This window comes from Komarekiella delphini-convector SJRDD-AB1 (genome assembly GCF_014831675.1).
Taxonomy (GTDB): Bacteria; Cyanobacteriota; Cyanobacteriia; order Cyanobacteriales; family Nostocaceae; genus Komarekiella.
Window position 1 is genome coordinate 112,995 of record NZ_VJXY01000001.1, and the last position, 115,343, is coordinate 228,337.

Genomic DNA, 115,343 nt, shown 5'->3' on the forward strand with positions numbered 1-115,343 from the left:
AAAGGTGCAAAAGTCGAGCCTGGTGCTGCTGCGGGTGTAATTATCTGACCTGTGGGTAGTAATGCCCCACCTTCAGGAAGTTCGCCAACCGGGCTAGTAGCAAGCACAGCGCTAACTACCTGGATACCGCTTACTACTATTACTGCTGCTACCAGCAGGCTAAGTAAGAGATATCGCTTACGCTTGAAATTTAGCATTTGCTGTTCTCAAACATTCAATTTATTGCCTACGAAGCCGATAATCCTATTTTTGGGTTAAGGAAAAGGTAAGGTGAGGTTACTTTAAAATTCACATATTTAGTCAAAGCAATGATCATGCGATCGCCCACCTTCATGCTCTCTAGTTCATCAAGCACCTGTGTTGCAGCCTGACGGATACAAATGATAGCGATCATATATGCTAACTGAACTAACAATTCATATTTAATTAGTAAAAAAGCATATTACTTTCTCAAAAATTCATATTTAATTAGCCTCAAGGTATATTGCTTTCTCAAAATGCCTATTTCCTTTCTCAAAATGGCATTCGACCTACTCCTTTTGGCGTTTTCCGCAAGCATTTAGGCATTTGACTGACTCAAAATGGCGTTTGACTTACTCATTCTGGTATTTTCTGCAAGCATTTAGGCATTTGACCTACTTAATTCAATAAGCAAACAGGTATATTGCTTTTTCATTTGAGAATCCATTTCCTTGTTCAGTCGGAGCAGGTTTTGATGAAAGCCAAATACTTATACGCTTAATGTACGAAACCGTGCAGACTTTTGAAATCGGTTTTAGCTCAAATAGACGTATAAAACGGATCAAAAGGAGCCTTAAAGATGATTTATGACTCTATACCTAGTTATAAATTTGAGCAATTTTGTCAATGGCAAGAGCAACGTTGCCAATGGCAAGAACAACTTTACCAATTGCGAGAACAACGTCGCAAATTTCAAGAACAACGTCGCAAACGGCAAGAACAACTTTACCAATTGCGAGAACAACGTCGCAAATTGCAAGAGCAATGTTTTAAATTGGGTAATTGCGATTTTGGCTTTGCTGATTAAGAGTATGAATTTAGTTCTCACGCAAAGGCGAGCCAGTGCGTTGCAAAGAGAAGTCAGACCCGCATAGCGATAGCGGAACTTCGGAGGGTTCCACCCGTTGAAGCAACTAGCGTCGCATAGACGCAAAGGTAAAAGTTTTAAACACTCGATTTTAGGATTTCATACATCAATTCAGCAACGCCGTGATTTTTGATATCAATTAGGTTTTAACCACATCAGGCGGCTGTTTCAATACCCCACCCGGTTAGCAAAAGCTAGAAGGGCTTTATTCGTTATCTCTCTAGCTTAAACTTTAATAGGCGATCGTATTCGTTTTTGATTACCCGATAACACTCGCAGGAGGTCTCTTCCAGCCCTTGCTGATCAATAGCTATGATTTTCTTTCGGCTGCATTGAATAAAACCTTTTTTTTGCAAGTAATTGGCGGTCTCGGTGACGCCAGCGCGGCGCACGCCTAACATATGGGAGAGAAATTCATGCGACAGCAACAGTTCATCTGAGTTGAGACGATCCCTGGATTCGAGCAACCAGCGACACATGCGTTGTTCTATAGTATGAAGGCGGTTGCAGGCAACGTTCTGCGAGATTTGCGCGATATAGGCCTGCGTGTATTTTAGCATCACATCTCGCAGCGGCTTATTGGTGTCAAACTCGTGGAGCAACGACTCTGCTTTCATTCGTATCGCTTTACCGGGAACCTGGACAATATACGTAGTCTGCGTTGCCTCGCTCCCGCCCATGAAGGCGTTGATACCTACTATCTCGCGGTTTCCGACCACTCCGGCTTCAACCGTGATGCCGTCGTTCGTCGTGATGGTGACTGAGATCAGACAGGTGAGAGGAAAGTAGACATCTTTAATAGTTTCGCCGGGTTGATTGAGTATCTCACCGTATGAAAGCGATACCTGCTCCATATTGTTTTTGAGCTGTGCGTACACTTCGCAGGGCAGGACGGCAAGCAGAAGGTTTTCCATAATCATACTTTTGTTAGAGCTTTTTTCTGACCTTTGTTGATGCTCTAACTCCTACGATAAGGTAATGCAGCAAGCAAATATAGCAGGTAATAAAAGCATTAGTCAAAGCAACAATCATGCTCGCCCACATTCATGTCTCGTTAAGCACCTGTATTGCAGCCTAACAGGTAGAAATGATAGCGATTGCCCAAGGGGCACGGCAAAGCCGATCACATGTTTAGCCAGACTAAAATTCATATTTAATCAGCAAAAAGGCATATTACTTTCTCAAAAACTCATATTTAATCATCAAAAAGGCGTATTGCTTTCTCAAAATGGTGTTTTCCGCAAGCAAAATGGCATTTGACTTACTCATTTGAGTAATTCACGCATTAATTTTGGTGTATCTTTGAGCCGAAAGCTGGCGATCGCGATCGGTTCATTCAGCAAGAATCTTTTAACGCCTTAGTGCTGTCGTCGATTTCATCAACACAATATCAATGGCCAGGCTTATAAGTATAATTTCTATTCCTACCATAACCTACTGATTTTTGCAAAATAACCAGTGTTAGAATGTATCAATGCTCTAGCACTTAAAATTTTTACAGAAGTATTACTAAATAATTTTATATACTAATTTATACCAATCTTTACTGAAACTTTAAGTTTAAGTAGTAACTTTGTGCTGAAGTATATTTTTCAACTAAAGAATTAAAGCTTTTGTAAAAAGTGCTTATTTAGGCTTGTCTATTACCTAAATTTTATATTAACTATCAAACATTAAGCATCAAATAAACAGCAAATACCATGATAATGTTAACAATACCAAAATCAACCAAAGATATTGTAAAGGAAGTACTTAGAAATGTTTATGACAAAGTGCGTCCATCCTATTTTTCAATATTTAATTCTAGGAAATTTACTGTAACAATACACAACAATTATAGCGGTTTTTTTGCTCAACTAAATTGGTGTCTTTATATCTTCTCTTTTTGTGAAGACAAAGGTTTAATTCCTGATATTTACCTGACAGGAGACAATTATTTAGCTCCTGAATTAGGCGAAAATTGGTTTCAATACTTTTTTGAAGTTCCTGAGTTGGTTGGAGACAAGAATATATATAGAAATTCACAAAATAAATTAATAAAAAGTATCACAATTACGCATATTTTACAATTACTTTTGCCAAGTGAACACTTTGATAAAATGACTGTATTATATGCATCAAATCTTATGAAAAAATATATGCATATTAACCAACATATACAGACAAAAGTAAATACATACTTCCAAAAATATTTTCAGAGCAAGTTTGTACTGGGGATACATTATAGGGGTACTGATAAAATAGTTGAGTCTCCTAGAGTTTCTTGGGAATATGTTAAGAAAGTAGTAAATAATTATCTAAAGAAACATCCTAAAGTAGATTGTCTTTTTGTAGCCAGTGATGAAGGTGATTTTATTGATTATATAAAAAATGAATTTCAATGTATACCAGTTTTTAACCATGAAGATCAGCTAAAAGCAATTAACAATCAAGCTTTTCATCACATCAATTTAGGTAGAGATAATTTTAAAAAAGGTGAAGAAGCGCTGATCAACGCTCTGTTACTGTCTCGATGCAACGTATTAATCAGAACAAGTTCATTTTTGTCAGGATGGGCATCCATTTTTAACCCAGACTTACCAATAATTTTGTTAAACAGTCCAAATAAAGATACACTTTGGTTCCCAGACAAAGAATTGATTTCAAAATCTATGAACCAATATCTTATCGAATAGCACGAAGTCAGCCCCTTTGAGGAATTAAGAATTAAGAATTAAAAATTAATATCCCTATAAATTTAAGGGTATTAGGCTGTGGACTTAGAAAATTTTGCCAATTATGGGTTTTTCATCTTAGTGTTTTTGTGATGAAAAATTTGACTTTTGAAACCTAAAATACAGCAAAAAGTCTGTAGCCTACTTTCCTACGGAACGCTACGCGAACCCGCAGGGTGCGGAGGCTTCCTCCGCTCAGAACTTTTCAAGAGAAAGACACTAATAAAAATACATCTTTTTAATTTAGACCTTGAAATGGCTGGTTCTATTCAAATAAAATATTCAAAGCTAGGGTCGTCGGCAACAGCTGACTAGGAACGTTATGCCAACATTTGAAGAATCAAGAATTAATAGATGATTGAAATTGTTGAAGCAGATCTTAGTATGCCTGCTCATGCGGACGCTGTGGTTAAATTAATGGATGAGTATGCGCTCGACCCAATGGGTGGTGGTAAAGGTCTGTCTGACTACGTTAAAGCAAATCTTTCAGCAGAGCTTGCAAAAAGAAAAGCGGCTCATGTCATTCTCGCGCTTGTCGATGCCGAACCCGCAGGGCTTGTTGTCTGCTTAGAAGGATTTTCAACGTTCGCGTGCAAGCCATTACTTAATATTCACGATGTCATCGTTGCTTTACCCCACCGTGGTAAAGGCTTGTCCAAACTGCTGCTACAGAAAGCAGAGAAGATCGCGTTAGATTTGGGCTGCTGCAAGCTCACGCTAGAGGTACTAGAAGGGAACCATGTTGCCCAGTCAGCATATAAGGCGTGCGGATTCAGTGGTTATCAGCTAAATCCCCAGATGGGCAAGGCATTATTCTGGGAGAAAAAACTAGTAGAGGTGACTAAATAATTACTAATTCGTAATTCGTAATTCGTAATTCGTAATTAAAGTGGGTACAATCCTGAACCATAATTTTTAATTTGGTGGTCTTCAATATGTATACCAAGAGGTTATGCGAAAATGCAGGATAACATCTATGACTACATCGCGAAAGCTGCCCTTGCCCAATATGGTATAGCTCAAGGAGAGTGTTGTTTTTTAGCTCATAGTGGAAGCGTAACCTTCTGTATAAAGACACAAACGAAAAAATTTCTTCTCCGTATTCATCGACCAATATCTATGCTCTATAGCGATGTGTGGCAAAGACCACAGGTGATTGAGTCAGAACTTTTGTGGCTTGCTGCCTTGCGTAATGACACAGAGATTGTTGTGCAGGAGCCAGTAAAAAATTTACAAGATAAGTGGGTCACTCAAGTGTTAGCAGATGAAACCGGAGAAGTGTTTTATTGCTCACTGCTGCATTGGATTGATGGTGGAAATATCCTCAACGCCCAACGAACTCCACAACAGGCTTACCAACTCGGTTTATTGCTAGCTCGATTGCACCAGCATAGTAGTCAGTGGCAACTGCCACAAAACTTTGTTCGCCCAGCCTATGATCAGAATCGGCTGCAAGCAGCATTTGAGGCACTTTATCCAGCAGTATTACAAGAATTGATTTCGGCAGAAGATTACAAGACCCTCGAAGTAGCGGCTTGCCAAGTTCAAGGGATGATAGAAACACTGGGTCAAGAACAAAATGTCTGGGGGCTGATTCACGCTGACCTTCATGAAGGCAACTATCTTTTGCACAATGAGGAATTTCGTCCAATCGATTTCGCTCTCTGTGGCTTTGGATACTATCTTTACGATATGGCAAGTTCGCTTCAATATTTACTTCCCACTGTCAGACCTTCCTTTTTTGAAGGGTATCAAACTATCCGTAAGTTACCTGAACACTACTTACAGATTACAGAAGGTTTCTTTCTCATGGCGCTGATTGATGTGCTTTCTTTTCATGTGAATAATCCACAAGAGCATCAGGGAATTTCAGAAAGCGTACCGTATATTGTTAAAGAACACGTTCCTATGTATCTTGAGGGCGAGTCATTTTTGTTTGAGAAATACTAAGGCAGTTGGTGGCTTTTATTGCGTTCAGCAAAAGTTTTGCGATTACTACTCTTCTACAATTAAGTCGCTTTTAAGTAAGCGTTTTTGTAAAGCAACAATAACAGCGGTTTGGCGATCGCCTACTTCTAGCTTATGTAAAATAGCATGAACATGCACCCGGACTGTTCCAGGTGTAATGTAGAGCGCAAGAGCAATTTCTTGATTAGTTTTTCCTGCTGCCAAGAGCGATAAGATTTCCTGTTCGCGGTGGGTTAGAGGATTTGCAGGTGTTAAGAGGTTTGCCATCTGAGACTGGGGCAAAGCAGATGCAAAGGTAGAGCGAATTTCTTTGGTTGCGGTTTCATCCCACCATGATGCACCAGCAGCGACAGAACGGAGTGCCAAAACTAATTTTTCCGCAGCAATTCCTTTGAGACAATAGCCTTGAGCGCCTACCTCAATCAAACGTGTAATTAGGGATTTTTGAGAATGGGAAGTTAAAACTAAGATTGGCAGATGAGGATTTTGCTGCTTGATTTGTCTACACGCCTCAATTCCTCCGACTCCTGGCAATCCCACATCTAACAGCACTACATCAACAGGAGTCTGGTTGACTAACTCAATAGCTGTTTCACCATCTTCAGCCTCAGCCATAATCTCTAACCCAGTTTCTTGTTGCAACCGCACACGTAAGCCTAACCGGAAGAGTTCATCATCCTCAACGAGGAGAATTTTGATTGGGGTAAGGTGCATCTCACGAAGTTAGAGAGGATTGAAATGGATAAACGGGAAGTTTAAAGGCAAAGATAGCACCAGTGGGTACTCTGTTCTCTGCCCAGATTATACCGCTATGCGCTTCAATAATTTGGCGAGATAAGTAAAGCCCCAATCCAGAGCCTTGACCTTGGCGTTGGCAAAGCCCACCGTAGGCATCGCTATTTCCCTGGTAAAATCGCTCAAATAAGTAGGGGAACTCTTCAGGCTGGATACCTGCACCAGTATCTAAAATTTTGACAACTTGATAGGATGTTTGGGCTAATAATACGATTTCAACACGGTCACTGCGCCGAGAATGGTTGATGGCATTCACCAAGAGATTAGTAAAAACTCGTTGAAGTTGTAGGACATCACCCTTAACCCACAGCGATTGTCGCCAATCAGAGTCACCATAGCTAAACGAGAAATAAACGCGACGATTTGCAGCTAACTCAGTGAGGGTACTAGCTGTTTCCTCAGCTAGGATAACTAAATTCACAGGTGCTAAGTTAAGCTTTAAGCCTTCAGTATCATTACGATAGATATCCAACAAGGTTTCTAGAAGTTGTAGGGAAGTCTCATGGCTGCGTGCCATCGTTGCTAAAACTTTCTGCTGTGCTGGCAAGACTGCACCAAACTTTTCTTGTTGAAAGGCCTTGAGAGCTTCAATCGCTCCCAGCAGCGGCGTTTTTAGATCGTGGGTAAGTGTGGAAGCAAAGTCTTCTCGTAATCTGACTAATTCCTCTTGTGCTTCTAGCTTTGCCTTAGTCAGAGCGATCGCTTCTTCGGAACGACGCAGGCGAGCACTTAAAACACCTGTGACAATCAGTGCCATCGCTGCGATCGCTCTACTTGCAACTATAGAAGCCTTAATCACTTCACCTCCTGGCACTACAAGATTCAACATGACTAAGCACACAGCAATCAGAGTGGCTTGAAAGGTGGCAAGCCGCCCTAACCAAGAGTTTGCCAACAAAATCGGGCCGGTGTAAAGATACCCAAACACATATTCATTAGGCGTTGAAAACTCTAGAACTAAAACAATTATGAATAGACTAATAATGAGCAAAGATTTGCCCCAAAACGTTTTTTTATCAATTAATCCAGCTTTTAAAGCTCCCATTTTATCAAGAATTATTCCTATACGTTTTTAATGAAAAATTCAATTTGATTCTATATATTTATCTTAATTTTATCTACTACATTTTTGCCTTTAAAACTACCGTTTATCCAAAAGTATATCCAGATATATAAGCTAAGTAAACGCAGTAAACATTTCTATATATGCAACTAAACCATTTTTATAAAAAACTAAACTATATTTTATATCTAATATTAATTGTTTTATTTCCAAAAATAACTCATGATCAAAATTAATCTTAATTAAAAAACAGTATTTCTTTGTTATGTTGATTGCGAAAAGGTAGCTAGGTGAATAAATTTCACAAGTGTGAAAATTTGGATAAACAGACCTCGTGCACGAATATTTGAAAATAGAGTTTTTAGGTTCACGCAGAGGCGCAGCGGAAAGTCTGAGCGGAGGTTTCCGACGCTCGCGGACTCGCTCTAAGCGTTGGCGCAGCCTCTCGTAGAGAAGCCATGCCGTTGGCGAAGCCTCTCGAAGAGAAGGCTTTACGCTGCGCTATCCGATGGTCTGTTCACTGCCGAGAGGCGCAAGTCTTTGCGCCTCTCCCTTGTGTCCTTTGGACACAAGACAACCGTTCTAAAAGAACGGTTGGGCAGTAAGACCCGCATAGCGTTCATAACTTTCTAAAACAGAGGCGCAGAGAGTAACTAGAAATTTCTCTATTTAGCAGTTGATCATCTGATTTATGCAAGAGGTCTAACGTATACAGTAAACCACTTGACAAAAAAGCGTTTAATCAAAAACTAAAAAATAATGTATTGGGAGCTTTTCTAATTCATGTTACAAGGATGGATTCAAATTGCGATAACGTTACTTATTGTCATAGCAACTACTCCCTTTTTCGGGAGATATATGGCTTATGTCTTTATGGGAGAAAGAACGTTACTCGACCCGATAATAAATCCGCTAGAACGAGCTATTTATGGCTTTAGTGCGGTGCGATCGCCTACGGCGGGGGGTAGCCCATCGCAAGATGAGATGACTGGCTGGCAATATGCCAAAGCCGTGCTTTATAGCAATCTCGTTATGGGGATTTTGGTTTACTTTATCCTAATGACTCAAGGATGGTTGCCACTTAATCCTACAGGGTTAGGTGCGCCCAGTTGGGATTTAGCATTGCACACTACTGTTTCCTTCCTCACAAATACAGACCAGCAGCACTACTCTGGCGAGACAACTCTTAGCTATGCCAGTCAAACTTTTGCGCTTGGTTTTCTAATGTTCACTTCTGCTGCAACGGGTTTATCTGTAGGCGTCGCCTTTATTCGCGGTTTAACTGGCAGACCTTTGGGCAACTTTTACATTGACCTCATCAGGTCAATTACACGAATATTACTACCCATGTCCATCATTGGGGGATTGTTGTTAATCTTGGCAGGTGTACCAGAAACCTTGGCAGGCCCAGCAACAGCAACCACCCTAGAAGGTGCGACTCAGGTAATTGCCCGTGGGCCAGTTGCCCACTTCGAGATTATTAAAGAAATTGGAGAGAACGGCGGCGGTTTCTTTGGCATCAACTCTGCCCATCCCTTGGAAAATCCCAATGGTTTTTCTAACCTATTAGAGACTTGGGCAATGATTTCCATCCCCTCAGCGCTGATTTACACCTACGGCGTGTTTGCTAACAACCGTAAACAGGCATGGTTAGTGTTTTGGATGGTGTTTGTTATCTTTGTCTTTTTAGTCGGTATCGCAGCAGTAGGTGAGTTTCAAGGAAATCCCCTTGTTAATCCGTTATTGGGAGGACAGCAGCCCAACTTAGAAGGAAAAGAAGTTCGATTTGGTTGGGCGCAAACAGCACTGTGGGCGGTAATGACTACAGCAACAATGTGTGGTGCTGTAAATGGAATGCACGATTCTTTGATGCCGCCAGGTGGATTTGCGACTCTATTTAATATGTTCTTGCAGATCATCTGGGGAGGTCAGGGAACTGGCACGGCGTACCTATTTATCTACTTGATTTTGGCGGTGTTCCTCACTGGTTTAATGGTGGGACGAACCCCGGAATTTTTAGGACGCAAAATCGAGAAAAAAGAAATCGTCCTTGCCAGCGTCATCTTGTTAGTTCACCCTTTTGCCATTCTCATCCCTTGGGCGATCGTTTTTGGCTTTCCCGATACTCTCTCAGGTATTAGTAACCCAGGTTTCCACGGCGTTTCGCAGGTGGTTTACGAATATGCTTCAGCAGCAGCAAACAACGGTTCTGGCTTTGAAGGATTAGGAGATAACACCCTCTGGTGGAACTTCAGCGCCAGTGTCAGTATTTTGGCAGGACGTTATATCTCCATCATCGCCCTGCTGCTGCTAGCAGATAGTATGTCTCGCAAGCAAGCCGTTCCTATAACCTCTGGTACTTTGAGAACCGATACCAGACTCTTCACTGGAGTTACAGGGGGCGTAATTTTGATTCTTGGTGCTCTTACTTTCTTCCCCGTATTAGTTTTAGGCCCTCTGGCTGAAGCGTTTCAAATCGCCAGAGGCGGGTAAACAATTAAAATATTTGTTCATTCAAAATGGAATCATCAACTAAACCTCGACAAGAACGCAAACATACACCTAAAGCCAAAAATACTGGACTCTACTCTAGGGCTTTTCAGCAAGCATTCGTCAAGCTACACCCGCACAATATGCTCAAGAATCCGGTGATGTTTTTGGTATGGGTAGGCACAATTATCACAGCGCTGGTAACAATTGAACCTAACCTGTTTGGCAACATTCCCGGAGACAATCCACGACTGTTTAATGGGTTGATTACCGTTATTTTGTTCTTTACCGTTGTGTTTGCTAACTTTGCCGAAGCGATCGCCGAAGGACGAGGCAAAGCGCAGGCAGATGCTTTAAGAGCAACAAAATCTGATGTGACAGCACGTAAACTTCTCCCTGATGGCTCTATTCAAGAAATTAACTCTACAGCCTTACGTCGCGGCGACCAAATCAAAGTAATTGCAGGCGATATCATCCCTAGCGATGGGGAGGTAATTGCGGGAGTGGCTTCCGTTGATGAATCTGCCATCACTGGAGAGTCTGCACCAGTATTGAAAGAACCAGGCACAGACATTGCCAGTTCTGTTACTGGGGGAACGCGCATCACCTCCGATGAACTGACAATTCGTATTACAGCTGACCCTGGTAAAGGCTTTATTGACCGGATGATATCTCTAGTAGAAGGAGCTTCTCGTAGTAAAACTCCTAACGAAATCGCCCTCACAGTCTTGCTAGCAGTTCTGACCCAGGTATTTTTAGTAGTGATTGCAACTCTGCCTACAGTTTCAGTCTACGTTAAATCACCAGTAAGTATTGCTATGTTGATAGCCTTGTTGGTGGCGCTAATTCCTACCACAATTGGGGGATTATTGAGTGCGATCGGTATCGCTGGGATGGATAGAGTTGCTCAGTTTAACGTGATTGCTACTTCTGGACGCGCAGTAGAAGTCTGTGGGGATGTTAATACGTTGGTATTAGATAAAACAGGCACGATTACTTTGGGAAACCGTTTGGCAGAAGAATTTATTCCTATTAACGGTCATTCCCTAAATGAAGTAGCGAAAGTTGCATTAGTATCTAGTGTTTTTGATGAAACACCAGAAGGAAAATCTATCGTTAAACTGGCAGAGAAATTAGAAGCAAGATTAGATTTTGACCCGAAACAGGCAGAAGGTATCGAATTTTCTGCCAAAACTCGCATGAGCGGTACTGACTTACCCAATGGTATACAAATTCGCAAGGGTGCTGTAGATGCAATTAAAGGATTTGTCCGCTCCCGAAATGGAAAACTAACTCCCGAACTTGATGCAGCCTACGAGCGAATTTCTAGATTAGGCGGAACTCCGTTAGCTATATGTCAAAACGACGAAATCTACGGCGTGATTTATCTTAAAGACATCATTAAACCAGGTATCCGAGAACGGTTTGATCAAATGCGGCGGATGGGAATCAAAACCGTTATGCTTACCGGAGATAACCGCATCACTGCATCTGTAATTGCTCAAGAAGCTGGAGTCGATGACTTTATTGCTGAAGCTACTCCAGAAGATAAAATTGAGGTGATTCGTTCTGAACAAGGGCAAGGCAAATTGGTTGCTATGACTGGAGATGGTACTAACGATGCTCCAGCTTTAGCTCAGGCAAATGTCGGGGTGGCAATGAATTCGGGCACGCAAGCCGCGAAAGAAGCTGCCAATATGGTAGACCTGGATTCTGACCCCACCAAATTGATTGATATCGTCACTATTGGTAAGCAATTGCTGATTACCCGTGGCGCACTCACCACTTTTTCAATTGCTAACGATGTTGCCAAGTATTTTGCCATCATTCCCGCTATCTTCGCGGGGATTGGTGTTGGTAGTCTGAACATTATGGGTTTGGCAAGCCCCCAATCTGCGGTATTGTCAGCACTGATTTACAATGCTTTGATTATTCCGGCACTTATTCCCTTAGCGCTAACTGGTATCAAGTTTCGACCGTTAACGGCAGATCAACTTTTACAACGAAATATTTTCATCTATGGACTTGGTGGCGTTATTGCTCCCTTCATTGCCCTCAAAGCGATCGATGTTCTGATAGCTGTGGTCGGTTTGGCGTAATTAAATAATTCGTAATTCGTAATTCGTAATTCGTAATTCGTAATTCGTAATTAAGTTTTGTAATGGGGATTCAACCCCAATACAAAGCTTGTCGGTTATGGAACCGGGGGATTTGAACCCACAGAACTAATTAAAGTTTTGGATTTTGAACTATGGGATATTTACCACAAAATTTTTCTGAAGTGTTTGCCTTCGTAACTTCCAAACGAAATCGCATTCCGCTAAATCTATTTTTACTGCTGTGCTTTAATGTGCTGCTAGCACCAGCAGTACAGGCTGCAACACCAGGTGAATCACGCTTTGCATCTTACACCATTGCTCTTTTAGGCCTTGTTACTCTAAGCCTGTGCATTTATTTATTCATTGTGATTTTTCAACCGGAGAAATTTTAAATGAGTCAGCTGCGCCAAATTAATAAAGCTATTCGTTCTACTATTGCTTTGTGGGTGCTAACAGCATTACTGTATCCTTTGTTGATGCTACTGTCTGGACAGATAGCGTTTTCTTTCCAGGCTAACGGCAGTTTACTCACCAATTCTCAAGGAAGAGTCATTGGTTCAGCATTGATTGGTCAACCGTTTAGAAGCAATCGCTACTTTTGGAGTCGTCCCAGTACCATTGACTATAGTACCACCGAAGTTGCTACCACCGGAATTTCAGGAGCCAGCAACCTCGCCCCCAGTAATCCCGAACTCCTCAAACGCATTCAAGCAGAAGTAACACGGCTGAAACAAGCTAATATTCAACCTACCGCCGATTTAGTTTATACCTCTGGCTCCGGTCTAGATCCACATATCAGCCCTGAAGCAGCCCAAGCACAAGTGCAGCACGTCTCAACTGCCCGCCGTATTGCTCCAAACCAAATTCAAAAGCTGATAGACAAAAACACTGATGGCAGATTCTTGGGTATTTTTGGTGAACCTGGAGTCAACGTTTTGAAACTGAATTTGGCATTAGATGCTTTGCAACCCAACCTTTAGCTTTCCAAGCCTTGCTCCTCATGTTTCAATCCCTTCAACCCTAGTGATTAGTGATCAGCGATCGCTTCGCTGATCACTAATCACTAATCACTGTTTGAAATTACACTTCAGCGGGGAGATATTCTTGTTGTCTCTCCACAAATGACTGGACACGGGCGCGGTAATCTCTTACGGTATCGTCTACCCAATCGCGATCGTTGCTATTTGCATACAAGTGTACCAATGGTTCGCTAGCATCTGGTAGAACTAACAACCAACTGTCATCGTAGGGCTGGCAAATTTTCACCCCATCGATTAATTCTAGATTTTGGGCTGGGTGAGTTTCGACCAAGTAACGCATCAGTGCGCCTTTAGCTGTCCAGGGGCAACGTATTGTGTAACTTTTGTGAATTACACGAGGTAATTCTGAGCGGACAGTAGCGAGCGATCGCTCTTGAATGGTCAGCATCTCAATCAGTTTAGCAATGCAGAACATGGAATCAAATCCCGGATGCAGTTGCGGGAAAATAAAACCAACGTCTCCACTACCTCCTACCACCACATTCGGATTTTTCTGACAAGCTTCCATCAATGCGGCGGGATTGGCTTTAGTGCGAATCACCTTACCATCATGGCGACGGGCGACTTGTTCCACGGCACTAGAAGCGTGAACTGGCACAACTACCGTTCCCCTAGGGTGAGCCGTTAACATCATGTCCACCATCAGCGCTGTTAACATTTCCCCACGAATCAGGCTTCCCGATTCATCAACTAAAATCAGTTGTTCCCCATTCGCCGTTACCTGGACGCCGAAGTTAGCTTTCAACGCTTCAACTACATGACCCAACTGAGTCAGCAGACCTTCGCGATCGGTTGTGGTTACAGCATTTTTATTCAGGCTGGCATTTAACACCACCGCATCAGCGCCAAATTTATCTAACATTTGGGGTAACACTGCCCCAGATACAGCATAAACATAGTCAATCACCACTTTTGCCCGACTGTTGCAAAGAGTAGCAACATGTAACAGCTTCTCAAACGCAGTACAGTAACGGTCAATGACTTGGCTAGGATATGCCACATCGCCAATTTCATGAATTAGCGCTCGCCGCATATCTTCCTTAAAGTAAGCCCCCTCAATTTTCTTTTCTAGAGCCTTGGAGATATTAATACCCTTGGCATCCATAAATTCAATGAGAATATAGTCAGGGCGATCGGGGTGTACTCGTACATGGATACCGCCATTAACCGACATTGTGGGTATTACTGTACGAGCTATGGGGATGGCTGTAGCATCGAGGTTTTGAATGTCAACACCTACTGACATCAAACCAGCAATTAGCGATCGCGTCACCATCCGAGAAATATTACGCTGGTCACGGGAAACTGTTACTTTAGAGCCAGGTTTCAAAGTAGAACCGTAAGCGGCCCCTAACTTGACGGCAAATTCTGGGGTGATGTCGATATTAGCTAATCCTTGCACACCACGTTGCCCAAACAAATTTCGTTGAGCGATGTTACCCCAAATCAAGTTAATGTTTAAAATTGCACCTGACTCGATTTTCTTACTGGGCCAAACACGCACACCAGGACTAATTTGAGCTTCTTCTCCCACCGTAGAAAGCGAACCCACTACAGCAGCTTCTAATACTTGAGCGCGGCGGTCTACACGAGTCCCACGAGAAATCACGCAGGCGCTTAGTTGTGCTTCATCTCCAATAATTGCCCCATTCCACACAATTGGACGCTTAAGATTAGCATCAGCGCCAATAGTGACATTATCGCCAATGATAGTTCCGTCTTCAATCTGTACTCTCGCCCCGATGCGGCAATTGTCGCCAATTACTGCTGGAGTTTCAATAATTGCTGTTGGGTCAATAAAGGTATTTTGACCCACCCACAACCCAGATGAAACTTCTTTGTAGGCAAAATCGAGTTGTACCCTCCGAGCTAATGCATCATACTGAGCTTCGCGATAAGCATCTAAATGACCAACATCGCACCAATAACCTTCAGCAATGTAACCATACATTGGCTCATCTTTAGCTAGAAGCAAGGGAAACAAGTCCTTAGAAAAGTCGGATTCAGTGTTTGCTGGCAGATATTCCAAAACTTCTGGCTCAAGAATATAAGTACCAGTGTTGACTGTATCGGAAAAAATTTCACTCGTAGAGGGTTTTTCTAAAAATCGGCGAATTCGTCTTTGCTCGTCGGTAATAACTACCCCAAACTCAATTGGGTTAGGAACCCTAGTTAAAATCAAAGTTGCTTTTGACTGCTTTTGTTTGTGAAATTCAATTGCCGCTGTGAGGTCAAAATCTGTTATGCTGTCGCCGCTAATGACTAAAAAAGTTTCATCAAGAAGTTCGGCAATATTTTTCACACAGCCTGCTGTACCAAGAGGCTGATCTTCTTCTACAGCGTAGGTCATCTGTACGCCAAAATCGCCACCATCTTGAAAGTAGTCTCGCAAGACATCAGGTAAATAATGCAATGTCGCAATTACTTCTGTAATTTGATGTCGTTTGAGAAGATTGATAATGTGTTCGGCAATTGGTCGATTTAAGATAGGCACCATCGGTTTAGGCAGGTCGCAAGTTAACGGGCGAAGCCGCGTTCCCGAACCGCCTGCCATCAGTACTGCACGCATAAATCCTCCTTAGCTATTTGCAGCATTCCCTGCGTCAAGACCCGTAAGATACGTTTCTTTGTTCGGCTTTACTGAGTCAAAGTATGATTTGTCTTTGTGTTCGCGCAGCGTTCCCGCAGGGTGCATAACGTTGGCGGAGCCTCTCGCAGAGAAGTGAAAGGTTCGCGTAGCGTTCCGTAGGAAAGAATCTCATCAGATGCTCCATTCCGCTTTGCTGTACTCAGCATGACAAATTTCATTTCACACCTCAATTCAGTAACGCCTGTTCTTCTTTCTTTAGTCTCCTATGGATCTTGATATTTGAGGAACTTCCGCAAGATGCATCTGATAAGGAATAAGTATATCTGCTTAGGAAACTCACTTATTTGTCCAGATGAAATCAACAAAGGGAATTGCTTGTGAGTAAAGAATATTTTTAGCGCTTAGGAATTAGTGACTCTAGCTCCCGGAAACATTGAAGCCAAGTTAGATGATTTCAAACCATCACATTTTTATTTATTAGAATATTATTTTTCTACCACCCATAATCATCAAGTTAGAGTAGTTTAATTCCAAATATCTGCTGTATCTTTATTTTCTAGTAAGTAATCGGGAAAAAATAGGGAAGACTGAGAGAAAGTAGTTTTGTATCTTAGTAAGAGGTGTTTTTATCACATTAATTGCCGAACTACCAGAGATAACATTGGATTTCTTTCACTGAGTATTGAATATTGCTCAAATCAAAGGTTATACACTCAGTTAATGTGGAATTTTTCAATGCCCATAAGACTTAATGCTACGTGTTTTCAGCCGTCAGTCTACACTTAAGACACTATTGAGCAATGCAAGATGTAGTTTCAAAATTGTGGACAAATCGAATCTTTACTGTAGAATCAAAACCAACTTCAAACCTTGACAATTATGTATTTATTTTTTTGGAGGTAGGTTTATTAATCCTTCTAGCAGCTTACCAGATGCCAAATTTACTCCAGAAGCAGACTCCTCAGTCTTGCAAATTTGGGGTGGGCATCCTTTGCGAGGTCATGTAAAAATTAGTGGGGCAAAAAATTCAGCACTGGTGATCATGGCTGGAACTTTGCTATGTTCAGGAGATTGTCGTATCCGCAATGTTCCCTTATTAGCTGATGTAGACCGGATGGGGCAGGTTTTATCAGCTTTGGGTATTCGCTTAAAACGACACGGCGATATCTTAGATATTAATGCCAGCGAAATTACAACATCAAAAGCTCCCTATGAACTAGTCACCCAATTGCGGGCAAGTTTTTTCGCCATTGGGCCGATTCTTGCACGATTAGGAGTAGCGCAGATGCCTTTACCAGGCGGTTGTGCAATTGGGGCCAGACCAGTTGATTTGCATGTTCGGGGATTGCAAGCAATGGGAGCCGAAGTCCAGATTGAACATGGTATTTGTAATGCCTATGTTCCTGGTAGCAGTGGCAGATTAAAAGGAGCCAAGATTTATCTGGATACTCCCAGTGTGGGAGCCACAGAGACTTTGATGATGGCGGCTACTTTAGCAGATGGCGAAACGATCATCGAAAATGCCGCACGGGAACCAGAGGTAGTCGATCTGGCAAATTTCTGTAATGCGATGGGAGCGAAGATTCAGGGTGCAGGGACAAGTACGATTACAATCGTTGGCGTCCCCAAGTTGCATTCTGTAGAGTACACAATTATTCCCGATCGCATTGAAATAGGAACATTTTTGGTTGCTGGTGCGATCACTCGCTCAGAACTTACCCTGTCGCCAGTGCTACCAGATCATTTGATTCCCGTAATTGCCAAGCTGCGGGAAATTGGAGTGACAATAATTGAGGAATCGCCTAACTGTTTACGCATCTTGCCTGCGGAAACTTTCAAGGCAACCGACATTGAAACTTTGCCCCATCCAGGCTTTCCTACAGATATGCAAGCACCGTTTATGGCTTTGCTAACATTGGCGGAAGGTGACAGCCTAATTAACGAATCTGTATTTGAAAACCGCTTGCGTCATGCTTCAGAATTAAATCGTTTGGGGGCAGATATTCGCGTTAAAGGCAATGCAGCCTTTGTTCGGGGAGTGCCGATGTTGTCTGGTGCGCCAGTATTGGGTACAGACTTACGGGCATCAGCAGCGTTAGTCTTAGCAGGACTAGCAGCCGAAGGACAAACGACAATTCAGGGATTACACCACCTTGATCGCGGCTATGATCGATTCGACATAAAGTTGCAGCAGTTAGGAGCTAGAATCCTACGCGTGGGAGATGTACCAGCAGATGCAGAACTAGCTTCCAATGGCAGTACTCCGCCAGCATCGATTTCAACTTAGTAGTTAGGTGGGCAATGCCCACCCTACTTAATCGTTATACTAGCTGTGGGAGGTTGTTTTAGATAAACAGCCAGATTCCACAGTTGCGTTTTTTATAGCTTGCTGCACCATGTCTTTTTTTAAAACCCCGCTGATTGGTTTAAAAGCTGACTCATTTCGTCACCCATTAGATCTGGAAGCTACCAAAACTCTCAAGCAGATACCAGGCATAGACATGATGGTACGGAACTGGCTTGGGCCAATGGCAGAGCAGGTTTTTTATGTGGAAAATATTGCCTCTAGCATTTTGGTCGGTGAAAAACAACTGCCCGATTTACACAAGCTGTTGTTAGATGCCTGCAAAATCCTGGATATAGAGCCTCCTCAGTTGTATATCCGCCAACATCCGGCTCCTAACGCCTACACCTTTGCTGTTAGGGGTAAGCAGCCTTTTATTGTGCTACACACCTCATTGATTGATATTCTGACACCAGAAGAAATACAGGCAGTGATTGCCCATGAATTGGGGCATCTCAAGTGTGACCACAGCGTTTACTTGACACCTGTAAATTTATTAATATTAGCAGCAGCAATTGTGCCTAATGTCGGAACCTTCCTGGCACAAGCGATACAAGCACAACTTTTAGAATGGGTACGCTGTGCTGAGTTTACCTGCGATCGCGCCGCTTTGTTAGCAACCCAAGACCCCAAAGTTGTCATGTCAGTGTTGATGAAGTTGGCTGGTGGCTCCCCAATCTTGGCTCCACAACTTAATCTTGATGCCTTTGTTGCCCAAGCCCGCGCTTACGATGATATCAGTAAGACTGAACTGGGTGAAATGGTCAAAGCTGCCCGCACAGCCCAATTAACCCATCCAGTACCAGTACTACGCGCGCGAGAAATTGACCGCTGGGCAAGTAGCACAGAATATCAATCTTTATTGCAAGGTCAAGCAACAAAGTATACAGATGAAATTTCACCTAAGGGCGGGTGGCGCAACTGGTAGACTTACTAGAACTTTGCTTATCGGGTGGGCATTGTAATGTAACCCTGGTGAAAAATCTGCTTTACCGATGCAATTAAACTTTGTGTCTTTGTGTCTTTGTGTCTTTGTATCACCACAGAGGCAATAAGGCACAAAGAATATTAAAAGTTGAACGCTATACCTTGACAGGGCTGGTGATGTGAAAATAAAAAGGGATTTAGCGTGTAGGCTGATCGGAAGCGTATTGAGACAATAGTTGAGCGATTTGCTGATTAATAGTTGTTACATCAAAACGCTGACTAGCGATAGCCTGAGCATTCTTAGCCATAGTTGCAGTTGTTTCTACCTCCTGAAGACAGGTAGTAATCACTTGTGCAAGTTCTTGGGATTTTCCTGGCGTCACTAGAAAACCATTAATCCCATGTTCTACTAACTCTATTGCACCCCCAGCTTTTGCTGCTACTACAGGTCGTCCGCATAGCATCGCCTCAACAATCACTCTACCAAATGGTTCTGGGGAAGTAGAGGTATGTGCTACCAGTTCACAAGCAGCCATTAACTGGGGAATATCTGAACGAAATCCTAAAAATTTAACACGGTTTTCTAACCCCATTTCAGCAATTTGTTGATGCAACTGTTGCACATAATCTTGTTCGCCAAATAGTGCATCACCAACTAAAAGTGCTGTTACCTGTGGCGGACATTCAGCAAGCGCAGTAATTAAAATATGTTGCCCCTTCCAAGGTGCAAGACGGCTAAAGTGTCCAACTACAAATTGTCCTTCGATTCCTAATTTTTGTTTTAATTGTTTAATATCAGATTCGCTAGTTTTGTATATTTTTGGTTCAAAGCCGTTATAAATAACTTTGATAATGTTTGGGTTGCCTCCCGCTTGCACAAAAGCTGTTTTACTAGCTTGGGAATTGGCAATTACTAATGATGCAAAACGATTAGCAAGATTAATAGCAATACGAAGGTTAGTTTGGCTGAAATGTTCTTGAGAAAGAATATCGTGCAAATGATAGACCAGAGGGCGACGGCTGAATAAACTAGCTAATGCCCCAACAACTAATGCTTTTTGGGTGTTGGCATAAATTAAATCGTATTTACTAGCTCTGTTTACTACTTTAGTAATTAGCGGTGCAATTTGTCCCAGGCTCTTTAATCCTTGAGTCAAACTGCTTTCTTTGCGAACCTGAATTGCTTGAGTAGCGAGAACTTCTACCGGGATATGATTTTGCTCTAGTAATTTTCTAAAAGACCCATCTGTGAATAGTCCTACAAGAGCGCGATCGCGATAAGGTTTAGCAATATCTATTAAACATAATTCTGCACCACCTGGTTTACCACTTTGGTCTAAAAAAAGAATTTTCATAAAATATCCTTATAATACCCCATTTTCGAATGACTGTCTTTAAGGAGCAGTTAAATTAAATTTAAGCTAATAAAATATTTCGTACTTTCTGAGCAATTTTATTCCAGTCGTAGTGTGTAGTAGCGTACTGACGACAGGCTTCTCGTGAAGGTATGGGTATGTTTTCTAGAAACACATTTTCTAATTTTTCAGTAATACTAGAAGCTTCGGTAGAAGTAGTAATTAAATCGGGTGAAAAGTTCTCTAAAATTTCTGGCATACCCCCAACTGGAGTACACATAACAGGAGTACCACAGGCTAAAGATTCGACAATTGCTAATCCAAATCCTTCAAAAGATTGGCTAGGCATGACGGTTAAATCAGCAGCTTGGTAAGCTATAGGTAACTGCTCATCAGGTATGAAACCTAAAAATTTAACATTGTCATCTAGCCCTAGTTCTGTAGCTTGTTGTTGTAGTGTAGCTTGGATGTGACCACGACCTGCGATCGCCAGCCAAATATCTGGAATTTTCGGTTTAATTGTCGCCACAGCTTGCAATAATTTATCAAGCCCTACTCGATGTACTAAACGGCGAGATGTAAACAAGATACGGCGATTACTAGGCCACCCTAGCTGTATTCGAGCCTCTTGAGGTGACAAGTTTGTTTGGAATTTGGTAATATCTACTCCGCCGGGAATAACATGAATTTTACTCCAAGGAATTTGATATTGTTGATGTAGAATATTGCCAAATGCTTTGCTAAGAACAATAAAGCGATCGCAGCGATTATAAGTGCTTTGTTCTATCAGCCAATGCTTAAGAATAATACTCAGCTTTTTATTAACAACCTCCTGCTGGCTCTCAGAAGCCCAAGGGCCATGAAAGTTAAAGGTAACTGGCACTCCTTTGGGCAGAATATCTAAAATAGGAAAGCTGTATAATGCAAAATGCAGATTAATAGCATCTGGTTTACTAACTCTTGTTTTCTTGAAGTTCGTGCGAATTGACCATAATCGTTGCCACATAGCACTATCTGGAGAAGCCAAGTTAGTCAGCTTGATTGGCAAATTTTTTTCACCTTCTGGTAGACCAACTCCACATAATTCAACCTGGTCATGATTTGCTGCTAATTTATGAGTTAGTTCATAAATATACCTTTCTAAACCTCCGGGTGTTTGGGGAAACCATCCTAATCCCAGAGTGAGGATTGATGCAGATGTTGAATTAAAATTTTCTTTGTTGCTTTCCAAAAATGTTTCTCCCATAATTTATTGAGCATGAGTTTATTAATCACACCAAGCTCAACCGCCTTTTTTGAAATCAGCAGTAAATTGCTGATGCTATTACTTGTATCCTACGATTCTATGCATTATCCGCACTTTTCAAGTACCTTTGCATACAAATATAATTTTGATTTATGATTATCTAAAAATCTAAGTTATTAAAGTCAATAACTGCATACACATTATAAATAAGAGTTTATTTTTTGCAAGGACACCAATTTATAAACTATTTATATCTTTGTGTCAACAATAAAACTGAAACACGTATTTTGTTAACTAAATAACACTAGCTATGATAGATATGATACTTGCACAATAATTATATATCTAGTTTTTTCATCATATTGCTCGGTGTTATCCCATCAAAATCAACCATAATCAAGTAATTAGCTCATAAATAGTTTTGTATTAATATTGACTTGCTGTCTGATTAAAAAGTAAATATTAATACTTTGAATCTTTCCGGTTAAAACTATTAATTTAAATTTTAAATGTTGATATTCTTTTCATAAAGATTTAGTAAACATTTAATCATTAATATCAATTCTTTGTTATTTATATATATGTACTGCTAAACAAAAGGTCAGCAATTAAGTATCAATTGTTTTCTTAGTTTAGATAGTTTTAAGTAAACAGGCGCAAATAAATACAACAACCCAAAATAGTCAAAATTCTATACCTCAACGTGGCTATCATCAGGGTTTTGAATGTTAAAAATTAATATTTATTTGCAACAGTATACTTAAGAATCTCCATAATCAGTCTATATACATCTAAAAATACATGTATAGCAGAATACGATGCATTCAAGTTGTGATATTTAGCTATTAATTCCTGGTCTGTATGCTGTGATTTATAGACAATCAAGTGTAACTATGTTTTTTTGGAATTCCAGAAAGAATGAGCATTTAAAAGGAATTATAAGCTTAGGAATTTTATGAAAAACAAATTACTACTCAAGTTAAGTAAATTCTGTCAAAATCTCAATCAGCGCATCAAGAAGCTATCTAAAACTAGGCGTTGGCACAAAAATAAAACTTTCAACTTTTTACTCAGTCTAACTGTCGGAGTAATTATTACTTCTATTGGAATTACAACAGATTGGGCTACAACTGGAACGCCTGCACTTACATACAAAACATCTTGGATAGGTAATACTTTCGGTAGTGGAAATCTGCGGGTACAAAACAATATAGAAGCAATGTATGTTGCTGCTGATGGCACAGTTTATACTAACAGCCATTGGGATGAAGCTGGAGCAGAAGCACAAATATATAAAGATGGCAAAGTAATTAGTGCTATTGGTGATACTCACGGCTGGAGTCGTAGCGGTGGCAAAGCCGTGGCTGTAAATAGTAAATATATTTACATTGCTATGAGCCAAGGTGCGATGGGTGAGACAAAAGAGGATTATCCTGCGAAAGGAACAACTTGGCACTGCGTCAGACGTTACGACTTATCTGGAAAACCTGCACCATTTCCTGAAGGACGTGGCTGGGATAAAAGTATGTTAATCACCAGCACCAAAAGCGAAGTTACCGGCTTAGCAACTGCGGGAAGCGAGTTGTATGTGAGTGATTTTGCTAGCGATCGCATTCGTGTCTACAATACTGACACAATGAAAGAACTTCGCAGCTTTAGCGTTGCTCGTCCGGGAGCAATAACCGTTGATAGACAAGAAAATCTCTGGATTATTCAAAGCAAAAATGGTAGTAACCCTGCCAAGATTCTGCATTATTCCCAGACTGGAAAGCAATTACCTCAACAGATTGCCGATGTTGTCGAACCAACAGCGATCGCACTTGATCATCAAGGTAGGCTGTTAGTGGCAGAAAATGGGCCGCGTCAACAAATGTTGACTTATGACATCAAAGATAAACCAGTGCAGGTGAGTAGTTTCGGTTGCAAAGGCGGTATTTATGCAGGTATTCCGGGTGAAGTGCGAGATTTAAAACTTTATGGTATTACTGGAATCGGTACAGATGCCGCAGGTAATATCTATATAAATAGTAATGGTTTCAACAAATCAGGAACGGATTTACGCAAATTCTCGCCATCAGGAAAACAATTATGGCAAATGCTAGGATTGATATTCGTCGATAATGCTGATGCTGATCCCAAAACTGACGGTGTAGATGTATTCACCAAGCAGGAACACTATTTGATGGATTACAGCCAGCCTGCTGGCAAACAATGGACTTACAAGGGTTATACTTTAAACGCTTTCAAATATCCTCAAGATCCCCGCTTGCATACATCGCCAGATGGAACCTTTGTTCGGCGCATCAAAGGTAAGCCTTTCTTGTTCCTCACAAATATGTATGGCAGCTTTCTGCAAATATATCGTTTCAATCCAGCTACAGATGGTAAGATTGCCATTCCAGCAGGAATGTTTGTTGGTACTAATGGCGGAGATAAAAAATCCATCTCAGGAACCTGGCCACCGCAGCAACCGGAAAAAGGCGAGTGGATATGGCGGGATAATAACGGCAACGGGGCGTTTGAGAAAAATGAGTATGATAGCAGTAAAGATTATCCCTTCATCGGCGGCTGGTGGGTAGACAACAAAGGAGATGTTTGGAAAACTTTGCGAACTCAAGATGGTATTGGGATTAGGCATTATCCTTTACAGGGAATAGATGCAAAGGGGAATCCCATTTATTCCTATAGTTCGATGCAAAAGCAAACCACTCCAAAGATATTTACAGATTTACGGCGGATCGAATATTTCCCAGAAACAGATACTATGTATTTATCAGGCTTCACAGGAGAGCATCCTGCGATCGGTGATGATAACGGAGTCGTTGGTTCTGAGATTGCACGTTTTGACAATTGGAGCCAAGGAAATCGCACTCCTCGTTATCGGATTGTAATTCCACACGACACCACTGGCAAACGTGAAGTGTCCACTGCTGCGATGAGCGTGGCTGGAGAATATGTATTCGCCGTGACAGTAAAAACCGCAGAGGTATACGTCTACAACACAGCAACGGGAACGCAAGTACAAAAGTTAAAACCCGGCCCAGAAGTTGGAAGTGAAAGCGGCTGGATTGATATACCATACGGTATCCGCGCTTTTCGGCGTTCAAATGGTGAGTACCTAGTGTTTGTAGAAGAAGATTGGAAAGGAAAAGTAATTATGTATAGGCTGATGGGGTAAGTAGTAGAGACGTTGCCATACAACGTCTCTACAATGGTCTATCTGCCACATTCTTTTTTTTCAGATTTGATATAACACGTATACAGCGGGTTTTATACCAATACAGAACTTACGCACTCAGATCCCCCAACCCCTTTAAAAAGGAGGCTTTATAAATTCCCTCCTTTTGAAGGGGAGCCAGCGCGCGGTCTTCTCTACTTTGAGGCTGCGCCAAGGGGGTTTCCACGCCACTCCCCACAACGGATAGCGCAGCGAAGCGCGAGTCTTGTCTGCGACACGCTGCGCGAACGAGCGTCGGCAACCTCCGCAAGGGGGTGGCTCCCCATGAGCGACTGGCGTGGGCTAGGGGGGATCTAGGTTTCAGCCTTCAATGCGTAAGTCCTACAATAGATCACAGTAGGGTGAGCATTGCAATGCCCACCCTACAAGCTTTGCACAGATAATTAAATTTTTATTTTATAAGTTAGATATTTTTTGAACTTTATAAAAATGCCGCTTAAAAAATCAGCTATTTCTTCATATTTAAAATTCCAGATTTACATATATTTTATGCATCATCAATAATCAACTAGATTATGATAATAATATATTTTATTAAAAGGGCAATTGTTCAACAAAGTATAAGATTACTTTGAGGCTAAAAGATATTTTAATAAGCATAAAGTTTGAATAAGTAGTCTCATATTTTGCTAATTAAAACAGGAATTATGAATTTCAAAACAAAGCTTAAACTGTTAGATAAATTAATTCCAAACATCTGGTTGTATCAGATGCAATATATCCACTCCAGCCTATTAGTTCAATGGATTTTGCGTTGGGGAAGTAAGCCATTAGCATTTAGCCAAAAATCAGCAATGGTGTTTTCTCCCCACCAAGATGATGAAACCTTTGGCTGTGGTGGGATGATTGCTATGAAACGTGAACATGGCATACCAGTAGTAGTAGTTTTTTTGACGGATGGACAAGGGTCAGGTAGTTCAAAGCCACATTCTCAAGAGAAAATTAGCCAAACTCGTAAGCGAGAAGCGATGACAGCACTAGAAATTTTGGGAGTGAGTCCTTCAGAAATTTACTTTTTGGAAAAACCAGATGGAACTTTGCAAGATTTAAAAAATGAGGAACGGCAACAAATAATTAAACAGGTTGCTAAACTTTTGAAGTATTATAAATCAGAAGAAGTTTACGTGCCTCATCACAAAGACTGCCATAAAGATCATGAGGCAACTTATAAATTAATTCAAGAAGCAATTGCCCAATCAGAAATAAAAATTGACCTGCTACAATATCCTATTTGGTTGTTCTGGAGAGCACCAATATTTATTCTATTAAAGTTGCAAGATATAGCAGCAGCTCACTATCTTCCAATTACATCAGTTCAAGACAAGAAAAATAAAGCGATCGCCTCATATATTTCTCAAACTCAAAGCCTACCCCGTGGCTTTATCAAGCAATTTTTAGGGACGCGAGAAATCTTCTTTAAAGCTGAATCTTAGTATCCAATCCAGAGCTAAGTAGAGATTGCATTTATAGGGCTAAAACTTATCGATTCGCTACAAGTAACCGCTGTGGAGAACATATAAATGCGTATATTACATATTACAAACCATATCCAAAAAATTGGTAACGGTATTGTGAATGTGGCCGTAGACTTAGCATGTTTGCAATCAAAAGACGGTCATGATGTTGCTGTAGCGTCTGCTGGGGGAGAATATAAAGCATTACTAGAATCTCATGGTGTCACACACTTTCAACTAGATCAGTCACGGACACCACTAAATCTGATTAAAGCTGCTTGGTGTTATCGGGGAATAGTACAAGAGTTTCAGCCGGATATTGTCCATGCACACATGATGACAGGAGTCGTGCTAGCAGGAGTACTTAGAAGCCGTTGTGAATATAGTTTAGTTTCTACTGTACACAATGAATTTCAGCGTAGTGCAGTACTGATGGGATTAGCAGATAGGGTAATTGCAGTTAGTCACGCAGTAGCCGATTCTATGGTGCAGCGTCGTATACCTAAGAGCAAATTACGAGTAGTCTCCAATGGCACATTAGGCAGTCCCCGGCATAAGAGTATTAAAGATTACCAACCACTACCATTGTACCGTCCCGCGATCGCTACAGTAGCAGGAATGTATTCTCGCAAAGGTATTACTGAGTTAATTGAAGCCTTCGTCAAAATTGCGGCAGACTTTCCGCAAGTACATCTATATTTAATAGGAGACGGCCCAGAACGCTCTATGTTTGAAGCAATGGTGCAAAAAATACCTTTTAGCAATACCTGCGGTGATCTGCGCCAACGCATTCATTTTGAAGGTTTCCAGCCAGAGCCACAATGCTATATGCTAGCAACAGATATCTTCGTTCTGGCTTCACATCACGAATCTTTTGGTTTGGTGCTAACAGAGGCGCGAGAAGCAGGTTGTGCCATTATTGCCAGCGATGTAGACGGTATTCCTGAGACTTTAGATAATCGACAAGCTGGTCTTTTAGTACCACCTAAAGATAGCAAAGCCTTAGCAGATGCTTTGGTGCAATTGCTCAGCGACCCCAAACAGATGCACAAATGGAAATCCCGCGCCAAACAAAACCTAGAACGGTTTAGCGCCAAGCGGGTGAGCAAGGAAACACTAGCTGTCTACCGTGAATTAATCACGAACTACCTTGAAAACAGAATAGTTCAAATAAAAGAACTTTTTGCTAGTAAATAAATATGCATTTAGTTTAGAGTATTGCCATAGTTAGGGTAAGCGTTCCTGTTACTGGATATCCAAAAACTCTGGCATTAGCAAAAGTATTTGGTACGTCAAACACCGTTCTATTCTCAACTTTAATTAAACTCGCTTTAGTTAGAATTTGTAGCTCAAAGAAAGTTTAAACTTTCTTTGAGCTACAAATTTAAGTAATTGCTTATGCAGGAATCAAAACTGTATCAATGACGTGAATGACACCGTTATCAGCAGCAACATCTGGTGTTGCAACAGTAGCATCATTTATCTTAACTCCATTAGAGGCGTCAATTTTCACATCAGAACCTTCAACGGTAGTAGCTGACTTCAGCTTAACTACATCAGATGAAAGTACTTTACCTGAAACAACATGATAAGTCAGGATTTTCTTGAGCTTTGGAATATCTTTGAGCAGTGCATCTACTGTACCTTCTGGCAGCTTAGCAAATGCTTCGTCGGTAGGTGCAAACACAGTAAACGGGCCAGCACCTTTGAGGGTATCTACCAGATTTGCAGCTTTGATTGCAGCAACTAAGGTATTAAAAGACCCAGCATTAACGGCGGTATCAACAATGTCAGCCATGTGTTTTACCTTAAACTAATTTACATTCTGTTACAAACGTAACATTCCTTAAGATAAATAGTATCTACCTTTAGACGTGTGTCCTATCAGCTTAATTACGGTAGTATACTGTGTGTTTTTTATGCTACATATTATTAGTAGTTTTATTTTTAATAAATTAAAATCGACTTGCTCAAAAACCTGAAAAGTACTATTTATATGCTGTGGAAAATTGGCATTTTAAATTCTAGCCAGAACAAGAATAGCCATGAGGCTAGTAAAAGTTATTGATAGCAATACCTAAAAAAATACTAATAATATTAACGGCAGCCGGATCATTAGTAAAAAATTATACTTTAAGGTATAGCTATAGTAGTTTTTGGCTACTTGTTGTCCATTAACTAATAAAATCTTTATGGGCAGCTACAAGCATTTGTGCTTGCCTCAAAACATTGCCAAATAAATAAGCAGGAATCTGCCAAGCTGCAACCGTAACTTCTTTAGCCATATCCTGTATGCTAATTGCGATTAATTCATGCTCTGGTGGCTCTCCCTCAACTGCACCAGACCAAGTAAAAGCTAATAAAAAATTATCGTATCCAGGTAAGCATGCAATCAAGCATTCTTCTTGTGCTGGTTGGCAAATAATCCCGTGTTCATTTGCCAGCGCTATTAGTTTTTGGAAGTTATTTAAATTAGTCATTCGTCCTTTGCGTACAATTTAAAAACACTTTGATGAGATTGTCTATACTGTTAGTGAAATTATTGTTACATTTACCAAGAAACCAGCCATAGCTACAATAAATTTATCAAGAGTACTGCTAACAGGAATTGAAAATTTTCTAGAATGAAAAGTGTTACAAATCTGTATATTCAGTTGTTGTGTGGGCTATGCGATCGCCTATACTCTAGCTACTAGAAAAGTTCCCTAAAAAGTAAAGATTTAGGTGTCTAATCAGAGTTGGAAATTATTAAATTATTGGAACTATATCGCAAGCGTCTAGTTGAATTAGCAACAATTGCTACTTTTCAAAAAAATCTATGCCGCCCATAGAGAGTCATTTAATAACTTGCTCATAGTGGTCTTCATTGCCTTTCTCTACAAACCACCCTACGACACTTAACCCCAACAACAACGGTGTCAACCAATCACCCCAACGAACATATAAAGTCTGCGTCTGTCGGCGATAAATTGTTGCAGCATGAGTTTCGTAGGTATTATATCCAGATATCCACAGAGTTTTGCCGTGAGGATCTACAAAAGCTGAGTATCCGGTATTAGTTGCCCGCACAGCCCATCTATCAGTTTCAATTGCCCGCATGATATCTTGTGCATGGTGCTGGAATGGCATGTGAGCGCTGTAATGAGCATCGTTAGAAGAACTGAGGATAAATTGTCCACCCGCAGCAGCTTGACGGCGAAATTGCTCTGGAAATGCAGATTCGTAACAAATACCGACAATAGCCCGACCAAAAGGGGTGTCAACTATCTGATTTGCTGAACCGGGAATTTGGTGTGCATTCAAAGGCGATAAGCGCTGAATTATCCCGCCTAAAATCCCTTCAAAGGGAATATACTCCCCCAGAGGTACTAGTTTGGCTTTGTCGTAGCGGCTGACAATTTCACCATTACTATTAAAAGTAAACAAGCTAATTGTGTAGCTGCGTCCCCGTTCTCCAAAAGCCCCAATCCAAGCAACTACACCTTTTTCCCGCACTGCTGAGACTAAGGCAGTTTCCATCAAGTTACGCTGGAAAACAGGTAAAGCGCCCTCTGGGGTTAAAACTCCATCTACACCTTGATCTGCTAAAGTAATATACCCATTGGTGTAGTTTTCTTGAGCGCGACGAAACCCCTCAGAACCAAGTAAAAGTCGGTTAGGGATATTACCTTGAATAATCCCAATTCTCAATGCTGCTTCTGGTACTTGAGTGATGGGGCGGATGTATAAGATTAAACCAATGAGGTGTAAGCTAATTAATAGTCCCACGGCGGTAACTAAGTATTTATTAACGAACCACAGAGGCGCAGAGAGCGCAGAGAGAATTTCCTCTGTGTTCTCTGTCTTGGAACGTTTTGTTCGCCGGAAATCGGCGCTCAGACTTTCCGTTGCGTCTCTGCGGTTTGTCCATCCTTCAGCAATCAAGCCATTAATAGCAACTATCGCCGCTGTCACAGTATTAGGCCCGGAGAGTTGACCTAGATGCAAAATTACGAGATTATGCGGACTTTGTGTGTAAGCAAGAGAACTCCACCACAGCGGCCCAGCACTCCACAAACTCTCTAAGCCGCACCAGACAGCTGTACCAATTAGTATACGTAGCCACGATTTTTGTCTACCCAGGCGAACCATTACAGCCGCCCAAATAGTAACGAATATTCCTCCCAAGACACTGATAAATCCCCAACAAAAAAGAGTGATTGCCAAACTTGGCAACCACGGAACACCCAACCATGTCATGGGATGAATTCCCGTAATCCAAGATAGGGCGATACCGTGATAAGCGATACCCCATAGGAAAGCAGGGAAAGATGAGGGGGCAGGAGGGGATTGGTTTTTACGTTTTGAGGCACTAACAACTAATATCCATAAAGGTGCTAAGGCAATCCACGCTAAGAACCATGCACCTACAGGGGCCACGGTTAGCCCCATTAAAACCCCACTGATTAAGGCAATTAAGCAAGGGATTAAGGAGATAAACCTCTCTCCCTGCTTCCCCTGCTTGTTATTCTGCTTCTTCCGCATCACCTGTATCGGGGGGAACTATTGCCACTCCAGTAATGGCGTCGTCTTCGTCTAAACGCTGTACTCTTACTCCAGTTGCCGATCGCGATTGTATAGAAATCGCATTCACTGCCTGACGAATAATAATACCGCGATTAGTAACCATCATAATTTCATCATCGTCATTGTTGACAATGCGTAGAGTTGCCAATTGGTCTTTGGTTTTGCGGTTTTTAAATTTGGTTGCCATTAAACCCTGACCGGCACGATTTTGCAAGCGGAATTGAGCAACTGGTACACGCTTACCATATCCTCCCATTGTGATTACCAATACCCAAGGGCCGATACTACCGTTGCCAGGTACTTCTGTGGTTTCTTCATTTTCGATATCTTCTATTTCGATATCTTCAACTACGTCGGCTACATCTGTATTCAAAGTTTCTAGAATTGCCGCAGGAAGAATATCCATTCCCACCAGTTCATCGTTATTATTCTTCAGTTTCATAGCTTTCACTCCCCGAGTTGCCCTACTAAGAGGACGCAGTTGTTCATGGGTGCATCGGAAGTGAATCGCCATACCTTGACGAGAACCAATGATGATGCTGTCTTCTACTTTAGCGCGTCGTACCCAGCGTAGTTGATCACCTTCCTCTAAAGAAATGGCAATCAGTCCATTGGCTCGAATATGGCTAAACGCCGCTAATTCAGTTTTCTTGATATTGCCGCCTTTGGTGAGCATTACCAGATATTCTTCGTTGGTAAACTCGTCAACGGGTACAATCGAGGTGATTTTTTCCTCGCGAGGAATGGGTAGCATTTGGACGATCGGTGTACCGCGACTGGTGCGCGAACCAACTGGAATTTGATACGCTCTCAAGCAGTAAACGACACCACGCTCGCTAAAGAATAAAATACTGTCGTGATCGCAGCAAGTTAAGAAATGCTCAACGGTATCATCATCTTTGACTTTAGCTGCGGCTTTGCCTCTGGTAGCGCGGCTTTGCGCCTCAAAGGTGTTAACCGGCATCCGTTTAATGTAACCTTGCTCGGTAACTAAAATTATTGCTTTTTCATTGGCAATCAGATCACGATCATCTAATTCTCCTTCACCTGGTAAAATTACCGTACGCCGAGGTGTGGCGAAGCTAGTTTTTAGTTGTGTAACTTCAGTTTCAATGATTTCCAGCACTCTTTCCCGCCGAGCCAAGATATCCTGCAAGTCGGTAATCTGCGCTTGTAAATCTTCGTGTTCTTGGCGAATTTTGTCTGCTTCTAAGGCAGTCAAACGCCGCAATTGCATCTGCAAAATTGCATCTGCTTGCATTTCCGAAAGACCGTAGGTTGTGATTAACTCACCTTTGGCTGTGGGTGCATCAGGAGCATGGCGAATCAAGTTAATAATTGCATCTAACTGAGATAAAGCAATCAATAACCCTTGTAAGATATGGTCGCGTTCCTCGGCTTTTCGCAGTTCGTAGCGGGTGCGTCTGGCAATGGATTCAATGCGAAAATCCAAAAAGACGCTTAAAAACTCCTTGAGGGTGAGGATCTGGGGTTCGCTATTTACCAACGCCAGCATATTTGCGCCAAAGTTGGCTTGGAGTGGCGTTTGCTTGTAGAGGTTGTTGAGGACAACGCGGGGATAGGCATCACGCTTGAGTTCGATGACAATCCGCATCCCGTCGCGATCGCTTTCATCTCTGATATCTGCAATCCCTTCTAAACGCTTTTCGTTCACCATTTCGGCGATTTTTTCAATTAGCGCCGCTTTGTTGGTTTGGTAGGGCAGTTCGGTGATGATAATTGCTTCTCTATCTGGACGCCCTCGCTGTTCGACGGTTTCAATATTGGCTACACCACGCATGGTGATGGAACCACGCCCTGTGGTGTAAGCTTCCCGAATCGCCGCAGTCCCCAAAATCTGCGCTCCAGTTGGAAAGTCTGGGCCGTGGATATACTGCATTAACTGGATATCGGTGATTTCTGGATCGTGAATTAGTGCCACCAAGCCATCAATCAATTCGCCCAGGTTATGAGGCGGAATGTTGGTTGCCATACCCACGGCAATTCCAGAGGAGCCATTGAGTAGCAACTGGGGAATACGTGCCGGTAGAACTGTCGGTTCTTGCTGGGAACCGTCGAAGTTATCGGCAAAGTCTACGGTTTCTGATTCAATGTCGTGAAGTAGACCAGCACTAGTTAGAGCTTGCAAGCGGCATTCTGTGTATCGCATTGCCGCTGGCGGGTCGTTGTCTACAGAACCAAAGTTACCATGACCGTTAACTAGGGGCGATCGCATCGAAAAATCTTGCGCCATCCGCACCAAGGCGTCATATACTGCTGTGTCACCGTGGGGGTGATATTTACCCAGTACCTCCCCCACCACACGAGCGCATTTCTTAAAAGGGCGATCGTGGAGTAGACCTAGCTCGTGCATTGCATAAAGAATGCGACGATGCACAGGTTTTAGACCATCCCTGGCATCTGGCAGCGCCCGACCCACTATCACGCTCATGGCGTATTCCAGATAAGACTGCGACATTTCGTTTCGCAAGTCTGTCGGGATAATCCTCTCCTGTGAGAATGTCATAACCTAAAAATCTCCAAAAATCTCAGATTTTAGCCTTTATACTCGACAAAGCGCAAAATTACTCTAATTTTCTCTTGAATAATTGCTATATTTTGATACAATTCTAGCATGTATTGCCTTTTTTTGCCCGGAGAGCTAACTCAAGGATTATGCTAGATGCCTTGTGTGGAGAGTGATGAAAGGTAACACAGAGAGGTTGGATTTGATTTTTTGGATTTTAGTCCACTATGCGTGAAGTTGGGTTACTAGCCCAGAATTTGAATTCTGGGCGGGTAAGGTTGCTAATTGAGATTGGTGTAAAATCTGAGTTTGGCAGAACTAGATATCATCCCAAATCAAAAAGTAATATTTCTGCGCCAATGTTGGTGCTAATTTCTAGCTGTTCTTCGCCATTGATTTGCACACCATCGCCTGCTCTAAGTTCTTCACCATTTAAATTTGCTATCCCTTGAGCCATTTGTAACCAGGCGTAACGATGGGGTTGGACGTGATAATTAATAACATCACCTTCCTCCAAAACGGATGTATATAAATCAACATCTTGGTGAATTGTCACAGCACCATCGCGCCCATCTTTAGCAGCAATTAAACGTAGTTTGCCACGCTTTTCTTCTAAAGAAAAAGCTTTTTGTTCATATCTTGGTGCTAGTCCTTGCTGGTCAGGAAGAATCCAGATTTGTAGCAAGTGGAGTGGTTCAGTTGGTGAGGGATTAAATTCGCTGTGGGCGATACCAGTACCAGCACTCATTATTTGAGCATCACCGGGACGAATTACCGACCCTGTACCTAAACTGTCTTTATGCTCTACCCCCCCTTCTAAGACATAAGTGAGGATTTCCATGTCCCGATGACTGTGGGTGGGGAATCCTGCACCTGGTGCGATGCGATCATCATTAATCACTCTTAGAGAGCGGAATCCCATACGATTCGGATCGTAAAAACTACCGAATGAAAATGTATGGTAACTATCGAGCCAGCCTATCTGAGCACGACCACGTGCGTTACGATCATGAATTAAGTGGTTAATCGTATTTTGAGACATAATACCTCGCTGTTAATGAGTTTTTAACGTCAATAAATAAAGTATCTTTGCAATATTTCTCGGTTAAAGAGAAAGAGTTTAAATTCACTAATTTTCCTCTTAATCTTTGCTTAGTCCACACCAGAGGTGAGGAATACTTATTAAAAGAAGTATTGAGTATTTTTGTATTGATCTTCTATCAAACCAGACTGTATCGCTTTGCTACTATTCAAAGAGATTTTTAAACTTTCTATACCTGCTTTTGAACTATTTAAATAATAAAGTATATACATATAAAAAGAAAAGTACGCACTTAAAAGTAACGTACTTACCAAAAAGATACTACTGGAATTGGGAAAGTGTTTATCTTACACCAGCTGTCTGTGGAGTTTTTGTAGTAGCACCTGCTATGCCATTCTCTCCCTTGATTTCTGATACTTGTAGATGAGCTTCCAAGAACCAGAGTCGCTTGTCAATAGTGCGAGAAATTTCAGTGTAGAGGTCAGCGGTATCAGCATCGCCTAATTCATTGGTTTTGTCGATCGCTTCTCGAATATGTTTAGCATAGGGTGCAAAGCGATCTGCCAATGCTGTTACATGCTCTTTGCCATCCAAAATATCAAAAGGATATTCTGGCAAAATTGAATTACTTGCTGCGGCGCGAGCTGTTCCTAAAGCGTAGCCGCCTAAAGCTGTAACGCGTTCAGCAACCATATCGACGTATTCTTCCAATTCACCAGCCAGTTCGTCAAACAATTCATGCAGCTGGAAGAAGTCAGTGCCTTTAACGTTCCAGTGAGCTTGCTTAGCCTGGGTTTTTAAATCTAAAGTAGCTGCTAAGGTTTGGTTGAGAATTACCACGATTTGCACTCTCGCCGCGGCGGGAAGGTCAATGCGGGTGGGGTACAAACGTGATGCAAGGGTGTTGTCGCTCATGGTTCTAGGTTGTTAATGCCTTTGACATTTAACTTTACATTTAGTTATATGCTGTGCGAAACTCTCTGGCGACAGATTGAATTAACGGCTGAATGTGTTACCGTTAATAGCTATTAGCTTAATTACGATGGTTGTCTATGGTGCTAAATGTGCCACCAAAAAGGCGATCGCGAATTACATCATTTTCTAAGAAGTCATGGGGGAAACCCAGTTCAATTTGACTGACTTCATTTAAGCGTTGCAGATGTTCTGGTGATAATTGCAGCTCAAGGCAAGCTAAATTATCTTGAAACTGAGTCAGTTTACGTGCGCCAATGATGGGGATAATTGCGTTGCTTTGAGCGCGTAACCAAGCCAGTGCTACTTGTGAGGCTGTATGACCAATTTCTGCGGCGACTTGGCTGACAGCATCAGCAATTGCTAAATTCTTCTCAGCAATTCCTCCAAAACTTGCTAAGCGTCCCTGTTCGCCGCCTTCTTGACTAGGCTTATTGTACTTACCTGTTAGCACACCACCGCCCAAGGGCGACCACGGGGTTATTGCTAAGTCAAAGGCTTTAGCCATGGGAATCAAGTCTCGTTCTGGTGTGCGCTGAATCAAACTGTATTCAATTTGCAAAGCAACAAACTGTGTCCATCCGTGAAAATGGGCAATAGTGTTTGCTTGAGCAATGATCCAAGCAGGTGTATCAGAAATACCAATGTAGAGTACCTTACCTTGACGTATTACATCATCAAGCGATCGCAATACTTCCTCAATAGGCGTTGTGAAATCCCAAGCGTGCAACCAAAACAAGTCAATGTAATCAGTATTCAGCCGTTTCAGACTACCTTCTAAAGATTGGATTAAATTCTTGCGATGATTACCACTGCCATTAGGATGATTGCCTTGCTTGTCGTTCATGTGCAAGGGAAAAGAATATTTAGTCGCCACTACAAAGCGTTCTCGGTCTTTAGCGATTAATTCACCAACAATTTTTTCACTGCTGCCATCAGTGTAACCGTTAGCGGTATCAATAAAATTGCCCCCAGCTTCCACATAAGTATCAAATATTTTTTGACTTTCGTCTTTAGATGCACCCCAACCCCAGTCTTCACCAAAAGTCATGGTTCCCAAACTGAGTTCTGAGACTCTTAACCCGCTTTTGCCCAACAGTTTATATCTCATGAATATTTGCTCACTCAATTTTCACTTACTTTCTGTAGGCTTTGGGTGTTGTACCCATCAATTCAGTAAACAGTAAACAGTAAACAGTTATCAAGAGGTATGGTGGGTGATTTAAACTCGGCTGATAGCGCTTGCCACTAATCGGCTTTGGGTTATTAGTTTTCAGCTAGAAGTACTCGCTCCCTTAGTGGTTCCCCTTAAACCCAATTATCTTGACTGTTTACTGTTTATTGTTTACTGTTCACTGTTTTAAGTCCAAGGCTAGTAAATTATTTCATTTTTTCAAAACTACAGTAAAGGAATTTAAATAACCTGTAATAGTTCTAGCTAAAGTCTTATGTTGCTTTCTCGTAGTTATAGCCATTACCTGATACAATCGCCCCTCAGCAACATACATCCTATTTTTAGTGATTTTACCTCCAGAGTTAACGTACTCAATTTCTTTCCCCGGATGACCATTGGAACTACGAATATTGCGTTGACGGACTAAATTACTTTTCGTAGTTTTTAAAGCCATATACTGTGCTTTATTCAGTATTTCTTGGGGGTTAGTCATTTGACCATAACTGTGAGGAAAGTCATTGTAAGTCACTAAATATGCCACTTGCTGCTTTGGCGGTTGAGCGACAAATATTTCTAAGTTAATTACCCCCATATAGGTTTTTTGGGTTTGAATCTCCCTTTGAGGCATTCCAGGCATCAAAATACTAAAACGCCCATCTGGAGCAGTAAATAACTTCCATTGTGGCTGCACTGGTTGGGTAGCAGTTGGTTTTGGTTGAGATGGACGTTTGGGTTGACGCGCTACTGAGACAGATCCACTGCATAAAAAAGTAGCTGCAATTAATGGCAACAAACATCTGATTGTCATAGTTTTTGCTTTTATGGTGCTGACATCACTGAGGATGTTAGTTGTTATAACCTAGCAGCACACAAAGCAGCACCAATTAGCCCCACTTGTTGATTGAGAATAATATATACAGGTATTTCTTCGAGGATGGAGCGCATCCTACCTTTTTGGGTGAAACTTAACAGGAAATCACTGTTTTGCATTAAGGGGAGTATTTTCGGAGCAATACCACCTGCAATGTATAAGCCGCCGTGAGGAAGAAGTTTGAGGGCAAGATTGCCAGCTTCCGCACCGTAAGCTTCTATAAATAGTTGTAAGGTTTGTTCGGACAAGCGATCGCTTCTTTGCAATGCAGCCATACCAATAGCAGCACCAGGATCAACACTTTTCTCTGGTTGTCCCGCTTCTTGTTCCCAGGTGCGGACAATTTGAGCGACATCTGGTGATTCCGGGGCGATTTTGCGATCGCGCAAGAATTGGTAAATTGCGACGATTCCTTGACCAGAAACCACTCGTTCTACAGAAACACGCTGGATATCATGTTTATCTAGCAGGTATTTCAACAGCTGAAACTCTAATTCATTACGGGGGGCAAAATCAGCGTGTCCACCTTCTGAGGGAAAGACTTGATAGTAGGGCCCTTGCTTAACTAAAAATCCTTGCCCTAAGCCAGTACCAGCACCAATAATCCCAATGGGGGCTTCAGCTTGGAACTTACCAGCTTGCAAAGTTAGCAAGTCTTGCTTTTGTAAACCTAAAACGCCATAACCAACTGCGGCGAAGTCGTTGATTAAGGAAATGTGCGCGATGCCTAATTCTTGTTCTAGTCGTTCGGTTTCGAGGAACCACACTAAATTAGTCAGCTTGGCAGTATTTTTGATCACTGGGCCTGCGATCGCAAAACAAGCCTTTTGTGGGGTCGGTGTGTCAGCTTTGACCAAAAACTGTTGCACTATCGGTACTAAATCAGGAAAATCACTACTGCGATAGCTTTCCTGAGCAATAGTACGTAACTCCAGCGACTCTGATACCTCAACCACTCGCAAAATAGTTTTTGTACCGCCAATGTCTCCTGCTAATAGTAATGTCATATTAGTTACATTCAGTTAAATCGAATTACCTTCTCTACCAGGCTTAAGTGAGAGATATCGCCTTTTAGTTCTAATAACCATTGTGAATCTTGACGTACAACTTTTACTAAAGAACATAAAGAAGCTTTAACCTCTGTTTTGGCAATTTCCCCCACTAGCCCCATTGCTCCCCCCAGTACAGAAGCGCCATGCGCTACCAGCAAGATATTTTTTGGAAAAAATTCGTTAGCCAGACATCTCGCAGTTTGCCCTGAACGTTCCCGCACTTTTTCATGAGTTTCAGGATAATTGGCGGCGATACGCGACGTGTAACCGATGTCAATTCTGGGAAATAATTCTGCTAAAGCTGAAATTGAGAGTCTTTCTGGTTCTTCTGTCATCCAAGCGGGATTTAGCCATTCGCTCAAGCCTGTTTCCAATTTAATCGACAGGTTGAGAGCTTCTGCAACTTTGTTTGCTGTTTGTACAGTTCGCAAGAAGGGAGAAGCAAAAATATGAGCAATATTTTCGCCTTTCAAGCGATTAGCTAACTGCTGCGCCTGCACGACACCATCATCAGACAAAGGTGGATCGTAACGTCGTTCTGCGGTGAGAAACCAATCGGGGTTGACAAAGTCTAAGCGGTTGGCATGTCTTGCGATCCAGACTATTTGACTCATGGGTTTAAATATTCAGGCGATTAAAGTTCGCATCTACGATAGACACCCACAAAGTGGGCTGAAATCCAATATAGGACAAATCTTGTAATTATTTGTAATAAATTAACTAATTTAGGTGAAATTTGAAGAGGCTTCAGTTTTGCATCTTGGCAGAAATTCCATTAACACGCAAGATTTGGTTGCCATTCTTTTGAAATTCATAAGGTACTTGCTTAATTTCCACTGAATATCCACGTTGTTGTAATTCATCTATGATTGATTGCAGCCAGGGAGATGGTTCACCAGATATTTTTAATAGTGGAAAAATCCTTACTTCTTTGGCAACTCGACACATTTCTAAAATTGATGAAAGATGAAACTCTTCTGAAAGCTGATCAGAATAAGTAAATAATAAGTGGGAACACAAAGCCAAATCAAACTGATTTGTTTCAAACGGTAAGCTAGGCAATTCGCTTATAAGATAACGCCCTTCTGTAATTCCGAAAGGGAAATCTGCCAAAAATTGACGCATCGCCGCCATCCGAATTTCACCCATTTGTTCAGGTGACTGAATATCTTGCCAAACGTAACATTCTTGATTGGCTTTGACACCTTGTATTACTGTTTCATAAGTGTCTTGAATCCGTTGACCAATTTCATCGGTTGTGAATTAATAAACTGGATCGCAAGAAATAACTTTGTAGCCTTGACATGTCATTTCTGCATTGAAACTAGCAGGCCCACCAGCACAATCGAGGATGTTTAACTTGAGTTCATCAGAAGTTAAGTCAAACATCTTAATATATTCCTGCATCGAACGTCCCCAAGGAATGACGTTTTTAAGTTTAAAACCCATTAATATTGTTGCTTTCTCGCTTTCTTGTAAAACTTGCTTATCATAACTTTACACGGTATGGTTACGCTTACCGCCTTTATCTGGAACGGGCGTTTTTTGAAGTAGGGAAGGCGCTGGCAGAATTACGCAATGAGCTACGCCCCACCGTAGGCGATCGCATCATAATTGTTGTACGAAGTTTTGCCTTGAAATTTCGATGAAACAGCCAAGGTCTGTATAACACCTTGAGGGTCAGTTTAGGTTTGTTTTGCTTTGTGTAAGGGAACAATAAAACTGCACTCAGGCTTTGCCAATTTATCGGAGGCAGGGGCCATGTCTTCCTTTTCAAAGGATCACATCAATCGCCACCAAATTCAGCGTGTACCATTGCGGGCAGTTTTGATTGTGCCGTTTGTGCTGCAAATTTTTGCAGCCGTTGGGTTAGTGGGCTATTTTTCTTTTAAAAACGGGCAGCAGGCAATTAATCAGCTAGCACAGCAATTGCTAGGCGAAATAGACGGTCGGATTAATCAGCATCTAGACTCTTATTTGGCAGTGCCTCAACAGCTTAACCAAATTAATGCAAATGCGGCTAAAAGTCAGATATTAAATCTACAAGCTCTGGAAAACACAGGACACTATTTCTGGCAACAAATGCAGGTTCACAAAAACCTCAGCTATATTTTTTATGCTTTGCCCACTGGAGAATATACTGCGGCAGGGCGCTGGATGGAAGGAGGCAAAACCACAATTGACGAAGTTTCTTCACGGACTAATTATCAAAACCATACTTATGCAACAGACGAACAGGGAAACCGAAAGAAAGTAGTTTTCAAAGCAGAGTATAAGCCCTTGGAAGAAGATTGGTATAAAAGAGCCGTACAAACAGGTAAACCGATTTGGAGTAAGATTTACAACTGGCAAGATACACCAGAATTCATTTCCATCAGCGCATCAAGTCCGGTGTATGATGACCAGAAGAAATTAATTACTGTGATGGCATCTGACTTGCTCCTCTCTAACATCAGCAAGTTTTTACAGCAGTTAAAAGTGAGTAAAACTGGAAAACTTTTCATTATAGAGAGGGATGGCAACATTGTTGCCAGTTCCAGCAATGAGAAACCTTTTACCATAGTTAAGCGGGCAGCACAACGGTTGAGCGCAGTTAAAAGCACCGATCCTCTAGTTCGAGCAACTGTCATAGATTTACAAAAAAGATTCGGTAATTTGCACTCGATTACAACTAAACAGTCGTTTTATGTGCAATTGGAGAGCGATCGCCACTACGCTTTAGTTAGTCCTTGGCAAGATCAATATGGACTAGATTGGCTAGTCGTAGTCAGCGTTCCTGAATCAGATTTCATGGCGCAAATTAACGCCAATACCCAAACGACAATGCTGTTATGCCTAGTTGCGTTAGGAGTTGCAACCATACTAGGATTCTATACTTCACGGTGGATTACTCATCCTGTACTGCAACTGTCCCGTGCCTCTGAAGCGATCGCCACTGGAAACCTAGAGCAAACGGTAGCAGTTTCTCAGGTCAAAGAACTTGGCGTTCTTTCACAGGCATTTAACCGAATGGCACAGCAATTACGCGACTCATTTACGACTTTAGAACAAACGAATCAAAACCTTGAACTCCGAGTTGAGGAACGCACCACCCAATTGAAAGAAGCAAAATTCGCTGCTGACAACGCTAACCAAGCCAAAAGCGAATTCCTCGCCAACATGAGCCACGAGTTACGAACTCCCTTGAATGGCATTCTTGGCTATGCACAAATCTTGCAACGCAATGAACCCCTAACCTCAAAAGGACGCAACGGCATCGACATCATCTACCAATGCGGTACACATCTGTTGACTCTAATCAATGATGTCCTCGATCTCGCCAAAATAGAAGCCCGTAAACTCGAACTTTATCCCGTTCCCTTCCACTTCCCCTCCTTCGTGCAAAGCGTCGTGGAAATAAATCGCGTCCGCGCCGAACAAAAAGGAATTGCGTTTATTTACCAAGCAGATTCTCATCTTCCCCAAGGTATTTGTGCAGATGAAAAACGCCTCCGTCAAGCTTTGATCAATCTACTAAGTAACGCAATTAAATTTACTGAACGCGGTAGTGTCACCTTCAAAGTTGAATCAATCAATCAGCAGATTCACTTTCAAATACAAGATACTGGCGTGGGTATGACCCCAGAACAAATCGAAAAAATCTTTTTGCCCTTTGAGCAAGTTGGCGACATTAAAAAACAAGCCGAAGGCACAGGTTTAGGACTAGCAATTACCCACAAAATCGTCTCTATGATGGGGAGTGAAATTAAAGTCCAAAGTACACCAGGTGAAGGTAGTACCTTTTCGTTTGCGGTGGAACTCCAACAAGCTTTAGATTGGGCAGTTGCTTCTAGAGTGGTACAGCAAGGTGTAATTAAGAGTTATGAAGGCGCAAAACGCAAAATTTTAGTTATTGATGACCGTTGGGAAAATCGTTCAGTATTGGTAAATCTTCTCGAACCTATTGGCTTTGAAATTATCGAAGCCAACAATGGACTCGAAGGCATTGAGCAAACCTTGCATTCCTTACCGGATTTAATCATTACTGACTTAGCCATGCCTGTGATGGATGGGTTTGAATTTTTGCAGAAGTTGCGATTGCACCCTCAATTACAAAACCAAATTGTCCTCGTCTCCTCTGCAAGTGTGTTTGACATAGATCGCCACAAGAGTCTCGATGCGGGTGGTAATGACTTCTTACCTAAACCAGTACAAGCCCAAACACTGCTGGAGTTAATTCAAAAATATCTACAACTCAATTGGATCTATGACACCGAAATCAATCACAAGCAAAATTTAACTATCCCATCTAAGCAGATAGAATTACCTGCCGCTGCCATCTTAACTCAACTGGCAGAGCTAGCCCAAAGAAACGACCTCGACAGCATTCTCGATATTGCCCAACAAATTCAAGAAACTAACACCGCTTTTGCTCAAGAACTTATCCGCCTTGCCGATGCTTGTGAGATTAAAAAACTGCGGGAATTTATTACAGTAAACAGTAAACAGTAAACAGTAAACAGTAAATAATGAGGATTTAATTGATAGATGAATTATGAATAATGAGGATTTGAGAGGAAAGAGCATGGCTTATGATAAAGCCTATGCATTAGCGATTAGAATTGTGAACGCTTATAAATATTTGCAAGAAATCAAAAAAGAGTTTATTTTATCCAAACAGCTTTTGAGAAGTGGGACATCAATTGGCGCAAATATTGCAGAAGCTAATGGAGCAATCTCTAGTTTAGATTTTTCAGCGAAAATCTCTACTGCTTATAAAGAGACTCTAGAGACTAAATACTGGCTATCCTTACTAAAAGATACTGAATATCTAAAAATAAATGCATTTAACAGCATTTACCAAGATACTGATGAAGTCGGAAAAATTTTATTTTCCATCCTAAAAACAACCAGAATAAAAAAATAAATTCGCCTTTCACTGCTTACTGTTTACTCTTTACTGTTTACTGTTTTATGAATTCTCCGTTTATTCTTATTGTCGATGACAACCCAAGCAACTTGTCTGTGCTTTCTAGTGCGTTGAAGTCAGCAGGCTACAAAATCCGCATGGCAGTGGATGGCGAAGATGCTTTAGCACAGGTGGAATATAGCCATCCAGAACTGATTTTGTTGGATATCGAAATGCCAAATATGGATGGCTTTGAGACGTGTCGTCGTCTGAAGGCAAACTCTGCCACTGAAGGAATACCAGTAATTTTTATGACGGCTTTGGCGGATACTGATCACAAAGTCAAAGGCTTATCGTTAGGTGCTGTTGATTACATCACTAAACCCTTTGAACAAGCAGAAGTGTTAGCTCGGATGAAAATCCACTGGCGACTGAAACGACTGACGGATACTTTAGAACAGCAAGTAGTAGAACGTACCCAGGCGCTACAACAGGCTCAAGTTCAAATGGTACAGCAGGAAAAGCTCTCTGCTTTGGGGCAACTAGTGGCAGGAGTTGCCCATGAAATCAACAATCCCCTGAGCTGTATTATCGGCAATATCAATGCGGTACAGGACTACACCAATGATTTGCTAAGAGTTATCGATCTCTACCATGAAACATTTTCTCAACCTGGTGGCAAAATCGAGGATGAACTAGAAGCTATTGATTTGGAGTACCTACGGGAGGATTTACCCAAACTGATTAAGGCGATGAAACAGGGAGGCGATCGCATCCAGTCTATCAGTCAGAGCCTCCGTAATTTCTCTCGTGCTGACAACGATGCAAAGCATAAATTTAACCTCCATGACGGCATCGATAGTACCTTAATGATTTTGCATCATCGTCTTAAAGCAAACAATCGGCGTCCAGCAATTGAAGTTATAAGTGAGTATAGTAATCTACCAGAAATTGAATGTTTTCCCAGTCAATTAAATCAGGTATTTATGAATATTTTAGCAAATGCCATTGATGCTTTAGATGAATCTAACACAGGACGTAGTTTAAAAGAAATTGAGGCAGATACTAACAAAATTACGATTAAAACTTCAGTAGAAAATAACAATGTAAAAATATCAATAGCAGATAATGGTCAAGGGATGAGCGAAGAACTCAAAAGCAAAATATTCGATTATTTATTTACCACTAAAGCAGTCGGCAAAGGTACTGGATTAGGATTATCTATTGCCCATCAAATTGTGTCAGAAAAACATGGCGGGACAATTAAGGTTAATTCTGTTTTGGGAGAAGGAACAGAATTTGTAATTTCGATTCCGATAATCAAATGGCGTGAGTAGAGACATTGCAATGCAACGTCTCTACTTAAAAATTCGCCATTGTTCAGAATATATCTTATGAATAATACTATGTTTCTATAACTTCAACCATCCAAATAGTTGCCTTACAGTCAGCTGAAGTTCACTAACTAAATCGGGAACTGGTAATATATCCTGTTCTTCTTGTAAAAGTTCTGGTTGCTGCTTTGGTGGATAGACTAAAACCGATCGCTCCTCTGGATCAATTAGCCAACCTAAGCGACTACCATGCTTTAAGCAGTGTAAGATATTTCCGGTAACTTTAGTCTGACTTTGATCTGGAGAAAGAATTTCAATTGTCCAGTCTGGATAAGTTTTAAAGACATTCGCCACATCTCCACGGTCGTCTATGGGAATTCGCTCCCAAGCAAACACGGCTACATCTGGCACAATAGAACGCCCGCCAAATGTACACCGTAGTTCTGGAAAGGCAAGGGCAATTTTTTGACTCTCAGCCACCTTATTTATACCAGTAACTAACTTCCCCTGTAATTTACTATGTTTTCCTTGAGGCATGGGTTTTTGAATAATTTGACCGTTGATATATTCTGAGCTTGGCTTTGTCTCTGGTAGTTTTAAAAACTCGTCTAAAGTTAAGGGTTTAGTTGGTGACTTTACCATCTGCTTACACCTCCAAAGTCTTCGTTTAATTACCCTAAATAAGCTTTTCTAACTCGTTCATCACTAATTAATTCTGATGCTGCACCTGTTAAGGTGATTGAACCAGCTTCTAGAACGTAGCCACGATCCGCAATTTGTAAAGCCAGGTTGGCGTTTTGTTCGACTAGCAAAATAGTAACGCCAGTAGCCCGCAGATTTTCAATAATAGAGAAGATTTCTCGGACGATCGCAGGTGCTAAACCTAAGCTAGGTTCGTCTAAGAGTAATAGTTTTGGTTTACTCATAACAGCACGAGCGATCGCTAACATTTGTTGCTCACCACCGCTGAGAGTTCCTGCTAGTTGATTACGTCTTTGTGCCAATCGCGGAAATAACTCAAACTGGCGTTGAATATCTCTTTTTACTTCTGCTTGATTGGCACGAATATAAGCACCCAATAATAAGTTATCTAAAACTGTTTGCCGCGCTAATACTCTACGTCCTTCTGGACAATGAGCAATACCAAGTTTGACAACTTCATGAGCTTGGCGACGTGTAATGTTGCGTCCACTATAAATAATTTCACCACTCTTAGGATTCACTATTTTTGAGATAGCGCGGAGTGTGGTAGTTTTGCCAGCACCATTAGCACCAATTAAAGTAACTACTTCTCCTTTTTGAATAGTTAAATTAATATTTTTGAGAGCTTGAATACCGCCATAATTAACATTAAGCTCTTGAACTTCTAATATTGTAAAAGCTTGTCTATCTTCATATCGGTGTTCATCAGGGTTCATCGGTGGATTGGGGATTGGGTATTGGGGACTGGGGACTGGGGAACTCGGGGCCCCCTCTGGGGATAAGGGGCAATGGGGATTGGGGAACTCGGGGCCCCCTCTGGGGATAAGGGGCAATGGGGATTGAGGACTGGGGATTGGGAAGACAAGATAGAAATTCCTCTTTGTCGCCGTAGATTTCTAACTAGACGGGCTTGCTTCCTCAACAGGACGGATAATTGCTGGAGCTGGTGTTACTTCTGGTTGAAAGATTGCCTGCAATGCCTGTTCTAGGGTTTGTGCCATGACAATCCGGTTTTCGTAAGCTACAACTACCCGCACCAGAGTTGGTAGGCTGTTTTGTGTCGCTTCTAGATAGATTGGCTCTACGTACAGTAGGGATTGCTCAATCGGAATTACTAACAAATTACCTTGAATCGCTCTCGAACCCTGCCGATTCCACAAAGAAATTTGCTGAGAAATTACCGGGTCTTGATTAATTCGCGCCTCGATTTGTTCTGGGCCGTAAACCAAACGTTCCTTGGGAAAAATATACAACAGTAATTTACCGTAGTTATCTCCATCCGATCGCGCTGCTAACCAAGCAATTAAATTAGTCCGCTGTCTAGGAGTGTAGGGCAGAAGCAAGATAAATTCTTCAAAAGGTACGGTGGGTAGACTAGTAATCAAATAATACGGTTCTAGTGGACGAGTTTCGCTGCCGTAAATTTCGTTAGGAATCTGCCACTGGTCTTCTCTGTTGTAAAATACTTGAGGATCGGTCATGTGGTACGTCAACAACCGCTCAGATTGAGTTTTGAAGAAATCCACTGGATAGCGGATGTGGTTGCGGAGGCTGACTGGCATGGTACTGAGCGGTTTGAATAGGTTGGGGAATATTGCTGACCAAGTGGCAATTATCGGATCGTTGGCATCGGCAATATAAAAGTTAACAGTGCCATGATAGGCATCAATCACTACTTTGACCGAGTTACGAATGTAATTGATCCCATCGCTATCTGTATCTGAGTAAGGATAGCGATCGCTTGTCGTGTAAGCATCAATAATCCAGTAAAGATAACTTTCATTGTTTGGGAAATCTGGATTATTCTTGTCAAGATTGGCATCCGCAGCGACCAAATAGGGGTCACTATCAAATTTTAAAAAAGGTGCGATCGCGCGAATTCTTTGGTTAATATTTCGCCGAAATAACACCTTCGTCTCAGGCAAAAAGTCCCGCGTTAATACCATTTGCCAGTCCTTCAAATACATGGCAAATAGCCACCGTCGCCAAGCTGAACCGATTTGGACGCCACCTCGACCATCGTATTTGTTGTAAACATTCTCACTGCCACTGGGATAGTCTAGCTCTCTAACTCTTGTGCCAGTCATGACATAAGTATTAGTAATTTCACCGTAATAAATTCGGGGTTGCCCAATGGGAACACTATCACGAATACCCTCGCTGGAAGTGGTGAGGGCACGACCATCACCGCTAATATCTTTAACAAAATATTCTGGTAGCCCACCTGGCCCAACTGTATTAACTGGGCTAAGAGTAAATCCAAAACCGTGAGTATAAATTAGATTGCGGTTAACCCATGTCTGGGCCTGCTGCGGCACAGCACTATAATCTAATTCTCGTGCCGAAATCAATACCTGACGCCGTTCTGTTGCTTCAACTGGTTCTTGCTCTGCTGGTGGTTTTTGAGGGGCAGCTGGTCGGCGTGTGGTTACGTCTGTTTGTAGAGTGTACCGATCAATATCAGCGTCGGGAAACCGATAGTAGGGACGAATTTGTTGCAATTGGCGGTTTGTCTCTAATAATGGTCGCTGATCCCAAAGGCGAATATTGCGAATTGTCAGGTCATTAGCTTTAAGATCCGCTTCAGTTAGTTCTCCTTGCGGGTTGAAGGTTCTGGCATCAATCGCTTCAAGATCAAATGCCTGCCGAGTCAAGGCGATAGTACGCTGAATATAGGGTTGCTCACGTTGCAATTCATTAGGCTCGACAATTAAAGATTGCACGGCATTAGGTATGACAAAACCACCTACTACAACCATTACTAGATAAATCCCCAAGCCGGAAAAAACCAATCGGCGATATTTGGATTTTGTCCGCCAGAAAAACGTTTGCCAAAGTAAATAAATTGCGATCGCCACTGCTGACACAAACAAAACTATGTAAGCTGGCAACTGTGCTGTAACATCGGTATAGCTAGCGCCATAACTCACCCCACGGCTTGAATATACAAGTTCATAACGACTCAGCCAATAACTCAAGGCAACCACCAGCATTAACAAGCCACCCATACCAGATAAATGACGCTGCTGCTGTGGTGAGAAACCGGGAAAAATTCCCTGACTCAGACTATCTGCTGACAGGAGATAAGTGAGGGTGACAGCAATAAAACCATATAAAAATAATCCCATCAGCCAGAATTCCAGCAGTTCCCCCACTGGCAGAGAAAATATATAGAAGCTGATATCTCGATTAAATAAAGGCTCAGTGTTATTGAAAGCAGTCGGGTGGAAATATTGCAGGACTTTTGCCCAGTGTTGGGACAGCATCCACCCTAAGCCAATACTGAATATGATTGCGATCGCTGCAAATAACAATCGGGGATAAATTAAGATAGCGATCGCTACTCCCGCAACTAAGCCAAGATGCCATTGGGATAAAATTTGTCTTACCAGTTGCCAGATTAACTCTGGTCGGAATAAAGCGGGCACTGGTAAATTTGCCTTGTTAGCTGAATAATGCCAGTATGAAAAGGCTATTTGACCATAGTGAGCTAGCATTAAACCTAACAACAAGCTCAATGCCAAAGCTAAAGGCAACAGCCAGCGTAATCTTAATGGCTTAAAGCTTCGCGCATCAGGTGTCCGAATTTGATCACGTCTTGGATACTGAGGACTGAGAAAGTTTTTTAGCTCACTACTGAATTTTGCTTCCTCCCGTCTAACTTGCTCAATCTTCAAAGACTGGGGATACTTCAGCCGTTGTGCTATGACAAGGTTTCCCAACAGATAAGTAGCACTGACACCAGCTACGAATACCCATAAAGCACCCCTAGTTACTAGCCTCAGCAGAAAGACTTGGAGGTAGCCGACTTCCTGAAACCAAAAAATCTCCGCTCCTATACTGGAACCCAGAGTCAATAGTAGCCAAAGTCCCAGGAATACTATTAGTAGTCGAAAGCACCATTTCCAAAACATTCTTTGACCCCTAACTTCATACTCTTGTTAACTGTTAACTGTTAACTGCCCCCACTCCCATATTCTTGGCGACTAGCGATAAACATCGGATAATATGGCTAATCGCGCCCTAACTTCAGTTTTGAGACTTCCAGTATTGTTTAATTTGTAATTATGCTAACCAGTGTTGACCGTTTACTATTCGTCCGGCGAGTTCCGATATTTAAGGAATTGCGGGATGATTTTATTGTGCGGCTCACCTCAGTGATGAACGAGCTGTCATTTCCAGCTAATTACACCATTTTTCGACAGGGAGAAGAAGGGCGATCGCTCTATATTATTGTGTCAGGTCGAGTTAAAGTTCACATTGGGGATAAATCACTAGCAGAGGTAGAGCAAGGAAAATACTTTGGTGAGATGGCAGTATTTGATACTCAACCTCGCTCCGCTACCGCCACGACTTTGGAACCTTGTGAATGTTTGGAACTCACACAAGAGCAACTTTATGATGCAATTGAAGAAACTCCCGAAATTGCTGTGAATATTATTCGTGAGTTATCCCGTCTGATTCGTAAGCTGAATGATGACATAAATTAACGCCTACTGTCTCCAGTCCCCAATCCCCAATCCCCATTGCCCCTTATCCCCAGAGGGGGCCCCGAGTTCCCCAGTCCCCAATCCCCGATCCCCAATCCCCAATCCCCCAATCACCTCACCAACTGCGCGGCTGAGTTAAAAAACTGACGGCACAATCCTTTGGTAACTAAAAGTGTTGTCAGTAAGTTAGCAAAAGCTAGCATAAACATAATCAAAATTTCGTAAGATACAGCATCCAAGGGTTTTAATCCAGCTAGCAGCTGTCCAGTAGTAATTCCTGGTAATGCGACCATACCTATGAGTATCATTTGATTGAGAGTGGGAATCAATCCAGCTCTAATTGCTTCTTTGCGGTACTGGCTAACTGCTTGCTGAGGTGTTGCACCTAAGCTTAAATGGGTTTCTATTTCTACTGCAAAGGAGTTAATAGTGCTGACAAGACGTTCCCCAGCGATCGCAGCGGCGTTCATAGCATTACCTAAGATTATCCCTGCCAGGGGAATCACATATTGTGGTTCATACCATCTGTCTGGTTGAATGATTAAGAAGTTGGTGTAAAACAATGTCAAGGCGGTACTGATTAGAATTGCACCCCATACTAAAGGCAACACATGAGGAATTTTTTGGCTGATCCGATTTCGTGCGACAATCGCCGTAATTGTCAGCATTACTAATAAAATCGCCAAAACTGCCCAAGCATTGTCCAAAGCAAAAATGAAATCTAAAATGTATCCCAATACAAGTAGTTGTAGGATGGTTCTGCCGGTAGCCAGGGCTAAGTTCAACTCTAGTCCGATTTTTTCCCACGCAGATAAACCAATGGCGATCGCCATCAATCCCACAGCAATAGCTAAATCTACTACATCCAGCTTGATTAGATCCTGCATAGGTTCTCTATCTCCTGGTATTTTTTTCTTAAAACAACCTAAACACCTGGAACTTTGATTTGAGGTGTTGGATCTTGGTTGATATATAAGCTCATGCGCCTACAAATTGCACTTGTTTTAGTTAAGGCAGTCAAAGATCAAGAGTCCAGAGTGCAGAATAAATCTTGACTTTTGACTCTAAACACTCCTTACGAGGAATCATGCAATTTAAACGCGTAACAACTTATCACCTTTTTTGCCAGTAAATGGTAGCCTTACAGTTATAAAATCTCAGCAAAACCCTTTATTGATGCGTATCCTGGGCGACGGTCTTTTAGTAGCTTTATTTGATTAATAATATCAATCAGCAACAATTGACTGTCGAAGTGCATCCTTTGTATCTTTTGATAAAATGAGAACTCATGATCCAAAGCGTAAATCCCATCCCTGCCTTTGATATCAAGCAACAATACACCACCATTGAAGCAGAAGTCAGTGCAGCTGTCTTAGAGGTTCTGGCTTCTGGTCGTTACATCGGCGGCCCGCTAGTCGAAGGCTTTGAGCGACAGTTTGCCGCCTATCATAGTGTAAATGAATGTGTGGCTTGTAACTCTGGGACTGATGCACTCTACTTAGCACTACGAGTTTTAGAAATTGGTGCAGGCGATGAAGTTATTACAACGCCTTTCACTTTTATTGCTACATCTGAAGTGATCAGCGCTGTGGGTGCAAGGCCAGTTTTCGTTGATATTGACGCTACTACGTTTAATTTAGATTTAGAGCAAATAGCAGCGGCGATTACACCTAAAACCAAAGCAATTATCCCAGTGCATTTGTTTGGACAGCCTGTGGATATGACAGCACTGATGGCGATCGCTCAGTCTCACAATTTGTCAGTCATTGAAGATTGCGCTCAGTCTACCGGAGCAATTTGGAGCGAGCAAAAAGTCGGTAGCATTGGACATATTGGTTGCTTTAGTTTTTACCCTACCAAGAATCTTGGTGGTTGCGGGGATGGCGGAGCAATCACGACTAATGACCCAGCGATCGCCGCTAAGCTGCGGATACTACGGGATCATGGTAGTAAAGTTAGATATATCCACGAGGAAGTAGGTGTAAATAGCCGCTTGGATGCTCTCCAAGCGGCTATTTTGCAGATTAAGCTACGTTATTTAGATATATGGAATGAACGACGGCGAGCGATCGCTGCTTATTACCATCAGTTTCTCAATCAAGTTCCCGGTATCATCACGCCTCAAGAATTAGCTGGAGGTGTTGGGGTATGGAATCAATACACCATTCGCATATCAGGCGAGGGACGAAATGGTTCTAGCGCCAAATATCGGGATTGGGTACGTAATCAATTGCAAGAGCAGGGTGTGAGTTCAATGGTTTATTACCCCCACCCTTTACACTTGCAGCCAGTTTATCAAAGTTTGGGCTATCAACCAGGAGAGTTGCCAGTAGCAGAGCAAGCCTGCCATGAGGTCATGTCTTTGCCCATGTTCCCAGAACTAACAGATCAACAACAAGACCAGGTGATTTATGCGTTGAAGGATTGTTTGGGGGGGTAAATCAGTAAACAGTAAACAGCGAACAGTAAACAGTTAGGGGATTTAAACCCGCCAGATAGTGTCTGGCACTAATCGGCTTTGGGTTATTAGTTTTCAGTTGGAAGTGAGCGCCCCCTTAGGGTTTCCCCTAAACCCAATTATGTTTACCGTTTACTGTTAACTGTTAATAAACCCACCAGATAGCGCCTATTACTAATCGGCTTTGGGTTATGAGTTTTCAGTTGCAAATACTCGCCCCTCTAGCGGTTTCCCTTAAACCCAATTATGTTTACTGTTTACCGTTTACTGTTAACTGTTAAAGCTTTCCTAGGCGATCGCGCGGCTGCTAGCAGTCTCTAAGGCTTCTACTAAACCACGCACAGCTGCAATCATTGCCACTTCGCTATTGAGTTGGTTGATGGCAGAACCGACACCAACACCAGCAGCACCAGAGGCGATCGCTAATGCTGCTGTGACGTTGGAAATGCCTGAAGCACACAATACTGGCACTGACACCGCACGGGATATTTCATAAGCTGCTGCCAAGGTGGGGGCAGCTTTTTCGATTAATCCCAAAGTGCCAGGATGAGATGGGTTGCTGCTGGTTCCGCCTTCGGTTTGGATAATATCTGCTCCAGCTTTTACGAGTTGCTCAGCTAGCTGTACTTGTTTGTCTAGTTCCAAGATGTGGGGAACCGTGACAGATAAGGTAATTTCTGGAAGGAGAGCACGAGTTTGACGAGTTAGCGCTAATACTTCTTCTGCTTCAAAGCGGCGTCCTTGAGCATAGAAGGTATCGAAATTTCCAATTTCAATCAAATCAGCCCCAGCGGCTACAGCTTGGACAAATTTTTCTGAATCTACTGCTGATACACAAATTGGTAAATTTATCAAGTTTTTAGCTAGTTTAACTAAGGCAGGATCGGCAGCAATATCGACAAAAGTAGCACCGCCAAGTTCAGCAGCTTTGACAATAGCAGCGACGCGATCGCCATCAAAGTTATTCAACCCGCTAATCACTTTTAGGACGCGGCGGTTAGTAAATGCGCGTTGGAGAGTAGGATGCATTGTCATGGTTCGTCTTTTGAAGCTACGAAAATTAGGTATATTCTACCGTTCCTCTGTTGATGCAGAGCCTAAATCATTACGAACTTTGCGGTGTCCAAATCCCTGACTTCTCAAACAAGCCGGGGATCTAACTTTTGGTGGGTACAATTTGAAGAAACAGAGGCACTAGCGAAAAACGAGATTAGATAAAGCAGGCAGGCGAATATGCATACCATAATTACACCTGAAAGAATCGAGTTGCCACCTGGCGCAGTGTTGAAACTTTTGGGAAATTGGCAAGATTATCAAGTACTGAGCCAGCAACTTGGCGATCGCCCCTTCCCTCGGATTAAGTATCGACCTGGAGAGATTTTGCTGATGACACCACTACCAGAGCATGGAAGAGATGCGAGCTTGCTTGCAGATATTGCTAAGGTTTTGCTGGATCATTTAGAGCAAAGATACGACTCATTTACGCCTATTACCATGAGCTTGCCAGAAGTCAGCGGCATTGAGCCTGACTTTTGCTTTTACATTGAAAACTGGAGAGCAGTAGTGGGTAAAAAAAGAATTAATTGGGAATTTGATCCACCACCTGATTTAGCAATTGAGATAGATGTTACTAGCTATACCAATATTAATGACTATCTTCCTTATAAAGTACCAGAGGTTTGGTTGTTAAAGAATAAGCAGCTGATAGTTTATAGATTACAGGGTGAAAATTACGTAATTACAGAAAGCAACTATTTTCCTAACGCAAAAGAAATTGTGCAGCAATGCCTCCAAATTGCAAATGAGCAAACAACAAGTGAAGCGATTAGGTGGTTAAGAAGCTTTTTGCGTTGAAATTAACCTGTTCTATAGCGAATCTAAATCAGAGGTGGTAAAGGAATTTCGCCAACTTACCAACCTGCTCAATAATTGCGCCTACAGTTAGGATTTACACTGTCATATTTTTTTATCAAGAATGTCCTAGGAAAAAACGTATTTTCACCAGCGGTTTAGCAACTCTTGCTCGCGTTGCGCCTTTAATGTTCTTAAACGTTGTATCAAAGGTGAAGGATTTGCTGATGATTCTTGATACTGCTGTTCTCGCCACTTTGCTAACCGCAACATATTTAAAACGATTATGCAGGTAGTAGGTAAGCGTCGCGTAAATTTTCTCCAAATTCAGGGAAGGCAATTCCTCTAGAATCTGCTCCGGTGAATATCCTTGCAGATAATATTGGATCACATTATCAATACCAATTCGATGCCCTTTGATACGGATATCATCAGGGTTTAAAAACTCAAAATAATCTTCTAGTTGCATTCATCTACCTCTGTAGAGCTTTCTACAACTATCTTAGTCAAACTCTAGAGGCCACAAATCTGCAACTGGCACTTCCCACCCAGGAAGCAATTCGGGAACAGTTAGAATATCTCCATCGTGAAGTATTATTGCTTCTTGTCCAAAATTGTAAACTTCCACAATCCGCTCATCGGGATTGAGCAAAATTCCTACCTTAGTTCCCAAAGTCAAAAATTCTTGAATCTTAGCTCTAATATCTTCTAAGTTATCGCTAGGGGACTTCACTTCTACAGTCAAATCAGGAGCCAATTGAGCAAAAGACTTGGGACTGCGACGCAAGCGTTCGGCTAAGACAAATGAGGCATCCGGTGCGCGTAAATCTGAGTTGGGCAATCTGAAACCAGCGCTGGAAGCTGTTATTCGTCCAAGTTTGCGAGGTTTAACCCAGTTACGTAACTGGGCTACTATTTCAGCAGCAACTTCATCTGATTCGTATCCTGATGGACTCATGACAATAATATTACCCTTGACTAGTTCCAGGCGATAGTCGGGGTAATGCTGCTGGATTTTTTCTAAGTCTTGAAGCGTCAGGGACATAAAGCCTCCGATTATGACATACTTTGTATTTATATTATGGAGACAACAGACCTCTTCAAGAGCGATCGCTTTCCTCCTTGTCTACTCCATTTCTTCATGCTGCCCTAACACTCGTATGATCTAAATATCAGGAAAATATAACAGCCAGATTTTCATTGCAAAATATGGGCAATATTTGGGAAATGGATTTTTACTCTCGTCCAATTCTGGACGCAAATCAGAAAAAAATTTGGGAAGTCTTAGTCTGCGAGAGTCCTGCGGATATCAGCACAAAAACAGATTCTTTGTTTCGCTATGCTCAATATTGCCCCAATACCCAGGTCAATTCTGGCTGGTTGCGGACAGCGCTACAAGAGGCAATTACTAAAGCAGGAGAAACGCCAATTAAAATCCGCTTCTTTCGCCGCCAAATGAACAATATGATTACTAAAGCTTGCCAAGACTTGGGTATTCCCGCCCAGCCTAGCCGCCGTACTTTGGTTCTCAATCAGTGGTTGGAACAGCGGATAGAGCAAGTGTATCCTCAAGAGCCAGGGTATCAAGCAGGAACTAATCCTTCAGTACGCTTAGAAAAACCTTTACCCCAACGTTTACCAGATGCTTTGGAAGGACAGCAATGGATATTTGTTAGCTTACCGGCTGCGGATCTTTTAGAGATGCCAGAGTGGGAAATCAGCTTTGGTGAAGCTTTCCCCCTAGAGTTGGCTCAAATATCACCTGAAACCCGCATTCCTGGGATTTTGATTTTCTCATCTAGAGCGTTGCCCTTAGCTGCCTGGATGTCTGGCTTGGAGTTGGCTTTCATGAGATTTGACACAAGTGAAGGGGCAAGATTGCTTTTAGAGACTGGTGTTACAGAAAGCTGGATTGTGGCAAATATTAAAAATCCTCAAACTTTAGCAGAAGCCAAAGGTTTTGAAGAAGCCAAGCAAAAAGCTAATGGAGTACATTTTATAGGTGTACAGTCTGATCCCAAAGCCCAATCTTTTACTGGTTTTTGGCTGTTACAAGAAGTCAATCTTCTTTGAAAGGGTACAGGGAACTTTTAACACAAAACAGTAACTCGCTCACAATTCGGCTTAGCTTTACACCTTTACCTCCTTTCGTAAAAGTATGGCATTCAGAAGAAAGAAAATAGCTTGGGAATTTATTCCTAAGCGGGATAGCGACGAAGCCAGAGATTGAAAAGATGTGCGTAATGACAAGCCTTTTAGGCAAGGGATTAAACGCGAACGGGCGGTGTTCAAAACTTTCCTAGAGTGTGGTTCCAAATTAAAACCGCTGAAATAGGTTTATACGTGCCAATGATTTGGGATAATTATCTGCGTCCATTAGCGAAAAGTTTGAGCGCCGAAAGCCGATTCGACGAACATAACTTTCCAAAACAAAAACAGCGTTGATTTGCGGAAAGTCTGATCTGAACCGAAATGTCTGAGGGTTGGTTTTCAATTATCGGAACTTCAGGCGACTATCAGAACTTTCCTAGAGTGTGGTTCCAAATCGCAACTGCTGAAATACACCGATAATTTTTAGAAATTATGAGTGTGTATCAGCCTACCCTGCGGGAAGCCTTTTGAGTGACGCTTAAGAGCGTTGGCAACGTCAGTAGTTGGGGAAACCTTCCTTCTCTTAAAAGAGATACTGTGCGTTACTTGCTTCGACCTAGGGGGACAGCGCTGGACTCACCTCTGTTAGGGAGTCTACATCTGCGATTCAAAATCCACAATCCACAATTCACTAAGGGTCATGGGTTCTGAAATTTTGTCACAAGAAGATACACTAGCAGAACATCTGCTGGAACTAGCTATAAAATCTGGAGCAGAAGCTGCTGAAGTGTATCAGTCGCGATCGCTTTCTCGACCAGTTTTTTTTGAGGCAAACCGACTCAAGCAGCTAGAAACTAGCCAATCTGAAGGCACAGCACTAAGGCTTTGGCGAAACGGGCGTCCAGGACTCACCGTGGCTTACGGTTATGTCCAAGCGCAAGTAATGGTAGAACGAGCTCTTGCCTTGAGTCAACTGAATCAACCGGAACCAGTGGAATTAGGCAGTAATTTTCAGCCATCTTACCCAGACTTAGGGGAAAATGTGCCTATAGAGGTTTTGGTAAACTGGGGCAAAGAAGCGATCGCCCTCATCCGCGACGCCTATCCAGAGGTAGTGTGCAATAGTGACTGGGAATGTGATGTTGAAACTACCAGACTTGTCAATACCAAAGGTTTAGATTGTCACTACACCGATACTACCCTCAGCTGTTATATGTCAGCAGAATGGGTACGTGGTGATGATTTTTTGAGTGTTTCTGATGGGCAAACCCAGCGGGGTGAACTGCAACCCGAAAAATTAGCTAACCAAATTTTACAGCGGTTAATTTGGGCTAGAGAAAACGTTTCCCCCCCTACAGGCCGCATCCCAATTTTATTTACTTCTAAAGCTGCTGATATGCTTTGGGGCACGGTGCAAGCGGCTTTGAACGGCAAACGAGTTCTAGAAGTAGCTTCCCCTTGGGCAGAACGCCTAGGAAAACCAGTAATTGCATCCAGTCTCACTCTCTACCAAGATCCAGAAGCAGGCCCTTATAGTTGTCCTTTTGATGATGAAGGTACTCCCACTCAGTCTTTAGTGTTTATCCAAAACGGGATTTTACAGCATTTCTATGGCGATCGCACCACCGGAGATCAACTGGGTACTGGCACAACTGGGAATGGTTTTCGCCCTGGTTTGGGTAGCTACCCTACCCCTGGTTTATTTAATTTTCTCATCCAGCCCGGTTCTGCATCCCTCCAAGACTTGATTCAACAAATGGATGATGGCTTGATTGTGGATCAAATGCTGGGTGGTGGCGGCGGTATTTCTGGAGACTTTTCAATCAATATTGATTTAGGCTACCGTGTGCAAAATGGTCACGTAATTGGGCGTGTTAAAGATACGATGGTTGCTGGCAACGTCTACACAGCTCTTAAACAAGTGGTTACACTAGGTGGCGATGCCGATTGGAATGGTTCTTGTTATACTCCATCTTTGATAGTAGAAGGACTATCCACTACTGGGAGAAGCAATTAGAATAGTTCGTTGCCAGGGATGGGGACTAGGGACTAGAGACTAGGGACTAGGGACTAGGGACTAGGGACTAGGGACTAGGGAAGAGTTTTCTAATACCTAATCCTTAATTCTCAACCTCTAACTCTCAATACCCAATCCCCATTGCCCCTTATCCCCAGAGGGGGCCCCGAGTTCCCCAATCCCCATTGCCCCTTATCCCCAGAGGGGGCCCCGAGTTCCCCAGTACCCAGTACCCAATCCCCCCTATGTCGCTTCCTGTTCTGACTCAGCGCTTTCGCACTTGGTGGCAGCCTAGAAGAGGTTTAGCGATCGCAGAAGCTTCTGTTATCGGTCTGGTTGCTGCTTTATCTGCGGTGTTCCTGAAGGTCGGATCGGGATGGCTAGGAACATGGCGAGTTTATAGTGCTCACATTTTACCAGCTTGGCTGGCTCTACCAGCAATTGGTCTTGGCTTTGGTTTTCTGGCTGGTTTTTTGGTGCAGAGGTTAGCGCCAGAGGCCGCGGGTAGCGGTATCCCGCAAGTTAAAGCCTCGCTTGCCAATCTACCAGTTAAATTATCTTGGCGTGTGGCAGTCGTGAAGTTACTTAGTGCCATGATCACCATCGGTTCTGGGATAACTCTAGGACGGCAAGGCCCCACTGTGCAAGTCGGGGCAGGTTTGGCAGCTGGTATGAGTCGCTGGGTTCCGACTTCCCCAGAGCATCGACGGCAAATGATTGCTGCTGGTGCAGGTGCGGGTTTGGCAGCTGCTTTCAATGCTCCAATTGCAGGTGTATTATTTATCGTCGAGGAGTTACTCCAGGATTTATCAGGAATTACCCTAGGAACCGCGATTATCGCCTCGTTCATTGGTGGGGTAATTTCTCGGCTATTGGGTGGGGGTAGTTTGGATCTGAATCTGCAATTAATGCAATCCTCTAGCCAATTCTCCATCCCAGAAATTCCCTTTTTCATACTATTGGGCATCTTGGCAGGGTTGCTAGGTGCATTATTTAATCGTGGACTAATATTTAGTATTAAATTCTATCGAAATTTGCACATCAGCTTACCACTGCGGGTGGCTTTAGCTGGATTGATTTCTGGTATTGTCGTGGCAATGCTACCTAGTTATTTCCGTGATAATACTGGATTACGAGAATATGTGATTACTGGTAGTGCTAATCCTTCCTTTGCGGCGATCGCTTTTGCGGCTCAGTTCATCCTCACCCTGGTAGCATTTGGTTCAGGAGCGCCTGGGGGATTATTCGCTCCTAGTTTAATATTAGGTTCTTGTTTAGGGCATTTAATCGGTGTGTGCGAGTTTTACCTTTTGGGAGCAGGTTCGCTTACCACCTACGCTCTAGCGGGTATGGGTGGATTTTTTAGCGCCGTTTCTAAAGTGCCAATCACAGCAATTGTGATTGTGTTTGAGATGACTACAGATTTCAATCTGGTGTTACCTTTAATGATTGTTTCTGTAGCAGCTTACCTAGTTGCGGAAAAGGTAGTGCCTGGTTCGCTCTATGAGAAACTTTTAGAGTTAAACGGCATCACTCTCACCAAAGAGATTCCCATAGAAGGAACTTTGACAAAGTTAACAGCAAAAGATGTGATGCAGGAACGGGTAGAAACTCTAGATGCAGATATGACTCTAGAAGAAGCAATGCAGGCGTTTGCTCGTTCCCATCATCGTGGTTTCCCGGTGGTAGAGGATAGTAAATTGGTAGGAATTGTTACCCAATCGGATTTACTAAAAATACGCGATCGCAACTTAGCCAATGATATTCCCTTAAGGGAAATTATGACGCCTGCTCCGATGACGGTAACACCAATTCACACCTTGAGCAATGTACTCTATTTACTAGATCGCTATCAAGTCAGTCGTTTGCCAGTAGTGCAAGGGCGAAAACTCATTGGGATTATTACTCGTGGCGATATTATTCGAGCGGAGGCAGACCATCTTAATGGTGAAAATGGGACTCCTGGGCCGAGGCCAGAACCTTCTTATGTAGTTTACCAAACGCGATCGCCCAGCATTGGCAGAGGCAGATTATTAGTACCAGTAGCTAACCCAGAAACAGCAGCTATTCTTTTACAAATGGCAGCAGCTATTGCCCGCGATCGCCATTATGAAATAGAGTGCGTGCAAGTAATGCTGGTGTCACGCCATAGTTCCCCATCCGAAACACAGGTAAGAACTGCTAAAAGTCGCCGTTTGCTACGACAGGCGGAAGTTTTAGCGAAAAAATGGCGAATTCCCTTACATACACAGATTCGAGTTACTCACGATGTCGCACAGGCAATTTTAGAGACAATCAACGAACAGCACATCGACTTGATTTTAATGGGATGGAAGGGCAATACTTCCACTCCTGGGCGGATTTTTGGCGATGTTGTAGACACCATAATTCGCCAAGCTACTTGTGATGTCGTATTGGTAAAGTTGGGACAAGGGAAGCAGAGGAGCAGAGAGAAGTCCGAGCGGAGGCTTCCTCCGATCGGAACTTCGGAGGGGGCAGGGGAGCAGGGGGGCAGAGGAGCAGAGGGAGCAGGGGAAGAATTTCTAACTCCTAACTCTCCACTCGCTTGTACAGACGCGATTAATCGCGTCTCTACTCCCCACTCCTTCAACCGCTGGCTAGTACCGATGGCTGGTGGCCCAAATGCACGGGTGGCGATTAAATTGTTACCTGCTTTGGTGACATTGGGGAATAATCCACAAATTCGCTTGACACAGGTGTTTAAACCATCTGAGTTAAAGCCAGACATGACTGTTTTAGAACAAGCCATTCGTCAGTTGATGCGTCGTCGCAATTTATCCAATACTGTAGTTGCTGTGCCAGTCCAAGCTGACTCAGTTACCGAAGGTGTGATTCGCCTAGTAAAAACCGAAGATTACGATGTTGTAGTTTTAGGAGCCTCTCGTGAGGGATTATTACAACATGCGATTCAAGGTAATATTCCTGAAGCGATCGCCTCTGGTGTGGATAGTACAGTAATTTTGGTTAGAGGTGCAATTAATAATTAAAAATTACAAAGCTGATTGAATTTAGAAAAAACTATTTGAAAATTAGTATTTTTAGTATAGTTTATCCAATGATTTAAGATTGCTTAAACGCATTATATAAATCAATTTATTTTAATATTTTTATAAAATGCTATATTACTAAAATAAGACCTTAGCTCTCTGTAAGCAAATTAAAATATATTCAAATGTAATCCCTGTCAAGACAGGATTCAAAAGATGCTAAGTGCAATAAAAACTGGATTAAACAAAATTGTTGCTCTTGATCAAAAAGAGCAAATGAGAACAATTACTTATAGTATGGACTTGTTGATTCCTGGTTTGTATATATGGTTGCCTAACTTCACCATTCGTATTGGTGGTAGTATTCCAGATGATCAGCCTTACAAGTACCCTGGTGAAATTCACAGTCATGCTGGTATTGCTTTAGTATTACCAGGATACAGAATATGGACAACATACCAGGGCACTTATGACCCTCAACAAGCATCAGATACAGGGGATACCAAGCTTTAATTGCACAGTCATCGATTCAAATCAATTCGAGCACATAATGATAAGTGCTGGGTACTTTATATCAGGTAGTGCCCCAGCACAGGGGTCTAGAATTAAAGTCTGGTGGATTCATAGTCAATATCCAAGAGTAGAAGCGATATACAGCCCAGACAGAAAATTAGTAATAACGGCGTATCACGTTTAAGCTATTACCATACATCTACTCAAATATTTTTGCAGCGGACAGTAGTAGAATCCACTCAAACATTAACAAACTCGCCTCTGGTGTGGATAGTACAGTAATTTTGGTTAGGGGTGCGATTAATAATTAAAAATGAGAAACTTGACACCTTCTCACGTTGGAAATATCGCAGCAATACAAGAATACAAACAAAGCCTGTATATCCAGGCTTTAACCTAAAATTATTAGCGCTTAGGCAAATTTGGAATGTAACTTGATATTAGTACTTAGAACGAGAGCCAGGAGCGTCTACCACATCACGATTTCCATAACCCACAGATTCGTTTTTGCGACTCTTGCGACCAAACAAACCAAATAAACCGAGCAAGCCTAGCAAACCCCAATCCCCATCTTGATAATTACCGTCGGTAACGCCGCTGTCTCTAGTAGTATCTGTAACAGTAGGGTTAGGTGTTGTAGTTGTCTGGGCAGAAGCAGGTAGAATAGTGGGCAGTGTAGCTAAACTTAGAGCTAGAACACTAATACTAAGGGTTTTAGAGACATCAAAGCGTTTCACGATCACATTCCTCAACTGAATTTGTTTAACTGTTGCTTATAGCTTATTAAGTTACGACAATAGTAGTGTCAATCTTTAGCTGGAAATCTATATCAGCTTAAAGTTGCATCTATATATTGGGCAAACAAGCATGATGGTAGAGAATGGATTACAGCACAAGACAAGAGGGATAAGTAAGTAGGCATAATTAAACATCAAATAAAATCTTAGTTCGTAGTGAGTAGACCTCTTGCATAGGTCGAGATTTGTTGAATAGAACCACAGATGAACATCTATGTTCATCTGCCTTGAAAAGTTTCCTCTGGCGGTAAACCCGCCTACAAAACTTTTCGCTGTGTTCATCTGTGGTTTATTTTGGTCTTAAGCTGTTACGCATTTAAATTGCACATTACCTCGACATTAAGGTTGACTGTTAACTGTTAACTGTCAACAGTCAACAGTTAACAACTACAAAGAGTAGTTATGTAATTTAGACGCGCATTATACCAATTCACGAAAATCTTGATACATATAGATTTCTCGTATGGGCATTGCCGTGCCCATACGTGTCAACTTCAGCTCAAACACTCAATTTACAGTCGTTTTAGATCCCCCAACCCCCTTTCTAAGGGGGCATTCGATTCTAGTTCCCCCCTTGTCAAGGGGGGTTAGGGGGGATCGAAAATCTTGGTGGTACATCAAAAAATTTTCACTCTTCTTATCAGACTAGGCTTTTACGTTAAGTTGACACGTATGGGCAATGCCGTGTCCCTACCAACGTATTTGTATCATTTTTAAAGTTAAATGGTATTAGCTTATTCCGATTTTTCAAGAAGTATAATGATTTGAGTTATGGATGCGATTAAAAATCTTAGAATAGAGATTTTAAGGAGACACCCGCCAAATTTTCATAATATTATCAGCGCTACCGCCACTAGCAATAGTTTGTCCATCTGAACTGATAGATACAGCATAAATGTAGCCAGAATCTCGCTTCAAAGTGCGGCTTATCTCTCCTGTCGCCGGATTCCATAATTTGATTGTGTTGTCATTACTACCACTGACAAGAGTCACACCATTGAGTGTTTTGCTGTAGGCAACGGAATTAACCTTCTCAGAATGTCCCTTTAACGTGCGGATTGTCTCTCCTGTCGCCAAATTCCACAATTTAATTGTCTTGTCCTTACTACCACTGGCAAGAGTCTTACCATCAGGGCTGAAGGCGACAGAAAGAACCAAGTCAGAATGTCCTTCCTGGGTACGAATTAACTTTCCAGTTGCTAAATCCCACAATTTGATTGTCTTGTCCCAACTGCCACTAGCAAGGGTCTTACCATCAGGACTAAAAGCGACAGTAGCAGCTGCTTGGGAATGTCCCTTTAATGTGCGGATTTCTTCTCCAGTTAGCAGATTCCACAGTTTAATTGTTTTGTCTAAGCTACCACTGGCAAGAGTCTTACCATCAGGACTAAAAGCGACAGCAGCAACTCCCTCAGAATGACCATTTAGGGTGCGGATTTCTTTTCCAGTTGTCAGATTCCACAGTTTGATTGTCTTGTCTGCACTGCCACTGGCAAGTGTTTTGCCATCAGGAGCAAAGGCGATATTCCAAATCCATCCTGAGTGATTTCTAAGGGTGTAGATTTCTTGTCCATCTACTAAATTCCACAGCTTAATTGTCCTGTCATCACTGCCACTAGCAAGAGTTTTACCATTAGGAGCAAAGGCGACTGAGTTCACATCGCTGGAATGTCCCTTTAAGGCGTTGGGTTGATTGGATACAGATTGACTGGGGTTAGAATCAGTCATTAGCTGCGGGAGAAACTGTAAATACCAAACTCCCCCTAATCCCATTAGCACAATGGCAGCATTTATTAGTAGTCGTTTTTTGAGTTTGTCGTCGAGTATTTTTAGTGGAACTAACTTCTGACTGGCTGGCAAATTTGTTAGTAGTGCGGGTGGCGGCGAGATTGTTAGTAAAGTTAGGGGTTCTGGTGGTAGCAATGGCTGTGTCAAGTCTCTGATGACTTCATCTGCTGATTGATAACGCTCTTGGATATCTGCTGCCAACAGCTTGTCTAAAATCTCAACCAACTTGACACTAGAGGCTACCCCATTTCTATCCGAATTACTCAAATATTGCTGCCAAGATTCAATCCAACCATAACCCTGTTTTATCCATAGTTTGGATGGACGAATCCCTGTTAGCAGATGAAAGCAAGTTGCACCCAAACTGAATAAATCACTTGCTGGGTAAGCCTTTCCATACTGCATTTGTTCAAGTGGAGTATAACCATGTGAACCAATGGTTGTTCCTAGTTGAGTTTGTATGGTTGCTCTTAGTTGCTTTGCAGAGCCAAAATCAATTAGCACTAATCGCCCATCATTTTGACGGCGGATAATGTTTTGTGGTTTAATGTCGCGGTGAATTACGCCGCGATCGTGGATAAACTTGAGTACGGGTAGTAAATCTAGCAAAAGCTCTATAATTTGGCTTTCGCTGTATTTTACTGTTTGGTGTAATTCTTGTAGTAAATTTTGCCCATCGATAAATTGTTGTACCAAAAACAGATAATTATCTTGTTCAAAGTAAGCTAAAAGTGCGGGAATTTGATGATGTTCTCCCAACTGTTGTAGTCGTTGAGCTTCTTCTTTAAATAGCTCGATCGCTTTCTTTAATGCTGATGTTTCCTGGACTTTCGGTGCAAATTGCTTGACAACGCACCATTCATTTAGCTTATCTACATCTTCTGATAGATAGGTTCTGCCAAATCCACCTTCATCAGATAGAACCTTGATGACACGATAATGGCCCCTCAAAAGTGGTATCAATGGTGTACTGCAAGTTTGGCAATACTGGTTGCCATCAGGATTCTGAGGATTGGGGCAATCGGGATTCAGGCAGCAAAGCATACTGGGAATCCATTTGCAGTTTGTGTATATGTTAATTCATGACGTATATTTTTGCTATGCAGTTGCCAGGATGATTATTTTGCATCAAGGTAGCAATTTAGAGGTAACTAAGCAATTTAAAATAAAAAACGGAATTGTTTTCCAAGCGATCGCTAGCAGCATCTTAGCTGCTGTATTTGCATTACTGTGCATGAGCTATCCACTCTCAATAATTGAAATTTATAACAATGACGAGTGAAATTATGGCAGGCAAAAGCAACATAAGATATTGTTTTAGATTTGACTTGGCTTTAATTTTTTTTCTGAGTAGTAGTTTGTTGCTTGCAAGTTACGCTCTACCGATAAATGCTTTAAAAATCCCAGAATCTTCTGAAAAATTCCGACTTGCCAAAACACCAGATGAAAGACAACCAGAAGCGGTACAACAAGGAATTGAGCAAATCCCTGTTTCTCAACCCTCTGTATCTCCACAACCCAGCCAACCTATTGATTCACCAATACCTGAGAATGTAGCGCCCACACCAGTAGATTCTCAACCAACTCCTCAACCAACCCAAGATGGCTCGGCTCCTACACCTTCTACGCCAACGCCTCAGCCAACCCAAGGCGGCTCTACTCCTACACCTTCTACACCAACGCCTCAGCCAACCCAAGGCGGCTCTACTCCTACACCTTCTACGCCAACGCCTCAGCCAACCCAAGGCGGCTCTACTCCTACACCTTCTACACCAACGCCTCAGCCAACGCCTCAGCCAACCCAAGGCGGTTCTACTCCTACACCTTCTACACCAACGCCTCAGCCAACGCCTCAGCCAACACAAGGCGGCTCGGCTCCTACACCTTCCAGACCAACACCCCAGCCAAGACAGGGCGGCTCTACTCCCAGACCTTCAAGACCAACGCCTCAGCCAACACAAGGCGGCTCAAGACCTTCAAGACCGACACCTCAGCCAACACAAGGCGGCTCGGCTCCTACACCTTCCAGACCAACACCCCAGCCAAGACAGGGCGGCTTTACTCCCAGACCCGCCAGACCAACGCCTCAGCCGACGCAGGGTGGTCGTAAGCCAATTACTAGCCCAGGTAGAAATAGCAATCCAACTCGTGAGGTTTCGCCTGTTCCCCCATCCAGCACTCTTCCTATCAAAGAAATTAACTTTGTAGATATCGCTTTTGGTATCTTGTCTAAAGGTGATTACCAGTCTAAAGGTAGGTATTTTCATTTTTACCAGTTTGAAGGTAGAGAAAACCAACTGCTCCAAATCAGACTTGGTGGTAGTAAAGATCAACGCCGTACAAGCAACTTGAGTTTACAACCCTTCATGTTTTTGCTCGACCCAAATAATAAAGTTGTCTTAAAAAGAGGTAGTGGGGGGGCAAACAGTACAATTAGAGATGCATTTATATTTGCTCGATTGCCTGTTAAAGGTACTTACACGATCGCAGTAACTAGCCGCAATCCAAAAGATATCGGTCGCTATAGTCTAGCTCTGCGGAATGATAGAGCCAGCTATACTCTAGACGAATCAGGCGAACTAACTGCCCAAAGCTCAACTCTTAAACAAAATGGCAGTCCTTACAATGTCTCTCAATTTCAGGGTAAAAAAAATCAGCTTGTGAGTATTCGTGCAGATAGTATCAATGAGGAGTTTTCGCCTTATATAGTTTTGCTAAATTCTCAAGGTCAGAGAATCGCAGCTAATAATGACAAAGATGGGATGTACAGCGCTCTTATTGACAGAGTTAAATTGCCTGAAGACGACACCTACTATATAGTTGTCACTTCAAACAATTCACGGGAACGCGGCACATACCGATTGACTATTTTCTGAGTAGAGACGTTGCAATGTAACGTCTCTACAATGGTTTATCTGTCACTTATCCGCTGGGTTTGGCGAGGTTAGTAACAATAGTAACTAACTCATCTGGCTCAACTGGTTTGGATATATGAGCTTGAAACCCAGCTTGCAGAATGAGTTTCCGTTCTTCATCTCTGGCAAATGCCGTTAAAGCGATCGCTGGAAGTTTTTCCTTTTGCCCGGTTTCTTGCGCTCTGATTTTGCGAATTAGCGAATAGCCATCCTCCTCTGGCATCCCAATATCACTGAGCAGGATATCAGGTCTGAATTTTGCCAGCATTTCCAGGGCTTCACCTACTGAGCTAACCGCCGTCACCTGTGCCCCAGAATGTTCAAGAATAAAGGCAATTAACTCGCGCGTATCGCGATTATCTTCTACAAGGAGTACTTGCAAGTTGTCGAGTCCGGTGAAGTGATTAAATTGTTCTTCACTTTCATTGATTAGCTGCTCTGGTGGTGGTTCTACAATGGGTAACTGCACTGTAAATGTTGCTCCCCGTCCTTCCCCTTCACTAACTGCATAAACTCTGCCTGAGTGCATTTCGACTAAGTAGCGCACAATTGCCAACCCCAGCCCTAAACCATTATTTGCTCTGGTGGTTGTACTATCAGCTTGACTAAAACGTTCAAAGATGTAAGGTAGAAACTCAGCACTAATTCCCTTGCCTGTATCAGTGACAGTAATTTGGGCATTGGAGTTTACTTGCTTCAGATGCACTTCTACGTGCCCATCACTAGGTGTAAACTTAATGGCGTTAGAGAGCAAGTTCCAGAGAATTTGCTGTAAGCGTTCTGCATCACCTATAACCTGACCCACTGAGGGGTCAAAGTTAAATTCGATTTGAATATTTTTAATCTCTGCTGTGGGACGCAAAGCTTCAATTGCCCCATTAATTATGGGTATAAGGTTAACTTTACGGCTATTGAGGCGGATTTTACCTCGGACAATCCGCGAAATATCTAGGATGTCATCAATAACTTTTGTTTGAATTTTGGCATTTCGCTCGATTGTTTCGAGTGCTTTAGAGGTAGTTGCTTCGTCTAATTTGCGGTTCCGGATCATTTGAACCCAACCAATCATCGAGTTGAGAGGTGTACGGAGTTCGTGGGAGACGATCGCTAAAAACTCATCTTTGATGCGGCTAGCTTCTTGGGCTTGCTGATAAAGCCGTGCATTGTCAATGGCGATCGCTGCACGTTGGGCCAGTTCACAAGCCATTACTAAGTCTACGGTAGTATAGTGACGTCCTGGTTGTGTCGATGCAAATGTAATTGTCCCCAGCTTGCGATCGCGTACCAGCAATGGCACAATCATGTCGGACTTGGCTTGCAGTTGGTACAGGAGGCTGAGGTGTTCCTCGTTATAAGCGATTTTTAATAATGAGGACTCATGAATAACTATATTCAGTTGCGGCTTTCCAGTGCTTAAAACCCTTGGTGCTCCATAATCAGCATCGATAGAGACTGGGTAGCATTGCTGGAGTTTTCTTACTAATGCTTCCTTCTGTGCTTCCAATGCAGCCACTATTGGGTTACTGAAAATCGGCAAATTATTTTCGATGACATCTACAATACACCAGTCGGCTAGGGTTGGCACTGCCAATTGGGCGACACTGTTTAGGGTGGTGTGATAGTCGAGAGAAGATGCTAATACACAACTTGCTTCACTTAAAAAATAAGATCGCTTCTGTGCCGCTTGGGCTGCAATTCGCGTAGCTTGTTCACTGGCAAGTAACTGATTGCGTTCTAACTCTAAACGCTTGCGATCGCTAATATCGCGCATTAGCCAACGCAGAGCAACTGGCTCCCTTTGGTTGTTACGCACAGTAACTACTGTCACAGCAGCATCAAAGCAGACTTGTTTTCGTGGTTGTAAGCAAATTTCCCACTCCTCGCGTCTGTCGAGGTGCTGCAATTGAGTGAGGAAATCAAAAAAAGCTTGATGGTCTGATTGTGCGATGTAACTAAGCAGTGGCTTGCGAATCAAAAATCTCTGCGATACATTGAGCAGAACAGAGGCGGCACGGTTAGCTTCCAGAATAGTGCCATAAATATCAGTCACCAAATAACCATCTGGTGCAAAATCAAATAATTCTTGATAGCGGTGGCGTTCTTCCTTTGCCACTGCTCGTGTTGCTTTTAGCTGTTCTTCAGCTACTTTTAGTTCTTCTAAAGCTATGTGGAGTTCTTCAAAAGCTTCTGTTATTAAATCTTGTTGTGAGCTAGTAGTAAAAGTAAACTCCTGTGTAGTGCGTTGCAGTAATGCCACTACCCGTGAGCGCAATTCCTCTATTTGTTGGCTCAAATCATCTATGTTCATATTGCTTAATTTGCAAAACTATGAAGCATGAGTGCAGGTAGCAATTTAAACATAACTACACACGTAGCTTAAAATCAGTCATCTAGTAATGATAAAGTCTTTGGTCTTTTCTTCGCATCCTACTAGGGCGTTAAAACTATACGAGAGGAGTGAGAGATTGGGGGAGTGAGGGAGCAGGGGAGATATGTTTTGCAATACAACAATGAGTCTTTGATATTCGTGGACGAGTCTTTGATATTCGTGAGCAACTCTTTAATACTCGCCTCCTCTGCCCCCCTGCCTCCCCTGCTCTCACTCACTGAGACAATTGCCAAATCTTGATAGTATTATCCTCGCTACTGCTGACAAGGGTCTTACCATCAGGACTAAAGGTTACAGATGTGATGGTGTTGCTACGCCCCGCCAATTTGAGAATTTCCTCTCCTTTTGCAAGGTTCCAAAGTTTGATTGTACGATCGCGACTACCACTAGCAAGAATTGTGCCATCTGGGCTAAAGGCTACAGATGTGACTGTGTTGCTATGTCCCACTAATGTTAAGATTTCTTCTCCAGTAGCTAGATTCCAAAGTTTGATTGTGCGATCGCGACTAGCACTGGCAAGAGTATTACCATCTGGGCTGATGGCTACAGCTGTAACTGTTTGAGTATTTCCCATTAATGTGCGAATTGGATTTCCATTGCCCATATTCCACAGTTTGATAGTCTTGTCAAAACCGCCACTAGCAAGGGTTGCACCATCTTGGCTAATGGCAACAGACCGCACCCAGAATGTATGTCCTACAAGTGTGCGGATTTGGCGTCCAGTTGCTAGATTCCATATTTTGATAGTGTTATCATCACTACCACTAACCAGAGTTCTGCCGTCTGGGCTGATTGCTAAAGCATGAACAGAGTCGGAATGCCCGATCAAAGTACGGATTTGTTGTCCGGTTGCTAGATTCCATATTTTGATGGTGTTATCATCACTACCACTAACCAAGGTTTTGCCATCTGGGCTAATCACTACAATATTCACCTGCTGGGAATGCCCGTTGAGTGAAGAGATTTGCTTTGCGGTTGCTAAATTCCACAGTTTGATTGTGCGATCGCCACTGCTAGCAATTATCTGGCCATTTGGGCTGATGGCGACAGATGAAACCGAGTTTTCATGACCTTTAATAGCGTGAGATAACACAATATTTCTCAAAGCAGTTTTTGGCGGTTGACCCAAAGCCTCCTCACCGTCTGGTCTATGATTGTGCTGATTCAACCTAGCAGCCAAACTGGCGTAAATCCGGCGAGATTGCTGATACCAAGTTTCGCTAAATCCAAACAATAAAATGAAAGCACTAACTAAAACTACACTTTTGAGTAAGGTATATTTTATTGGTAAATCTGGTGCTTGTGTTGGTGGGATTTTTCTTGTTAATTGACCAGCTGGTGGTAGTGCAAGTGGTTGTTTGTAAGTCAAATCTTTAATTACTTCGTCGGCTGATTGATAGCGCTCTTGGATGTCTTTTTTCAAAAGCTTTTCCAGAACAATTTCTAACTCTGTAGTCAATGGAATTCGCAAATATTGCCGCCAATTTCCTACCCAGGCATAGCCGTTTTCCATCCACAATTGAAAGGGAGAAATTCCTGTTAGTAGATGAAAGCAGGTAGCTCCTAAACCAAATAAATCACTAGCTGGATAAGCTTTGCCATCTCTAATTTGTTCAATTGGAGAATATCCATGTGAACCGATTGATGTGCCAACTTTATTTTGAATGTTTGTAAATTGCTTTGAGGAGCCAAAATCAATCAGGTTTAATCTTCCATCATTTTTACGCCTGATAATATTTTCTGGCTTAATATCTCGATGAATGACGCCGCGATCGTGAATAAATTTGAGTATAGGCAATAAATCTAATAAAATTGCCTGAACTTCTTTAGCACTATACCCTTTACGTTGCTGCAACTCCTTTAACAAATTCTGCCCATTGATAAACTGTTGTACTAAATACAGACAGCCGTCTTGCTCAAAGTAAGCCAACAGCGTGGGAATTTGGGGATTTTCTCCAAGTTCTTGTAGTCGCTTTGCTTCTTCGGCAAACAACTCCATTGCTTTTTTTTGTGACCAAGTTCCTTGAAATTTAGGCGCTAATTGCTTGATGACGCAGTGTTCATTTAGTTTATCTGTATCTTCTGATAGGTAGGTTCTGCCAAATCCCCCCTCATCTGAAAGCACTCGGATGACACGGAAGCGATTTCTCAAAAGTGACACCAGCGGGGTGCTACAAGTTTGGCAAATTTTCTTTCCATTGGGATTTAGGGGATTTTGGCAATCGGGATTTAAGCAGCAGATCATGATCTGACAAGCGCGACTGCATGAATATTTATCTTAATAAAAGGGGTTTAACTGTTAACTGTTGACTGTTGACTGTTGACTGCTGATTGTTAACTGTTTGATTTAAATCCCCTTACCTAAACATAATTGCGTAAAGCCTACGGTATAGCTACGCTTAGAGCACAGCGGGGCTACACCCAACTGCGAATTGCAAATTGTTTAAGCTAAGTTTGTCCTTCTCTTACAAAGTTGAGCCAGTTGCTTGGGCGGGTTAAGAGACTTGTGCATTAGCGTAGCGGTAGCGACGTAGGAGCGTCACTGGCGTCTGTTCGCCTTTGGCGTTGGCGAAGCCATCGGATAGCGCAGCGTTAGCGAGGAACGAGCGTCGGAAGCCTCTCTACGAGACGCTCCGCGAACCGTTCAGACTTTGCGCTTTTCCCTTAAAGTAATTGACTCTCGCGTACTGGTAGATGTAGGTAGAAAACCCTGTTCTGGGGATTATGGAGCTACTCAATAAGTTAGCGTTTGTAGATAGTAGCAAGTCTTCCTCAGCTTCGGAAAACTACGAGAGCCATAAAATTATTTTCTTGATTATATAATAATCTGAATTGAAAATTTTTTTAAATTATTTACTCAAGTAATTTTGCTTATCTCTTGGCAAGTAACAAGCTACTATAGCGTTTTCTAGCCGACTGAGGTACAAATTTATCAGTGTACCCTGCGGAAAGCCCTTCTCCTGCAAAGACGCTGCGCGAACAGGTTCAGGGGTTCGCAAGACGCTCGATGACTCGCTACCGCTGCGCTATCGACGGGAACCGCCTTCTCTACGAGACACTTTGCGAAGGCAAAGCCTCTCGTAGAGAAGACTGCGACCCCCTCACCGTTACGCGTCTATATCGGTGTTAATCTGTGGTTAATTACTTCAACGAGAACAGCTATAGGTATTAATTAAAACCAGATTAATCAAACATATTTGACTATTAAATATAGTCAAAATCATTACTAAATTTATTTCTAAAAAGGCGTCGAGAAAACCCATTCCTTCTAAGGATGAGATGAAAGACGCGCCGTCAACAGTCAACAGTCAACAGTCAACAGTCAACAGTCAACGTGAAATCTTACCCCTTTTGGGGTGGGATGAGCTTAACTTGATTAATTGTCAATTTGATACTTTAGGTATTAATTACATGACTTTGTTTCTTTGAGTCGTGCTCTCCATTTCCGAATGGCGCTAGCAGTTCTTGCAACTGGAGGCACATATACTTGAGGATTTTCTACTTTTGTAGTTTGATTTTTGAGGTGTTGGGTAGTTAAACAGTTATTTAAAGCCGGCAAATAGCTTTCCCAGTTCAAAGCTGCGATCGCATCATCAGCAGTCCTAAAGCGTTCATCTAAAGGAATTTTCACCATTTTGCTCAAAACCTGACCAAAATCGTTACTGATATTTACTTCTTTTTGCCAACATATCTCACCGGTATCTGCATCATAGTCAAATTCTAAAGGGCTTTTGCCCGTCAACAAATAAAGACAAGTCATACCCAGTGCATAAATATCACTGGCATAAACTGGACGCAGAGACAACTGTTCTGGTGGTGCAAATCCCATAGTTCCAATAAAAGCAGTTTTATTGATTGAATTTTCACAGGCGTCAGCTAATTCTTCTTTGACTGCACCAAAATCGATTAGTACTACCCGTCCGTCGTACTCACAGCGCAGTAAGTTCTGAGGTTTAATATCCCGATGAATTACACGATGTTTATGAAGATACTGCAATACTGGTAATAATTCCTGCAAAAATTGTTTAACGGCGGCTTCATTCTTTGGCCCATTTCGCCGGACTTCTTGCGCCAAAGTAAAGCCTTGCACGTATTCTTGAACTAAATAAAACTCTCCATTGTTTTCAAAGTAGTCTAAAAGTAGAGGAATTTGAGAATGGCTACCGAGTTGACCTAAAGTTTTGGCTTCTTTTTCAAAGCGATCGCACGCTCTTTGCCAGCTTTGAGGACTAGTCACCTTCACACAAAGCTGCTTAATTACACACAATTGATTCCCTGGTAGTACAGCATTCTTGGCTAAATACGTGATGCCAAAACCACCTCTACCCAAAATTCGTAGTATTTCGTAGCGATCGCGAAATAGCTGTTTGGAACCACACATTTGACCAAGTTGAGTCTGTTGTGAAGTGTATCCATGATTAGTTATTTTGGAATAAGAGCGATTCATTAGCTATAGAAAAGCTACTGTACAATGTCTTTAATTTTATGAAAAATATTCTTTGGTGTCAGTAGCATCACTGTATCTTTGCTAAATCATGACCTTTTTCACCCTACAATTGAAAATTTCAAATATAAAATTCAAAATTTGATAGCAAATTAATCCTGATGAAACTTGTTGGTAAATGAGGTGATAAATTACCTGTGAAGTATGAAGCTAAAACATCAAAAAGTAGGGTGGGCATTGTAATGCCCACCCTACAAGCTGCTTTATCCCTTTATTAAGTTAAATTCTCCTAACTCCTGTCTCCTAACTCCTTTCTAAGGTACTTCAATGGGAATCAAAGCATTTTCTGGCAAATAATTGCAAAAACGCCCGTCATCCGCCAACACCAAAATCAGGCGTAGGGGATAATCCGGCGGAACTTGCAAATCTGCCCACGGTACTGCTAACTCTAAACAATTATTTAAAGCTACTTGAGCGCGACTAGCGCGGGGATGCCATTGATGATTTTCTCCAGCTTCCCGAAACTGAATTGATTGCGTCAGCAAATTAATTTCTAGAAGATGGTGGAAAAGGTAATTAAGTGGAGCTGCATCTGGCACGTCTGCCAAAGGAACTGGACTATTTACCATTGTCTTGTCGGGATAGAACCACAGCAAATTTAATTCTGCTGGCAAATCTCCCCCTGGTGCAACACCACTTTTAAAGTCCAACCGCAAATAGAAATTCAGGTGATCCACCCCATACCAAAGTCGCTGGATGACACTGCTGTTGTGCATTGTCCCCCGCGCCCCGCCTATTTCTATGCGTCCAGCTTTGTCCCAGTCCTGTTCATCACCTTTACCATTGATGACGGGGTGAATAAACCCTTCTGGGCGGTGGTCTGCGCGTGCTTGGTGAACTTCCACTGGTTGGCGAATATATGAAGGTATGGGTTCATTTAAGGCCTTGTAAATGCCAAACAAGTGTTCCCGAAACAACTGGTCAAAGATGGCATCTTGATTTGATGAATGTCCTTCACCAAACCACCAGAACCAGTCGGAACCCTCTGCGGCATATAAAGCTTCCCACGCTTCGGGGTTGTTGGCTTCTGTTGCTTCAGGATGATTCGCCAACAGATTCCTAGCTTTTGTTAGATAGTCCCAAGCCCGGTTTTTGGCAGGGTCGCCTATCCAAGTGGTAAAGCTGCCATCTACCCAAGAACCGCTATGCAGTTGTTCTCCGGGGATGGTTGCTGTGGCAGGAAATTGTTCGAGAAATTCGGAGACAGTAACAAGTTTGAGGTGGGGTTCGTTGCTTAATGTTTGATATAAAGCTTCTAGGAAAGGTTTACCATCTTGGGGATAAAATTCCCAACAATTTTCTCCATCCAAAGCGATGGTAACTAACCAAGGTTGTTCGCTTTGGCTGTCTCTTTGCATTTTAGCGATCGCTTGGAGGTGTCCCACTAAGTCCGCTGCTGCCTGTTTTGCTGGCATGGCGCTGTAAGTAAAGCCAATCAAATCCGATAATCTATGGTCACGAAACACAATCGCTAAATCACCTGCTGGAGTTTGCAGGCGGTATGGTTGGTACAGCAATTCTGGTTGCTGTACGTTTCCCGCCCCATCTCGGTGGAAAAAGTGTTTCAGTGTCCATCCCAAAACGGCTTCATCTGAGCAAATCCACTTAAATCCTTGATTAATAATATACGGAAGTGTCTCCGGGCTGACTGACTGTTCTGAAGGCCACAAGCCACGGGGTATTTGTCCAAAACGGTCTTTATATAGGTTCCAAGCTTTCTGTAAGTGGCGGGGGATATCTTCTGCCCACTGAAACCGATGCTGAGGTAGCGTCATATTGGGCACTGCTACCCGACCAGAGTTTGTATCAGCGAGCAAGGGCAAAATCGGGTGAGTGTAGGGCGTAGTGGTAACTTCTAATTGCCCCGCTTCCTGCATTTTCCGGTGTTGGGGAATGATGCGGCTGAGAATTTGGCGCTGTTTGGAATAAATACGCTGGCGATCGCTTAAAGTAAAATTTCGACCCTGTTTTAACCAAGCCGCAATTTCTGGGTCATCCCAAAATAGCGGATCGATCCATGCCAGATTGTGCCAAGCCAGCAAATCACTGTAATCTGGGAATTCCCAATTTGCCAGACACCAAGCTGGCCCCTTTTCCTGCTTTTGCTCGTACAACTGTGCATAGCGGGGATGAGGGTCAATCAAAGTGTGGTGATTGGCATCAAAAAAGTGCTCGATAATGAATTCCCGCTGTTGCTGAGTTAGTTGCTCAGTTGGTGTTAGGCTGGCTGTGAGGTAAGGATCAAAAGCAGTGCCAGCAATGTAATCTTCAAGTTGCAATATCAGCGAGGGTACTAAATTTACCGTTTGGTGTAACTTCGGATACCGTTCTAAGAGTAATACCAAATCCAGATAATCCTTAGTACCATGCAACCGTACCCAAGGCAAGCGGTACTGCTGACTAGGAGACACTGAAACGCTGCTGCCAGGAGATTTGTATAACGGCTGATGTTGATGCCAGATAAAAGCGACGTGTAAGGGATGGGACATAGATAGTTATTGAGGATTGGGCATGGGGGAAAGGGGAAAAAGGGGGAAAGGAGGAAAGGGGAAAAAGGGGAAAGGGGAAAAATGGGGAAAGGGAAAGAGTTATTCTCTTGCCTCTGTGCCCCTCTGCTCCTCTGCTCCTCTGCTCCTGTGCCCCCAGTTCCTCCCCCCAATCCCCAGTCCCTACATTACTTGCTCGATTTCTGCAATTTCGGGAATCAATTCCTTCAGGCGGCGCTCAATGCCCATTCTGAGGGTCATTGCGGAGCTAGGGCAAGAACCACAAGCGCCTTGCAACCGTAGTTTGACCACAGGGCCGTCAAGTTCTACGAGTTCCACATTGCCACCATCAGACATGAGATAAGGGCGCATTTCATCTAAGACTGTTTCAACGTTGTCAATTGTTAGTTCCATAGTTTTAGACCTGCTAAGTAAACGATGGCGATCGGGAATTAATTTGTAGTAGTGCTGAAATCTACTACAAATCTATTATCCAAAATTTTGTTTTTCAGCTTTGTTAAGTCGATCCTAGATCTAATTGCCCCTAGATTGTGGTTTGTCCAGTATTCTCAGACAAAAGAGTCATCTGTTCATGACTAATGATTAAACAATTGCTGGTTTTAGCAGCTTCAGAACTTACGCACTCAGATCCCCCAACCCCCTTAAAAAGGGGGCTTTATAAATTCCCCCCTTTTGAAGGGGAGCCAGCGCGGTCTTCTCTACTTTGAGGCTGCGCCAAGGGGGTTTACACGCCACTCCCCACAACGGATAGCGCAGCGTAAAGCCTTCTCTTCGTTCGCGTAGCGTGTCGTAGACAGAGGCTTCGCCTTAAGCGAAGCCATGCCGCAGGCTTTACGGCATGGCTTCTCTACTTTGAGGCTGCGCCAACGCTTAGAGCGAGTCTTGTCTGCGACACGCTGCGCGAACGAGCGTCGGCAACCTCCGCCTTGGGGTGGCTCCCCATGAGCGACTGGCGTGGGTTAGGGGGGATCAACAAGTGCAAAGATACAGCCAACCACTTTTCAAACAACCTCTAAGAAATGAAACAAACTATAGCAATTATTAAATCAGAATCACTAAACGAAGTGGTGTAAGATTTAAAAATTTTCAAAAGCGAGGCAATTAGCCGAAAAACCTTGCTCAAATAGTGACTTATGTCATATCAAAAGAACAATTTGAGTGGATTACAGTGTAATTAGGTGTTCTTGATGGCTCGCTAAAACTCTACTGCATTGTATAACCAGTTTCATACAGACTGGCGAGATCAAATTATGAAAATTCGCAGGCTAATCCGATTATGGGCAGTATAATTATTCCTGTTCATATTGCTCAAATTATGCATTCGGTATGCGGCACAATATTTAAAGAAACCCATATTTTAATTTTTCCAAATGTCTGCTAAACAAATAGATAGTCGAAGTCCTGTCATATCTTGTGACTGGCCGATTGAGCAACTACCTGGATTAAGCCAGGAGGAACAATCTCAACTACAAAATTGTGGGATTAAAACCACAGCAGCACTAGTTAAACAAGGCAAAACTTTACAGATGAGGCTGGCGTTAGCGAATAAATTACACGTTCATCCTCAGTATGTAAATAAGTGGATTGCTTTGGCTGACTTGGCACGTATTCCCAGCATAGGTATACAATATTGCGGTTTATTGCTCCATGCGGGTATTGGTTCTGTAGGGCAGTTAGTTCAAACTCCCACTCACCGATTGCACCGACAAATTTTGCGCTTGCAAGTAGCAACAATGCAGCGGCGAGATTTATGTCCGGCGATTGAGTTAGTCCAACAATGGAGTCAACAAGCAAAAATAGTGCTGAGTGCTGAGTGCTCTTAGCGGTAGCGGGGCGTTTAGCCCGTGCTGAGTACTGAGTACAAAGTTACCTCCCTGCTCCCTCTGCTCCCCCTGCTCCCTCTGCTCCCTAATCCTTAATCCCCAATCCCCAGTTCCCAGTCCCTAATCCTTAACCAATACACCATTGAGGAAGATATCAGCCAGTCCTTCTGCCATTTGCTGCATTTCTTGGGGTGAGGCGTCAGGTTCCATGAGGGTGTTGTTAGAAAAACCTGCGATCGCAAACATTCCTAAGAAAACTTTAGCAACAAGATTGGCATCCATTTGGCGATAAATGCCTCTATCCATTGCTGTTTGAAAGAATGCTTCGGCCACATCAGTCATTTTGGTGATGACTTCTAATTGGATGCGATCGCGCAAATCTGGGTGAAACTGCACTTCCATAAAACAAACCCGCATCAAGTCGGCATTTTTTTGGAAATTCCACATCCGGCGGCGCATCACTTGAGCTACAGCCTTATAGCTGCCCATCTCACTCAATTCAGTCAGCAAATCTGTGAGGATTTCTACCCAGCCACTAGTAGCAACTTCCACCAAAATTGCCTTCTTATTGGGAAAATGACGAAATAGTGTACCTTCGGCTACACTGGCAGCCTGTGCTAAGTCACGGGTGGTAGTGCCATCAAATCCTTGGGAGGCAAACAAACGCTGTGCTGCCTGTAAAATCCGAGTGCGCGTCTGTGCCTCTGAGGGCGGGGGAGAATTAAAAACTCGCATAGCAGTTATGGTGAAATCTCTGGAACACGATTTGTAGCATTATTGTCTAACGTCAAGTACAAAAAGCCCAGAAAGCTTAATACAAGATTAACGCCCTGTTTGCTAAATAGTTTGTTTTTCAAGTAGTGTAACTTTACTTTAATTTTTGCTTATGAGCCAGTCTAGCTACTCAATTTTAGATTTTAGATTTTGCGGAAAGTGGGCGGTGTCGGTTTCCGTCCCCGAAGTTTGCTCAACGCGGGGAACCCGCGCACGCAACTTCTCTTCGCTCAACTTTCCAAGACGGATTTTGGATTGGTCAAATAAAGTATCTGTAACATTGCGCCGACTGTTTGCTACCTTGTTGGCGCTGCTCATACTTTGGTGGGGATTGCTGCCAGAAATCGCTTTGGCTGATACTCAAACAGCACCTCCTCAACAACTACTACAACCACAGCGTCAAAATTCGATACAGCCTTATCTAGATCGAGTCATCAAACAGTTAACAGAGTTCCGTCTTGACAATGGTTTGAAATTCATTGTCTTGGAACGGCATCAAGCTCCAGTAGTTTCCTTTCTTACCTATGCGGATGTAGGCGGTGTGGATGAACCAGATGGGAAAACTGGTGTGGCACACTTTCTTGAGCATTTGGCGTTTAAAGGCACAACACGCATCGGTACAAAAGATTACAAAGCAGAAAAACCGCTTTTAGATCGCTTAGAGGAGCTAGATAGCCAAATTAGAATAGCGAAAGCCGATGGCAAAAAAGATGAGCTTGCCCGCTTAGAAGCTGAGTTTAAACAAGTGGAATCACAAGCAGCCAAGCTAGTTCAGCAAAACGAACTGGGGCGAATTGTGGAACAAGCGGGAGGCGTGGGTTTAAATGCTAACACTTCTACTGAAGCTACCCGTTATTTTTACAGCTTTCCTGCCAATAAGTTGGAACTGTGGATGTCGCTAGAGTCAGAGCGATTTTTAGAACCTGTATTCCGCGAGTTTTATAAAGAAAAAGATGTGATTTTAGAAGAACGACGGATGCGGGTGGAGAACTCGCCCATTGGGCAGATGGTGGAGAAGTTTATCGATACTGCTTACAAAGCCCATCCCTACAGGCGTCCGGTGATTGGTTATGACGAAGATATCCGCAATCTCACACTAGAAGATGTAGAGAAGTTTTTTGCAACATACTACGTACCCAGCAATTTAACGATCGCCATTGTCGGAGATGTTAACCCGGCTGAGGTGAAAAAACTAGCGCAAACTTACTTTGGACGCTATCAAGCAAAACCAAAAGCACAGCCAACAATTCCCACAGAACCGAAACAGACACAAACGCGGGAAGTTATTTTGCAGTTACCTTCTCAACCCTGGTATTTAGAAGGCTATCACCGTCCGGCAATTACTCACCCAGATAATGCGGTTTATGAAATCATTGGTAGTTTATTAAGCGATGGGCGGACGTCACGGCTGTATAAGTCTTTGGTCGAACAGCAACGCTTGGCTTTAAATGCCCAGGGTTTCAGTGGATTTCCGGGGGATAAGTATCCGAATTTGATATTTTTCTATGCTCTGACGGCTCCTGGACATACAGTTGATGAGTTGGCGGTGGCTTTACGCAAGGAAATTGACTCCTTGAAAACTCAGCCTGTTACAGCAATGGAATTGCAGCGCGTGAAAACCCAAGCAAGAGCAGCATTGTTACGTACTCTCAGTTCCAATATGGGGATGGCTCAGCAATTGTTGGAATATGAGGTAAAAACTGGCTCTTGGCGGAATTTGTTTAAGCAGTTGGATCAAATTGCGGCGGTGACGACGGCTGATGTTCAACGGGTGGCGAAGGGGACATTTACGCCGGAGAATCGCACGATTGGTAAGTTGTTGTCGAAATAGGGATGGAAACGTAGACGCAGAGGCGCAGAGGGCGCAGAGGAAGAGAGATATGCACAGATACAAGGTGAAGGGTAAAAGGCGGATGAGATTGAAAATTCAGAAGAGTAAGAGGCTGTTGTCTGCCTTGGTTATTGCTTTTGCTTTGTTATTTTTTACTTTTAACTTTTCTTTGGCGGCGACGGCGGAGGCAAAGCATTATACGGAGTTGCAACTTGCACCGTTGGCTGAGATCAAGTTACCCAAGTATGAGCGGTTTGTTTTGCAAAACGGCTTGGTTGTGTATTTGATGGAGGATCATGAGCTGCCTTTGGTGAATGGTACAGCATTAGTGCGTACAGGAAGTCGCTTGGAGCCATCAGAGAAAGTTGGTTTAGCTGGCTTTACGGGTGCGGTGATGCGGACTGGAGGAACTAAGAAACATTCGCCAGATCAGCTAAATGACATGTTGGAACAACGAGCGGCTGCGGTGGAAACTAGCATTGGTGAAGCTAATGGTAATGCCAGTTTTCAAGCACTTAGTGAAGATTTAGAAACGGTGTTTGGGCTGTTTACTGAGGTGCTGCGAGAACCTGTGTTTGCTCAAGAAAAGCTAGATTTAGCTAAGACACAGGCCAGAGGTAGTATTGCCCGTCGCAATGATGATCCAGATGAGATTGCTAGTCGGGAATTTCGCAAGTTGATTTATGGTAAAGAAAATCCTTATGCCCGCACGATAGAGTATGTAACACTTGATCGAGTTTCTCGTGAGGATTTGCTCAACTTCTACCAGCAATATTTCCACCCGAATAATCTGATTTTGGGGATTGTGGGGGATTTCGATTCTAAGAAAATGCGATCGCTTATTCAGGCTAAATTAGGCGACTGGAAGCGTAACCCCAAAATTGTTAAACCTCAGTTACCAGAGGTGTTACCAGCTAATACAGGTGGAGTATTTTTTGTAAATCAGCCGCAACTGACTCAGAGTAGTATTCTGGTTGGGCATTTAGGCGGACGATTCGATAATCCAGACTATGCGGCGTTGGATGTGTTGAATGGGGTGTTAAATGGGTTTGGCGGACGCTTGTTTAATGAAGTGCGATCGCGTCAAGGTTTAGCTTACTCAGTATACGGCTACTGGAGTCCCCGCTTCGACTACCCTGGGATGTTCATTGCTGGTGGACAAACCCGCTCTGATGCTACTGTGCAGTTTGTCAAAGCCTTGCAAGCTGAAATCAAGCGCATCCAAGCACAAAGAGTAACACCAAAAGAACTAGCTTTTGCCAAGGAGTCTACGCTGAACTCCTTTGTTTTCAACTTTCAAGACCCCAGCCAAACCTTGTTAAGGTTGATGCGATACGAATATTACGGCTATCCGGCTGATTTCCTGTTCCGCTATCAAAAAGCCGTAGCCGCAACCACAGCAATTGATGTGCAGCGGGTAGCAAAACAATACCTAAAGCCAGAAAATATTGTGACTTTGGTAGTGGGGAATCAAAGCGCCATTCAACCACCCTTGACACAACTAGCAGCACAAGTGACACCGATAGATGTGGCTATTCCTACTTCACAACCACAGATGAAGAATTAATCTAGGTTACTCATCCATCGCAAACTGCAATCAAATGATAATTAGAGACGCAATTTCTTGCGTCTCTAATTATATAAAACGACAAAAAAGCAATATTATTTGTAAACTCATCATTTAAAAGACGAAACTCCATTTATTATGTCTTTGAAATCAATCTAAAAATCTTGAATTTATAAGATTACATTACAAAATAGTAGAGAGGGATTTTAGATTGGTAGCTTAATCTGATCCCAAGAGTGTTTTATTGACTATCACCGTATTTCGGGAGGAAAAAATGGCGAAGATAATAATCTCCAATTTGCCTGCTAGTAGTAATGAAAATCTGCTCACTGAACTAGAGCCTTGGGAAATGAAGTCTGTGGAAGGTGGTTTAAGAAGAAGGAGAAGAAGAAGAGGGACAGATGGAATAACTGGAGCAACTGGAACAACTGGAAGTACGATTACAATCGACACAAGTGTATTAACAGCCACTATAGATGATATGAATGGTGTTCTTGATAGGCTGTCGGCACAACTCAATCAAACACTTGAGAGTGTAGAAGTAGTGGAAGAATAAATGTATGAGTCAGCTTGTTTTGAATTAAGTTTTCTTCTGATTATCGTGCGTTCTAAATCTAATTAACGTTAGAACGCACGATTTTTTTATTAAAATTATCAACTATAAAACTTTCAACTAAGATTCCCGACTTCTTTAAGAAGTCGGGAATCTTAGTTAATTCAAAACCAATATTTAAGAGACTCAAGTCATTTATTTATGTCTTTTCAACAAAGCTTAAAGCCTTGACTTTCCTAATTGTTCTGAATAAAAATTGCATTAACGGTTAAGCGAAGCACAGCTTAATTGCCCACAAAAACTACTGACTTGAAAACAAGTATTTTAGGAGAAAATCATGGCAACTATCACTCTTTCTGAATTACGTAATGCTGGTTCTCAACTATTCCAAGATTCTGAAAGCTTTCTCAATGACCTCAGCGATGTAGATGCAATCTCCGGTGGTTACGACAACTTCAGCGACTTTTATGGATTTGACAAGATCATCGAAGGCTACGTAAATGTATATGCCATCGGTCATGTTACTTACTTAGCTAAGTCATTCAGCTCCAACGATTACTCTGCTTACTAATAGCTTTGTAGTTTTAGTACTAAGCTATTTGGCTCTCCTGGGATAAAAATGAAAAGCAATCTCTGAGATAAATATGAGATTTCTCGATTACCAAATACCCAGGAGAATCAAACAAATTAAGCAATTTACAGATGATTTGCAACAAACACTTTAGGAGTTAATTATGGCAACTATTACTCTTTCTGAATTGCGTAATGCCGGTTCTCAATTATTCCAAGATTCCGAAAGTTTTCTCAATGACCTCAGCGATGTAGATGCAATCTCTGGTGGTTACGACAAATTCAGCGACTTTTGGGGATTTGACAAGATAATTGAAGGCTACGTAAATGTATATGCCATCGGTCATGTTACTTACTTAGCTAAGTCATTCAGCTCCAACGACTACTCCGCTTACTAAGAGCTTCGTAGTTGACTACTTAGCTAATAGCTCTCCTGGCTGGCGTAAAAGAGAAAAGTAATCTTTGAGATAAATATGAGATTTCTCGATTACCAAATATCCAGGAGAAGCTATCAATTTAAACACTCTCAAAATAACTTGCAACAAGAATTCTAGGAGTTAATTATGGCAACTATTACTCTTTCTGAATTGCGTAATGCTGGTTCTCAACTATTCCAAGATTCTGAAAGCTTTCTCAATGACCTCAGCGATGTAGATGCAATCTCTGGTGGTTATGATTCTGGTTTCAGCGACTTTCATGGATTTGACAAGCTGATTGAAGGATATGTCAATATCTATGCAATTGGTCATGTTACCTACTTAGCTAAATCATTTAGCTCCAACGACTACTCTGCTTACTAATAGCTTAGTAGTAAACTACAAAGCTATTTGGCTCTCCTGGGACAAAAAGGAAAAGAAATCTCTGTGATAAATATGAGTTTGAATTACCAAACACCCAGGAGAAGCTATCAATTTAAACACTCTCAAATTAACTTGCAACAATAATTTAGGAGAAAATCATGGCAACTATTACTCTTTCTGAATTGCGTAATGCGGGTTCTCAACTATTCCAAGATTCTGAAAGCTTTTTAAATGACCTCAGCGATGTAGATGCAATCTCCGGTGGTTACGACAACTTCAGCGGCTTTCACGGATTTGACAAGCTGATTGAAGGCTACGTAAATGTATATGCCATCGGTCATGTTACCTACCTAGCTAAGTCATTTAGCTCTAACGACTACTCCGCTTACTAATAGCTTAGTACTAAAACTACAAAGCTATTTGGCTCTCCTGGCGTAAATGGATGGGAAAAGTAATCTCTAAGATAAACATGAGATTTCTCGATTACCAAACACCCAGGAGAGGCTATCAAATTAAACACTCTCAAGATAATTTGCAACAATAATTTTAGGAGAAAATCATGGCAAACATCACTCTTTCTGAACTACATAACGCTGGTTCTCAACTATTCCAAGATTCTGAAAGTTTTCTTAATGATCTCAGCGATGTAGATACAATCTCTGGTGGTTACGACAACTTCAGTAAATTTTATGGATTTGACAAACTGATTGAAGGTTATGTCAATGTATATGCCATTGGTCATGTTACTTACTTAGCTAAGTCATTCAGCTCCAACGATTACTCCGCTTACTAATAGCTTTGTAGTTTACTACTGAGCTATTTAGCTCTCCTGAGATAAATGGAAAAGTAATCTCTGAGATAAATATGAGTTTGAATTACCAAATACTCAGGAGAAGCAAATAAATCAAGCAATATAGGTGCAAATTATGGCAACTATCTTTCTTTCAGAACTGAGTAATGTTGGCTCACAACTATTCCAAGATTCTGAAAGCTTTCTCAATGACATGAGTGATTTAGATTCTATATCTGGTAGTTATGATTCTGGCTTTAGCAACTATTCGGGATATACAAAGCTGATTGAGGGATATGTCATTACATACGCTATTGATCAGATTGTTTACTTAGCCAAATCATTTAGTTCCTACGACAACTCTAATGGCTAATAGCTTTATAGTTTGATACTAAGCTAAATAGCTCTCTTAGTAAGAAAAAGTAATTTCAAATACCGAGTATGGTTGTCATTGTTAATTAATCATGCTGTATCCCCAGCCAAGTTGTTAATAAATATCAACCTTGCCTACATTGTCGTTGACTAATTTTTAGCTATTTGCTGAGTTCAATTAACTAACTTACAGCTTTATCTGGGTCACATTGAGCAACTATTTAATTATTGCTTCAAAGATGAAGTAAATGGCAAAAATCGAAATCTCTGACCTGCATACCGCTGATTCAGAAACCTTCCTGACTAATCTCAATGGTGTGGATTCTATATATGGTGGTGAAGAATACGCTTTTGCTCAGACTTTTAACTTTGGCATGAAGATACTGGAAGCTGCGATCGCAATATTTGCTATCTCCAGTATTGCGTGGATTGCAAAGTCATTCAACACTGAAAAATTCATGCTCTAAAGAGAATAACTCTCTCTGTCTGATGATTGTCGTTACAACCTGACACAATGAGCGATAAGAGGTTATATATGATTGCTTTTTGGACATCTTTATGGTGGATATATAGTTTTCTAGTCTACCAAAACCAACTTTTAACTAAGCAAGAAGTTTTAGTTGTTAACGTCGAAAATTATCTAAGAATATGCCACCATTTATATTGAGTTCTCAAAATGTTGTAGACTACCTGATTTCCCAAGGTTTGTGTACTCAAGAGCAGTTTTTGAACAACATTGAGCCAAAACCTGCTAAAAACTTTAACTTGTTACTCAGCTTACCAGACGATCGGAAACTCCTTGTTAAACAAGAGCGTTATAACAGAGAAGGCAAAACTGCTGGTGAGTTTTTAAAGGAATGGCGAGTTCACAAGTTATTACAAAATTTTCCCGAACTCAGCAAAATTTATCCATGTTTTTCGGAAGCGGTACATTTTGACGCTACACATTCAATCCTTGTTTTCAATTATCTAACTGATTATCGTGATCTGACAGATTTTTACATCAAGGAAAATTACTTTGCCAGTGAGATTGCAACGGTAATTGGAACTACTCTGGCATCAATTCATCGCCTAACTATTGACCATCCAAACTATCAAGAGTTTCTCCAAGACGATGAGGATACAAGTCAACAAACTCCTAATCTGGCTCGTGGTTTAGATAGAATCACTCCGGCGGTGTTTGGTATGGTTCCTAGTCATGGTTTGAAATTCTTTGCGCTTTATCAACGTTATGACAGCCTCGGAAAAGCGATCGCAGATTTGAGCAATGCTTTTACCCCTTGTTGTCTAACCCATAATGATCTAAAGCTGAACAATATTCTTTTATCCTTAGACTGGGAAGACGCAGTTTTTCAAGAATCGCCTACAACTGACAGCATCATTCGATTGATTGACTGGGAACGCGGTGCTTGGGGAGATCCAGCTAATGACTTAGGAACATTAGTCGCCAGCTACCTGCAAATCTGGCTGTACAGCTTGGTTACTAGTAACACAATCGCGATCGAAGACTCTTTACGTCTAGCTACAACCCCTTTACAACTTCTCCAGCCTTCAATTGCGGCCCTAGCTACTGCTTATTTAGCTGACTTCCCCGAAATCTTAGAACGTCGTCCTGATTTCTTACCGCGAGTCATGCAATTTTGCGGTTTAGCTTTGATTAGAGCTATTCAAGCACAACTCCAGCATGAAAAAACCTTTGGTAATGTGGGTGTCTGTATGCTCCAAGTTGCCAAAAGTTTGCTGTGCCGTCCAGAAGCATCAATTCCGACGATTTTCGGTATGGAAGCACGCTACCTCGCTCCCACAAGCTTATCCCCTGTTTAACAGTTATCAGTAAACGGTAAACAGTAAACATAATTGGGTTTAAGGAGAACTACTAAGGGGGCGCGTTATCAGTAAACGGTAAACAGTTATCAATCAAGATAATTGGGTTTAAGGAGTGGCTCACTTGTAACTGAAAACTAATACCCAAAGCCGATTAGTGGCAGGCGCTATCAGCCGGGTTTAAATCCACCAACTGTTTACTGTTTACTGTTCACTGTTGACTGTTTAAAATTCCCTTTCCCCGAACTCACAGGCAAAAGTATATATGCAACTATTAGCTTCACTGGAAAGTCAACTGCAAGATGTTCCAGAGTCGTTGCAGACATCACTGGAAGACATCGTTCATCAGGTTCAGATTGAGTCTCACTATTCTATTCGACACCCAGACTACCAACCTTTGGAATTGCCAGAGTCAGCAGTTTCTCGTTTTCAGCAATTGCCTTTAGATCTCCAGAATAAATATTTAAGTCTGCAATTGCGTAGTTTTCTTTACGGTATTTATTACAATGGCTCTTTAAAACGTGCTCTCGGCTCCAATGCAGAGGTAACGAATTTAGCATTGAACCAAAATCTCGAAAATAACACTTTGTTGGGTGTAGATTTAGCGTTTTACGATCGCCTGCACGAAAGCAACAAGAGTGAAGGCTATTGGAGTTATGATTGGCTGGTGGTTCAAGAAGCAACAGATGATACTTTGGTAGTACAAAAGAATGGTTTGACGCTGCACATTGAGCGTCTACTCCATTTGCAACCACAAGCTCAATCTGTCACTGTTGGTAAGTCGGTGGCAATCAAAATGCCTAAGAATATCGTGCAAAACGGATTCTATATGGCAATAGCTAATGCCGGGACGACTCCCAATTATCAAAATATCGTGCGTGTCTACTTCAACTTAACTCCAGAAGGAGCAGTTGCAGTCATGGACAGTTTGACAACCCAACTTAACACTTTGGGGATTTCTTTCTCATTTAAAGTGTTATACAACCCTTCGGATTATCAGCGTTATGATTCAGGTGTGCTGTACTTTGGCAAAAGCAATTATCCAGCTGTTCACAAAGTATTAGAAAGGGTGTATGCAGAACACCAATCTCATTTTGATGAGCCAGTACCTTTGTTTACCAAGTTACTAGCGCCAGGGTTGGCGATCGCAGAAGAACCAAATCAAAAATTTGGCGATCAAGAAAGTTTTGGTACTAACCGCTGTCAAGTTATTGCCAATGGTTTGCTTGATGCTTGGCAACAAGGAAATAATACACCAGCCGGTCGGCTGGCATCGATTTTGCAAAATTTTTCTTTGCGAGAAATTGAATTGCAACGTCCTTACCTCAATGCCAACTCAGAGGATATCTACACTTCTTTGAATTTATGAAATAATCTGGATTTAGATACCCGAATTCTTAAAGAAGTCGGGTATTTAGATAAATTTAGATTTATCGAATTTAGGACTTACGCACTGAAGGCTGAAACCTAGATCTCCCCTTCAAAAGAGGGGAATTTATAAAGCCCCCTTTTTAAGGGGGTTGGGGGATCTGAGTGCGTAAGTTCTGGAATTATGATTTAAACCACTCTTAATTAAGAGTGGTTTTTTATTTTATCTTAGCTTTATGAGAGAAGTTAAGCCTGATTAAGCATTACTTTCGATGATTCAGAATTAATATTCTCAGTTAGCTTTGCTACTATTTCAACAGTAGCGACTTGTTGCTTTAACCAATTAGTAAATAAATCTCCCATAATTTGAAGACGTCGCTGCTCATCTAATTGAGGTTTAATGATTTCTTCAACGGCAATTATATGTACTCCTTTTAATGTAGTGATTGGTTTGAGAATCTGTGGAGGATTAGCAGAAAAAATCGCTGCTGCAAACTCTGGTCTTAAATCGCGGCGAAGACGGATACCTTTATATCCTCCAGCGCGGCGGGTTTCTGGATCTTGGATATATTGACGGGCGATTTCTTGGAAACTTATTTCGCCTTCTTGCAGAGCATAAAACAGTTCTAGAGCTAAGTCTTCATCATCTAATATTACTTCATAGGTTACTGCTCCAATGTAATCTAGTTGGTGTGCGTAAAAGAATGGTTCGACTTTATCTGCAAATAAATGATTTGCTAACTTGGCAGATAGTAAGTTGGTTTGGGCTATTACTTCAAAGTCATCTAGAGAAAGATGATATTTTCCTAACCATGCCCAAGTATCTTCTGCTTTGATAAGTTGGTTAGCTAAACGTAGGCTATCTGCTGCTTGTTGCAGTTCTTGTGTATCAATTTGAATTCCTGCTTTTTCAGCTTCATCTGCAATAACTTTTCGAGTGGCGATCGCTTCCAATATACTAGGGACTTGAAATGAGAGTTTGATATGGTAAAGAATATCATCAGGAGAAACAGTTAACACTTTGGACATCATCTAATTCCTCCACTTAGCAACCAGTTTTATCAGTGATACAAACAAGCTGTTTATAGACGACATTAATGTATATGTTTAGTCTTGATAAATACAGCTTCAACGGCTTTATTTAATATTAGCTTTAATACTTTATTTGGTAACAATTATAAAATATCTTTTTATTAAAACAAGTTTTTTATTTATCCATCAAAATATAGATGCAAATATTATATTTAATTATTTAAAATTAATAAAAAATTGACTTTTTATTAGAAATATTAGTAGTTTAGTATGCAGAATTTCGCCTCTGTAAGTATAAAGTTTATGGCGTATAAAGTCAGCGATCGCTAACCAATACAACTTGCATATTTTGTGAACTTGTAGGGATTTTAACAGTAAACAGTTGACTGTTGACTGTTGACGGTTGACAGTTAACCGTCAGCGGTTAACGAACCTCATGAGTGACTGTGCATTTAAAAGCGTAATAGCTTAATAACCCAAAGCAGATTAGTGGCAGGCGTTATTTGGCGGGTTTAAATCCCCCACCATACACCCCCAGAACTGATAACTGTTTACTGTTTACTGTTGACTGTTTCCGAGCATCAGTTATCAATGGTCAGTAGTAAATAAAACTGACCATTGACAATAGATACTGGTACAGCATGGCAAAAATAACTGTATTTTCAGCGTAGTGTACTAGCTAATTAATAACTAGTGATTAAAGCTCTAAACCACCTTTTTGCAACTTCTTAAACGGATCTAAGATAAAGTCGATAACCCGACGCTGGCGGATAATGACCTCTGCATTTGCTGTTTGACCAGCTGTTAAGGGGATGCGTCTATTGCCAATTTGGATATTAGGATTGTCTAGAGTAATATCCAACTCATAAGTTTCTACGCTGCTTTGGTTGCCTTGGCTATTAGTCTGAACTTTCGAGTTAGGTGAAATCCAACTGACGCGCCCTTCTACCACTCCATAATCTTGGAATGGATAGGCATCAAACTTGATTTTGACTGGCATTCCTACCTTTAAGAAACCACTTTGTTCGCTGGGCATCTGTGCCTTGAGAATCAAAGGAGTATTGGTAGGCGCAATTTGAGCAAGCATCTGTCCTGGTTCGACTACAGATCCAGGTTTTTGAATGGGCAACTCAAAAACCGTACCATCAATAGGCGATCGCACTACTCGTTGCTGTAATTGGAACTTGATGGACGCAATCTGGCTTCCGGTTTGAGCAATTTCTGATTGTAGGGATGTAATTTGTGATTGCACATCTTTGAGTTGCTCTTGATTTTTGAGTACCGCCAGTTTACCTGATTGAACCAGGCTTTGATAGCTGCTTTGTTGCTCTTGCAAGCGCAGTTTTGCTTGCTCAATCTCTGACTGGGCTTGACTCATAATCGCCTGATAGTTGCCGAATTGCTCTTGTAAGCGCAACTGGGCTTGTTTGATATTACCTTTAGCTTCTTCCAACGAGCTAAGACTTTCTTCTGCTGTCTTTTCCAGTTCCACAACTTTAGTTTGGGCAATTGCACCTTGCTTCAAAAGATCGCGATAGCGTTTGACTTCTGCTGCATCTCTGCTTAAACGACTGTTAGCTAACTTTTGAGCAACCTGGGTGGAATTGATATTCTGCCTAGCCTGCTCCACTAAGGCTTGTTTTTCTATTCTTTGTAAGAGATACGCACTCTTTCTAGCATCCAGGTTTTGCTGCGCTTGATTAACTTGGGCAATTTTTTCCAATTGTTGGGATTGGTTTTGTTGCTCTTGAATGTTGATTGTCAAGACAATTTGGTTTTTAAGTAGATCTAGTTGCGATCGCCGATTGATTAACCCTTCTAGTTTGGCTTGTGTCTGTTGCAGTTCTGAACGTAGAAGATCAGATTCCAGTTCAACCAAAACCTGCCCTGCTTTGACGGTTGTACCTGGTTTGACATTAACAGTAGTGACGCTACTAGTAACTGGACTATCCAATCTTTGGGTTGCTCCATTAGGTTCCATACGCCCTCTGGCATTTCCTGTTTCATCTACTTTAGAAAGCATCGACCAAGGTAAAACGATCGCAGCAAAACTAATCAGCAAATACAGCATGGAGCGAGTCCAAGCCTTTGGCAAAGCATCTAGAAGTTCTTCTGTGCCATAAAACCAATCATTGCTCTCAGCTTTTTTCTGTGTCCGAGGATGAATAACGGTACTCGTCGCGTCCTCAAACAGGAGATACTCATCCTGCGTTGGCGCAGGAGGCGCGTACGATGAATTTTGAGATATATGTGGCATGAGTCTATTGGGGATTAGGGATTGGGGATTAGGGATTGGGGATTAGGGATTGGGGATTAGGGATTGGGGATTAGCAAAATTCCTTCCCAGTCCCCAGCCCCCTTTAAGCTGTTTGAGCTAACTGTTGCTGGTTGAGATAGAAGTAATGACCTCTTTTGGTGATTAATTCATCGTGAGTACCGCTTTCGACTAATACACCGCGATCTAAAACCAAAATCAAGTCGGCATGACGCACTGTGGAGAGGCGATGAGCAATGATCAGGCTTGTGCGTCCTTGGAGGATTTTTTTGAGGTTGTTTTGAATAATTCGCTCAGATTCGGCGTCTAGATGACTGGTTGCTTCATCTAATACCAAGAAAGAGGGATTTCCTAACAAAGCACGTGCGATCGCTAACCGTTGGCGTTGTCCACCAGATAACATCCCGCCACCTTCACCAATTTGGGTTTCGTAACCCATCGGCATTTGTTTAATGAAGTCATCTGCTCCGGCTAGGCGTGCGGCTTCAATAACCTCTTCTAGAGTCGATTCTGGATGAGCAATGCTAATGTTTTCGCGAATTGTACCGCCAAACAAAAAGGTATCTTGATCTACAACACCGATTTGAGAACGCAGCGATCGCAAGGAAATATTAGTGACATCTTGACCATCAATCAACACTTTCCCGTCTGTCGGCGGATATAAACCCAAAATCAATTTGGATAAGGTAGTTTTACCAGAACCACTACGCCCCACAACCGCTACTGTTTGCTCAGCTTTGATTTCAAAACTGAGATTTTCTAGCACGTTAATATCACTTTCTGGGTGATAGCGAAAAGTCACATTATCAAAGCGAACTTGACCTTGCAAATTTAGTAAAGACTGGCGGGGTTGATGTTGTAAATCTTCTTCCGGTTCCGCTTCCAAAACATCATTAATCCGCTCTGTGGAAATAATCACTTCTTGCAATTGATTCCACAGCACTACAAGCCGTTGGAAAGGACGAATTACGTTGCCTAACAACATATTGAATGCAACTAATTGTCCAATTGTCAGTTGGTTTTGAATTACTAACCATGCCCCAAACCAAAGTAATCCTGTAGTTACTAGCGTTTCAATACTGGAACTGAAAACTTGCAGTTGATTACTAATTATCTGTCCACTAAAGGTTTTCTTAATGACATTATTCAGCAGTTCTTCCCAATGCCAGCGTACTGTCTGCTCAATTGCCATAGAGCGAATTGAGCGAATTCCTGTGAGGGATTGAATCAGATAACTGTTCTCTGCGGCTGCGGCACTAAAAACTTCGCGGCTGATGCGGCGTAAAAAAGGTGTGGCGACGAGTGCTAAAAGTACAAAAGGTGGCACGATCGCTAAGCTGAACAATGCCATTTGCCAGCTATACCAAAACATCAACCCCACATAAATAAACACTGTCAGCAAATCTAAAATGATTGACAGTGCTTCTCCAGTTAAAAACCGCTGAATTTTCTGATTTTCTTGGACGCGAGAGACAATATCGCCAACGTAACGCGACTCAAAGAAAGCTAAAGGCAAGCGGAAGGTATGTTTAATAAAACCGACCAACAGCGCGACGCTAATGCGGTTGGCTGTGTGATCCAGCAGATATTGTCGTAGTCCGTTGATGGCGACGCGGAACAACCCAAAAATCAGCAACCCTAAACCCACAGCGTTTAAAGTCAAGGTGCTACCTTGTACAACTACGCGGTCTAATAGCAACTGCGTAAATAAGGGTGTAACCAGTCCAAATACTTGAATCAACACTGAAGCAAAGAACACTTCTAGCAGTACTTGCGAGTGAGGTTTGACTAAATCAAAAAACTGCCAGAATGGTGTGATTGCTTCCTGGTTTTCTTTAAGCAAGGCTGTGGGTTGCAATAGCAACGCATAACCAGTCCAACCAGTTTTAAATTCGTTGTGGGTAAGGGTGCGTTGACCGATGGCGGGATCACCAACAATCACGTGCTTTTTATTGATTTCATAGACAACTATGTAGTGCTTGCCTTCCCAGTGAGCGATCGCTGGTAGAGATTGTTGTGCTAATTTATCAAGGCTGGCTTTCACAGGACGGGTAGTAAAGCCGATAGTTTCTGCGGCAGCTGTTAAACCCCGCATTGATGCCCCACTACGGTTGATGTTGGCAATATCCCGTAGGCGGTTGACACTAGAACGTTTGCCCCAATAGCGGCAAATCATCACCAAGCAAGCTGCTCCACAGTCTGAGGCGCTTTGTTGTTCAAAGAACGGATACCGTTTGGTTAGGCGTCCCCACCAATGCCGCGCTTTCACCGTTGGGCTGGGAAAGTAGGCTCGTTGGATCTTTTGCTTTGGTGTTGGATCGGGATCTGGCTGTGGAATTGGGTATTGGGTATTGGGTATTGGGTATTGGGAAGCACCTTCCTCGTTCCCAGTCCCCAGTCCCCAGTCACCAGTCCCTAGTCTCCGTTCCTGGAAGTCGATCAACTCTGCTAATTGCGGCCAGTGTTGTTGTGCTGTTTGCCAATTAGCATTTCTCAAACTGTAAGCGATCGCTGGTTGTGTTGCCTGCAAACTTCCCTGCTTTGGGTTTACATAGATGTTTCCAGGTGTCAATCTTCGCCCGTCAGAATGTAATAGCTCTCCGACACGCAGCAGCCAGAGCTTGGTATCTTTGGTGAGTTTGGCATTTAGAGAACCACTCTCTAAAGTGTGCCGCTCAAATAAGGATAGTGCTTTGAAAATCTCTTCTACAGATGCATTACGGGGAATTAGGGAGTTCTGGGAACAAAACAGCAGCAAATCCCAAAGTTCTGCACGTGCTAAAAGGCGATCGCGGATGCTCTGGGATGTGCGAATTAACTCTTGTAGCGCCTCTTGATTGAGATAACAAAGCTTTAAGTTTGCCGAAGCTCTAGCAACATAAGGACTGAATTTCTCTTCTGGAAATAGAGTCAATTCGCCAAATGATGCTCCAGGTAAAAGGGTGGTGATTAAGTTATTAGAGCTATCGAGCAGTCTAACTTTACCTGTAAGAATGATATAAATTCCTGGCTCAGATGTAGCTGCTTGCCAAAACTGCTTTGCTACTGCTGGCTCGACAATTTCCAGCGCTCTGAAACACCTGTCAAGTTCCTCGTCTGACAGCGACTCACCCAAGGTTTGGGTGAGTTGTTCAGCTAACTGTTGCTGGGAAAACGCTGACGGCATTTTCTTACCTCCAAAACTGTATTAAGCAAAATTGCATCCCAATTGCATACTTTTGCGTTAAGAAATTGTTTGTATTTACAAATGACAACTCTTACAAGAAATATGCAATTAAAATGCGTAACAGCTTAGTTATTGGTCTGAATCAAATTGAATGACCAATGCAAACTAGGTTCGGAGTTAGATTGCAAGTCGCCGATTGTAATCCCAGCATCCTTATTCTGGTCAGTTTGTTGTTGGCTAATGTTTTTGCGCTTGGTGGAAAGTCCCATTTGTTTAAGCAAGCGATTCACATGGCGATCGCTAATTTCAATGCCAAATTCATTTGCTAAATGTTTGCTTAACCATTGAGCTGTCCAGTAACCAAATGCATAGCCATATTCACGCGGACTATGGCTCACCAATTCTTTCAACCGTTCAATATATTCATTATTTACAGTTTTGGGTCTACCGATGGGTCGCTCATTCCATTTGTGCGCCAAACCTGCTTCTGCTATCCCAATCCAGTATCGCGCCATCTCTTGAGAACAACCGATGATTTCACAGATTTGGGTTTGAGATTTACCCATATCCGCCAGCAACATAATTTCAATCCGCCGACGATATTCTGGCTGTAAATTAGCTTGCAAGTTTTTCAGCAGTGCCTTCCGTTGAAAAGGCGTTAAAAACTTGCTTTCTTGGGTATCGTAGCTTTCAAAAATCTGATCTTGACTTAAATCTTGTGTCATAATTCTTACCAGTTGCCGTCAATTGCAAAATGTGGGCAAATGTTTCTATTGCAGCTGTTTTTAAATCCAAAAATATTAGGATTCACAGTGCAAAACTCATTAGTTTCAGAACGTTAATTAAAGATTTACATGATGTGCAACTAACACTGTTTTTTAACAGTAAACAGTAAACAGTAATCAGTAACCAGTAATCAGTCAAGTTAATTATGTTTAAGGATAACCACTATATCGGCGAGCACTGACAACTAAAAACTAATAACTGAAAGTCGATTAGTAGCAGGCGTTGCTTAACAGTTATCAGTCATCAGTTTTTTTCTGACCACTGTTTACTGTTTACTGTTCACTGTTCACTGTTCTAACCTCCTAGCTTTCTCAAAGTGTAGGAGAGTAGTCCTGCGTTAGCTTAGATTGTGATCCCTCAATATCCGACTTTAATTGGCATAGTCTAGAACACAGAGGTAATCCAAAAGTCTAAAGGACATCATGCAATTTTTTATTTTGTCCATCAAGCAAAATCTTTATTAAAGACTGCACTCCCAAATTGCGATAGTATCTAGCTCGCAAAAAGTAGTAAGCTCTAACAAAAGATGCATCAAACATAGCTGTTATGTTCCCTGATAATCAGCAATCACTGGTAAAACACTTAGAAGCAGTGAGCTACTCACTGGTTAATTCCAAGAAGCTGACAGACTTTGTACCAAGCTTGGTGCAGAAATAGTATTATTTGAGACTATTTCTACCTGGTTGATAATAACAGGAAAGTAATATATAGCCTGATAGTAGCTGTTATTTTGAGGATTTTACTGAACTCTACAATACAGGTTCATAGGTCAACCTCTCAGTATTTAGGTAGGTTAAGTTTTAATTACTAAAAAGAGGTTTCAACCTGTTCCAAAAACTGGAATCTAGAAGCAGCGAAGGTCAGGTATATGTATGAGTACAGCAAATTTACTTCTGACAGTAGCCTAACACTAATTATATTTTCATCAGCACCAGAGTGATAAATCTGAAGTTCTCTGGAAGAGAAATTCAACGGACAAGTGACAGTCTCTCACCCTTCATTTTAATCCACTGTTATTTATTTAAAAATTCTCCTACATTTAGCCAATATATTTTACTAAAAAGGAAAAATCTTTACTATATTTTGATAATAAGTTTATTAAAAAAATATAAACCAATTTTATCTCAAAAATAATTGCTTAGTTATTAATTTTTTTTTGCAAAACATTAACTGCAAATTCAAAATATTTATAATCTCAAATAACAAAATAGTAGCTTGATGTTTAATCTATTACTGCTTGCTTAAAAACACAATCTATTTGATAAATACTTAACAAGTTTACATCTATCTATAGTGGTAAAACTAGATATATGGAAGTATCTGAACAGATTTTATATATCAGTATCTATCTTTAGTATGAAAATAATATAGCAGTCCTATGTGAGTTGTAAGAATGAACAAACAGCCTTCTCTATGAGACCAAGGTGTAGCTTGCTTAAGCGTAGGGGTATCACAGCCTTTTGTAGAGAAGAGAATAAGCGCCAATAAAGACAAAAATAATCTCCTTCACCATCGGGAAATGGCTAACGACAAGCTGTAGTCACAAGTGGAAACTAAATCAGGAACCATAACCTCTGGAGTCCCCGGAGGTTTTTTTTCTAAATGCGATCGCACACGCATACAATTCCTTTGTAAAGAGGATATTTGACGACTCCTACACGTCTCGTGCATTTGATACGCTGTTATGCATTTAAATTGCACATTACCTCGATATTAAGGTTGACTGTTAACCGTTAACTGGCAACAGTTAACAGTTAACAACTACAAAGAGTAGTTAGTTTAAATTTTCCTAGATTACCACTAGTTAAGGCAATTCCTCAATATCTTGAGCAAAGTACAACAGCAGGTAGAAACACAACGCTCAAGGCTTTTCGCCTTTGGGTGCAACAGCAGATAAAATTTATTTAAAGGAGAAATTTATAGTAAAGTAATTGCAGCCTTAACAGCAAATAAATCAAGTTGCGGAAGCTATGATCAAACCAATTCGCATTCTTTTGCAGACTACGATTTCTACAACTGAAGATGACTGGAGCATTATTCGTTTCTCACTGTTACAGGAATATCTGGCATCTGTTAAAGATGAAGTGGGGTCATTGTTTGAAGTTACAACCCGCGATCGCAAATCAAATGCAGAGGGTAATGACCCAGTTTTGAGTACACTAGATAAATCAGATTTCGACGAACTTTGGCTGTTTGCTTTAGATGTTGGCGATGGTTTAACTGAAAAAGATATTGCTGGTATTAATGCTTTTCGACGACGTGGCGGTGGTATTCTGACGACACGGGATCATCAAGATATGGGTTGTTCGATGTGCGGTTTAGTTGATATTGGTGATGTTCACTATTTCAACACCAAAAATTTCGACCCTGATGATTCTCGTTGGTGTCGAGATGATCCATATACAACTTATATTTCTTGGCCTAACTATCATTCGGGAGCTAACGGCGACTATCAAAAAATTACCCTAGTCGAACCTGTTCACGAACTATTGAAAAATCCTAATTCACCTTCTGGGTTCATCGAATATTTTCCAGCACATCCTCACGAGGGTGGTATTGGAGTGCATCCAAGCAACCTCAACGCACAGGTGATTGCATTGGGAAACAGTTTAGTTACAGGTCGTGACTTCAATTTGGTCGTTGCGATCGAACATTACACAGATGCACATGGTAATCTACTAGGCCGAGCAATAGCTAACTCCAGTTTCCATCACCTAGTAGATTACAACTGGGACATTGAAAAAGGCTGTCCTACATTTGTAGATGAACTACCGGGAAATGGTATGAAACAAGAGCCACGCGCCTTAGAAGATATCAAGACTTATGTGCGTAATGTCGCTTTATGGCTAGCACAATAAAATAGACTTCTTGCATGAATCAGATTATAAACTGTTAAACAGATAAGCTTCTCATTCCTCTTTGCGTGAATCTGAAAATTCTGATTTTAAAATATTTGTGCAAGAAGTCTAATATCCAAAATGTGAATTAACTCACATTCGCAAGAATAGCTTTCATTTAACTAATTAGGAGTAAACGATTGTACTACTTGCTTCATGGCTTTTTTTAGTTCTTTTTCACATCACGAGCCATGTTGATATAGTAGTCTTCAATTTTGGCATTAGAACGGCGGCGGGTAGTCGTCGGAGTTACAGGAGTTGTATTCTGAACCGTTTCGCTTAACTGTTTAGCCGAAGTTTGCTTTATACCCTGCGCTTCATCAGATTGCAAAAAATAACCAGGTTTGGTAAATCCGAATACCCCAGCAAAGAAGCCAAAGAAATTTCTAGCGAAATTAGAAAAACTGGTGAAAATAACTGAAAAAAAGGCTTCCAAACGAATGAAAGAATTGCGAAGAATTTGAGTTATACGAAGCATAGCGACCTCTACTATTACCTGTTATCTTGATGACCTACTTCCATGATAATATGCATTACTTTCAATATTCTGTGCCAATAGATTGAAAGCCATGATGTTAAGCATTTACTTAGGACTGAAAACTAATAATCCAAAGCCGATTAGTGGCAGGCGCTATCTAGCGGGTTTAAATCCCCCACCATACCTCTTGATAACTGATAACTGTTTACTGTTTACTGTTTACTGTTTACTGATTTAATTACGCCTCCACAGATATTTTCACCTTTTGCCGTTGACTAGTTGCAACCAACCACTTACCACCTGAAGGCGCTAAAGTGATGCCTCGACGTGTAGGTTTCACTTGATAATTATCAATTAATGCCAATTCCATCTGTGACAACACCGTCACCAATACTAGTTTCATTTCAAACATGGCAAATGCCATTCCCAGACAGCGGCGATTACCACCACCAAAGGGTAAATATTCATACTGTGAATATTGCCGTTCTAAGAAGCGCTCTGGCTTAAACTGCTTCGGTTCTGGATATAAATCTGGGCGGTGATGAGTTAAATATATACAAGATGATAGTAATGTCCCTGGTTGAAATTCATAGCCCATAATTTCGATTGGAGACTTAACAATACGAGGTATGGTGAGCATTATAATTGGGTAAATGCGTAGCGTTTCTTGGCATACTGCTGTTAGATAAGGCAAGCGAGAAACTTCATTCCAATCTGGATTCTCACCAACATTATCTAACTCAGCCAACAGCTTTGTCCGTACTTCTGGCACATGGTGAATCCAGTATAAAGCCCATGTCAGCCCGGAAGCTGTAGTTTCGTGACCAGCGACTAATAGAGTCATTAACTCATCGCGTAACTCTACATCCGTCATTGGCTCACCATTGTCGTCACGTGCCGACATCATCAACGAAAGGATATCACTTCGAGATGGATTTAGGTGATCTCTGCGTTCCTGAATCTCTGTGTAAATTAGTTGGTCTATTTGCCGCATTTGATGCAAAAATTTTCCCCAAGGACTCCACGTACCCCAATCTACTTGTAGTGCAGGAAAAAACATCATGGAAGCACGTAAAGGTGAGCCAGATAAATCAAGCACGGAACTTAAGAGTTCTTGTAACTGTGTAAAACGTTCTCCTTCACGTAGACCAAATACAGCTTGTAAAATTACCTTGAGAGATATTTCTTGCATGGAGTCACGAACAGAAAAAGCTTCGCCGATTTTCCAACCATTGATGACTTGATTTGTAATCTTAGCAATAACTTGACCATAGGCTTTCATCCGTTCGCCATGAAAAGGCGGAGTCAACAACCGCCGCTGACGTTGATGAGATGCGCCAGACAGCAATATCAATGAATTGTCTCCCAACAAAGGTTGTAAAAGTTGACTTGACCCTCTAGCGTCTAACTGCTCTAATTGAGCCGTAAAAATCTGCTGAATAGCTTGGGGATTACTAAATAAGACCATTGGCTTATTGCTAGTTAACCATAACGTAAAACAGTCACCATGCGCTCTTGCAGTTGTTTCCAGTAGTTGTAAAGGGTTAAAAACCCACTGAAGTGACTGTGTAAATTTTGATTTTTGTGGACTATCTGGGAGTTTCATAACAAATACTCCAATGGTTACTATTTCACTAACCTAACAGAGTTAGAAATAAACGTGAAATATTTTTACTAAATCTATCTTTAGATATTTTTGATACCAAGCGATCGCAACTAGACTTGCGAAGCAGGCTTTTTTTTAATGTGTATTGCTATGCATGTAAATATCTATATTATTGACCTATTGGTTATTGGCACACTCTTGCTGATGGTTACATTAGGCTCAGGCTGGATTTCTCGATTACCTCTTTCTTTTGCTATTATCTACCTAGTGGTTGGTGTTTTGTTAGGCCCTTATGGCTTTGGGCTGATTCAATTACGTCGAGATGATGTATTTAACGCCGAGTTGCTAGAGCGTATAACAGAATTTGTAGTAATTGTTTCTGTGTTTAGCTGCGGGTTAAAAATTGTTCGCCCACTTAGTTGGAAGGATTGGAGTATCACAACGCGACTCATTGGATTGTTGATGCCAATTTCAATTTTTGCTCTAGCTATTGTGGGTAAATTGTTTTTAGGAATGAATTGGGGAGAGGCTATTTTATTAGGAGCAATTCTTGCACCAACTGATCCAGTGTTAGCCTCAGAAGTTCAACTAACTGATACTAACGACCAAGATGAGTTACGCTTTGGTTTAACTTCTGAAGGTGGGTTAAATGATGCTTTAGCTTTTCCATTTGTTTATTTTGGTATTTATGCATTAAAAGATAACAACTGGAATAACTGGCTGAAACAGTGGATTTTGATTGATTTGATTTGGGCGATTGCAGCTGGCATTGTTATGGGAATTGTTGTCGCTAAAGCAGTAGTTTGGCTCGACAAAAAAATCCAAAAACGCCGCAAAGCCGATGAGTTGATGGAAGATTTTGTTGCCATTGGTACAATTTTGCTAACTTATTCTTTAACAGAAATAGTTAATGGTTATGGTTTCTTGGCAGTATTTGTTGCTGGGTTAGTTGCCCAACGCAGTTATAGAAATCTTGAGAAGCCACTAGCTCAATTAGGATTTGTTGAGCGGATTGAAAAACTGTTAGAAGTTGGAACAATCTTGTTACTAGGCTCAATATTATTATTCAAGCCAATACTCAATTATGGTGCTCAATCCTTGTTAGTACTTCTTTTATTATTCTTGGTAATCCGACCTGTCGGAGCCTGGATTAGCACAATTGGTGTACGTCATTTCAACTCTCGCCGCCGCAAGTTACATCCAGCGACTCGCTGGTTATTTGGTTGGTTTGGTATTCGCGGTGTAGGCTCTTTATATTATCTTGCCTATGCGTTTGGTAATGGCTTAAAAGGTGAAGCTGCGGAACAAATCGCCTGGATTACTTATACCACTATTATAGTTTCTGTAGTCATACATGGAATAAGTTCAACACCATTAATGACTTGGTATGAACATAAAATTGCCGGTCAAGCTAATGCTAATCCACCTGCTACAATTGATGAAGATCAAAATATATAATCAATAATCAATAATTCCTAAGCTCATCCCACCCCTAAATGAGAATGGGATTTCACGTTGACAGTTGACAGTTGACTGTTAACCGTCAACATAATTCGTAATTGATAATGACGCTCAAGGTCTCGCTACCGCTACGAAGCGCGTAATTCGTAGTTACAATCAACTTAGAATTGAACTCACCACTCTCTTACTTTGCGCTGATTGAAGACCACAAAGCCATGCAGATTTGGTGGGGGCTATGACACGAAGTAATTACGAATTACGAATTACGAATTACGAATTAGTAATTATTTGGTCAACTGTTAACTGTCAACAGCCTAAAAAGGCGTTTTTCATCACCTACCGAGAAGGAATGGGTTTTCCCGACGCCTTTTTATAATTTAAATAAGTGTTAGCTCTGAACTCTCCAGGCTCATTAAAAATCAGCGTGGGAACAAGACTCATTCTTTAATTATGAATCATGAATTAATAATTAATTAGGTATAAGTACGCCAACATGGGTTATGTCTTGTTAGAAGCGATCGCACTCAAAACAAAGGCAAGTAGCATATTTAACATAAATGACTAAATTTACATCAAATTTAAATTAGCACAAATACATTTAAATCTATAGCTTTAATGAAATTTTGAAGAATTTACTTTAGTCGCTACAGGAAATCGGATAATTTTTCGTTAAGCTGTAAGCGCTATGATTGAAGATTATCGAATACCTTATGCACTCGTTGTTATCTGGGCCGTTGAGTACACAAAGATTAACGGTTAAGATTGCAGGGTTGCCTACATCATTACAAGGTAAAAAGCTTGTGCAGATGTCAGATTTTCATTATGATGGTTTGCGACTGTCAGAAGAAATGTTAGAAAATGCGATCGCAGTTAGCAACCAAGTAAAACCAGATTTAGTCTTATTAACTGGTGACTACATAACCACAAGCCCCACACCAATTCATCAACTAGTACTACGACTCAAACATCTGCACAGTCGCGCTGGTATTTATGCCATACTGGGCAACCATGATATATATTACACACACTCCAAAGCGGAAGTTACAGCAGCTCTGAATAACATTGGGGTTAACGTTCTTTGGAATGAAATTGCCTATCCACTCGGAAAAGAATTGCCACTGATAGGATTAGCAGACCGTTATTCAAAGGAATTCAATCCTGCATCAGTAATGAATCAGTTAGACCCCGCTATACCTCGTATTGTTTTATCCCATAACCCGGATACTGCGGAGATATTGCAAGCATGGCGAGTCGATTTGCAATTATCTGGTCATACTCACGGGGGTCAAATCGTGATTCCTGGAATCGGCCCTGTGGTAGTTGTTTACAAAAAAATAATGCGAAAAATACCCTTAAAAATACGGCGTCGCATACCATTTTTACGAAGAAATTTTTCTGTTGTCCACCATTGGGAATGGGCACAGGGTTTACATCAATTAGGAAAAAATCAGTTATATGTCAATCGTGGCTTGGGAACTTATCTTCCCGGTCGTTTATTTTGTCGCCCAGAAATTACTATAATTACGCTACAAAGTGAGTAATACTAATTCGTAATTCGTCAGAAAAAGCTTGAGCCAAGCAATTTACAGTGCGTTACACAGTTTATAAAAAGGCGTCAGGAAAACCCATTCTTAGAAGGAATGGGATGAAAGACGCTTTTTTGGGTCGTTGACAGTTGACGGTTAACAGTTAACAGTCAACATGAAATCTCATCACCTTTTAGGAGTAGGATGAGCTTAAGAAATAATACATCTTTTCCTAACTAGGTATAATTTTGTATCAGAATTTCAACCAATACATTTATTTCATTTAGATTCTATGACAGAAATTGTTGCAGTTGCTCAAGATATATTTTAATTTTTGGTAAGCTGTAAGCGCTGGTATGAGGAGTGTCAGTTACTATATGCACTGGTTGTTTACAGGACATTTAAGAGTCGATAAAATAACGGTTAAGATTGCAGAACTTCCAGCATCTTTACAAGGTACAAAGCTGGTGCAGTTGTCAGATTTTCACTACGATGGTTTGCGACTGTCAGAAGAGATGTTAGAAAAAGCGATCGCACTTACTAATGAGGTTGAACCGGATTTAGTTCTATTAACTGGTGATTACGTAACTGACGATCCCACGCCAATTCACCAACTAGTTCTTCGACTCAAACATCTGCAAAGTCGCTATGGTATCTATGCCGTACTGGGCAACCATGATATACATTACAGCCACTCCCAAGCAGAAGTTACAGCAGCGTTAACTAGTATTGGGATTCATGTACTTTGGAATGAAATCGCTTACCCCCTAGGAAAAAAATTACCGTTAGTAGGACTAGCTGATTATTGGTCAAGGGAATTTCATCCCGCAACAATCATGAATCAATTAGAACCTAACATACCCCGCATAGTTTTATCTCACAATCCAGATACAGCCAAGATATTGCAACAATGGCGCGTAGATTTGCAATTATCTGGTCATACCCACGGTGGTCATATTGTGATTCCAGGCATTGGCCCTCTAGTAGTCTATTACAAAAAACTGCTGAAACAAATTCCCAAAAAACTGCGATGTTGGGTGACGTTTTTACTAGGAGACTGCTCTAAAGTAGTGCGATATTGGGAGTGGGCACAGGGATTCCATCAGGTAGAAAAAAACCAATTATATGTCAATCGCGGCTTAGGAACTTATCGCCCAGGACGCCTATTTTGTCCACCAGAAGTTACTGTAATTACGTTAGTTAATTATTGACCAAAACAATTGTCAATTCGCAGTGACGCTCGTTCCGACGCTATCCCTACTGCTGCGCTGTCATACATCTTTTTCTTGTCTTTCAGCAGCAAAGACAAGGAAAAGATGCAATCGTCGCCGCCCACCTTATATCCCACCACTAACCAGAGTACAGGTAAGCATGGAGAATGAGGGCGCAAATTAGTTAAAACACCTAACTTTCCACTTCATGTTTAACAGTTATCAGTAAACGGTAAACAGTTATCAGTCAAGATAATTGGGTTTAAGTCCCCTACTATATCAGTGATCACTTCCAACTAAAAACTAATAACTGAAAGTCAATTAGTGGCAGGCGCTATCTGGCGGGTTTAAATCTCCCACCATAAGCCTTGATAACTGTTTACTGTTTACTGTTTACTGTTTACTGTTTACTGATTTAATAAGCGTCCATTGGCAGACAAGAACAAACAAAATTTCTATCGCCAAAAGCTGAGTTAATGCGGCCAACAGCCGGCCAGAATTTATGTTCACGAGTCCAAGGCGCAGGGTAGGCAGCTTGTTCACGAGAATAGGGATGATGCCATTCTCCAGCAATAAGGCTTTCGGCAGTATGGGGTGCATTCTTCAAGAGATTATCTTGAACATCCACCTTGCCTGATTCAATTTCAGCGATTTCGGCTCGGATAGCAATCATGGCATCACAAAAACGATCCAACTCTTGCTTAGATTCGCTTTCTGTAGGTTCCACCATGATTGTACCCGCCACAGGCCAGGAGACAGTCGGCGCATGGAAACCGTAGTCCATGAGACGCTTGGCAACATCATCGATTTCAATGCTCGCAGATTTTTTGAGCGATGGCGAAGCGCCTCGCAAGCTACGCAAATCCAAAATGCACTCATGGGCAACTAAAGCATTTTTCCCTTTATATAGAACGGGGTAGTAAGGTTCAAGTCTCTTAGCAATGTAATTAGCATTGAGAATTGCCACTTTAGTTGCTTGCGTCAAACCAGCTGCACCCATCATGACAATGTACATCCAAGAAATTACCAAGATGCTGGCACTACCCCAAGGTGCAGCAGCAACAGCACCAATATGTTGGGTATTGGGAATTTCCTTCTTCCTAGTCCCCAGTCCCCAGTCCCCAGCCCCTAATACGGGATGTCCGGGGAGAAATGGCACAAGATGGGAAGCGACGCCAATGGGCCCCATGCCAGGGCCACCGCCACCATGAGGGATACAGAAGGTTTTGTGTAGATTCAAGTGACAGACATCCGCGCCAATATCTCCAGGACGGCAAATTCCCACTTGGGCATTCATATTCGCCCCATCCATGTAAACTTGGCCACCGTGGGCATGGACAACAGCGCAGATTTCTTGAATTTGCTCCTCAAAAACACCGTGAGTTGAAGGATATGTCACCATCAAGGCGGCGAGTTCGTTGCTATGTTTTTCTGCCTTAGCTTTTAGGTCATCAAGGTCAATATTACCTTCTAAATCACAGGCAACCGCCACTACCTTCATCCCGCACATCACCGCACTTGCGGGGTTTGTCCCATGTGCTGACTGGGGAATTAAACAGACGTTGCGGTGTGCTTCACCACGACTTTCATGATATTGGTGAATCACTAAAAGCCCTGTGTATTCGCCTTGAGAACCAGCATTTGGTTGCAGAGAAATTCCCGCAAACCCGGTAATTTCAGCTAACCATGCCTCAAGTTGCTGAAACAGGATTTGATAACCCCGCGTTTGAGACAGGGGAGCAAATGGATGAATCTTGCCGAATTCCTCCCAAGTCACTGGGATCATCTCAGATGTGGCATTTAACTTCATCGTGCATGATCCTAAAGGAATCATCGATGTAGTTAAGGACAAGTCTTTAGTTTCTAGTTTGTGCAGATAACGCAACAACTCAGTTTCGGAGTGATAGCGGTTAAAGACGGGGTGAGTTAGGTAACTGCTTTGACGAGAGAGGGAAAGAGGGGAGTAAGTTAACTCTTCTATGGTGAAAGGTAAATCGTCTGTACCTGCGAAAATTTGCCAGAGGTCAATTAAGTCTTCTAATGTAGTAGTTTCGTCTAGTGAGATGCCGACGGTAGTTGTGTCAAAAATCCGTAGGTTAATATTTCGTGCTTGACAAGCTTCAAGAATTGCTTCCAATTTATGTGTTCCCAATTCCACCCGCAGCGTGTCAAAAAAATTCTGGGAACTTATCTCATAACCCAGGCGCTTCAATCCTTCTGCCAAAATTAAAGTTAATTGGTGGATTTTATCAGCAATTTTCTTCAATCCATCTGGGCCATGATAGACAGCGTACATACTTGCCATCACCGCCAGCAGCACTTGTGCTGTACAGATATTACTGGTGGCTTTATCACGGCGAATGTGCTGTTCGCGGGTTTGCAAGGCGAGACGCAATGCAGGTTTCCCGAAGGCATCCTTTGATACACCCACGATTCTCCCTGGAACCTGCCGTTTATACTCTTCTTTCGTGGCGAAGTATGCCGCATGGGGCCCTCCAAACCCTAACGGAATACCGAACCGCTGGGTGCTACCTACAGCAATATCAGCGCCAAATTCACCGGGGGGTGTTAGCAAAGTTAGGCTTAAGGGATCTGCTGCTACCGTCACCAATGCACCCTCAGCATGGGCTTTTTCTATAAAAGCGCGGTAGTCGTAAATGATGCCGTCACTTGCAGGATATTGCAAGACTGCACCGAAAATTGGTTGATCAAAATCAAATGTCTGATGGTCATCAACAATAATGTTAATCCCCAGGGGTTTAGCCCGTGTTTGCAACACGTCGATGGTTTGGGGATGGCAGTCACGAGAAACAAAATAGGCATTTGCCTTATTTTTGCAAACGCCGTAACTTAAGCTCATCGCTTCCGCTGCTGCTGTGGCTTCATCGAGTAATGAAGCATTGGCAATTTCCAAACCTGTGAGGTCGATAATCATTGTTTGGAAATTTAGCAGCGCTTCTAGTCGTCCTTGGGCAATTTCTGGTTGATAAGGGGTGTATGCAGTATACCAACCAGGGTTTTCTAGAATGTTTCGCCCAATTACGGGTGGGGTAATACTGTCGTGATATCCCATACCAATAAATGAGCGGCAAACCTGATTTTTCGCAGCAATTTGTTTTAACTTTGCTAGTGCTGCATACTCACTTTGTGCTTCTGGTAACTGTAGCGGTTTATTCAGCCGAATCGCCTGCGGCACTGTTTGGTCAATGAGGGCATCTAAACTGGAAAAACCTAATACCTCAAGCATTCGCTGGATGTCATTTGAGTTAGGCCCAATGTGCCTTTGCGTAAAATCACTAAACTTTTGACCTTTTTCGTCTAGCACTTGGCGATCGCTAGACTTAGGAATAGAGGCGTAAGATACCACAAATTCAACTCCAGACGCAACTATTTCATATTTTGCAACAAAAACTAGGGATTGGGGATTGGGGACTGGGAAGATATTGAATAGGTGAACAAGAATAATTGTTAGTTACCTCCCCTGCCCCCCTGCCCCCTACCTCTTCTCTACTCCCCTTCCACCTGAGCGCGGTACTCATCCGCTGTCAAGGCGTCCTCAACTTCACCAGGGTCATTGACGCGCACTTTCAAGAACCACCCTTCGGCGTAAGGGTCATCTGCTACTTGTTCAGGAGATTCAATCAAGGTTTCATTGCGTTCGATGACTGTACCAGTTACGGGCGAACTCAGGCTTTCAACGGCTTTCACTGATTCAATTGAGCCAAAGGTTTCTCCCTTAGTTAGAGCGTCGCCAATTTCTGGCAGTTCTAAAAACACGACATCGCCCATTTGGTCTACGGCAAAATCAGTAATGCCAATAGTGGCAATCTCGCCATCTATCCTGACATATTCATGAGTATCCAGGTATCTTAAATCCTGAGGATATTCAAAAGACGACATATTATTTCCTCTCTCGTATCAAAAAACTTATCACCCCAACAGTAATTGTGGTCATATTTGGTAATTAACCATACTGTAGATTGAGTAACTCACAACACATTATCCTCAAAAACTTCGATGGTTATCAGTTAGTGACACGATTTTTTGAGCGATAAAAGGGACGTTTAACTACAACTGCTGGGTAAGCTTTGCCACGAATTTCTACTTCTAGCTGCTGACCAACACTCGCTAGCTGGGTGGGAACGTAAGCTAAGGCAATGGGATAGCCAAGTGTAGGCGATACAGTACCACTGGTAACTTCTCCCACGATTTTACCTGCGGATAGAATTTGGTAGCCATGACGGGCAATGTTGCGTCCTTGAGTTTGCAAACCTACGAGTCGGCTTTGCACCCCATCGGTTTTTTGCTGTGCCAAAACTGCCCTACCAATAAAATCACCCTTGGTGTCCAAGTGAACCAGCCACCCTAAACCTGCTTCTAAGGGAGTGGTGGTGTCATCGATATCTTGCCCGTAAAGTGCCATTGCTGCCTCTAAGCGCAGGGTATCTCTCGCACCCAGTCCACAAGGGATGACACCAGCATTATGGAGTTTTCGCCACAATTCTACCCCGACATCTGGATCTACCATCACTTCAAAGCCATCCTCTCCGGTGTAACCTGTACGGGCAATGAAAGCTGGTTTATCTAGTACTGTTGCTTGGAGGTGTCCGAATGCTTTGACTGGTTGTAAGTCTTCTTGCACCAAGGTTTGGAGATATTTAATTGCTTTTGGCCCCTGCACAGCAATTAAAACTTTATCTGGCGAAATATCTTGAAATTGCACCTCATCTAGGTTGAGATGTTGTAATAGCCATGCTTTGTCTTTACCCGTGGTTGATGCATTGACTATAATTAACGCCTGCTGTATCCCAGTATCTTCACCTTGGTAATAGACAATGATATCGTCAATAATTCCCGCTTGGGGATTCAACAATACGGTGTATTGCGCTTGACCGGGTTGCAATCGACTCAAGTCTGAAGGCACTAAAGGCTGGAGTTGGGAAATGAGGTTTTTACCTTGGAGGGTAAATTTGCCCATGTGGGAAATATCGAACATCCCGGCTGTATTTCTGACAGCCTCGTGTTCGCGGCTAATGCCACTAAATTGTACGGGCATTTCCCAACCGCCAAAGCTGGTAAGGCGTGCTCTGAGTTCTACACCCAGTTGATATAAAGGAGTTCGCGCCAAGGATTGGATGATTTCTTCTTGATTAGCCACAGGTAATTTTGCGATCGCACCTCAACATCTATCTATCCTACGGGATGCTAGCAAAAGATGAAGGCTCAAGGCTCAAGGCTGAAAATTTCACACTTTATACTTCAGCCCAGTGAGGTTTAATAGTTAATGATGCAAGTGTTGAGTTTTGTTAAGAAAACATTATGAAATATGGACGACTACTAGCTAGCTTTGTTTTAGCTATGGTTCTTTTTTTGTTTCCTCTATCGGCGCAAGCTGCAAGTTCATCTAGTATTACCCGTTCTGCTGGTAATGATGAATTCAAAGGCAAGGATTACTCTGGTCAAAATTTAGTTGGCACTGAGTTTACCAATGTCAATCTAGAGAATTCCAACTTTAGCAATGCTGACTTACGCGGTGGTGTATTTAACGGTAGTGTCTTGGAGGGAGTAAATCTGCATGGTGCAGATTTTAGTAATGGCATAGCCTATCTAGCAAGGTTTAAGAGCGTTGATTTAAGTGATACAGTTTTGACAGATGCAATGATGCTACGTTCTACTTTCGATGATGTTAATATCACGGGTGCTGATTTCACGAATGCAATTTTAGATGGACAGCAGGTGAAAAAGCTCTGCGCTAAAGCAAATGGTGTGAATTCTAAAACTGGTGTCGATACTCGCGAGTCTTTAGGATGTAAGTAAAATCTTACCCCCTCTCTTTTTATCACTGGAGAGGGGGATATTGTTTTTAACGGCAGAGGACATGGAGAGCGATCGCTTTTATAGTAACTCTAAAAATCGTTCAACTTCTATACGAGCTTGTTTTAAAATCTTAGCCAGAGTAGAACGCTTGACTGGTCGATGAGCCGGAACTGTCAAATTAAAGACTTCATCTGGCATGGTTTTTTTGAGTCTAATGTGACTACCTCGCTGACGGACAACTATCCATCCCGTTCTAAAGCAGCGATAATCTCAGTGTAGTTTAGGTTGGGAACCTTGCTCATAGTACCAATTCCCTCACGATTACTCCTTCTTGGACAACCAATTCATTTTCTAGTGGCTCAAGGCAAAGTTCAATTGCTTCTTGGATATTTTCTAATGCTTCTTCGATAGTTTCCCCTTCACTGATATAGCCTGGAAGTGAGGGAATATGGACAGTGTATCCGCCTTCATCACTGGGTTCTAATACAACTTTTATCTTCATGTTTAGAACTTATAACCCACTTTTCTATTTTGAATTACTTTGATGCGATCGCCACTTGAGCCTTAGAGGCTGACAGTTGAGCCTTTGAACCTCAAGTTTCGAGTTTTGTACTTTATACAGCTTAGCGATGTCTACGATGGGCTATGCCTGAACAGTTTATCTTTCGCGTAGCGTTCCGCAGGAAAGGTATCACTATTTGAAGTTAGAATTGATAAGCGATCGCTATTCCTCTGCTTGTTGTTTGAGTAAATTGACTAAAGTATCGGATCACCACAAACCAGCGTCACGCAAAGCTTGAATTCCAGGAGATATGCTTGGGATTAGTCCACGTCTTTTTGCTAATATCAGCAAGCCTCCTGTTCCAATAGTAGTAATACCTAAAGCTTGACCACAACGCCGTGCTGCTCTATCGTCAACAATAGCCGCACAATCTGAATTTTTTAGTGCCAAACTCAATACTTGTGATTCTCTCTTTCCCAAATCCCAAGCTGCTACAACAGGAGCAATAGTATTAACTTCTACTGTTTTTATCCAATAAATACTGGGGAGTTGTGTAGATGTGATATCATCTTTTGTTATGACTTATTCAAAAACACCTAATGGAACTAAAATTTCTGTGAATAATTGTGGAATTAATTGCGCTTGCTGACTTTTTAAAAGAACAATCAAAGGTGAAGAGTTAATAATTCACAATTAATCGACATTAGCCAGTTCCTCGGCTAACTCTTGGGCAGTATGTTGCATAAAATCTACTTGGTAGCGTGATAAAGCATTAATAAATTCAGCACGAGTTAGCCCAGCAATTTCTGCTGCTTTGGCTTGTAAAATGTCACCTAATTCATACCATTTAACTGCTGCTGCAATTCGCATTTATTGGATAAATTCTTCAGGATTTTTACGAAGTGCTGAAAATACTGTTTCTGGTAATTGGATTGGTACTGTTCGCATAAATTTATCCTCAGTTTATTTAGAGAGCAACGCCTGCCCTCTATTTTTCACTGTACTTTAGATGTAAGAAGGCGATTTTTTCTAGCCGCTTCAGCAGTGTTTCCAAAGACAAATCTGGCATTGTATCCAGATATGGAACAGCAGAGGGAATATTGTGATGAATTTCTTTAATTGTAGGGTGGGCATCTTGCCCGCAATTATATTTCCTTGCCAGGCAAGCCCGTAACTTTTCTAGCTTACCCCGGCTTTCAGAATTGGCTAACTCAGGATAACTCTGAGCGAACTTGTCATAAACCTCAGTCATCCGTTTTTTGAAAGCAGCAGCACCGATGTTTAAGCTGGCAAGTTTTGCCTCACTCTTCCCTGAGTTTTCAGTTTTCAAACGCTCTACAAAAGCTACCGTTTGCTCCGGGGATAACCCATGAGTAGCAGCTTCTTTTGCTAGAAAATCAGCCCATTGCATAGACAGCTTGTGAGATTTCTCCTTGATTCTACTTAATTTCTACTTTGTCTACATCTCTAGGGAATCTCTTCTCTTCAACGCAGAAATATCATTTGCATAGAAACATTTAAAAGAGCTTCGAGCCATGAAAACTGCCCTAATAACTCCAGCCAATTCCAATCAAACTACTCAGACTTCCCAATTGATCCCCGCCTCGCCAACATCGCTAGAGAAACCATCTACCTGGATGCGAGACGGGTACAGTCCTACTGAAATCATCCTTGCAATGGCAATTTTAACTTCATTATCGATTGGGGGAATTGCTACTGTGATAGTTGCAATTACGGGTTTAGTCAAAACTCTAGTAACCGTGATGGTGCGCCCAACAAGCGAAAAAAATAAGTAGCTTTTGCCTTTCTTTAATCTGCGTTCACAAATTCCAAATAGTCATTACTGAGTTCCTTCACCGCCAAGTCATAGAATTGCTTGCCATGTTCCGGTGTAGCCAAGCCAGGATTTGATCCCATGCGTCCATCTGGATAATGCGCTCGAAAGTTAGCTGCACCATAAATCCTGTGTCCAGTTCCAACTTCTGGTGAGAGGGGTGCTTGCTTAATCGCCTCTGGATAGACGTATTGAGTGAGCGCTACTTCGCTTGGGGTAGCATGTGAGCCTTCTTGGTTGCCATACAATTCTTTAGCTAGCTTATAAACAGAACCGCACATAAACCAATTAGCCACTTGACATTGTACTTGTTGTGCATTGGCAATCTGCAAATCTTCTAAGTAGGCGTAAGTTTCGGAGAAAGCAGCTTTGAGAGTGGCAATATTGCCGCCGTGTCCGTTGATAAAGTAGAACTTGGTAAAACCAGCTTTGGCTAAACAAGTCACATAGTCTCGCACCACCTGAATCAAAGTACTGGGACGCAGACTGATTGTGCCAGGAAAGGCGGTGTGGTGCAGTGCCATTCCTACATTGATTGTAGGGCCAACGATCGCCTGGGTTGCATCACCTACACCACGAGCGATCGCTTCTGCACAAATAGCATCAGTGCCAATTAATCCCGTTGGCCCATGTTGCTCGGTGGAACCAATAGGTAAAATAATACCCTGAGACTGCTGTAAATAAGCTTCGACTTCCTGCCAAGTACTTAAATGAAGTAACATTTTTTAGAATTTCCCTCATTACAATTGCGGTGGGAAGCAACCTCTTGCTACTGGATAGCATCTTCTATAATTAATTTCCCACTAACATGATTATGAACTCCCTTTCTTTCATACGGAAATAATCACTATGAAATACGGCGATTTTAATGAATATCAACGACTGTAGAGACGTTGCAATGCAACGTCTCTACTATATTTTTGGATATCAGCCACCAATTTGGCAAAATATTTCTGCTATTTATTTTTAGAAATATTGTTTAGGAGATAGAGTTGCAACGAGTTTTGTAAGATACAGATACAAGCACTTTACTAATTTTGCCTGTCCTACAACTCTCGTTGCGAACCTCCCTACAATTAAAATTTGAACCGAGTTATGAGATGTTTGTGTTCTAGAAAATAAAGCAGATAAAAATGCTTTGGAACCAGCACATCTCTGCTCTTGACTAAGCAAAGTAATAATGTTTTTTCACGTCACTTGTTATTTCCCATACACAGGACATACCAGCAGGAAAAGTTACCAAATCGCTTTTACCCATCTGCACTGGCTGTCCACCATCAGGAGTAACAATTACATCACCTTCTAAAAAGTAACAAGTTTCTTGAGAATCATACGTCCAAGGAAACTTAGAGATTTCCTTTTTCCAAATGGCCCATTTGAACACACCTAATTGATTAAGACGCTCTTGACTGGGTTGATGCTCAATTTTAATTTCCATGCCATGTTTACTTTAGTTATTTTCAGCAGTAGGACTGAATATCTTCTCCACACTGATCTACTAAATAACACAAAGCGCGAAAACGCAAGCCTACAAGTTGATCATAAAGGGGATTGAGCTTGCACATGGGGGGAATATGTCCAATTTTGCGACCA

100 protein-coding genes and 1 pseudogene (2 of these 101 cut by a window edge) are annotated in these 115,343 nt (G+C 42.0%); 48 read left to right on the plus strand and 53 right to left on the minus strand.

What is annotated here, in order from left to right; all coding sequences use genetic code 11:
• Positions 1–197, minus strand: partial view of a beta-propeller fold lactonase family protein gene (locus FNW02_RS00480; protein WP_191755640.1) — the start only. 2,839 nt of this gene lie to the left of the window's left edge; 197 of the gene's 3,036 nt are visible here — the first part of the coding sequence; its start codon is at positions 195–197; its stop codon lies beyond the left edge, outside the window.
• 623 nt (positions 198–820) lie between these two features.
• Between FNW02_RS00480 and FNW02_RS00485 the strand changes: the two genes are divergently transcribed.
• On the plus strand, positions 821–1,048 hold the full coding sequence (locus tag FNW02_RS00485; RefSeq protein WP_191755641.1) for a hypothetical protein: 228 nt from the start codon (positions 821–823) through the stop codon (positions 1,046–1,048).
• Between the two features lie 272 nt (positions 1,049–1,320).
• On the opposite strand, the gene FNW02_RS00490 is transcribed toward FNW02_RS00485, so the two are convergent.
• A complete protein-coding gene (locus tag FNW02_RS00490; protein ID WP_225225320.1) occupies positions 1,321–2,022 on the minus strand; it encodes a Crp/Fnr family transcriptional regulator in 702 nt (233 codons plus the stop codon).
• A gap of 64 nt (positions 2,023–2,086) precedes the next feature.
• On the opposite strand from FNW02_RS00490, the gene FNW02_RS00495 reads away from it, so the two are divergent.
• The 4 genes from FNW02_RS00495 to FNW02_RS00510 all read left to right on the plus strand — a co-directional run bounded on the left by FNW02_RS00495 (position 2,087) and on the right by FNW02_RS00510 (position 5,772).
• Positions 2,087–2,368, plus strand: coding sequence for a hypothetical protein (locus FNW02_RS00495; RefSeq protein ID WP_191755643.1), 282 nt, complete (start codon positions 2,087–2,089; stop codon positions 2,366–2,368).
• A gap of 446 nt (positions 2,369–2,814) precedes the next feature.
• Positions 2,815–3,783: a nodulation protein NodZ gene (locus FNW02_RS00500; protein WP_191755644.1), complete on the plus strand. Its 969-nt coding sequence runs from the start codon at positions 2,815–2,817 to the stop codon at positions 3,781–3,783.
• Positions 3,784–4,176: 393 nt separating this feature from the next.
• Positions 4,177–4,671 (plus strand): GNAT family N-acetyltransferase, encoded by a 495-nt coding sequence (locus tag FNW02_RS00505; RefSeq protein ID WP_191755645.1) that lies wholly within the window; start codon positions 4,177–4,179, stop codon positions 4,669–4,671.
• Positions 4,672–4,782: 111 nt separating this feature from the next.
• Complete coding sequence (locus tag FNW02_RS00510; protein WP_191755646.1) at positions 4,783–5,772, plus strand: phosphotransferase enzyme family protein; 990 nt, start codon at positions 4,783–4,785, stop codon at positions 5,770–5,772.
• Between the two features lie 45 nt (positions 5,773–5,817).
• Here the strand turns inward: FNW02_RS00510 and FNW02_RS00515 are convergent, their stop codons facing one another.
• Together FNW02_RS00515 and FNW02_RS00520 are read right to left on the minus strand one after the other, a co-directional pair.
• Entirely contained in the window at positions 5,818–6,504 is a 687-nt protein-coding gene (locus FNW02_RS00515) for a response regulator transcription factor (protein WP_191755647.1), read from the minus strand.
• Position 6,505: 1 nt separating this feature from the next.
• Positions 6,506–7,630 (minus strand): sensor histidine kinase, encoded by a 1,125-nt coding sequence (locus FNW02_RS00520; protein WP_191755648.1) that lies wholly within the window; start codon positions 7,628–7,630, stop codon positions 6,506–6,508.
• A gap of 801 nt (positions 7,631–8,431) precedes the next feature.
• On the opposite strand from FNW02_RS00520, the gene kdpA reads away from it, so the two are divergent.
• The 4 genes from kdpA (at position 8,432) to kdpC (ending at position 13,217) form a co-directional block, all read left to right on the plus strand.
• Entirely contained in the window at positions 8,432–10,141 is a 1,710-nt protein-coding gene (gene kdpA, locus FNW02_RS00525) for a potassium-transporting ATPase subunit KdpA (RefSeq protein WP_191755649.1), read from the plus strand.
• Between the two features lie 26 nt (positions 10,142–10,167).
• The gene (gene kdpB / locus FNW02_RS00530; RefSeq protein WP_191755650.1) at positions 10,168–12,237 is read left to right on the plus strand and encodes a potassium-transporting ATPase subunit KdpB; all 2,070 of its coding nucleotides are present in this window, start codon (positions 10,168–10,170) and stop codon (positions 12,235–12,237) included.
• Positions 12,238–12,389: 152 nt separating this feature from the next.
• Positions 12,390–12,629 carry a potassium-transporting ATPase subunit F gene (locus FNW02_RS00535; protein ID WP_191755651.1) on the plus strand — a complete coding sequence of 80 codons (240 nt, stop codon included), beginning with the start codon at positions 12,390–12,392 and terminating at the stop codon, positions 12,627–12,629.
• Entirely contained in the window at positions 12,630–13,217 is a 588-nt protein-coding gene (gene kdpC, locus FNW02_RS00540; protein ID WP_191755652.1) for a K(+)-transporting ATPase subunit C, read from the plus strand.
• A 100-nt stretch (positions 13,218–13,317) separates the two neighbouring features.
• Here the strand turns inward: kdpC and FNW02_RS00545 are convergent, their stop codons facing one another.
• Both FNW02_RS00545 and FNW02_RS00550 read right to left on the minus strand, forming a co-directional pair.
• A complete protein-coding gene (locus tag FNW02_RS00545) occupies positions 13,318–15,846 on the minus strand; it encodes a mannose-1-phosphate guanyltransferase (RefSeq protein ID WP_191755653.1) in 2,529 nt (842 codons plus the stop codon).
• A 68-nt stretch (positions 15,847–15,914) separates the two neighbouring features.
• On the minus strand, positions 15,915–16,073 hold the full coding sequence (locus FNW02_RS00550; protein WP_225225321.1) for a hypothetical protein: 159 nt from the start codon (positions 16,071–16,073) through the stop codon (positions 15,915–15,917).
• Between the two features lie 701 nt (positions 16,074–16,774).
• Here FNW02_RS00550 and murA point away from each other — a divergent pair.
• A complete protein-coding gene (murA, locus tag FNW02_RS00555; RefSeq protein WP_191756025.1) occupies positions 16,775–18,154 on the plus strand; it encodes a UDP-N-acetylglucosamine 1-carboxyvinyltransferase in 1,380 nt (459 codons plus the stop codon).
• A 109-nt stretch (positions 18,155–18,263) separates the two neighbouring features.
• Complete coding sequence (locus FNW02_RS00560; RefSeq protein ID WP_191755655.1) at positions 18,264–19,139, plus strand: M48 family metallopeptidase; 876 nt, start codon at positions 18,264–18,266, stop codon at positions 19,137–19,139.
• 196 nt (positions 19,140–19,335) lie between these two features.
• Here the strand turns inward: FNW02_RS00560 and FNW02_RS00565 are convergent, their stop codons facing one another.
• Positions 19,336–20,493 carry a glycosyltransferase family 4 protein gene (locus FNW02_RS00565; RefSeq protein ID WP_191755656.1) on the minus strand — a complete coding sequence of 386 codons (1,158 nt, stop codon included), beginning with the start codon at positions 20,491–20,493 and terminating at the stop codon, positions 19,336–19,338.
• A 61-nt stretch (positions 20,494–20,554) separates the two neighbouring features.
• Positions 20,555–21,724 (minus strand): glycosyltransferase family 4 protein, encoded by a 1,170-nt coding sequence (locus FNW02_RS00570; protein WP_191756026.1) that lies wholly within the window; start codon positions 21,722–21,724, stop codon positions 20,555–20,557.
• Between the two features lie 970 nt (positions 21,725–22,694).
• Between FNW02_RS00570 and FNW02_RS00575 the strand changes: the two genes are divergently transcribed.
• From FNW02_RS00575 to FNW02_RS00585, 3 genes are all read left to right on the plus strand, one after another.
• The gene (locus FNW02_RS00575) at positions 22,695–24,917 is read left to right on the plus strand and encodes an NHL repeat-containing protein (protein ID WP_191755657.1); all 2,223 of its coding nucleotides are present in this window, start codon (positions 22,695–22,697) and stop codon (positions 24,915–24,917) included.
• A 707-nt stretch (positions 24,918–25,624) separates the two neighbouring features.
• Positions 25,625–26,410 carry a PIG-L deacetylase family protein gene (locus FNW02_RS00580; RefSeq protein ID WP_191755658.1) on the plus strand — a complete coding sequence of 262 codons (786 nt, stop codon included), beginning with the start codon at positions 25,625–25,627 and terminating at the stop codon, positions 26,408–26,410.
• Between the two features lie 87 nt (positions 26,411–26,497).
• The gene (locus FNW02_RS00585; protein ID WP_191755659.1) at positions 26,498–27,628 is read left to right on the plus strand and encodes a glycosyltransferase family 4 protein; all 1,131 of its coding nucleotides are present in this window, start codon (positions 26,498–26,500) and stop codon (positions 27,626–27,628) included.
• Positions 27,629–27,827: 199 nt separating this feature from the next.
• Here the strand turns inward: FNW02_RS00585 and FNW02_RS00590 are convergent, their stop codons facing one another.
• From FNW02_RS00590 to FNW02_RS38300, 12 genes are all read right to left on the minus strand, one after another.
• Positions 27,828–28,229 carry a fasciclin domain-containing protein gene (locus FNW02_RS00590; protein WP_191755660.1) on the minus strand — a complete coding sequence of 134 codons (402 nt, stop codon included), beginning with the start codon at positions 28,227–28,229 and terminating at the stop codon, positions 27,828–27,830.
• A gap of 376 nt (positions 28,230–28,605) precedes the next feature.
• The gene (locus tag FNW02_RS00595; RefSeq protein ID WP_191755661.1) at positions 28,606–28,911 is read right to left on the minus strand and encodes a hypothetical protein; all 306 of its coding nucleotides are present in this window, start codon (positions 28,909–28,911) and stop codon (positions 28,606–28,608) included.
• Between the two features lie 355 nt (positions 28,912–29,266).
• Positions 29,267–30,955 (minus strand): apolipoprotein N-acyltransferase, encoded by a 1,689-nt coding sequence (gene lnt, locus FNW02_RS00600; protein ID WP_191755662.1) that lies wholly within the window; start codon positions 30,953–30,955, stop codon positions 29,267–29,269.
• Positions 30,936–33,524: a DNA topoisomerase (ATP-hydrolyzing) subunit A gene (gene gyrA, locus FNW02_RS00605; RefSeq protein WP_191755663.1), complete on the minus strand. Its 2,589-nt coding sequence runs from the start codon at positions 33,522–33,524 to the stop codon at positions 30,936–30,938. The genes lnt and gyrA overlap by 20 nt, the downstream gene beginning before the upstream one ends.
• A 325-nt stretch (positions 33,525–33,849) precedes the next feature.
• Positions 33,850–34,566, minus strand: a complete 717-nt coding sequence (locus FNW02_RS00610) for a pirin family protein (protein WP_191755664.1) — start codon at positions 34,564–34,566, stop codon at positions 33,850–33,852.
• A gap of 342 nt (positions 34,567–34,908) precedes the next feature.
• Positions 34,909–35,481 (minus strand): DNA starvation/stationary phase protection protein Dps, encoded by a 573-nt coding sequence (gene dps / locus FNW02_RS00615; protein WP_191755665.1) that lies wholly within the window; start codon positions 35,479–35,481, stop codon positions 34,909–34,911.
• A 118-nt stretch (positions 35,482–35,599) separates the two neighbouring features.
• Complete coding sequence (locus FNW02_RS00620; RefSeq protein ID WP_191755666.1) at positions 35,600–36,649, minus strand: aldo/keto reductase; 1,050 nt, start codon at positions 36,647–36,649, stop codon at positions 35,600–35,602.
• A 274-nt stretch (positions 36,650–36,923) separates the two neighbouring features.
• The gene (locus FNW02_RS00625; protein ID WP_191755667.1) at positions 36,924–37,520 is read right to left on the minus strand and encodes a hypothetical protein; all 597 of its coding nucleotides are present in this window, start codon (positions 37,518–37,520) and stop codon (positions 36,924–36,926) included.
• 44 nt (positions 37,521–37,564) lie between these two features.
• A complete protein-coding gene (locus tag FNW02_RS00630) occupies positions 37,565–38,590 on the minus strand; it encodes a glucokinase (RefSeq protein WP_191755668.1) in 1,026 nt (341 codons plus the stop codon).
• Positions 38,591–38,601: 11 nt separating this feature from the next.
• Entirely contained in the window at positions 38,602–39,249 is a 648-nt protein-coding gene (locus FNW02_RS00635; RefSeq protein WP_191755669.1) for a histidine phosphatase family protein, read from the minus strand.
• 133 nt (positions 39,250–39,382) lie between these two features.
• Entirely contained in the window at positions 39,383–39,784 is a 402-nt protein-coding gene (locus FNW02_RS38295) for a hypothetical protein (RefSeq protein WP_225225323.1), read from the minus strand.
• 114 nt (positions 39,785–39,898) lie between these two features.
• A complete protein-coding gene (locus FNW02_RS38300) occupies positions 39,899–40,084 on the minus strand; it encodes a hypothetical protein (protein WP_225225324.1) in 186 nt (61 codons plus the stop codon).
• Positions 40,085–40,089: 5 nt separating this feature from the next.
• Between FNW02_RS38300 and FNW02_RS00645 the strand changes: the two genes are divergently transcribed.
• The 4 genes from FNW02_RS00645 to FNW02_RS00660 all read left to right on the plus strand — a co-directional run bounded on the left by FNW02_RS00645 (position 40,090) and on the right by FNW02_RS00660 (position 44,860).
• Positions 40,090–40,284 (plus strand): hypothetical protein, encoded by a 195-nt coding sequence (locus FNW02_RS00645; protein WP_225225325.1) that lies wholly within the window; start codon positions 40,090–40,092, stop codon positions 40,282–40,284.
• 112 nt (positions 40,285–40,396) lie between these two features.
• Positions 40,397–43,126: an ATP-binding protein gene (locus FNW02_RS00650; RefSeq protein WP_191755671.1), complete on the plus strand. Its 2,730-nt coding sequence runs from the start codon at positions 40,397–40,399 to the stop codon at positions 43,124–43,126.
• Between the two features lie 43 nt (positions 43,127–43,169).
• Entirely contained in the window at positions 43,170–43,541 is a 372-nt protein-coding gene (locus tag FNW02_RS00655) for a four helix bundle protein (RefSeq protein ID WP_191755672.1), read from the plus strand.
• A gap of 47 nt (positions 43,542–43,588) precedes the next feature.
• On the plus strand, positions 43,589–44,860 hold the full coding sequence (locus FNW02_RS00660; protein ID WP_191755673.1) for a sensor histidine kinase: 1,272 nt from the start codon (positions 43,589–43,591) through the stop codon (positions 44,858–44,860).
• A 75-nt stretch (positions 44,861–44,935) separates the two neighbouring features.
• Here FNW02_RS00660 and FNW02_RS00665 read toward each other — a convergent pair whose 3' ends face one another.
• The 3 genes from FNW02_RS00665 to FNW02_RS00675 form a co-directional block, all read right to left on the minus strand.
• Positions 44,936–45,499 carry a Uma2 family endonuclease gene (locus tag FNW02_RS00665; protein ID WP_191755674.1) on the minus strand — a complete coding sequence of 188 codons (564 nt, stop codon included), beginning with the start codon at positions 45,497–45,499 and terminating at the stop codon, positions 44,936–44,938.
• 29 nt (positions 45,500–45,528) lie between these two features.
• Positions 45,529–46,275: an ABC transporter ATP-binding protein gene (locus tag FNW02_RS00670; RefSeq protein WP_191755675.1), complete on the minus strand. Its 747-nt coding sequence runs from the start codon at positions 46,273–46,275 to the stop codon at positions 45,529–45,531.
• Positions 46,276–46,455: 180 nt separating this feature from the next.
• On the minus strand, positions 46,456–49,473 hold the full coding sequence (locus FNW02_RS00675) for a UPF0182 family protein (RefSeq protein WP_191755676.1): 3,018 nt from the start codon (positions 49,471–49,473) through the stop codon (positions 46,456–46,458).
• Positions 49,474–49,626: 153 nt separating this feature from the next.
• On the opposite strand from FNW02_RS00675, the gene FNW02_RS00680 reads away from it, so the two are divergent.
• Positions 49,627–50,049 carry a cyclic nucleotide-binding domain-containing protein gene (locus tag FNW02_RS00680; protein ID WP_191755677.1) on the plus strand — a complete coding sequence of 141 codons (423 nt, stop codon included), beginning with the start codon at positions 49,627–49,629 and terminating at the stop codon, positions 50,047–50,049.
• Positions 50,050–50,159: 110 nt separating this feature from the next.
• On the opposite strand, the gene FNW02_RS00685 is transcribed toward FNW02_RS00680, so the two are convergent.
• Positions 50,160–50,936: an ABC transporter permease gene (locus tag FNW02_RS00685; RefSeq protein WP_191755678.1), complete on the minus strand. Its 777-nt coding sequence runs from the start codon at positions 50,934–50,936 to the stop codon at positions 50,160–50,162.
• 401 nt (positions 50,937–51,337) lie between these two features.
• Here FNW02_RS00685 and FNW02_RS00690 point away from each other — a divergent pair, with 401 nt between their 5' ends.
• Complete coding sequence (locus tag FNW02_RS00690; protein WP_191755679.1) at positions 51,338–52,489, plus strand: DegT/DnrJ/EryC1/StrS family aminotransferase; 1,152 nt, start codon at positions 51,338–51,340, stop codon at positions 52,487–52,489.
• Positions 52,490–52,795: 306 nt separating this feature from the next.
• Here FNW02_RS00690 and FNW02_RS00695 read toward each other — a convergent pair whose 3' ends face one another.
• Complete coding sequence (locus FNW02_RS00695; RefSeq protein ID WP_191755680.1) at positions 52,796–53,542, minus strand: DUF561 domain-containing protein; 747 nt, start codon at positions 53,540–53,542, stop codon at positions 52,796–52,798.
• A 198-nt stretch (positions 53,543–53,740) separates the two neighbouring features.
• On the opposite strand from FNW02_RS00695, the gene FNW02_RS00700 reads away from it, so the two are divergent.
• Complete coding sequence (locus tag FNW02_RS00700; protein WP_191755681.1) at positions 53,741–54,361, plus strand: Uma2 family endonuclease; 621 nt, start codon at positions 53,741–53,743, stop codon at positions 54,359–54,361.
• 115 nt (positions 54,362–54,476) lie between these two features.
• Here FNW02_RS00700 and FNW02_RS00705 read toward each other — a convergent pair whose 3' ends face one another.
• Positions 54,477–54,827 (minus strand): DUF433 domain-containing protein, encoded by a 351-nt coding sequence (locus FNW02_RS00705; protein WP_225225326.1) that lies wholly within the window; start codon positions 54,825–54,827, stop codon positions 54,477–54,479.
• A 33-nt stretch (positions 54,828–54,860) separates the two neighbouring features.
• Positions 54,861–55,403, minus strand: coding sequence for a Uma2 family endonuclease (locus FNW02_RS00710; protein WP_191755682.1), 543 nt, complete (start codon positions 55,401–55,403; stop codon positions 54,861–54,863).
• Positions 55,404–55,567: 164 nt separating this feature from the next.
• On the opposite strand from FNW02_RS00710, the gene FNW02_RS00715 reads away from it, so the two are divergent.
• The 4 genes from FNW02_RS00715 (at position 55,568) to FNW02_RS00730 (ending at position 61,987) form a co-directional block, all read left to right on the plus strand.
• Positions 55,568–56,431 carry a Tab2/Atab2 family RNA-binding protein gene (locus FNW02_RS00715; RefSeq protein ID WP_191755683.1) on the plus strand — a complete coding sequence of 288 codons (864 nt, stop codon included), beginning with the start codon at positions 55,568–55,570 and terminating at the stop codon, positions 56,429–56,431.
• Between the two features lie 718 nt (positions 56,432–57,149).
• Positions 57,150–58,466, plus strand: a complete 1,317-nt coding sequence (locus FNW02_RS00720; RefSeq protein WP_191755684.1) for a TldD/PmbA family protein — start codon at positions 57,150–57,152, stop codon at positions 58,464–58,466.
• Positions 58,467–58,711: 245 nt separating this feature from the next.
• Positions 58,712–61,474, plus strand: a complete 2,763-nt coding sequence (locus tag FNW02_RS00725) for a chloride channel protein (RefSeq protein ID WP_191755685.1) — start codon at positions 58,712–58,714, stop codon at positions 61,472–61,474.
• Positions 61,475–61,690: 216 nt separating this feature from the next.
• Complete coding sequence (locus tag FNW02_RS00730; RefSeq protein ID WP_191755686.1) at positions 61,691–61,987, plus strand: hypothetical protein; 297 nt, start codon at positions 61,691–61,693, stop codon at positions 61,985–61,987.
• A 440-nt stretch (positions 61,988–62,427) separates the two neighbouring features.
• Here the strand turns inward: FNW02_RS00730 and FNW02_RS00735 are convergent, their stop codons facing one another.
• Positions 62,428–62,724, minus strand: a complete 297-nt coding sequence (locus tag FNW02_RS00735; RefSeq protein ID WP_191755687.1) for a WGxxGxxG family protein — start codon at positions 62,722–62,724, stop codon at positions 62,428–62,430.
• A gap of 864 nt (positions 62,725–63,588) precedes the next feature.
• Positions 63,589–65,616, minus strand: coding sequence for a serine/threonine-protein kinase (locus FNW02_RS00740; RefSeq protein WP_191755688.1), 2,028 nt, complete (start codon positions 65,614–65,616; stop codon positions 63,589–63,591).
• A gap of 28 nt (positions 65,617–65,644) precedes the next feature.
• On the opposite strand from FNW02_RS00740, the gene FNW02_RS00745 reads away from it, so the two are divergent.
• Both FNW02_RS00745 and FNW02_RS00750 read left to right on the plus strand, forming a co-directional pair.
• Positions 65,645–65,854 carry a hypothetical protein gene (locus FNW02_RS00745; protein WP_191755689.1) on the plus strand — a complete coding sequence of 70 codons (210 nt, stop codon included), beginning with the start codon at positions 65,645–65,647 and terminating at the stop codon, positions 65,852–65,854.
• The gene (locus tag FNW02_RS00750) at positions 65,844–67,448 is read left to right on the plus strand and encodes a PPC domain-containing protein (RefSeq protein ID WP_225225327.1); all 1,605 of its coding nucleotides are present in this window, start codon (positions 65,844–65,846) and stop codon (positions 67,446–67,448) included. Before FNW02_RS00745 ends, FNW02_RS00750 begins: the two co-directional genes overlap by 11 nt.
• Before the next feature lie 46 nt (positions 67,449–67,494).
• Here the strand turns inward: FNW02_RS00750 and FNW02_RS00755 are convergent, their stop codons facing one another.
• The 5 genes from FNW02_RS00755 to FNW02_RS00775 all read right to left on the minus strand — a co-directional run bounded on the left by FNW02_RS00755 (position 67,495) and on the right by FNW02_RS00775 (position 77,280).
• Positions 67,495–69,795, minus strand: coding sequence for a PAS domain-containing hybrid sensor histidine kinase/response regulator (locus FNW02_RS00755; RefSeq protein ID WP_191755690.1), 2,301 nt, complete (start codon positions 69,793–69,795; stop codon positions 67,495–67,497).
• Between the two features lie 295 nt (positions 69,796–70,090).
• Positions 70,091–72,121, minus strand: a complete 2,031-nt coding sequence (locus FNW02_RS00760; protein WP_191755691.1) for a serine/threonine-protein kinase — start codon at positions 72,119–72,121, stop codon at positions 70,091–70,093.
• Positions 72,122–73,279: 1,158 nt separating this feature from the next.
• The gene (locus tag FNW02_RS00765) at positions 73,280–74,323 is read right to left on the minus strand and encodes a serine/threonine-protein kinase (RefSeq protein WP_191755692.1); all 1,044 of its coding nucleotides are present in this window, start codon (positions 74,321–74,323) and stop codon (positions 73,280–73,282) included.
• A gap of 311 nt (positions 74,324–74,634) precedes the next feature.
• Positions 74,635–76,869: a glycoside hydrolase gene (locus tag FNW02_RS00770; protein ID WP_191755693.1), complete on the minus strand. Its 2,235-nt coding sequence runs from the start codon at positions 76,867–76,869 to the stop codon at positions 74,635–74,637.
• A 180-nt stretch (positions 76,870–77,049) separates the two neighbouring features.
• Positions 77,050–77,280, minus strand: a complete 231-nt coding sequence (locus tag FNW02_RS00775) for a NifU family protein (protein ID WP_191755694.1) — start codon at positions 77,278–77,280, stop codon at positions 77,050–77,052.
• A gap of 426 nt (positions 77,281–77,706) precedes the next feature.
• On the opposite strand from FNW02_RS00775, the gene FNW02_RS39445 reads away from it, so the two are divergent.
• Entirely contained in the window at positions 77,707–77,832 is a 126-nt protein-coding gene (locus FNW02_RS39445) for a hypothetical protein (protein WP_263627700.1), read from the plus strand.
• A 425-nt stretch (positions 77,833–78,257) separates the two neighbouring features.
• Positions 78,258–78,710: a DUF4332 domain-containing protein gene (locus tag FNW02_RS00780; RefSeq protein ID WP_191755695.1), complete on the plus strand. Its 453-nt coding sequence runs from the start codon at positions 78,258–78,260 to the stop codon at positions 78,708–78,710.
• 120 nt (positions 78,711–78,830) lie between these two features.
• On the opposite strand, the gene FNW02_RS00785 is transcribed toward FNW02_RS00780, so the two are convergent.
• On the minus strand, positions 78,831–79,445 hold the full coding sequence (locus FNW02_RS00785; RefSeq protein ID WP_191755696.1) for a TetR/AcrR family transcriptional regulator: 615 nt from the start codon (positions 79,443–79,445) through the stop codon (positions 78,831–78,833).
• Between the two features lie 286 nt (positions 79,446–79,731).
• Between FNW02_RS00785 and FNW02_RS00790 the strand changes: the two genes are divergently transcribed.
• The 12 genes from FNW02_RS00790 (at position 79,732) to FNW02_RS00845 (ending at position 89,160) form a co-directional block, all read left to right on the plus strand.
• On the plus strand, positions 79,732–81,315 hold the full coding sequence (locus FNW02_RS00790; protein WP_348535353.1) for a M16 family metallopeptidase: 1,584 nt from the start codon (positions 79,732–79,734) through the stop codon (positions 81,313–81,315).
• A gap of 49 nt (positions 81,316–81,364) precedes the next feature.
• Positions 81,365–82,882 carry a M16 family metallopeptidase gene (locus FNW02_RS00795; protein ID WP_225225328.1) on the plus strand — a complete coding sequence of 506 codons (1,518 nt, stop codon included), beginning with the start codon at positions 81,365–81,367 and terminating at the stop codon, positions 82,880–82,882.
• A 274-nt stretch (positions 82,883–83,156) separates the two neighbouring features.
• Positions 83,157–83,438 (plus strand): hypothetical protein, encoded by a 282-nt coding sequence (locus FNW02_RS00800; protein ID WP_191755698.1) that lies wholly within the window; start codon positions 83,157–83,159, stop codon positions 83,436–83,438.
• Positions 83,439–83,772: 334 nt separating this feature from the next.
• Positions 83,773–84,006, plus strand: a complete 234-nt coding sequence (locus FNW02_RS00805; RefSeq protein WP_191755699.1) for a hypothetical protein — start codon at positions 83,773–83,775, stop codon at positions 84,004–84,006.
• A gap of 163 nt (positions 84,007–84,169) precedes the next feature.
• A complete protein-coding gene (locus FNW02_RS00810; RefSeq protein WP_191755700.1) occupies positions 84,170–84,403 on the plus strand; it encodes a hypothetical protein in 234 nt (77 codons plus the stop codon).
• 165 nt (positions 84,404–84,568) lie between these two features.
• Positions 84,569–84,805: a hypothetical protein gene (locus FNW02_RS00815; RefSeq protein WP_191755701.1), complete on the plus strand. Its 237-nt coding sequence runs from the start codon at positions 84,569–84,571 to the stop codon at positions 84,803–84,805.
• A gap of 158 nt (positions 84,806–84,963) precedes the next feature.
• Positions 84,964–85,197 carry a hypothetical protein gene (locus tag FNW02_RS00820; RefSeq protein ID WP_191755702.1) on the plus strand — a complete coding sequence of 78 codons (234 nt, stop codon included), beginning with the start codon at positions 84,964–84,966 and terminating at the stop codon, positions 85,195–85,197.
• Between the two features lie 167 nt (positions 85,198–85,364).
• Positions 85,365–85,598 carry a hypothetical protein gene (locus tag FNW02_RS00825; RefSeq protein WP_191755703.1) on the plus strand — a complete coding sequence of 78 codons (234 nt, stop codon included), beginning with the start codon at positions 85,365–85,367 and terminating at the stop codon, positions 85,596–85,598.
• Positions 85,599–85,731: 133 nt separating this feature from the next.
• Positions 85,732–85,968 carry a hypothetical protein gene (locus tag FNW02_RS00830; protein ID WP_191755704.1) on the plus strand — a complete coding sequence of 79 codons (237 nt, stop codon included), beginning with the start codon at positions 85,732–85,734 and terminating at the stop codon, positions 85,966–85,968.
• A gap of 247 nt (positions 85,969–86,215) precedes the next feature.
• The gene (locus tag FNW02_RS00835) at positions 86,216–86,434 is read left to right on the plus strand and encodes a hypothetical protein (RefSeq protein WP_191755705.1); all 219 of its coding nucleotides are present in this window, start codon (positions 86,216–86,218) and stop codon (positions 86,432–86,434) included.
• Between the two features lie 181 nt (positions 86,435–86,615).
• Entirely contained in the window at positions 86,616–87,791 is a 1,176-nt protein-coding gene (locus tag FNW02_RS00840; RefSeq protein ID WP_191755706.1) for a phosphotransferase family protein, read from the plus strand.
• A 265-nt stretch (positions 87,792–88,056) separates the two neighbouring features.
• Positions 88,057–89,160, plus strand: coding sequence for a T3SS effector HopA1 family protein (locus tag FNW02_RS00845; RefSeq protein ID WP_191755707.1), 1,104 nt, complete (start codon positions 88,057–88,059; stop codon positions 89,158–89,160).
• Positions 89,161–89,405: 245 nt separating this feature from the next.
• Here the strand turns inward: FNW02_RS00845 and FNW02_RS00850 are convergent, their stop codons facing one another.
• The 5 genes from FNW02_RS00850 to FNW02_RS00870 all read right to left on the minus strand — a co-directional run bounded on the left by FNW02_RS00850 (position 89,406) and on the right by FNW02_RS00870 (position 98,089).
• Entirely contained in the window at positions 89,406–90,188 is a 783-nt protein-coding gene (locus FNW02_RS00850; RefSeq protein ID WP_191756029.1) for a peptidylprolyl isomerase, read from the minus strand.
• A 700-nt stretch (positions 90,189–90,888) separates the two neighbouring features.
• The gene (locus FNW02_RS00855) at positions 90,889–92,448 is read right to left on the minus strand and encodes an HlyD family efflux transporter periplasmic adaptor subunit (RefSeq protein WP_191755708.1); all 1,560 of its coding nucleotides are present in this window, start codon (positions 92,446–92,448) and stop codon (positions 90,889–90,891) included.
• Positions 92,449–92,551: 103 nt separating this feature from the next.
• Positions 92,552–95,632 carry a peptidase domain-containing ABC transporter gene (locus FNW02_RS00860; RefSeq protein WP_191755709.1) on the minus strand — a complete coding sequence of 1,027 codons (3,081 nt, stop codon included), beginning with the start codon at positions 95,630–95,632 and terminating at the stop codon, positions 92,552–92,554.
• 125 nt (positions 95,633–95,757) lie between these two features.
• On the minus strand, positions 95,758–96,357 hold the full coding sequence (locus FNW02_RS00865) for a helix-turn-helix domain-containing protein (RefSeq protein ID WP_191755710.1): 600 nt from the start codon (positions 96,355–96,357) through the stop codon (positions 95,758–95,760).
• Positions 96,358–97,924: 1,567 nt separating this feature from the next.
• Positions 97,925–98,089 carry a hypothetical protein gene (locus FNW02_RS00870; protein ID WP_191755711.1) on the minus strand — a complete coding sequence of 55 codons (165 nt, stop codon included), beginning with the start codon at positions 98,087–98,089 and terminating at the stop codon, positions 97,925–97,927.
• Between the two features lie 299 nt (positions 98,090–98,388).
• On the opposite strand from FNW02_RS00870, the gene FNW02_RS00875 reads away from it, so the two are divergent.
• Positions 98,389–99,276 (plus strand): hypothetical protein, encoded by an 888-nt coding sequence (locus FNW02_RS00875; RefSeq protein ID WP_191755712.1) that lies wholly within the window; start codon positions 98,389–98,391, stop codon positions 99,274–99,276.
• Positions 99,277–99,481: 205 nt separating this feature from the next.
• On the opposite strand, the gene FNW02_RS00880 is transcribed toward FNW02_RS00875, so the two are convergent.
• Together FNW02_RS00880 and FNW02_RS00885 are read right to left on the minus strand one after the other, a co-directional pair.
• On the minus strand, positions 99,482–99,793 hold the full coding sequence (locus tag FNW02_RS00880; RefSeq protein ID WP_191755713.1) for a threonine dehydratase: 312 nt from the start codon (positions 99,791–99,793) through the stop codon (positions 99,482–99,484).
• Between the two features lie 238 nt (positions 99,794–100,031).
• A complete protein-coding gene (locus FNW02_RS00885; RefSeq protein WP_191755714.1) occupies positions 100,032–101,399 on the minus strand; it encodes a cytochrome P450 in 1,368 nt (455 codons plus the stop codon).
• Positions 101,400–101,549: 150 nt separating this feature from the next.
• Between FNW02_RS00885 and FNW02_RS00890 the strand changes: the two genes are divergently transcribed.
• The 4 genes from FNW02_RS00890 (at position 101,550) to FNW02_RS00905 (ending at position 105,597) form a co-directional block, all read left to right on the plus strand.
• A complete protein-coding gene (locus FNW02_RS00890; protein WP_191755715.1) occupies positions 101,550–102,857 on the plus strand; it encodes a cation:proton antiporter in 1,308 nt (435 codons plus the stop codon).
• A gap of 238 nt (positions 102,858–103,095) precedes the next feature.
• Positions 103,096–103,236, plus strand: coding sequence for a hypothetical protein (locus FNW02_RS00895; protein ID WP_191755716.1), 141 nt, complete (start codon positions 103,096–103,098; stop codon positions 103,234–103,236).
• Between the two features lie 334 nt (positions 103,237–103,570).
• Positions 103,571–104,401: a metallophosphoesterase gene (locus FNW02_RS00900; RefSeq protein ID WP_191755717.1), complete on the plus strand. Its 831-nt coding sequence runs from the start codon at positions 103,571–103,573 to the stop codon at positions 104,399–104,401.
• 362 nt (positions 104,402–104,763) lie between these two features.
• Positions 104,764–105,597, plus strand: a complete 834-nt coding sequence (locus FNW02_RS00905; RefSeq protein WP_191755718.1) for a metallophosphoesterase — start codon at positions 104,764–104,766, stop codon at positions 105,595–105,597.
• Between the two features lie 415 nt (positions 105,598–106,012).
• Here the strand turns inward: FNW02_RS00905 and gcvP are convergent, their stop codons facing one another.
• The 3 genes from gcvP to gcvT all read right to left on the minus strand — a co-directional run bounded on the left by gcvP (position 106,013) and on the right by gcvT (position 110,755).
• A complete protein-coding gene (gene gcvP, locus FNW02_RS00915; protein ID WP_191755720.1) occupies positions 106,013–108,964 on the minus strand; it encodes an aminomethyl-transferring glycine dehydrogenase in 2,952 nt (983 codons plus the stop codon).
• Positions 108,965–109,104: 140 nt separating this feature from the next.
• Entirely contained in the window at positions 109,105–109,497 is a 393-nt protein-coding gene (gcvH, locus tag FNW02_RS00920; RefSeq protein ID WP_191755721.1) for a glycine cleavage system protein GcvH, read from the minus strand.
• A 124-nt stretch (positions 109,498–109,621) separates the two neighbouring features.
• Positions 109,622–110,755 (minus strand): glycine cleavage system aminomethyltransferase GcvT, encoded by a 1,134-nt coding sequence (gcvT, locus tag FNW02_RS00925; protein WP_191755722.1) that lies wholly within the window; start codon positions 110,753–110,755, stop codon positions 109,622–109,624.
• 161 nt (positions 110,756–110,916) lie between these two features.
• On the opposite strand from gcvT, the gene FNW02_RS00930 reads away from it, so the two are divergent.
• Positions 110,917–111,414, plus strand: coding sequence for a pentapeptide repeat-containing protein (locus FNW02_RS00930; RefSeq protein ID WP_191755723.1), 498 nt, complete (start codon positions 110,917–110,919; stop codon positions 111,412–111,414).
• A 78-nt stretch (positions 111,415–111,492) separates the two neighbouring features.
• Here FNW02_RS00930 and FNW02_RS00935 read toward each other — a convergent pair whose 3' ends face one another.
• The 5 genes and pseudogenes from FNW02_RS00935 to FNW02_RS00955 all read right to left on the minus strand — a co-directional run bounded on the left by FNW02_RS00935 (position 111,493) and on the right by FNW02_RS00955 (position 113,327).
• Positions 111,493–111,657, minus strand: coding sequence for a type II toxin-antitoxin system HicA family toxin (locus FNW02_RS00935; RefSeq protein ID WP_348535354.1), 165 nt, complete (start codon positions 111,655–111,657; stop codon positions 111,493–111,495).
• Positions 111,658–111,712: 55 nt separating this feature from the next.
• Positions 111,713–111,916, minus strand: a complete 204-nt coding sequence (locus FNW02_RS00940; RefSeq protein ID WP_191755724.1) for a type II toxin-antitoxin system HicB family antitoxin — start codon at positions 111,914–111,916, stop codon at positions 111,713–111,715.
• Between the two features lie 267 nt (positions 111,917–112,183).
• A complete protein-coding gene (locus tag FNW02_RS38305) occupies positions 112,184–112,396 on the minus strand; it encodes a DUF3368 domain-containing protein (protein ID WP_225225329.1) in 213 nt (70 codons plus the stop codon).
• A 213-nt stretch (positions 112,397–112,609) separates the two neighbouring features.
• A pseudogene (locus FNW02_RS00950) lies at positions 112,610–112,864 on the minus strand (UPF0175 family protein).
• Positions 112,865–112,904: 40 nt separating this feature from the next.
• Positions 112,905–113,327, minus strand: a complete 423-nt coding sequence (locus FNW02_RS00955; protein WP_191755725.1) for a hypothetical protein — start codon at positions 113,325–113,327, stop codon at positions 112,905–112,907.
• A 124-nt stretch (positions 113,328–113,451) separates the two neighbouring features.
• Here FNW02_RS00955 and FNW02_RS00960 point away from each other — a divergent pair, with 124 nt between their 5' ends.
• Entirely contained in the window at positions 113,452–113,712 is a 261-nt protein-coding gene (locus tag FNW02_RS00960) for a hypothetical protein (RefSeq protein WP_191755726.1), read from the plus strand.
• Between the two features lie 13 nt (positions 113,713–113,725).
• On the opposite strand, the gene FNW02_RS00965 is transcribed toward FNW02_RS00960, so the two are convergent.
• The 3 genes from FNW02_RS00965 to FNW02_RS00975 all read right to left on the minus strand — a co-directional run.
• Positions 113,726–114,472: a creatininase family protein gene (locus FNW02_RS00965; protein WP_191755727.1), complete on the minus strand. Its 747-nt coding sequence runs from the start codon at positions 114,470–114,472 to the stop codon at positions 113,726–113,728.
• A gap of 443 nt (positions 114,473–114,915) precedes the next feature.
• Positions 114,916–115,188: a cupin domain-containing protein gene (locus FNW02_RS00970; protein WP_191755728.1), complete on the minus strand. Its 273-nt coding sequence runs from the start codon at positions 115,186–115,188 to the stop codon at positions 114,916–114,918.
• Positions 115,189–115,210: 22 nt separating this feature from the next.
• Positions 115,211–115,343 carry the final stretch of a Mo-dependent nitrogenase C-terminal domain-containing protein gene (locus FNW02_RS00975; RefSeq protein ID WP_191755729.1) on the minus strand. 227 nt of this gene lie beyond the right edge of the window, so the window shows 133 of its 360 coding nt (coding positions 228–360); the start codon falls outside the window, past its right edge; it ends in the stop codon at positions 115,211–115,213.

Bases quoted from the DNA above. Each gene is read 5' to 3' on its own strand.
- FNW02_RS00485 (WP_191755641.1), top strand. From the start codon at position 821: ATGATTTATGACTCTATACCTAGTTATAAATTTGAGCAATTTTGTCAA.
- FNW02_RS00490 (WP_225225320.1), bottom strand. From the start codon at position 2,022: ATGGAAAACCTTCTGCTTGCCGTCCTGCCCTGCGAAGTGTACGCACAG.
- FNW02_RS00495 (WP_191755643.1), top strand. From the start codon at position 2,087: ATGCAGCAAGCAAATATAGCAGGTAATAAAAGCATTAGTCAAAGCAAC.
- FNW02_RS00500 (WP_191755644.1), top strand. From the start codon at position 2,815: ATGTTAACAATACCAAAATCAACCAAAGATATTGTAAAGGAAGTACTT.
- FNW02_RS00505 (WP_191755645.1), top strand. From the start codon at position 4,177: ATGATTGAAATTGTTGAAGCAGATCTTAGTATGCCTGCTCATGCGGAC.
- FNW02_RS00510 (WP_191755646.1), top strand. From the start codon at position 4,783: ATGCAGGATAACATCTATGACTACATCGCGAAAGCTGCCCTTGCCCAA.
- FNW02_RS00515 (WP_191755647.1), bottom strand. From the start codon at position 6,504: ATGCACCTTACCCCAATCAAAATTCTCCTCGTTGAGGATGATGAACTC.
- FNW02_RS00520 (WP_191755648.1), bottom strand. From the start codon at position 7,630: ATGGGAGCTTTAAAAGCTGGATTAATTGATAAAAAAACGTTTTGGGGC.
- kdpA (WP_191755649.1), top strand. From the start codon at position 8,432: ATGTTACAAGGATGGATTCAAATTGCGATAACGTTACTTATTGTCATA.
- kdpB (WP_191755650.1), top strand. From the start codon at position 10,168: ATGGAATCATCAACTAAACCTCGACAAGAACGCAAACATACACCTAAA.
- FNW02_RS00535 (WP_191755651.1), top strand. From the start codon at position 12,390: ATGGGATATTTACCACAAAATTTTTCTGAAGTGTTTGCCTTCGTAACT.
- kdpC (WP_191755652.1), top strand. From the start codon at position 12,630: ATGAGTCAGCTGCGCCAAATTAATAAAGCTATTCGTTCTACTATTGCT.
- FNW02_RS00545 (WP_191755653.1), bottom strand. From the start codon at position 15,846: ATGCGTGCAGTACTGATGGCAGGCGGTTCGGGAACGCGGCTTCGCCCG.
- FNW02_RS00550 (WP_225225321.1), bottom strand. From the start codon at position 16,073: ATGCTGAGTACAGCAAAGCGGAATGGAGCATCTGATGAGATTCTTTCC.
- FNW02_RS00560 (WP_191755655.1), top strand. From the start codon at position 18,264: ATGTCTTTTTTTAAAACCCCGCTGATTGGTTTAAAAGCTGACTCATTT.
- FNW02_RS00565 (WP_191755656.1), bottom strand. From the start codon at position 20,493: ATGAAAATTCTTTTTTTAGACCAAAGTGGTAAACCAGGTGGTGCAGAA.
- FNW02_RS00575 (WP_191755657.1), top strand. From the start codon at position 22,695: ATGAAAAACAAATTACTACTCAAGTTAAGTAAATTCTGTCAAAATCTC.
- FNW02_RS00580 (WP_191755658.1), top strand. From the start codon at position 25,625: ATGAATTTCAAAACAAAGCTTAAACTGTTAGATAAATTAATTCCAAAC.
- FNW02_RS00585 (WP_191755659.1), top strand. From the start codon at position 26,498: ATGCGTATATTACATATTACAAACCATATCCAAAAAATTGGTAACGGT.
- FNW02_RS00590 (WP_191755660.1), bottom strand. From the start codon at position 28,229: ATGGCTGACATTGTTGATACCGCCGTTAATGCTGGGTCTTTTAATACC.
- FNW02_RS00595 (WP_191755661.1), bottom strand. From the start codon at position 28,911: ATGACTAATTTAAATAACTTCCAAAAACTAATAGCGCTGGCAAATGAA.
- lnt (WP_191755662.1), bottom strand. From the start codon at position 30,955: ATGCGGAAGAAGCAGAATAACAAGCAGGGGAAGCAGGGAGAGAGGTTT.
- gyrA (WP_191755663.1), bottom strand. From the start codon at position 33,524: ATGACATTCTCACAGGAGAGGATTATCCCGACAGACTTGCGAAACGAA.
- FNW02_RS00610 (WP_191755664.1), bottom strand. From the start codon at position 34,566: ATGTCTCAAAATACGATTAACCACTTAATTCATGATCGTAACGCACGT.
- dps (WP_191755665.1), bottom strand. From the start codon at position 35,481: ATGAGCGACAACACCCTTGCATCACGTTTGTACCCCACCCGCATTGAC.
- FNW02_RS00620 (WP_191755666.1), bottom strand. From the start codon at position 36,649: ATGAGATATAAACTGTTGGGCAAAAGCGGGTTAAGAGTCTCAGAACTC.
- FNW02_RS00625 (WP_191755667.1), bottom strand. From the start codon at position 37,520: ATGACAATCAGATGTTTGTTGCCATTAATTGCAGCTACTTTTTTATGC.
- FNW02_RS00630 (WP_191755668.1), bottom strand. From the start codon at position 38,590: ATGACATTACTATTAGCAGGAGACATTGGCGGTACAAAAACTATTTTG.
- FNW02_RS00635 (WP_191755669.1), bottom strand. From the start codon at position 39,249: ATGAGTCAAATAGTCTGGATCGCAAGACATGCCAACCGCTTAGACTTT.
- FNW02_RS38295 (WP_225225323.1), bottom strand. From the start codon at position 39,784: ATGGGTGAAATTCGGATGGCGGCGATGCGTCAATTTTTGGCAGATTTC.
- FNW02_RS38300 (WP_225225324.1), bottom strand. From the start codon at position 40,084: ATGGGTTTTAAACTTAAAAACGTCATTCCTTGGGGACGTTCGATGCAG.
- FNW02_RS00650 (WP_191755671.1), top strand. From the start codon at position 40,397: ATGTCTTCCTTTTCAAAGGATCACATCAATCGCCACCAAATTCAGCGT.
- FNW02_RS00655 (WP_191755672.1), top strand. From the start codon at position 43,170: ATGAATAATGAGGATTTGAGAGGAAAGAGCATGGCTTATGATAAAGCC.
- FNW02_RS00660 (WP_191755673.1), top strand. From the start codon at position 43,589: ATGAATTCTCCGTTTATTCTTATTGTCGATGACAACCCAAGCAACTTG.
- FNW02_RS00665 (WP_191755674.1), bottom strand. From the start codon at position 45,499: ATGGTAAAGTCACCAACTAAACCCTTAACTTTAGACGAGTTTTTAAAA.
- FNW02_RS00670 (WP_191755675.1), bottom strand. From the start codon at position 46,275: ATGAACCCTGATGAACACCGATATGAAGATAGACAAGCTTTTACAATA.
- FNW02_RS00675 (WP_191755676.1), bottom strand. From the start codon at position 49,473: ATGTTTTGGAAATGGTGCTTTCGACTACTAATAGTATTCCTGGGACTT.
- FNW02_RS00680 (WP_191755677.1), top strand. From the start codon at position 49,627: ATGCTAACCAGTGTTGACCGTTTACTATTCGTCCGGCGAGTTCCGATA.
- FNW02_RS00685 (WP_191755678.1), bottom strand. From the start codon at position 50,936: ATGCAGGATCTAATCAAGCTGGATGTAGTAGATTTAGCTATTGCTGTG.
- FNW02_RS00690 (WP_191755679.1), top strand. From the start codon at position 51,338: ATGATCCAAAGCGTAAATCCCATCCCTGCCTTTGATATCAAGCAACAA.
- FNW02_RS00695 (WP_191755680.1), bottom strand. From the start codon at position 53,542: ATGACAATGCATCCTACTCTCCAACGCGCATTTACTAACCGCCGCGTC.
- FNW02_RS00700 (WP_191755681.1), top strand. From the start codon at position 53,741: ATGCATACCATAATTACACCTGAAAGAATCGAGTTGCCACCTGGCGCA.
- FNW02_RS00705 (WP_225225326.1), bottom strand. From the start codon at position 54,827: ATGCAACTAGAAGATTATTTTGAGTTTTTAAACCCTGATGATATCCGT.
- FNW02_RS00710 (WP_191755682.1), bottom strand. From the start codon at position 55,403: ATGTCCCTGACGCTTCAAGACTTAGAAAAAATCCAGCAGCATTACCCC.
- FNW02_RS00715 (WP_191755683.1), top strand. From the start codon at position 55,568: ATGGGCAATATTTGGGAAATGGATTTTTACTCTCGTCCAATTCTGGAC.
- FNW02_RS00720 (WP_191755684.1), top strand. From the start codon at position 57,150: ATGGGTTCTGAAATTTTGTCACAAGAAGATACACTAGCAGAACATCTG.
- FNW02_RS00725 (WP_191755685.1), top strand. From the start codon at position 58,712: ATGTCGCTTCCTGTTCTGACTCAGCGCTTTCGCACTTGGTGGCAGCCT.
- FNW02_RS00730 (WP_191755686.1), top strand. From the start codon at position 61,691: ATGCTAAGTGCAATAAAAACTGGATTAAACAAAATTGTTGCTCTTGAT.
- FNW02_RS00740 (WP_191755688.1), bottom strand. From the start codon at position 65,616: ATGCTTTGCTGCCTGAATCCCGATTGCCCCAATCCTCAGAATCCTGAT.
- FNW02_RS00745 (WP_191755689.1), top strand. From the start codon at position 65,645: ATGTTAATTCATGACGTATATTTTTGCTATGCAGTTGCCAGGATGATT.
- FNW02_RS00750 (WP_225225327.1), top strand. From the start codon at position 65,844: ATGACGAGTGAAATTATGGCAGGCAAAAGCAACATAAGATATTGTTTT.
- FNW02_RS00755 (WP_191755690.1), bottom strand. From the start codon at position 69,795: ATGAACATAGATGATTTGAGCCAACAAATAGAGGAATTGCGCTCACGG.
- FNW02_RS00760 (WP_191755691.1), bottom strand. From the start codon at position 72,121: ATGATCTGCTGCTTAAATCCCGATTGCCAAAATCCCCTAAATCCCAAT.
- FNW02_RS00765 (WP_191755692.1), bottom strand. From the start codon at position 74,323: ATGAATCGCTCTTATTCCAAAATAACTAATCATGGATACACTTCACAA.
- FNW02_RS00770 (WP_191755693.1), bottom strand. From the start codon at position 76,869: ATGTCCCATCCCTTACACGTCGCTTTTATCTGGCATCAACATCAGCCG.
- FNW02_RS00775 (WP_191755694.1), bottom strand. From the start codon at position 77,280: ATGGAACTAACAATTGACAACGTTGAAACAGTCTTAGATGAAATGCGC.
- FNW02_RS39445 (WP_263627700.1), top strand. From the start codon at position 77,707: ATGCCGCAGGCTTTACGGCATGGCTTCTCTACTTTGAGGCTGCGCCAA.
- FNW02_RS00780 (WP_191755695.1), top strand. From the start codon at position 78,258: ATGTCTGCTAAACAAATAGATAGTCGAAGTCCTGTCATATCTTGTGAC.
- FNW02_RS00785 (WP_191755696.1), bottom strand. From the start codon at position 79,445: ATGCGAGTTTTTAATTCTCCCCCGCCCTCAGAGGCACAGACGCGCACT.
- FNW02_RS00795 (WP_225225328.1), top strand. From the start codon at position 81,365: ATGCACAGATACAAGGTGAAGGGTAAAAGGCGGATGAGATTGAAAATT.
- FNW02_RS00800 (WP_191755698.1), top strand. From the start codon at position 83,157: ATGGCGAAGATAATAATCTCCAATTTGCCTGCTAGTAGTAATGAAAAT.
- FNW02_RS00805 (WP_191755699.1), top strand. From the start codon at position 83,773: ATGGCAACTATCACTCTTTCTGAATTACGTAATGCTGGTTCTCAACTA.
- FNW02_RS00810 (WP_191755700.1), top strand. From the start codon at position 84,170: ATGGCAACTATTACTCTTTCTGAATTGCGTAATGCCGGTTCTCAATTA.
- FNW02_RS00815 (WP_191755701.1), top strand. From the start codon at position 84,569: ATGGCAACTATTACTCTTTCTGAATTGCGTAATGCTGGTTCTCAACTA.
- FNW02_RS00820 (WP_191755702.1), top strand. From the start codon at position 84,964: ATGGCAACTATTACTCTTTCTGAATTGCGTAATGCGGGTTCTCAACTA.
- FNW02_RS00825 (WP_191755703.1), top strand. From the start codon at position 85,365: ATGGCAAACATCACTCTTTCTGAACTACATAACGCTGGTTCTCAACTA.
- FNW02_RS00830 (WP_191755704.1), top strand. From the start codon at position 85,732: ATGGCAACTATCTTTCTTTCAGAACTGAGTAATGTTGGCTCACAACTA.
- FNW02_RS00835 (WP_191755705.1), top strand. From the start codon at position 86,216: ATGGCAAAAATCGAAATCTCTGACCTGCATACCGCTGATTCAGAAACC.
- FNW02_RS00840 (WP_191755706.1), top strand. From the start codon at position 86,616: ATGCCACCATTTATATTGAGTTCTCAAAATGTTGTAGACTACCTGATT.
- FNW02_RS00845 (WP_191755707.1), top strand. From the start codon at position 88,057: ATGCAACTATTAGCTTCACTGGAAAGTCAACTGCAAGATGTTCCAGAG.
- FNW02_RS00850 (WP_191756029.1), bottom strand. From the start codon at position 90,188: ATGTCCAAAGTGTTAACTGTTTCTCCTGATGATATTCTTTACCATATC.
- FNW02_RS00855 (WP_191755708.1), bottom strand. From the start codon at position 92,448: ATGCCACATATATCTCAAAATTCATCGTACGCGCCTCCTGCGCCAACG.
- FNW02_RS00860 (WP_191755709.1), bottom strand. From the start codon at position 95,632: ATGCCGTCAGCGTTTTCCCAGCAACAGTTAGCTGAACAACTCACCCAA.
- FNW02_RS00865 (WP_191755710.1), bottom strand. From the start codon at position 96,357: ATGACACAAGATTTAAGTCAAGATCAGATTTTTGAAAGCTACGATACC.
- FNW02_RS00870 (WP_191755711.1), bottom strand. From the start codon at position 98,089: ATGCACGAGACGTGTAGGAGTCGTCAAATATCCTCTTTACAAAGGAAT.
- FNW02_RS00875 (WP_191755712.1), top strand. From the start codon at position 98,389: ATGATCAAACCAATTCGCATTCTTTTGCAGACTACGATTTCTACAACT.
- FNW02_RS00880 (WP_191755713.1), bottom strand. From the start codon at position 99,793: ATGCTTCGTATAACTCAAATTCTTCGCAATTCTTTCATTCGTTTGGAA.
- FNW02_RS00885 (WP_191755714.1), bottom strand. From the start codon at position 101,399: ATGAAACTCCCAGATAGTCCACAAAAATCAAAATTTACACAGTCACTT.
- FNW02_RS00890 (WP_191755715.1), top strand. From the start codon at position 101,550: ATGCATGTAAATATCTATATTATTGACCTATTGGTTATTGGCACACTC.
- FNW02_RS00895 (WP_191755716.1), top strand. From the start codon at position 103,096: ATGACACGAAGTAATTACGAATTACGAATTACGAATTACGAATTAGTA.
- FNW02_RS00900 (WP_191755717.1), top strand. From the start codon at position 103,571: ATGCACTCGTTGTTATCTGGGCCGTTGAGTACACAAAGATTAACGGTT.
- FNW02_RS00905 (WP_191755718.1), top strand. From the start codon at position 104,764: ATGCACTGGTTGTTTACAGGACATTTAAGAGTCGATAAAATAACGGTT.
- gcvH (WP_191755721.1), bottom strand. From the start codon at position 109,497: ATGTCGTCTTTTGAATATCCTCAGGATTTAAGATACCTGGATACTCAT.
- FNW02_RS00930 (WP_191755723.1), top strand. From the start codon at position 110,917: ATGAAATATGGACGACTACTAGCTAGCTTTGTTTTAGCTATGGTTCTT.
- FNW02_RS00940 (WP_191755724.1), bottom strand. From the start codon at position 111,916: ATGAAGATAAAAGTTGTATTAGAACCCAGTGATGAAGGCGGATACACT.
- FNW02_RS00955 (WP_191755725.1), bottom strand. From the start codon at position 113,327: ATGCAATGGGCTGATTTTCTAGCAAAAGAAGCTGCTACTCATGGGTTA.
- FNW02_RS00960 (WP_191755726.1), top strand. From the start codon at position 113,452: ATGAAAACTGCCCTAATAACTCCAGCCAATTCCAATCAAACTACTCAG.
- FNW02_RS00965 (WP_191755727.1), bottom strand. From the start codon at position 114,472: ATGTTACTTCATTTAAGTACTTGGCAGGAAGTCGAAGCTTATTTACAG.
- FNW02_RS00970 (WP_191755728.1), bottom strand. From the start codon at position 115,188: ATGGAAATTAAAATTGAGCATCAACCCAGTCAAGAGCGTCTTAATCAA.